Genomic DNA, 115,343 nt, shown 5'->3' with positions numbered 1-115,343 from the left:
ATCGTGAGACTGCTTCATGCTTTTTTCATCAAGCATAGCATAGTTAGCCTCCGCCTCACTTGAGAGCTCCAAAAAACGCTTATCCGCGCCGCGCGCTAATGGATCTAATTGTAAGCTCATGGTATTCATGCCAAGCAGTTTTAGACCCTCTAGTGACTTCAAGCGTGATAAAGCCACATAGCCTTGACCTAGCTCAAAAGTACGCGACAGATCGATCTCAGCGGCGTCCAAAGTCATACCTTGCGACTTATGAATAGTAATCGCCCAAGCTAGGCATAAAGGCACTTGCTCATAGCTGGCGAGCACATCACCAGTCTCATCTTCGATAATCCACTCTTCAGGTTCAGCGATGACCTCTCGTCCTGAATTGAGCCTGACAATTGGCATTTTTTGCGCGGACTGAGCATTAGTCTTATCTTTCGTTTTGGCTTTTTTATTCTTTTCTGACTTTTTGCTATCGTCTTCATCGTCTATGACAATCGCCTGATCGTCTGCCATATCTGCTTTGGCGTCACTCTTAGCATTCTCTGTAGCTTTACTATCGTCTACCTTTACCGCAGCAAAACCAATCAGCTCGCCCATCGTACCGTTAGAGACGCCAAGCTCATTATTATTTTTGATAAACATAACCTTGGCGCCAACCTTCAAGATCAAATCATCTTGCGTGCGCACGGTTTTTTTGAGGGTATCAACAAGCTTACTATCGCCTTCAAAGGTTGCTTGAAAACGTCTCATCTCACCTTTTAACTCAGCAAGCTCTTTATCATTGATTTTATTGACGTTGAGATTGTGAGTATACAGGCGCGTGCGCTTGATATCGACATCTTGATCAAAGGTATTCTCTAAAGCAGCAATGGCCTCAAAAGTCACTTCTTGCCGGCGAATTTGGTTGAGAATATCATCCAAATCTAAACCACCATCAGCCTCTGCACTGACCTGCCGATGCTGCTCAGATAGATAACAAATACGAAACCTAGCTTCAAGCCAAGCCTCACTCATAAAGGCAAACTTATCACGATTGCTCTCACCTTTACTGCCAATAGGCGGCAGCTGAAAAAAGTCACCCGCCACCACTACTTGAATACCGCCAAAAGGCGCGTCTTTTTTACGTACGTGCTTGAGCACTTCATTGACTAGATTGAGCTGCTTAGCATGCAGCATAGAGATCTCATCGATGATAAGTACCGCCGTCTCCTTGAGCCTATCTGCCAAAAACTGCTTACGCGCCAGATTACTCAAATCACGCTCAGACAGCTCATCCTTGATACCAATGCCCGCCCAGCTATGAATGGTGGTACCACTCATATGAGTTGCTGCAATACCAGTACTGGCAGTCACGGCAACTGGTACGCGGCGCGCGCGTAAATAGTCGATATATTGATTGAGCGTATAGGTCTTTCCTGAACCTGCCGAGCCGGTCAAAAATACGTTTTGACCTGTTTTTAAGATATCTAAAGCAGAAGATTGACGCATAAACTTGAACCAATTAGTAATCTAAAGAAAAAATTCGGAGCTTGTCATAAACTGAGCTCGCAATGAGGGCTGATCGCCTAAATAATTGGCAATTATTATAACAGCTACATACGCGTTGCGAGCCTTTTTAACCACCCATTCATTGATAACTTAAAGTTATCGCCTATTAACTATAAAAAATTATAAGTAGCTATCACTCCCTACAAAAGCTTAGTACGATAGAGTGGTCGCCCCAGTAAAAAAGGTCGATAAGATCGATAATTATTCTAACAACAACTTAGGGTTTTAGGGTTCTTACCCTATTATCTAAGTAGAAAAAGTAGGCAAGAATAAGCCTATATCTTTAGCTTGTATCCTCATGAAATCAACAAGGAATCGTTTATGTTATACGCTAATCCCAATACCGAGAATAGTCCTGTCCAATTCCGTGAAAAGTATGATAATTTTATTAATGGTGAATGGACTGCGCCCATTGATGGTGAGTACTTTGACAACCCAAGTCCGATTAATGGTCAAATAATCTGCCAAGTTGCGCGCTCAAAAGAAGCCGACATCGAAAAAGCCCTAGATGCCGCGCATGCAGCAAAAGATGCTTGGGGCAAAACTAGCGTGACCGAACGCGCCAATCTATTATTAAAAATAGCCGACAAAATGGAAGAAAACCTCGAAGCTATCGCCATCGCTGAATGCTATGAGAACGGCAAAGCAGTACGCGAAACTTTAGCCGCTGATATCCCATTAGCGATAGACCATTTCCGCTATTTTGCTAGCGCCATTCGCGCCCAAGAAGGCGGTATTAGTCAAATTGATGAAGATACGGTCGCTTACCATTTCCATGAGCCACTCGGCGTTGTCGGACAAATTATCCCCTGGAATTTTCCTATTTTAATGGCAGTCTGGAAACTCGCTCCTGCTCTTGCTGCTGGCAACTGTATCGTGCTAAAACCTGCTGAACAAACCCCAGCCTCTATCCTGTTTATGCTTGAAACCATTGGCATCGCTGATATCTTGCCAAAAGGCGTGCTTAATGTGGTCAATGGCTTCGGTGTTGAAGCGGGTAAACCACTAGCTTCTAATCCGCGTATTAACAAAGTCGCCTTCACTGGCGAGACCACCACCGGTCGCCTTATCATGCAATATGCCAGTGAAAACATCATTCCCGTCACCCTAGAGCTAGGCGGTAAAAGCCCTAATATCTTCTTTGCCGACATTATGGATGAAGATGATGATTTCTTAGATAAAGCGGTTGAAGGCTTGGTGATGTTTGCGCTGAACCAAGGTGAGGTTTGTACTTGTCCATCGCGAGCGCTGGTGCATGAGAGCATTTATGATGAATTTATCAAACGTTGTATCGAGCGTGTCAAAGCGATAAAAATGGGCAACCCATTAGATACTGATACTATGATTGGCGCGCAAGCCAGCTCAGATCAGCTAGAAAAAATCCTATCGTACTTAGACATTGGTAAAAAAGAAGGCGCTAAAGTGTTAGTTGGTGGCGAGCGAGCCAAGCACGAGGGTGATATAGGCGATGGCTATTATGTACAGCCGACTATCTTTGAGGGTACTAACGATATGCGCGTATTCCAAGAAGAGATCTTCGGTCCGGTACTGGCCGTTACCACCTTCAAAGACGATGAAGAGGCGATGAGTATTGCCAATGATACCTTATACGGTTTGGGTGCAGGAGTATGGACACGCAGCGTACACAAGGCTTATCGTTTCGGACGCGGTATCCAAGCCGGACGGGTATGGACCAATTGCTACCATGTTTATCCTGCGCATTCAGCCTTTGGTGGTTATAAACAGTCCGGTATTGGCCGCGAGAACCATCTAATGATGCTCGATCATTATCAGCAAACCAAAAATATGCTGGTCTCTTACAGTCCTAAAGCGATGGGGTTTTTCTAATTCTGTCGGTATAAGCACTGTGTGATAAAGGTCATGCAGTGCGGCTTCATAAAAATCATAACTAAAACTTTAACCTAATAGTAGCTAAATATAGCTACGTGGAGTGGGCAAGATGAGTAATAAAATGAAAGCTGCCGTATTACATGAATTTGGACAACCTCTCAAAATAGAGGAAGTGGATATTCCAACGCCAGGTGCTGGCGAGATTGTAGTAAAAATGCAAGCATCAGGCGTTTGTCATACTGACTTACATGCAGTAGAGGGCGACTGGCCGGTTAAGCCAAGCCCGCCATTTATTCCAGGTCATGAAGGAGTGGGTATCATTACCGCTGTTGGCGAAAACGTTCATCATGTCAAAGAAGGTGACCGTGTCGGCGTACCTTGGTTGTATTCCGCCTGTGGGCATTGTACGCATTGTTTGGGCGGCTGGGAGACCTTATGTGAACGTCAAGAGAACTCTGGCTACTCAGTCAACGGTAGTTTTGCAGAATATGTTTTGGCCAACGCTGACTATGTCGGTATTATCCCTGAGAGCGTTGACTCTATTGAGATCGCACCTGTTTTATGTGCAGGGGTAACGGTCTATAAAGGTCTGAAAATGACGGACACCAAAGCAGGTGATTGGGTAGTCATCTCAGGTATCGGTGGACTCGGTCACATGGCAGTGCAGTACGCTATTGCTATGGGACTAAACGTAGCCGCTGTCGACATTGATGACGAGAAGCTAGCATTTGCCAAAAAACTCGGTGCCAAAGTCACAGTGAATGCCAAAAATACTGACCCTGGTGAATACTTACAACAAGAGATTGGCGGCGCTCATGGTGTGCTAGTGACGGCCGTCTCCTCTAAGGCATTTGATCAAGCTTTAAGCATGCTGCGGCGCGGTGGTACTTTAGTCTGTAATGGTCTGCCTACTGGCGACTTCCCCGTCTCTATCTTTGATACAGTACTGAACGGTATTACTATTCGTGGCTCTATTGTCGGTACGCGTCTTGATTTGCAAGAGTCATTAAATATGGCAGCTGCAGGTAAAGTCAAAGCCACGGTCAAAGCTGAACCGCTTGAGAATATTAACGATATTTTCGATCGTATGCGTGACGGTAAGATTGAGGGCCGGATTGTCATTGATTATAGTATGTAGGTTTCCAACAAAACTATAAGCTTGATGATTAATACTCTTAATTGATAACAATGGTCGTATCGTTTTGCCTACAGTAGTTTAACTATTGTGGAAAAAGTGATACGACCTTTTTTACTATTAACGATAACGATAGATTTAACTCACAAGGAGTATCCTATGAAGCTTACCGCGACCCAATCCTTTGTTGAATTAATCGACCTATTAAAGTCCAAACATGGCGAGCTGATGTTTCATCAATCCGGCGGCTGCTGTGATGGTAGCTCGCCGATGTGCTATCCGTTAGGCGAATTTAAGACGGGCGCTCAAGACGTACTTATCGGCGAGCTAGCAGGCTGTCCATTTTACATGGGTAAAGCTCAATATAAGCTTTGGCAGCACACCGATCTAACTATCGATGTAGTCGAGGGTCGCGGCGCTAGCTTCTCGCTTGAGATACCAGAGGGCAAACGCTTTATTGTGCGCTCTGAGGTTTGCGAGATTTAACTCAAAGGCTTGAGATTAATTCTCTATTTATCAGCTTCTGCTTTGCGCTATGACTGAGGCTTTAGAATTTTTTGGGTCAGTTTTTGTACTGGCTGACCAATAATCAATACGGCCAAAAACGCCGCTGGTAAAGCTACTTTCCAAGCATTAAAAAAGTTTATAAAAAAGCTCTCTGACCAGCCTAGATTTATAAAGGTGACAAACATCGTCATCATAAAAGATAATAGCACTGACATTATAGCGGTATTAACGATTCTAAATTTAAGGTTCATGACTTTCCTATCCATAAAACATAATAGTGAGGGGCCTAAAACTACAGGTACAATATACATAAAAATATAACGTAATTAAAGAGTATAAAACTTAACGCATGAATTAATTTTCTAAAACAGCATTGTATTCACTCGATTTTTTAGTCAGGATTGCTTCTTGAATGCTTAACTGATTATTAATTTTGATTAATTAAAAACTTATAAGTACTAAATTTATTTTATATAGCTATTTCGTTACAGCAGTGTAACAGAGTATATTCAAGCGACTTGTTTGAAGGTTTCTTACAATGAGCTTGATACTATATCAATATGCCATTTTATTTTTTCTCCCCTAAAAATATCTACAAAACCCAAAGGAATCTAATTCATCGTTAACTTTATAGAGGCTCCAGATATCTAACAGATAAGAGCTCAAAGTTTCGATGATTTATCATTTATATAGGATATAACCATGCAAAAATCACTTTTCAAACTTACCCTCATGGCCAGCGTTATTCTAGGTGTTAGTGCTTGTAGTGGCGATAATAAAACGGCAGAATCTGGTGCCTCTGCAGACGCCAAAGCAGCTAAAACCTTAATTTATTGTTCAGAGGGTAGTCCTGCCGGTTTCGATCCAGCACAATATACTGCCGGTACTGATTTTGATGCGAGTGCCTATCCTATCTATAATGCCTTAGTTGAGTTCGAACGAGACTCTACTGAAATCAAACCAGCATTGGCTGAGAGCTGGGAAATCAGTGAAGATGGTAAGACTTATACCTTTAATTTACGTAAGGGCGTTAAGTTCGGTAAAACTGATTACTTTACCCCAACACGTGACTTCAATGCAGATGACGTGGTCTTTACTCTAAAACGTATCACTGATCCCGACTTTGAATTTAATAAAGCTTATCCCGCTGAATTTCCGTATTCAGTAGGTATGGAGCTACCTGACAATATTGCTAATATCGAAAAAGTTGATGATTACACCGTCAAAGTTACTCTAAATAATGTCAATGCGCCGTTTTTACAAAACTTAGCAATGGCTTTTGCTTACATCAATTCTGCTGAATATGCGGATAATCTAGTAGCCGCTGGCAATGCTGCTGACCTTAATACTAAGCCTGTCGGTACGGGTCCTTTCGTCTTTACCTCTTATCAAAAAGACTCACAAATTCGCTATACCAAAAACCCAGATTATTGGAATAAAGACGATATTCATATCGATAACTTAGTGTTTGTGATCACCAAAGACTCAGCGGTACGCGCACAAAAAGTTCAAGCTGGCGAATGTCATGTCTCAGCCTACCCTAAACCTGCTGAAATCGAGTCTGTTAAAAGCTCAGGCAAGGCGACCGTTCTCGATCAGCCAGGCTTCAACTTAGGCTATGTCGGCTATAACGTAGAAAAGCCAAAACTTAGCGATGTAAGAGTTCGCCAAGCTTTAGATATGGCGATTAATAAAGACGCTATCGTTCAAGCGGTGTATCAAACTGAGGGGCTAAAAGCCACCAACCCTATGCCGCCAACACAGTGGGGTTATGATGAGTCGCTAAAAGACGCTAGCTATGATGTCGAAAAAGCCAAAGCTTTAATGGCCGAGGCCGGCGCTGATAACCTTGCTATTAACTTATGGTATATGCCAGTACAACGCCCTTATAACCCTAACGCTAAGCTAATGGCAGAGATGCTACAAGCAGACTGGGCTAAAATTGGGGTTGATACCAAGCTTGTGACTTATGAGTGGGGCGAATACCTCAACCGTGCGGCCAAAGGCGAGCCTGATGTTATTCTAGCGGGCTGGACTGGTGACAATGGCGATCCAGACAACTGGTTGGGTACTTTATTATCATGCTCAGCGGTCGGTGGCAATAATTACTCGCGCTGGTGTAATAAAGATTTTGACACTTTAGTCACTAATGCTCGTAAAAACACCAATCAAGCAGAGCGTGTAGAGGACTACAAAAAAGCGCAGCAAATATTCAAGCAAGAACTGCCTTGGACCACTATGGCGCATTCGGTAGTCACAGTGTTTACCGCGCCTAATGTTAAAGATTACAAGATCAGTCCTCTTGGCTCTATTCGCTTTGATGGGGTTAGCGTTGAATAATCGATATTAACAAGCTCCGGTACGACATCCACTGTTATGAGATTTATGTTCGGCTGGATCAGATATTCTGTTCCAGCCGAATTTGTTTAATTGACGCTATTTTTATCCTGTTATTGACATAAAAAATACTGAGTAGCCTATGCTATTGTACATTCTACGACGGATTGCTATTTTAATTCCGGTCTATATTGGCTTAACGCTATCGACTTTTACTTTGATTCGTCTAGTGCCTGGAGACGCTGTTGAGATTATGATGGGCGAACGTATGGTCGACCCTGAGCTTCATGCTCGTGCCCTTGAAAGGCTAGGTCTTGATCAACCGCTTATTGTGCAATACTGGAATTACTTGTCAGGTATCTTACAAGGCGACTTCGGCGAATCTTTTCGTACGCGAACCCCTGTGCTTCCTGACTTCTTTCTTCATTTTGTACCGACTTTAGAGTTGGCTATTTGCGCTATCTTTATTGCTAGTGTCGTGGGTATCAGCTTAGGTATTTTTGCCGCTTTGCGTCGGGGGACTTGGATTGACTATACTTTAATGTCAGGGGCATTGGCAGGTTATTCCATGCCAATATATTTATTAGGGCCTATTCTAACGGGTATCTTTGCTCACTATTTAGGCCTGCTACCCGTAGCTGGTGTCATCTCTGTAGCGCAGTTTTTGGATGTCAAACCTTTGTATGGCTCGTGGCTACTTGGCTCATTAACCTCAGGAGAGCCAGGCGCTTTTTGGGATGTGGTCAAGCACTTTATATTGCCCTCTATTGCATTATCCACCATTCCTTTAGCGATGATCGCGCGCATGACACGTTCAGCTATGCTAGAGGTATTGGACGAAGACTATGTACGTACCGCGCGCGCCAAGGGCTTGTCACCAAGCCGAGTTATCTTAGTACATGTGATGCGTAATGCATTGATTACTGTAGTGACGGTAGTGGGCTTACAAATGGCAACCCTGCTAGCTGGCGCGATTATTACTGAGACTATTTTCAGTTGGCCGGGTGTTGGTAATTGGCTACTCGATGGCTTTTTTACCCGTGACTATCCTATTGTGCAAAATGGGATCTTGTTGGTAGCCACCGCACTGATTTTGGTAAGTTTGTTTATTGATATTCTCTATGGACTTATCAATCCGCGAATTCGTCATACTTCTTAACCTAAATTATTTATTACCCCTAGTGATCTTAGCGTTTACATTATTTCTGATATGAATATTGCAGCATAAGCCACTATAGGAATTGTCCATGAAGACTACTGTTATTCCCTCTGATATCGAATTGGCTGCAGCCACACCGCCCTCCTCTTGGCAGCTATTTGTAGCGACTTTTTATCGTAATAAAGGCGCTGTACTAGGTCTTTTAGTCTTAGTATTAATGGTTATTATCGCCATTCTTGCCCCTGCTATAGCTCCGCATGACCCTTATGAGCTGTTTACTGGACAAGAGCAATTGCCACCGGCATTTTTGGAGGGCGGCAATAGTCTATTTTGGTTAGGGACTGATGATGCTGGCCGCGATACCTTATCGAGAGTTATGTATGGAGCGCGATATTCGCTATTTATTGGTCTTAGCGCCACTACACTTGCCATGTTAGTGGGTGTGTCTTTGGGGCTTAGTGCAGCGTTTTGGCCAAAGGTTTGGGGCAAAGCAGTAATGCTAGTGAATGATATTTTGATGTCTTATCCAAGTCTACTGCTAGCCATTATAATCGCTGCTATTTTAGGGCCATCGATGACCAACACCATTATTACCATTGCTTTAGTCTGTACACCACCTTTTATCCGTTTAACTCGCGCCACTGCTATGGTCGAGCTACAGCGTGAGTATTTTGTGGCCTCGCAAGTGATGGGTGCAGGGGTGCTGCGCTTATTGTTTGTGACGATTTTACCCAACTGTATGGCGCCGCTTATAGTACAGGCGACTATGATTTTCTCATCCGCTATTTTGGAGGCAGGCGCTATTGGTTTCCTAGGTTTTGGGGTACAGCCGCCCGATGCTGAATGGGGCGCGATGCTCGGTACCGCGCGTCAGTATATCCAAAGTAACGTATGGCTAGCTATTTGGCCTGGTGTCGCTATTTTCTTAGCAGCCTTATCTATCAACTTAACGGGTGATGGTCTACGTGATGCCTTAGATCCAAAACTGAAACAGGTAACTTAAGATGAGTGATACTAATACCAACTCAACGTCTGCTAACTCAACAATCTTAAACGCTTCATCGACAAAAGAATTAGCGCAAGACTCCTCGTTATTGCTTGATATCGAAAACCTCTCAGTTACCTTTGGTAAAGGCGCTCGGGCTTTTCGGGCGGTCGATGATGTGTCGTTGACTATCAAGCAAGGTGAGGTCATTGCAGTCGTCGGTGAATCCGGTTCTGGCAAGTCTGTCACTATGATGGCAATAATGGGACTGCTTCCCCCTTCGGCCAGCGTACGTGCCAAAAAAGTTATGTTCAATAATATAGACATGCTTAGTACCTCAGCAAAACAAAAGCGCGCCATCATTGGTAAAGACATCTCGATGATTTTTCAAAATGCTATGTCCTGCTTAAATCCTAGCTTCACTGTCGAGATGCAATTAGGCGAAGTCTTGCGTAAACATCTAGGGCTACGTGGCTCTGCAGTGCGCACTCGTTGCTTAGAGCTACTTGATTTGGTTGAGATGCCTGATGCTCACAATAGGCTCAAAGTCTATCCGCATCAGCTATCGGGCGGTATGAGTCAGCGCGTGATGATTGCTATGGCTTTGGCTTGTGAGCCTAAACTACTTATTGCTGATGAGCCAACGACTGCTCTAGATGTGACGGTACAAGCACAAATTATGGATCTGCTTAGCCGCCTGCAACGCGAAAAACAAATGGCGATGGTATTAATTACTCATGATTTAGGACTAGTTGCGCAAAACTCACGTGATGTCGCTGTCATGTATGCAGGACAAGTGGTCGAGACTAGTACCGTTCCAGAGATTTTTCAGCATCCGGCGCATCCTTATACTGAAGCGCTACTGCAAGCTATTCCTGAGTTAGCTATTGGTCAAGATAGATTAAACAGTCTACCAGGCGTAGTGCCAAGTCAATATGATCGCCCAAGTGGCTGTTTATTATCGCCGCGTTGTCCTTATAAACAGCCCGCTTGTGAAGTACCACCGCCTATCTTAGATACACCCAATGGCAAAGTGCGCTGCATCCATAATCATCTGCCTAATAATTCTGATACCTCTTCACAAACTGCTGCTTTGGAGTCTGAAGCATGAATAACAAAGTAGTATTAAAAGCGGTCAACCTACATAAACACTATCCCGTATCTCAAGGTTTAGGCAAAGCTAAAGCTTATGTCAAAGCCTTAAATGGTGTGTCTTTTGAGTTAAGAGCAGGTAAAACATTAGCAGTCGTTGGCGAATCAGGCTGTGGTAAATCTACCCTTGCTCGCCAGCTCACTTTGATTGAAAAGCCGACTAGTGGCGAATTGTTTATCAACGATGAGGGCACTACTCGCTATAGTAGAGGCGAGCTAAAAGAGGTACGTACTGAGATCCAGATGGTCTTTCAAAACCCTTATGGCAGCCTAAATCCGCGGCATACTATTGGCTATCAATTGACAGAACCGCTAGATATTCATACTAAGCTGTCAAAGCAAGAGAAACGCGATAAAATTAATGAGATGATGAGAAACGTCGGTCTACGTCCTGAACATGCCGGGCGCTATCCTCATATGTTTTCAGGCGGACAGCGTCAACGTATCGCTCTTGCGCGCGCCATGATGCTCAATCCTAAAATTGTGGTCGCGGATGAGCCGACCTCAGCGCTAGATGTGTCCATTCAGGCGCAGGTACTCAATTTATTTATGGACTTGCAGGACGAGTACCATACTGCTTATGTTTTTATCTCGCATAATTTATCAGTCGTGCGCCATGTCGCTGATGATGTGATGGTCATGTACTTAGGACAGGCAGTTGAGCATGGTCCTAAAGAGGCTATTTATAACGCTCCTAAACATCCCTATACTATAGCGCTATTAGCCGCTGCGCCAACGGTTGCCGGAAAAAAGAACGATCTGACGCTACAAGGAGAGCTGCCTAGCCCGCTTAATCCTCCTAGCGGCTGCGCGCTACATAAACGCTGTCCTTATGCCAAACCTAAGTGTAGTGAGATTGAACCAAAACTACGCGAATGGGAAGGTCGCTTAGTCGCCTGTTTACGCTTAGAAGAAATTTATGGCTAGCTGTCAATTATATTTAGTGAGCCATGACAGTTAAGAAACTGGTTTTATAGGTTTGAAGAAAGTAAAGGTAGCAACAATTAGTCAGTAATAGAAGCGGCGCTTTAGTTATAAGCCTCACCTTAATAGTACAAGGTAATCAACTAAATACGCTATGCTATTTAAGCGTTTTTCACTACAAAATTAGGCTGACTTTTGTTAGGCTATACAGCGCACTCTACCTTAATTTATCCTTATTATAAAACCGCTCCTCGGATCTTATCTATGTCTAGTCTTACTACCCATTTACTAAAACCGACGCTAATTGCCGGTCTACTACTCCCTCTACCGATGATGGCACTAGCCTCTACTCCGCAAAAATGGAAGCTAGATGTACCAAAAACCAATGTAGATTTTAAGGTCGCCTATCTAGGCAAAGGAGTGGTTGAAGGTCAGTTCAATCAGCTGAATGGTACTATCAATTACGATGTCAAAAATCCAACCAGCACCACTATTAACTTTACTGTAAAGACTAATAGTATCGATGCTGGCGGCAATCTGCGTAATGCTTTTTTGCGCCGTAAAGAGCTACTTAATAGCGCACAGTATCCAACGATGACTTTTGTCTCAAAAAAGGTCAGTATGATTAATGCTAAAGAGGCGAATGTCACTGGTAACTTTACGGTGTTAGGACAAACCAAGCCATTAACGGTAAAAGTTAAACTAAACAACGTTGAAAAAGATCCTGTCACCCAAAAACCTATTTTAAGATTTAAAGCTACGGGAATCATCGATAGATATAGTTATGGGGTCACAGCTTTTCCAAATATCGTCGGCAATATGATACCGCTTGAGATATCTGGCAATCTGATTGCCGCTAATTAATCAAATAACAAGAAAAACCCAACTTAATAGCTGCTAAGTTGGGTAGATAACACAATAGGTTTTAAGACTTTCTCTACAAGAACTATCGATTACTTAGAAACACTGACTTAGAAACATTATATTCTCTAAAGTTTTTAGTATTGCCATGGTTGGTCTTGTTCGATACCGGCTTTGTCTATTTTATTTCTTCTTTTTTGAATCTTAGTATCTATTTTTTGCTGCTTTTTTAATGCCTTTTGATTGATATCGTCTATCATTGCCTGAATCTTCTTATCCACTTTGTCCTGCTCTTTTTGACGCTGCTTATCTACTTTAGCCAACTCTTTTTGACGTACTTTATCTATTTTATCTTGTTGTTTTTGACGCTGTAGATTCAGCTTACTGAGCTTTTTTTTCGCCTTTTTACTTAAGGTGATTTCATCTTTAGCTTGTTCGTTAGCAGATTTGTTCGACATGATAACTCTCCTTATTCTGATTATGAGGATATATAGAGACTTAATGGTAAGCCAGTATGCCTGTCTAATCAACGCGTCAATACAAAACAGGTACACGTCTTTAAGCTGTCCTTAGATCGCTCAACCAAATATAACAGTATTAACGACTAACCAAAGGAATCAAAGTAAACCTGGTTAAAATTGAACACTTAATCAATATCAGTTATCTTGCAAAGCTTCTAAGAGAAGAATAGCGGCAACTATAAAAATTTTAATGAAATATAGTGAGAGACCTAGTACTTGATAAGCTTAATTCATTTCAATTATGATTATTTTATCATCATAAGCTTACCTGTCTTATCAAACAGATACGTTTTGTCTTCTAGCGTTGCTTGGATATAAGCTTGTGGTAACTCAAAGTCATAAGGGTCAGTACTTTGAAGAGTATCTTCAATAAATCTATAGTTTATTGGTACGATTAATTTACCTGTATTATCAATTACTCCCACTTTATCCCGTTTACCGACAATGAATAAATTTGTATAATAAATAGCGCTAATGGTATCGTACTCAAAATCGGTAATTGTCTGATTGTTTTGGTCAATCAAAGCATAATCATCTTTTAGTTTTGCTCTAAAAAGTAAAGACTGATTTGTATCCTCTCTATCTAAATTATTTAGTAGATCAATATATTCATATTCAAAAGGAATTATCGTTTGGTTTTGACGGTCAATTATTCCGAATTTATCCTCCTTACTCACACTGACTAAACCTTCTTCAAAACTTTGAGCATAATCATACATTAAAGGAATGACTACTCTACCCTTGGTGTCAATAAAGCCATACTTTTTATTTTTAACCACGGTGAATAAGGTATTGTCTGCATTACTATAAGGCATTTTTATATTGTCGTATATGCCAAGGGGTACGATGAGTTCGCCCTGAGAATTGACTAAACCGTACTTATCTTGCATGCCCAAATTTCCAAACATAGCGTTGTTCTGTAAATCGCGCTTCACTACTAAAATCAGTCCGTCAGGTAAGTCATCTAAATAGCTGTCATAATTCCATTGTGATGGAAAGTCGATGCTGTGATAGTCAACAGGTAGTATAATTTTACCGCTTGCATCAACCAATCCCAGTGGATATGGAAAATCACCTAATGCCGTTTGCACAATATTACCAACACGAGCAATGCCTTTTTTATTAATGCATTCAACGTAGTCAAATTTTTGCTGTGTAGTGGGTTTGACGCAGTCATCATTAGCTTGGACAGCCTGCGCGGTGCATATAAGAGTTATTAAAAGTACCCATTTATTCATTTTTGTTCTCTTTATATTCTTTATATTTATACTTTAAAACTTTAGCACGTAGGGTTGAGTGGAGCTTGCGACACCTAACGTTTCAATTCAATATTCTGCTGGGTCTCTTACCTCGACACCAACCTACCTATCTTTTTAAATATTTAGTGCTCACTGAGTGTCTTAAACATCATCAAGATATGCGCGTAGGGTGCGCCCTGCGCACCATTCAAAAGTAATATTTCTGAATTGAAAGTATATTTATAAGTAGCTTAGCGTGAGGTCTTTTGCACAAATAGGTGCATTCGATTTATTGTTTGATGTTTATGCGTTGGTGCGCGGGGCGCACCCTACGAAAACTAAATTACGATAATTGCCGTAGGGTGGCGTTAGACTTGTCAAATTCTCGTAGAGAATGCTAGCAAGGCGTAACCCACCGATTTAAATTGTGACTTTTGAGATTGGTGGGTTACGCTATCGCTAACCCACCCTAGGCTTGCTAAATTTTACTATTTCCTAACTATACGTTGGTGCGCGGGGCGCACCCTACGAAAGCTGTTTCTAATTTACCATGCAATAGTCGTCTTGTGGTTCGTTTTAGCCCTGATTACAGCGGTTATCCTGATGCAGACGATGGCGTTGCAGACTGTGGCTAGAGGCGGTATCGAGGCAACAGGAACGCCACTAGACACCATAGTCTGCACGCCAGCGACAAATCAGATAATAGCGAAAAGCAGGATTAGCTCCAAAAACCAATTAAAAAAAAGAGCCACCAGAATAATCCAGTAGCTCTTTAATAGTATTAACTCAACTATAACTCATAGCTAAATGTTGGGCTAAAGCCGCAGCCTACAAATCTAAACTAAACTCTGCACAGCCTCGACCACCGCGTCGCTTGTAATACCAAACTCTTTATACAAGTCCTCAGCAGGCGCAGACTCGCCATAAGTGGTCATGCCGATGACTTTGCCATCAAGACCGACAAACTTATACCAGTAGTCCACATGCGCGGCTTCCACAGCGACGCGGGCGCGAATATTAACAGGCAATACCGACTCGCGATAATCGCTATCTTGCTCCATAAAAATCTCAGCGCAAGGCATAGAAACCACACGAACGCCTACGCCATTTTCGCTAAGCGTTTGATGTGCTTGCATCGCCAGACCCACTTCTGAACCCGTCGCGATGATAATTGCTTGTAGCTCGCCTTGCTCTTTAGCCAATACATAACCGCCTTTGGTGATATTAGCGACTTGCTCGCTGACACGGGCCTGATGTGGCAGGCTTTGACGGCTAAAGATCAGTGCCGATGGATTATTAGCAGACTTAATTGCTTCTACCCAAGCCGTAGCGGATTCGGTTGCATCACACGGACGCCAGGTACGCAGATTCGGTGTGGTACGCAGGCTCGTTAATTGCTCGATAGGCTGATGGGTTGGGCCATCTTCGCCAAGGCCAATAGAGTCATGGGTATAGACATGGATGATACGCTGACGCATCAATGCGCCCATGCGTACGGCGTTACGCGCATATTCCATAAACATCAGGAAAGTGGCGACATAAGGGATGAAGCCGCCATGTAGCGCGATACCATTGGCGATAGCAGTCATACCGAACTCGCGTACGCCATAATAGATGTAGTTACCGTCAGCGTCAGTCTCAATGCCTTTAGCATCTTTAAAAAGCGTGAGATTGGAGCCGGCTAAATCCGCTGAACCGCCCATAAGCTCTGGCAATAATGGCTGCAAGGTATTAATGGCATTTTGACTGGCTTTACGGCTCGCGACATCATCGCCTTGCTCTTGGGTTTGCTGGATGTAGTCTTTTGCTTGAGTCTCAAAGTCGGCTGGTAGCTCGCCTTCTAAACGGCGCTTTAGCTCACTTGCTAGCTCTGGATAAGCCTTTTCGTAAGCTTCAAAGTTGGCTTCCCAGTTCTTTTGCATGACATCGCCTTTGGCTTTACCGTCCCATGCTTCATAGATCTCATCATCTAATTCAAATGGCGCGTGCTTCCATGCCAGCTCATCACGAGTTAAGGCGATCTCATCATCTCCAAGAGGTGCACCATGGCTTGAGGCTTTGCCTTGCTTATTTGGACTACCGACGCCGATGATGGTTTTACAAATAATTAAGCTTGGCTTGCTAGTTTCATTGATTGCTTGCTCAGTCGCTTTGGTAATAGCGTCCGTATCATGGCCATCGACTTTGATGACTTGCCAGCCGTAAGACTCAAAGCGCAATTGTGTATCATCGGTGAACCAACCTTCAACCTCACCATCAATGGAGATGCCATTGTCATCATAAAAGAACACTAGCTTGCCTAATTCCAAAGTACCAGCCAATGAGCACACTTCATGGCTGATGCCTTCCATCAAGCAGCCATCGCCCAAGAACGCATAGGTATGATGGTCGATGACTTTATAGCCGTCACGGTTGAATTGTGCGGCAAGAGTTTTTTCAGCGATAGCAAAACCGACCGCATTAGCGATACCTTGACCTAGCGGGCCAGTCGTAGTCTCAACCCCTGGCGTGTAGCCAAGCTCTGGATGGCCGGGAGTTTTAGAATGCAGCTGGCGAAAGCCTTTTAGATCGTCAACACTGACGTCATAACCTGATAAATGCAGCAGTGAATAAATCAGCATTGAGCCATGACCATTCGATAGTACAAAGCGATCACGGTTATGCCAGTTAGGATCAGCTGGATTATGTTTTAGAAATTTGCGCCATAATACCTCAGCGATATCAGCCATACCCATTGGGGCACCCGGATGTCCAGAATTAGCTTTTTGTACCGCATCAAAAGATAAAACGCGGATGGCATTAGCAAGTTTGCGTTCATTAATTGGGGTTGACATAGAGTGTCCTAATATTCGAATGAGAGATATGGAGGATAAGAAGAAAACCGGTTGAAAAAATAGTGTATAAAATTTAGTTGTCATATTAACATAACTGACATAAGCCTCGCCAAGAAATGGCAGGGCTTACGCGTTTGTATTTAATAATGACTTGTATTGGTTTATTTAACTAACCTGAATTTATTGCATTAGCTAAACCAAACTTTGATTAAACTGTAATCGTTGTGGCATTGCCCATAAATGGACGTAATACCTCAGGAATAGTGATACTACCGTCTGCGTTTTGATGGTTTTCCATCACCGCAAGTAAAGTACGACCAACGGCTAAACCTGAACCATTTAAGGTATGCGCGAGGCTAGTTTGTTTACCGTCTTTGACCCGCGTACCCATACGGCGCGCTTGGAAATCACCACAGTTTGAGCAGCTAGAGATCTCACGATAAGTGTCTTGGCTTGGTAGCCATACTTCGATGTCATAAGTCTTTTGCGCGGCAAAGCCCATATCGCCAGTACATAACTTGACAGTACGATAAGGCAGATTGAGCTGCTGCAAGATGTATTCTGCCTGCGCCGTCATTGCCTCAAGTAATTCATCCGATTGCTCGCTAGTGGCAATATTGACCATCTCGACTTTTTCAAACTGATGCTGGCGAATCAGACCGCGCGTATCACGACCATGCGAGCCCGCTTCACTACGAAAACACGGCGTATGCGCGGTGAACTTAAGTGGCAGCTCTTTGATATCTAAACGCTCACCACGTACCAGATTAGTCATCGGTACTTCGGCAGTCGGAATCAAATAAAAATCAGTGCCGTCGTTATTGGTATGATTAGTCAATTTGAATAAATCATCTTCAAACTTTGGTAGCTGTCCGGTACCTTTTAGACTCTCACTATTGACGATATAGGGCACATAAGTCTCAGTATAGCCATACTTTATGGTATGAGTATTGAGCATAAACTGAATGAGTGCGCGATGTAGCTGTGCCAATTGACCCTTTAACACATTAAAGCGGCTACCGGTTAATTTTGCAGCGGCTTCAAAATCAAGCATGCCTAAGGTTTCGCCAATATGAGTATGGTCTTTTATCTCAAAATCAAAGGCGCGCGGCGTACCCCAACGGCGCACTTCGACATTATCCTCTTCTGAGGCTCCTACTGGCACATCGCTTGCCGGAAGATTTGGAATCTGTAGCGCTGCCGTATTGATACGCTCTTGCAAAGTGCGCAGCTCATCTTCCGCCGTTTTTATCTCACTGCTGATACTTTGCATCTCGTTCAATAACCCAGTAGCATCTTCGCCTGATTTTTTAAGCGCGCCGACTTGTTTGGCGCCCGCATTACGACGCGATTGCAAATCCTCAGTTTTGACTTGTAATGATTTACGCTCAGCCTCAATGGTTTGCCAAAATGCTATATCCAGCTCATAGCCACGAGTGGCCAATTGCTGCTGTAGATCGGTTAAGTCGCCGCGTAAAAGTTTTGGGTCAATCATAGTAGTGGCCTGTAGCGCTAAAGAGTGAAAAATCTATTAAAAATAGCAAAATTAAGTCAAAATAGCTTAACTATAAATAGCGGCTATGATAGCAAGACTAAGCCAACTTGACCATGCTTTCGCAGCGTTTTACACCGTTGAGCCATAGCTTTTATCTGAGCAAAAGCTAGAGCGACTATTTTGATACAGTTTTAAACTTATTGTCGTTATCTGCTATAAAACTAGCGCTCATACTATTACTAAGCACTGCTATGACTTACTACATTGCTGAGGTAATATTGTTTCTTTTAGAGCCGCTTTTCGGTAAGATAAGCGCATAGTTGACACTTACCTCTTTTAGCCAACTTTTTAGTCCAGCAAAACTTATTGCTGACTGCTATCGTTGGCGATTTATTCTACGGCTGCTAGCCGCTGCTATTCACTTAAGTATCTGAGATCCCTTTATGGCCCTGTACCCTTACACTCTTCAACCTGTTGCTCTAAACTTGACCGAAGCTGAATTTCAGCAAGCCCAGTATGAGTTATTTACCAACGCTAGCCCCTCCTTTGGATTAAAAAGCATCAGCACCAAAGAATGGATTATTATCGCTATCGTGGTAGCACTAGCTATCGCAGGCTTAGTCTTTTTGACCGGGTATTCAACGATCATTTTTTGGTTAATGCTAGCGTCAGTGGTTATTTACTTACTAGTGCGGACGCTTGGTTTTAAATGGTATGTCAAAAAAGAGTTTGAAAAGCAAGTAGCGGCGCAAGAGATGCCTGATGAGATGCGTCAGATGAAACTTGGAGTACAAAAACACGGTCTGGTAATGGCCATGCCAGTCAATCAACCTGATTTGATGCAAAACCCGCAAATGCGCGGTATGCAAATGCGCGCCGGCTCCACTCAGCAAGCCGTCATTCCTTGGACAGCAGTAAAAAGCTGGGATGAAACCGATGACTATATTTTTATGATGTTTGAGATGAAAGGTCAACAAGGCAGCCAGATTATCCCTAAACGTCTAAAAGCGCAAAAGTTCCCCATCGATACGGTACGCAAGCACCTACAGGAAGTTATTCCAAATCGCGGCTTAGATACTCAAAGTTTGCAGCCACCCGCTCAGTGATAGATCGTTTTATTTAGCAGTAAAGTCTTTAATAAACATATATTATCTATTAGTTTATAAAACTTATCGTCCAGGTAAGTTTTATAAACTTAACTTATCGATAGGGTCTTGCTATAATAGTGTTTATCAGATGGAGAGGTTAAAGGACTGATTTAAACAATATACCGTTGCAGCAGTCGATAATTACAATAAAGCTTAAATACAATAATAATTAACTGGATTAAAATGCTAAGATTTTAAACGTGATGCTAGTGGCTCTGAGTTTAGTAACTTAGTAATTTAGCGTTTAGGATGCAAAAACTATCATCACTCTTAACTAAAAGTGCTTTAAAATCTGATTTAAAAATTGAAATTATTTTTAATTAAACACTCACACTACAAGGATAATATTATGAGTAATACTGACAATACTATGAATCAAATTGGTTTAGAGAGAGCAGACATGAGCGCGGTGGCCGAAAAGCTCAATGACTTATTATCAAGCTATCATATGTTTTATATCAACGTCCGTGGCTATCACTGGAACGTCAAAGGTGAGCATTTCTTCTCACTGCATGAGCAATTTGAAGATCTGTACACTAGCTTGCAAGTAGAGATTGACGAGATTGCTGAACGTATTTTGACACTAGGCAAGACGCCTCTTCACGCTTATAGCGACTTTGCCCAGCATACTAGCATTAAAGAGGACAAGAACGTCCATGACGGCAACGCTTGTGTGAAAGGCGTAGTCTCAGGCCTACAAACCCTTATCGAAGAGCAGCGCAAAGTCTCTGCTGTAGCAGAAGAAGCAGAAGACCAAGGTACGGCTGATTTAGTTGATGAGTATGTACAGCAGCAAGAAAAGCTAGTATGGATGTATAACGCTTTTTTGGGTAAATAATCCTAACTCAGTAACCCTTTAGTTTGATTGAACAACACGTTAAAAAGCACCTAATGATTTAGGTGCTTTTTTTATGGCTAAATGGTTATAAGTATACTTCATCAGCGTAATGATTGGTGCAGCTGATAAATCAAAAGTTAAAGATTATTGCTGAATCCATTGACGAATTTTTTCGCGCTCGTTTGGTGTCGCTTGCAGCCATAACTGCATAAAGTTATCGAGGGTACTGGTAGCTTTAGATTGAGTGGTCGTAGCCGGTGCTATGGTATAAGTAGTAGTGGCTGTGGTTGCAGCAGTCGCTGTTGGCACTGATTGTTGGCCAATAGCTGCAATAGCACGCTGGTTTTGTATCTCAGCATCGCCGCCGCCACTGAACACTCCGCCTAGTGCCTTCCCTAATCCTGCAAAGATACCGCCATCGTTACCCGCTACGCTTTGTTGGCTTGCGATAACAGTGTTATTTTGCTGTATGGCTAACGTTGGTTGCTCAGCATACGCTTTAGCAGCTTTGTAGTCCTCGGGCTGATTGGGCATGGTTAGACGGTAAGTCTGATTGTCAGCTAGGTTAGCTACTACACTGACATTGCCTGAACGCAAGTAATCATGCTCATCGCGAGGTAATTTATAAAGTCGATCGTATTTAGCCGTTATCGCATGCTGGCCTGGCTGTAAAGTGAAGCTCTTGGTCAAGGGCTGAAAAGGACTTTGCTTGATCTCTTGTCCATTGATAGCGGTGACTTTGATGTTGTCATCGATCAATAGCGTGACCTCTGCTTGTGCAAGCATAGTGACGGAGCTGGCGCTAACTAATAAACTGCCAATAGTTAGTTTTTTTAGTGAAGAGACTGAGACTGTCATAAGATATCCTATCAATGATAAAAATTTGAGGGTAACCGTTTTTAATTAGGTAAAGTAAGGTTATAGATTTAAAACTCGAGCGGTATAGTCTGATTATCATCGATGGCAGCTTGGGTATCGACTTTGGTTTCTTGGCTTATATCAGCAAGCTCAGCCGCTAGCGTTTGCTCATCAATGGTACGCAGTGCATCAGTAATGACGGCTTTTGAGATATTACTACGACCTAAATTTGAGAACATCGGCTGTATATAATTTAGCACCTCCATCATCGCGCCAATACGATGTGGCCCTTCTGTCAGCAAATGATGAAGGATACGCTCATCAAACTGCCAACCGCGCCGGCGTAGGATAGACTCAAGTAACGCTTGGCGATCTGCTAACTCATGACCGTCCGGTACTTTAAAGGTAGGCGCTTGCGATAGTCTACTTAGCAGATCAGTCAGCTGAAAAGGTAACTCGCTAGCAGGCTTATTAGCAGCAAAGAGCAACTGGCGCTGACCCTCGCGGCTACGATTGATTAGATGAAATAAAGCCTCTTGCCACTGACTACTACGCTCCAAAACATCTAAATCATCGATAGCAATGACATCGAAATTCTCTAATGAAGACAAAACATTGACGTCAGTATGCACCAGCTCATTAAGCGATAGGCAAATGGCTGACTTATCCATATCGATGAACGATTCACAAATAGCAGATAACAGATGCGATTTACCAGTAGCAGGACTACCAAATAGGTACAACTGTCCTATCAGGCCGACATGGAGCTGCCGTACTGCATCAATAATCGACATCCAACCAGGACCTGAAAAGTCACTGAGACTCGCATCATGCTTAATGTCCAGATTGAGACTTAGCTGTGCTTGGGCCATGAAACATCAACTCGCTTGGCATAACGCAATAGGCATTAAATAAAAGGAAAAATAACTCATTAAATCCTAAAAAGATAGGAGCACTTATAAAGATTACTGCGCCTATATATAACATATTTACAAAATGACTGACAAGTTTTTTATCTTTTAAAACTTGTCGTCAACTTTTAAGCCCTACTTTAGACCCTAACAATTGTTATTATTTATCAAATAAGCTTAACTGTTTGCGGCCTTGATAAAAGTCTGTACTTTGATAATAAGCGTACAAATGCCGAAATAGTACATTTAGCACCGCTGATACAGGTAAAGCAATCAACATGCCTACAAACCCCATCAAACTAGCGCCGGCTAATACGGCAAAGATAACCCATAATGGCGATAAACCAATTTTATCTCCCAATAATAACGGCTGTAATATATAACCCTCAGCCGCCTGACCTACCAAGAACGCACCAACAATCAAAGACAACTGTACCCAATCCATCCCGAATTGAAACAGGCCAGCGATAATAGAGGCGATAAAACCCAGCCCAAAGCCCAAATACGGTACGAAGCTGGCAATACCGGCGCCCATTCCGATGATAAGTCCTAGCTCAAGTCCGATCAATTGTAATTGTACGGCATAAATCGCCCCTAATAGTACCATCACTAACAGCTGACCTTTGACAAATTCCATCAAAGCACGGTCACATTCGCGAGCAATACTTATCACTTGTTTGCTATAAGCATGAGGAATAGCCATTTGCCAACTCAGTAAGCGCTTATCCCAATTAAATAAGAAGTAAAAGGTCAAAATAGGGACTAACACAATTAAGCCTGCGCTATTGACAAAGCTCATGCTCGAAGCCAATATCTGACTCATCCAAGTGCTAGCATCCGAAAACCTATAATGAGTTTGCATATAATCCACTAGCGTCTCAGAAAAACCTTTGATCTCAAGCTCTGGCAGACGAATACGAATATTACTAGCGACCCATGCTCTTGCAACTTCATTATACCAAGTCAAGATCTTTGGTAGATAATCCCAAGCGGCTTGCAACTGATGCCATAGCGTAGGCACTAGCCACCATAATAGTAACGCCATACTCAAGGTAATAGCGCTATAAACCACAATAATGGCGAGCCAACGCCTTATATATTTTGATAATGTTCTAACTAGCGGATTAAAGAGGTAGGCAAGTACAAAAGCACAGATAAATGGCACGATAACAGGAGTCATCGCGTAGAGTAAAATCAGCCCTATAACTATGGCTACTGTGATAAATAAACGTCGAAAAAAAGGGTCTATTGGTTGAGCCGTCATTGCGAGCAATCCTACAAGTAAGAGGGGGTAAATAATATCGTAAATACTCTAGTTCTAAGAAAATTAACTATAAACAGCTTTTGAGTACTAGCACTGGTATTATCGCAAAGTACAAAAAAAAAGCCGTGAATTTTTGTGTATAGCAACTTTATTTTTGATTTTAGGATTATTTAGAAAAAATATAAGCCATTTATAGACATTATTGGCAAGTTGCTTTGCGAGAGCGCTCTATTTTTGGGTATAATGCGCGCATTATAATTCATTTACCTCGTCGACCCCTTTTACCTTATCCTAACTGTGAGATGACCATGAGTGACAAGCCTTCTTTAAGCTACAAAGATGCTGGTGTTGATATTGATGCCGGTGATGCGTTGGTACAGCGTATCAAATCCGTGGCAAAAGCCACCTCGCGTCCTGAAGTGGTTGGCGGGCTTGGTGGTTTTGGCGCGCTCTGCCGTATCCCTACTGGCTATACCTCACCGCTACTAGTCTCAGGTACTGACGGCGTTGGCACTAAGCTCAAGCTAGCTTTGCAGCTGGGTCGTCACGATACTATCGGGATTGATCTAGTCGCTATGTGTGTCAATGATCTGCTGGTATGCGGTGCTGAGCCGTTATTCTTCTTGGATTACTATGCGACGGGCAAGCTCGATGTTGATACAGCAGCGACAGTCGTAACTGGCATTGGTGAGGGCTGTAAGCTGGCTAATTGTGCGCTGATTGGCGGCGAGACCGCTGAGATGCCAGGCATGTATCAAGATGAAGATTATGATCTAGCCGGTTTTTGTGTTGGCGTGGTTGAAGAATCTGAGGTCATCACGGGTGAGAATGTCAGCGAAGGTGATGTGCTGATTGCGCTTTCTTCTAGCGGCGCGCATTCAAACGGCTACTCTTTAGCTCGTAAAGTCATCGAAGTCAGCGGCATTGACGTCACTAATAGCGATATGCAGCTAGACGGTCAGCCGATCTCTGATGCGCTAATGGCACCGACCCGTATCTATGTCAAAGCAATCAAAGCCTTGCAGGATGCCCTTGGTAGCTCAGCGCTACATGCTATGTCACATATCACCGGCGGCGGTTTAACCGATAACTTACCACGCGTGCTACCGGACCATCTAGCCGCTAGTATCGATACAGATAGCTGGCAATTCTCTGAGTTATTCAACTGGCTACAAAAAGAAGGCAATATCGCTCAAAGCGAGATGTACCGCACCTTTAACTGCGGGGTTGGCTTTGTGATTGTGCTACCAAAACAGCATGCTGAGCAAGCGATTGAGGTTTTGACTAACGCGGGCGAAAAAGCTTGGCAAATTGGTGAGATGATCAGCCGCGACGCTGACGCAGTGGTTTATCATTAATGTCAAAAAGTGATTCATCAAGCTTCGTAGCGAAAGATATAAAAAATAAACCATTACGCGTGGCCGTATTAGTGTCTGGTAGCGGCAGTAACTTGCAAGTACTAATAGACGCTATGCAATCCGGCAAGCTACCTATCGAGATAGTCGGTGTCATCAGCAATCGCGCGGACGCTTATGCGATCACTCGCGCTCAGCAAGCCCATATTCCAGTGGCTATCTTTTCGCATACCGATAGTGGCAAACGCATGACGATCAAGACCTTTGAGCGTCATGCTAGCGTACAGCTGCAAGACTGGCAGCCGGATTTGATTGTATTAGCTGGTTTTATGCGGGTATTAAGCAGCGACTTTATCAATAATGTGCCAGCACCGATGATTAATTTGCACCCCTCTTTGCTTCCTGCCTATAAAGGGCTTGATACTCATCAAAGAGTCATCACTGCAGGCGAGCGCTATCACGGCTGTAGTATTCACGTGGTGACCGCTGAGCTGGATGCAGGAGCGGTTCTAACCCAAGCGCTGCTTAGTTTATCAGCGAAAGATAATGCAGCTAGCCTACAAAAACGCGTACAAAAGCTTGAACATCAGCTGCTCCCTTGGACTATTTTACTGATAGCTAAGCAAGTTATCTCCCTTGATACTTTATCATTTACAAACAACGACTATCTACCGTCACTACCGCTCAAGCTCTTTTTGGATAACTAAATTGAGCCTTAAAACACTCAAGCATAAAAAAGCCCAATTCAAACTTATTACTAAGTCAAATTGGGCTTTGCTATATTTAAACTAAATAAAACTAGGTATGGTTAATAATTACTACCTAAAAGTCTCAATTAAGCATCAGCATTTGGATTCAAAACGTGAACGCCTTTGATATTAACAAACTCTTTAATACCAAAGCCACCATGTTCGCGGCCATAGCCTGAGTTCTTCACACCGCCAAATGGCATGGCAGCGTTAGCCAAGCCGAAACCGTTGATATAGACCATACCGGTATCGAACTGCTCGCTTGCTAAGCGAATCGCTTTATCCTCATCTTTTGAGAAGATAGCGCCGCCTAGACCATAACGGCTGTCATTAGCGATACGTAAGGCGTCTTCTTGATCTTTAGCGCGGATCAATGAAGCTACTGGACCAAATAACTCATCATCATAAGCAGGCTGACCTTTTTCAATGTTCTCCAAAATAGTCGCTGGATAAAAGCTTGCTTTACCCTCTGGCAGTTTACCGCCAACCGCGATTGTCGCGCCTTTTTCGACACTTTCCTCGACTTGCTTGTGCAGCTTCTCTTGTAAATCTTTACGCGCCATCGCACCGATATCTGAGTCCTCACTCATTGGGTCGCCGTATTTGGTGTTTTCGAACACCTCAACAATACGCTTACGGAACTCATCATATAAGCTATCGACTACGATAAAGCGCTTAGCGGCCACGCAAGTCTCACCATTGTTATAAAGACGAGCATTGGCACAAACCTCTACAGCTACGTCCAAATCAGCATCTTCTAGTACGATAAAAGCATCGTTAGAGCCTAATTCTAAAACAGACTTTTTGATAACTTTAGCCGCTTGTTGGCCAACTATACTACCCGCCCCATCACTACCCGTTAAGGTAACACCGCGCACTTTGTCATGGCCAATCAGCTCTTCTGACTGATCATGGTCGATCAAAATAGTACGGAACAAATCGTTTGGCAAGTCAGACTCATGGAAGATTTTTTCGATCAATAAACCTGAACCAGTAACGTTTGAGGCATGTTTTAACAAAATACTATTACCTGCCATCAGGTTGGCGATAGTATAACGAAATACCTGATACGCTGGAAAATTCCAAGGCTGCATACCATAAATCACCCCGATAGGCTGATAAGTGACAATCCCTTTTTTTAGCCCTTCCACATCGCGCTCATCATCCGCTAGAGCCGTCACACCTTTCTCAGCCGTGTAGTCACAAATAGATTTACATAAGTCAATCTCTTCTAGGCTTTGACTATAAAGCTTACCGCGCTCTTCAGTCATTAATTTTGATAGCTCTTCTTTGTACTTCATCAAAGTTTCGCCAATCGAATTAATAACCTTTGCACGCTCTTCATGACTGGTTTTACGCCATTGCAAAAAAGCATTATGTGAGGCTTCAACAATCTTGTTGACCTCATCATTGCTCATATAGTTGTATTCTTTAATTTTTTCGCCCGTTGCAGGGTTCACAGTAGTAATATCTGCCATGATTTATATTCCTTATTTATATTTGTAGGTTGCATTTACTGATAAGATATTTATTTGCTAAATACTTCTTACTGAATACTTTTTATTGGTACTCAATTATCATAACAAAATATCTTCCTCGCAATTTTACAAGATATAAAGAAATGTGCAGGGCATGTTAACAATGTGACTCAAGTATAAAGATAAGCTTAATAAAGCTTGCGACAGAAATTCTAAAATTATTCCAAACAGCAATGTACAAAAACTAACTCATAAAAAAGCCAGCACGATGGCTGACTCTGTAATTATATTAATCTTATTTTATTAGCGTTATAAAACTCGCTTTAACGTATCTATCAAAATAAATGATTAATCACTGGTATATCGTGCTGCTGCTCTTCCTCTTCGGCGACTACTTGCCGAGCCACATGCATAATCAATTGACGTAACCAGCGATGCGCTGGATGATGCTGCAATAAAGGCGACCAAGCCATCGTCAGCTCAAACTCAGGGATAAAAAACGGCGGCTCTTTCATAATAATACTATCATTGGTAGCCTGCATACGAGCAACGCGCGTTGGCAAAGTAGCAATAAGATCTTTATTGGCGGCAAGCATAGCTGGCATCTGATAATGGCGGGTAAAAACACTGATTTGGCGCTTTTGACCTAAACGCTGCAGTGCTTGATCGATTGATCCTAGGCCGCCGGATTTCTCAGGATTAACCCCAAAACCCACGCCCATACCGGTCTTAGATACCCAAACGTGTTGACCTTTTAAGTAATTTTTGAGATTGAAGCGATTGGCATAAGGGCTATCGGCAGATAGTAAACAACTAAAGGTATCGCGCCACACCAGTACTTGATGGAAGCTTTGTGGTATCTCATTAAAGCGGTTAATCGCCAAATCTACCCGCCCCTGCTCCATATCGCGATAAGAGACATCAGATGGCGTCAAAAAGTCCAAAATCACATTGGGCGCTTCAGAACGCAGCGCTTTGACTAGTTTTGGTACTAAAGTCGCCTCAGCATAATCTGAGGTCATAATGCGAAACACACGCGAGGTACTATAGGGTCGAAACTCAGTACGCGGCTCCAATACTTGGGTCAAGTCCGCTAGGATTTCGCGGATACGCGGTTGCAGCTCAAGCGCCCGCTCAGTCGGTGTCATACCCTCAGATGAACGCACTAATAAGGGATCATTAAATAATTTACGCAAGCGGCGCAGAATATTACTCATAGCAGGCTGAGTGATACCTAATTGTTCAGCAGCACGTGTGACGTTTTTTTCTCGTAATAATACATCCAAATGTACTAATAAATTCAGATCAACCCGCTGCAAATTCATATGTATTTCTCTTTACTCTATAGTAAATGACTCTTAATCTTGTTACTAATTTTGCTAGTGTTGTATAAGTAACCCTGCTCTAAGCGCTATTTATCTTTTGAATACTGTGATCAATCAAGTTATCAAAAGGTCGTCCTTTAGCTTATATATCGTGCATAAGCTTATGATTTTATTATACTATACAGTTAGTGAATACCAAAGATAACAATCATAAATTAGATAAATTATATTAAAGTGACTATAGTGAATTACAAAGTTAACTAGGCCGGCCAGCTAGAAGTCTAATAAACCAAGATATTGTAGCATTTCTTACTAATAACAAGTAGTAGCGCTAGTATCGTAATACTTATCTTAGCCATTAGTCGCCCATAACTGGGGTTAGATAGATAATAAATTAAATAATTTTACTCAACCCCCTTGTATTTATCAGTAGGTTTGTTTAGGGTAATAGGCCTAATATTTAAGAACATTTGTATTTATTAGTTTTTGACTGTGTTTTTTAATCATTAGACCGCTATCCAATCTGCAGTTCCAATCTGCGGTATAAGTCGCCTTCAGTATTAAAATTATCATTAATATCGTTAGGATGACTGCTACAAGACAAATGACCTTTGGTCAAACCACGTCAAATATAATAGTGACAACAATCGCAGTAATACTCTTTTTTGCTTAAATAAAGCTCGTTTTCACCCCCCCCACCAAGGAGACAATACATGTCAACAACTTATAAGTCAGCACTCGATTTAGTACGCGAACTAAAGCAAAAGCACGGCAACTGGCAGAACATCAGCGAAAGTGATGCTGCTCGTATGATGGTACAAAATCGTTTCAAGACTGGTTTAGACATTGCAAAATACACCGCAGACATCATGCGTAAAGATATGGAAGAGTATGATAATGATACTTCTCAGTACACTCAGTCTTTAGGCGCATGGCATGGTTTCATCGCTCAGCAAACCATGTATGCTAACAAAAAATACTTCAACACCACTTCTAAAAAATACATCTATTTATCAGGCTGGATGGTAGCAGCTCTACGCTCAGAGTTTGGTCCTCTACCTGACCAATCTATGCATGAAAAGACAGCGGTTCCTAAGCTAGTTGAAGAGATCTATACTTTCTTGCGTCAAGCGGATACCAAAGTATTAAACGACTACTTCCGTGAGCTAAATGCTGCTGAAGAAGCTGGTCAAGATACTAAAGCTATCCAAGATAAGATCGATAACTTTGAGTCGCATGTCGTGCCAATCATTGCTGATATCGATGCCGGTTTCGGTAACGAAGAAGCGACTTACTTATTGGCTAAAAAGATCATCGAAGCAGGTGCTTGTGCGCTACAGATCGAAAACCAAGTTTCTGACGCTAAGCAGTGTGGTCACCAAGCTGGTAAAGTAACCGTACCGCATGAAGATTATATCGCTAAGATCAATGCATTACGTTATGCATTCTTAGAGCTAGGTGTTGAAAACGGTATCATCGTTGCTCGTACTGACTCTGAAGGGGCTTCACTCACCCAAAAAATTCCAGTATCACAAGAGCCAGGTGATTTAGCTTCTAAATACATCGACTTTATCGAGATGGAAGAGATCACTCTTGATCAAGCTAACGAGAATGATAGTCTACTTAAGCATGACGGCAAATTGGTACGTCCAGTACGTCTAGCTAACGGTCTATACCAGTTCCGCGAAGAAACGAACATCGACCGCGTTGTTCTTGACTGTGTGACCGCTCTTGAGAACGGTGCTGATCTACTTTGGATCGAAACGCCTACTCCAGACGTTGCTCACATCAAAATGATGGTTGACCGTATCAAAGAGCAGCAGCCAAAAGCGAAGCTAGTTTATAACAACAGCCCATCGTTCAACTGGACGCTAAACTTCCGTAAGCAAATCATCGCTCGCTGGGAAGAAGAAGGCAAAGACATCTCAGCCTACGATAAAGATAACTTAATGAGTGCTGATTACGACGGTACTGAGCTTGATGCTGCTGCCGATGAAGCCGCGAAAAACTTCCAAAAAGATGCTGCACGCGAAGCAGGTGTTTTCCATCACTTAATCACGCTACCGACTTACCACACAGCAGCACTAGAAGTGCATAACCTAGCCAAAGGTTACTTCGGTGAAGACGGTATGCTTGCTTATGCAGCCGGCGTACAGCGTAAAGAGATCCGTGAAGGTATCGCTTGCGTTAAGCACCAAGCTATGGCGGGTTCTGACATCGGTGATGATCACAAAGAGATCTTCTCAGGTGACAACGCGCTAAAAGCGGGTGGTGGCAAAAACACTATGAACCAGTTCGGCTAAGCTATCATTTATACATAGCCTGACTTGTTAACTAAGAGCCGCTCTACATCATGTAGGGCGGCTTTTTTATTATGGTACAAAATCTATTGAGATCACTGAACCCTAAACCGCTCGCTTGTTATAAGCGATAAAACTTTACTTGTCATTAGTCGCAAGCTTTCATACGATAGAGACAACGTAGCTACTATAAAAAGGATGGGAGACATCATGCAAGAGATTGAATTGAGATTTTTGGTTCCACAAGCCCGCCTAAAAGGTCTTATGCGCCAAGTAAAAGTAAAGTCATCAGAGGTTACTCTAATGTCTGCCCATTATTTTGATACGCCAAAGCAAGAGCTTGCCAAACATGGCATTGGTCTGCGTATTCGCCGTGAAGGACAGGAGTGGGTACAAACTATAAAAGCGCGCGGTGATGGCATTGCGGCGCGCTTAGAGCACAATATGATTTTAGATAACGAGCAAGTAGCAGCTATGCTGAGGACCGATAGCTTATTGCCGGATTTATCCATTTACAAAGAGACTGCCATTGCCCCTGCTCTTGCCGATTTTAAACTCAAAAAACTAGCGAAAAAACTAACTCGTCAATACGTCACTGACGTTGAGCGTACTACTCGCCTATTGGTTGATGAGGATAAAAAAGACGATAGCGATAAGCAAGACAAAGCTAGCACCATTGAAGTCGCCTACGATTATGGCAAAATCATCCATGGCGATGATGAATCGAGCACACAAAGTATTCAAGAGATAGAGTTTGAGTTAGTATCAGGCGAGTTGGATTTTTTATTTACCACTGCCAAAGTGTGGTGCAAACGCTATAAATTGTGTCTCTCCACCGTGACCAAAGCTGAGCGTGGTGGTCTACTTATTAATGACTGTGATTACAGTCCAGCGGTTAGAGCTAACGTCAAGCAATTAGCCTTTGAGCAAGACATTAGCATGCCAGCGTTCATCCGTGCTGCCGTGCATAATTGTCTATTACAAATACTACCTAATAGCAGCGCTATTGCCGATGGTAGCGATGATCTTGAGCACGTATTGCAGCTACGTATAGGGTTACAGCGGCTGCGTACCGCGCTAAAGGCTTTCAAAAAGTTCTCTGAACAGCTCAATCCAGAATGGTTGGCTATCCTAAAACAAACGGCTAGCTTACTTGGCGACTATCGCCAAATTGCTTATTTAAGTGGCGATATAGAACCTAGACTACAGCACTCTGGCGCGCCAAAAGTAGATTGGAGCGCTGAGAATAATCAGATAAAGATCAAGCCTATCGATGCGGTACGTGCTAATGACTTTCAGCTCACCTTACTTGAGCTTATCGACTTTACGATGAGTGATGTCACTCTTGAGGCAAAAGCTGATAAAAAGGCTAAAGATAAATTAGCAAAAGTACTCTCCAAACAACATATTAAGCTGCTTGAGGCGGCGCATGACTTTGAAGACCTTGGTTTTGTAAATAAAGACGCTAAAGAGAGTGAATTTGTAGAAAATAAAGCCAATAGTAACGAAAACAATGATAGTAATAACAGTGGCAACCTAACAAACGATGCAAATGATTTGCAGACGGCGGCGCAGACTCAGCATAAACTACGTAGACAGATTAAAAAAATGCGCTACATTAGCGAGTTTGCTGCGCCGCTGTATTCAAAAAAGAAAACTAAGCGCTGGCTTAAGCGGCTAAAAAAAGCGCAGCAAGTGCTTGGAGAGTCTATAGATAATAATCACTATCAGCACTATTATCAGCAAAAATCCAGTATAGATGCCAATGCATTGTATGGCGCTGGCTGGTTTTCCGCGCAGCTCAAAGCGGATACTAAACGCTGCAAAAAACGCTTGGATAAAATGCAGAACGCTACTAGCTTTTGGTAAACGGTTATTAGCGAATCGATGAATTATTAACAGGACGCCCTAACCATATTTTGTTAGCTGGCTATAAGCGTTACGGGCGTCCCTTCATCTACTTGCCTATAAAACTCTACAATATCTGCATTACGCATACGCACACAGCCATGTGAGAGCGGCTCATCCATCGGCTCATCATCAGGAGTACCATGGATATAGATATAGCGCTGATAAGTATCACAGCAGCCTTGCGCATTATGACCGCTGTTTACTCCATCCTCCAAACCTTGCAACCACAAGATGCGGCTCAGTATCCAATCCCGCTTAGGATGCTTCTCACCTAACGCTATATTATAGATCTCGCCTGTAGCAACGCGGCCGATAAACACTGTATTGATAGGATACTCGCCACCGATTTTTTGGGCGATAATATGATGACCCAATGGTGTACAGCCGCTGCCCTCCTGACTACCAATACCATTTTTGGCGGTCGATATCTTGTAGCGACTGAGCTCTTTTTTATCTTTATATAAAATCAGCGTTTGCGTAGTAATATCAATCACTACCTGCTTTGCTGGGATTTTTCTATTTTTCATTGTAGTTATCTCTTTAATATTTATTTTTTAATATTTATAGGGTTATCAATAACATCAAAAACCGCCCAACAAATTAGCAAAATTTTATAATGTAAAGGGATTGTATCTGTGCACATCCCACCGTAAGATAGATGAACACTTTTTGATGCTAGCAGATTATGACCACTATTTCACCGACACGCGTGTCGATGTATGATTTTTTGTATCAAGATATTCAGCCTTTAGTCTCCTTACTGGCTGATACCGCTGCCTTATCCCTACCGCAGACCCGTTTAGCTATGACGAGTAGTTTGCAAGCTATAGTTGCTGCGCTATTAGTCTATCAGCAGCGCTATCAAGGACAAGCTGTCCACAAAAAGCTGTTTTCGCGCGCGGCTGTTAAAGAGTTACGCCAATATAATGCGATGAATTTTGCAACGCTAAATGCCACTTTGTATCATCGTCATGATGTTACTGAGACTTTATTTATCAGTAGCGCCAGTATTAATGAGGCTTGTAGCCATATAGCAGAGCGGATCGATGCTACAGCCGCGCAAGTTAAGATTCTACTTAGTAATTTGACCATTATAGTACTACGTGAGCTAGCTATTTTGGCAGACTATAGCCAGCTTAATGACGAAGAGCTAGATAAATGGTTTGCCTTGCAACCACAGTTTTTATCCGCCGAGCGTTTTGCAGTAGAGCAGCAGACTTATAACTCTATCGCTGTTGATAACGAAGAGTTTACGGATAGTAAGCAAAAGGCTAGTCCTAGTATTGAAACGGATAGCAGTATTGAGACGGATAGTAATATTGAGGCGGATTCGAATCCTATGCAAAATACTTATCATATCACCTCTGAGGTAGCCGTTATTACGCCGCCTGTATTTGATCACTACTGGTATAAGCTAAGCGGTTTTGAGCCAAGCTCTAGCCCTTCAGCGCAGGACATGCAGCAGGCCACTTCTAACTATCTAAAAGTCATCGGCCGCTCTGCTGAAAATAGACAACAAGGTCGGCATAATGATTTATTAGTCTTTAATGAGATGCCCAATATCGCCCTACCGCACCAGCGCTGGCTGCTACAGCTAGCAAAAATATCCGATATTTATTTGAGTCGCAATCGTTTGCGTATTACCTCTGAGCCAGACAGTCCGCCGCAGCGCCCCTTGGTGAGTTTGAGCTTACTTGCTAGTAATAGTGACGATACGCTAGCAACGATTAGTGAAAAACCTATCGAATATGACAAGCCAAAACCGCTATGGAAAAACCCGACTATTATTATTACTTTTTTAGTTATCGCGGTGCTAAGCGCTTTGGCTTTTATCAAATATAAAGTAAAACAGGCAAATGCTCAAAGCGCTATCGCTACAATTGAGACACAAAATAATGCCGATCGTCAGCAGCAAGATGTGGCTATCGTAAAAGTAGAGGAAGAGGAAGCTATTGAAACTGACGAAACCACTAAGTAGCTCATAAAAACCATAAAAAAAAAGAGGCGCTAGTTATTTACTAGCGCCTCTTTTTTTATTGATTTACCACTTCGCTAAACTCAAAGCCTGTTTAGCTCTATTCATTTATTTAGAGAGGTCGCGACCACGACTAGCTTCGATAGCTAAACGTAGACCATTTAGACGAATAAAGCCTTCAGCGTCTTTTTGATCATAAGCACCTGCATCATCTTCAAAAGTGGCTATTTTTTCATCAAACAATGAATCATCTGACTTACGACCGACGACACTGACGCAGCCTTTGTATAGCTTGACGCGTACCGTACCATTGACATGCTCTTGTGACTTGTCGATGAGCGCTTGTAGCATTAGGCGCTCAGGGCTAAACCAATAGCCATTATAGATAATCTTAGCGTAACGCGGCATCAGCTCATCTTTTAGATGCGCCGCCTCGCGATCTAGCGTTAACGACTCAATCCCGCGATGCGCTTTGAGCATAATAGTGCCCGCTGGCGTCTCATAGCAGCCGCGCGACTTCATGCCGACATAGCGGTTCTCTACGATGTCTAAACGGCCAATACCATGCTTGCCACCAAGCTCATTTAGCTTAATCATCACCTCATAAGGCTTAAGCGCTTCACCATCAATAGCGACGATATCGCCTTTTTTGTATTCTAATTCCAAATACTGGGCTTCATCTGGAGCTTCTTCTGGGCTCACCGACCAGCGCCACATATCCTTTTCCGCCTCGGCATAGGGATCTTCTAAGATACCACCTTCATAAGAGATATGTAGCAGGTTGGCATCCATAGAATAAGGGGACTTGGTTTTATTACCAGCATAATCAATGGCAATGTCATGCTCTTCGGCATACTTCATCAAGCTCTCACGGCTTGATAAGTCCCATTCACGCCAAGGCGCGATAGTGACAACTTCAGGAGATAATGCGATTGCGCCTAGCTCAAAACGTACTTGATCATTACCCTTACCCGTAGCGCCATGACTGATAGCGTCGGCGTTATGCTCTTTGGCAATCTCAACCAAGCGCTTAGCAATTAGTGGCCTTGCAATAGACGTTCCTAGTAAGTACTCACCTTCATAGATAGCATTGGCACGGAACATAGGGAACACATAATCACGAGCAAACTCTTCACGCAAGTCCTCGATATAGATGTTTTTTATACCCATCGCCTCAGCTTTGGCGCGCGCCGGCTCAACCTCTTCACCTTGACCGATATCAGCGGTAAAAGTGATAACTTCGGCATCATAAGTCTCTTGTAGCCACTTAGCGATAATGGATGTATCTAGGCCACCAGAATAGGCTAGAACAATTTTATTAATGTTTTTTGGATCAAGTTGAGCCATAAATAACTCCTGTTAGTATAATTTAGTGATAAATATAAAGGTAACAAGCAAATAAAAAGGAGAAAAGCTGAAAACTAAGTCAAAAATAGATTCAAGCACCAGTGTACATCATATTTGCTATAGGCAAAAGTCTAACCGTGCGCTAGCGGCATTAATATCAGGAGGTGAGCGTTTCTTTTTGGCAATAATTATGTAGAGAAGTCGCTGCACATATTCAGTCAAGCCTACAAATCTGCTATGATAGCGCTAAAGTAAACCTCCTTATATTATGACCTTTAAGTCTCTTTATCTCACCAATGAACCTATTGAGCGCTATGATTCCTACTATTGATCCGATCACAGAGTTAACTATCCTGCAGCCAGATGATTGGCATATTCATTTGCGTGATGATGGGGCTCTTGCCACCACCGTACCTCATGCTGCCAATAGCTTCAACCGTGTCATCTGCATGCCAAACCTGGTACCACCTGTCAAAAACGTTGATGATGCTCAGGCCTATCGCGAGCGTATCTTACAGCAATTGCAAGCTAGCGATATTGCTGCTGAACGCAAAGCGGCATTTGATCCGTGCATGACTTTATATATGACCGATCAAACCACTGTCAAAGACATCGAGCTGGCAGCGCAGTCTGGTATTGTCAAAGCGGTAAAACTCTATCCGGCTGGTGCAACTACCAATTCAGCTGATGGCGTCACTGATATTAATGCTCGCGCCGATATTTTTGAGGCGATGGAGAGGCATAACCTGCCGCTACTCATTCATGGCGAGGTCACTCATAGTCATGTGGATATCTTTGATCGTGAGAAGCGCTTTTTAGAAGAGGTCATGGGACAGATTATCGGTAAGTTTCCAACGCTTAAGATCGTCATGGAGCATATCACCACCAGTGACGCGGCGGACTTTGTATTATCGCAAGGCAATCATGTCGCGGCCACTATTACCCCGCAGCATTTAATGCTCAATCGTAATCATCTATTGATTGGCGGTATCAAACCTCATTTTTATTGCCTACCTATTCTAAAGCGCGAAAGTCATCAGCAAGTGTTGTTAGATGTCGCTACTAGCGGCAATCCCAAATTCTTTTTGGGTACAGACTCAGCGCCGCATGCTACTGATAAAAAAGAAGCGGCTTGCGGCTGTGCGGGCTGCTATAGCTCGGCTGTAGCGCTTGCTTTATACGCCACGGCTTTTGATAGCGTTGGCAAAATCGATAAATTAGAAGGTTTTGCTAGTCGTTTTGGTGCACAATTCTATGGCTTACCTTTGAACCATGAGACTGTGACTTTGACAAAAACGCCAATGCAAGTCCCAAGTGCTTACCCTTACTTTGACGGCTCGACTCTTACCCCGCTAATGGCTGGTGAAACCCTTCCTTGGTCTATTAAAGCTTAGCTAATAGCTCATTGTGACTCTAAACTTCGCCGGTGAGCAGAGTTTAGCCGTTAGCAGAACAGCTCTTTTACCCCTGATAACAAGCGATTTAAATGGTTATGACTATTCAAAGCAAAACTGTTTCAGTTACCGATTCAGCTAATGACTCAGCTGCTAATTCAATGACTAAAAACTCCGTCAATACTAATGACAACAATCCCACTGCGTCAAGCTCTTCAAAGATAGAAGCTGAGCACACTACAATGACGCTAAAAGAGCGTTTTCGTAAGTTTTTGCCAGTGGTGGTTGATGTCGAGACCGCAGGCTTTAATGCACAAACGGACGCTTTGTTAGAGATTGCCTGTATTCCTATCTTGATGGATGATGAAGGAGTTTTTTATTTAGGGGAGGCGTTAAACGCCCATATCGAGCCCTTTGAAGGTGCTAATCTTGAGCCTAAGGCACTGGCCTTTACTGGTATCGATCCTAATAATCCTATGCGTAAAGCTGTCGCTGAGGACGAAAAAACCGCGCTACGTCGTATCTTTAAGGAGCTCAAAGAAGTACGCCGCGAGCAAGAATGTCGTCAATGCGTGCTAGTAGGTCATAACGCTCATTTTGACTTAGGCTTTTTGAACGCCGCGGTACTGCGAACCAATAGTAAAAATCATAGCTCTTTTCATCAATTCTCAGTGTTTGATACCGTAACTTTGGCCGCTTTAGCCTTTGGACAAACCGTGTTAGCGCGAGCTTGCAAAGCGGCTGGCCTTGACTTTGATGGTAATGACGCACATTCAGCACTTTATGATACCCAAAAGACCGCTGAGCTTTTTTGTCATATTCTTAATAACTATCCTATGTTGGCCAATGCTTTACACGCCGAAAAGACAGAAGAAGAAGCGGACAATGAAAAAGCTGACGATTAGTTTTTAATCGGCTTATAGCTTACTGGTTCTTACATAGCGAGTTGTATTGTTTACATGATTCAAGTTGCTCATAGTGCTAAATACCACGTACTATGAGTATTGAGCTCAACAATAAAAAGGACTTTGCTATGGAACCAGACCATATGATATGGGGCACCATAATAGGTTACATGCTACTAGCAATCACTATCAGTTGCGTCACCTCTTTATGGATTCGTCATCATTTGAAAAAAAATAACTTACATCCGCGTCGTGCTCTAAAAAAAAGATATTTAACGTTAAAAAAACGTAGAAAAAAGCTTGACAGTAATCACAGACGCTATTAGAATGTGCACCTCTTCAGCATAAATGGTGAAAGCAGCTGAAGGTGTAGTACCTAGTCCCCATCGTCTAGAGGCCTAGGACACCGCCCTTTCACGGCGGTAACGGGGGTTCGAATCCCCCTGGGGACGCCAAATATTAAAATGCTTTTTTTAATATTAAGCGTTTTGAAAACCTTCAAAGTCTTATAGATTTTGAAGGTTTTTTTATACCTGTCTTTTTGTGTACGCTCTTAGGTTCTTAAGCTTTAGCTATAAACGAAAAAAGCCAGCTTAGCGCTGACTTCTTTAGTTGTTTTATCTAGAAGCAATATTTACTCGAGACTGTATTTGCTCGAAGCTGTATTTAATCAAAGCTGTAGAAGATAGACAGTTAAAAAATACTTAATTAGAAAACATAATCAACAGCCTTAATACTAATGCTAGCTGCTCTAAAGGTATTCTAAATTTTATCCGCTAAGACAAACCAGACTAAGGCCAGCATAATCAACACTGCTAACACGGTCTGAATAAGAAAAAATGCCTGATGCTGGCCGACAACTTTGCTAAAGGTCAATCCAAGGGCGCTATACTTTATAGGTTGAATATCACTATCTCCTGCTGTTTCTTGGTGCTCATAATAATCTTGTAACACATCCAAAAACTGTTGCCATTGACTGGTGCTCCAATCATACGGTTTAAATGGCATCAGCGCTTTAACTTTAGGATCTTTTATCATCCAACGCTCAAGGATGATAGAGCGTAACGACCAACTGGTAAAACGACGCTCAGAGATAGGCGAGAAATCTAAAGTCTGCATATCTTTATGCCGATCGTCTTTTAAAATACGGTTTTTCAGATTGGTCAGAGCTTGCTCTGAGCCTTCAATATATTGAAAGAAATAGCCGTTGCCATAACAAAGGATTCCTGAGATATCATCCGTTTTATTATGTTTTATTGAAACCTCAGCGATATCATTAAGAGTGCTCGCTCCTGACAATCCTATAGAAGTAATACGACTGATGTATATAAATTGATAGAGATCACTATTGTCCGGATTCGTCATTTCTTTAAGCTTTGACAATCAGATTCTCCTTATTATGATATGAACCAATAGATAAGCTAGCTAGTTAATGCATAACTAGTGCTCATAACAAATAATATAGAGGCATGACAAGATTGCTTAAAAACTCTTGATATATTATTGATATTATAACATTTTTGGTGGTGTTCTAAAAAGTATGCTGGCGATAGAAGCCAATAAAAAATCTATGCTAAGTTCTCTGATTCTATAGGGCTTTCAAGGCTTCAAAAACTGTTCAAGTTTTAATCAGCATACTTTTTGACACACCACCACATTTTTAATTTAATTGTATAAACTTAGTTACATCATAGGCTTTTTTCGTCAACAAAGCAAATCCATATGTAAACTTACCTTAATCAACAATATTTTACTAAAGCTAAATAATACCTGATGTAAGAGTATTTTGCTATACAAATGTTTAACAAGTTTGATACATGAGCCTATTTATAAGCTATTATTTACTTGGTTGAAAATGCTATTGAGGAATTATGATATTAAAAAACGAAGGGTAGCGTTTGTAGTAATAAGGAACTATAGATTTAAGAGATAATCTACAGCTTAGAATGTGCTTGAGTCGCTAAGATAGCGGACAATAAAATGGCGTCTTCTGGAAAGGTTAATTTAATATTTTGGCGACTACCTGCTACTAGACGAATAGGTAGCTTTAGATGTTCAAAAGCACTCGCCTCATCAGTTATATCTAACTGCTGGTCCTCAACATAATTTAGTAGACGGCTTAGCTCTCCGACCCGAAACACTTGCGGAGTCTGCGCTTGCCACATCTGACTGCGATCGACAGTCTTGTCTATATAGACGGTATCGTCTATAAATGATGATAGGCTTCTGTCAATATTAGTAACAGTGTCAGGAGCAATCTCACTGCCAATGCTACTATCCATCTTTGAGAGCTTTTTAGACTGCTTTAAAGTATCTGCCACCGGAGCGGCAAGAATAGCACCATAAGGCTCAAGCATGGCTGCGCTTATGACCTCATCGATATCAGCTATTGGTACCGCAGGACGCGCAGCATCGTGTATCACTATCAAATCACTGTTATCCGCGCCATTATCAATGATAGCCTTTACGCCAGCTTGTACCGACTGCCAACGCTCTTTACCACCGATGACATAATGCATAGGTAGCTCAAAAGCTAAGTTTTTGGCTACCTGATCGTCAGCGGCAACGACTAAAAAGCAGCTACCTATGTAAGTACTGGAGGCCAGCCTATGTACGCTATGCTGCAATAAGGTTTTATCATTCAAAGTAGTGTACTGTTTGGCAACGGCAGCACCGAAACGACTGCCGCGACCTGCCGCGACAATCATAGTATGTATATTGGGAGTGATATTCATGACAGTCTTATCATTGATAATAAAATGAAGCGACTAATTATAGCGGCTGTGAGTGATAGGGGCAGTAGATACTTGCACAAAAGTCTCATGAGGTTTGATTAGCCCTAGATCTAAGCGAGCATGCTCTTCTACCGCTTCAAGACCGGTCTTTAGATCGTGGACATCCGTACGTAGCAGCTCATTAGCAGCCATTTGATTATCATTAGACTGTTGTTGCTCTTCAATCTGCTTCAAAAGCTGATTGCTAGCAAAATGGCCGTTATCGCCTAACCAATATTGGTATTGTAGACTTAACAATACCGCTACCGCTAAAGCAAATAACATAAACTGGCTAAAATATTTCATAGGAAAACTTCATAAAAATGATGCCAAACAGTCTTTTTTGAACTCTTAACAAGACCGTTTGGCTTAGATCGGCTATTAGCTACCCTTTAGCCACGTAAACCGATGAATTCATCCGAGCCGCGATAGCTGGCACGTACTTGCTGCTCGATACGTAATAACTGATTGTATTTTGCAACGCGATCTGAGCGGCACAGCGAGCCGGTTTTAATCTGCCCTGCTGCGGTACCTACTGCCAAATCAGCAATGGTGCTATCTTCAGTCTCGCCTGAGCGATGCGAGATAATCGTCGCGTAGCCATTCTTTTTGGCCATATAAATGGCGTCTAGAGTTTCAGATAAGGTGCCGATTTGATTAAATTTGATCAAGATGGCGTTGGCAATATGCTTATCGATCCCTTCTTGCAAAATAGCAGGATTGGTCACAAATAAGTCATCACCGACTAGCTGAACCTTGTCACCGATTTGCTCTGTTAAGTACTTCCAGCCATCCCAATCTGATTCATCAAGACCGTCTTCGATAGAGATGATTGGATACTGACGGGTCAGCCCTACCAAATAATCGGAGAATCCTTGGCTATCAAAAGTCTTATTACCCTCGCCTGCCAAGATATATTTGCCGTCCTTATAGAATTCACTAGCGGCGCAGTCAAGAGCTAGATGAATATCCTCACCGGCTTTATAACCGACTTGCTCAATCGCTTGCATGATGACGGTGATGGCTTCTTCGTTGCTACGTAGGTTTGGCGCAAAGCCGCCTTCATCACCAACTGCGGTATTTAGACCTTGTGACTTTAAGACTGATTTTAGGCTATGAAAAATCTCTGTACCTGCGCGCAGTGCTTCTGAGAAGCTAGTAAAGCCCACAGGCTCGATCATAAATTCTTGAATATCTACCGTGTTATCGGCATGCTCGCCGCCATTTAAGATATTCATCATCGGCACTGGCATGGTCAATGATGTCTGATTACGCAAATTGGCTATGTACTGATGCAAAGGCAGGCTTTGTGACTTAGCCGCCGCTTTGGCAGTCGCTAAAGATACCGCTAGCATAGCATTAGCGCCTAAGCTCTCTTTATTGTCAGTGCCATCGAGCGCAATCATGGCATCGTCGATTTTTTGCTGTTCGGTGACATCTTTATCGATCAAAGCGCTACGTATTTGGCTGTTGACGTTAGCCACTGCTTTTTTGACGCCTTTGCCCATATAGCGATCTTTGTCGCCGTCACGTAGCTCTAGCGCTTCACGTGAGCCCGTTGATGCGCCACTTGGTGCAGCGGCACGGCCAATAGTGCCATCCGCTAAGGTCACATCTGCCTCAATTGTCGGATTACCACGTGAGTCTAAGATTTCACGAGCGCGGATGTCTTTAATGGCGGTAACGTTAGTGGTTTCTTCAGCGTACATAATATTTGTTAATTCCTTTGGTCATGCCAAGTTTACGGGATAAAAAAGGGACGATAAAAATCAGCTATATTGTTTGGCATCATAGCATAAATTCAATAAAATTTTGCGACGCTTTACTAGAACTATTTTAGTTATCAGCAGTGCTCATTTGTAAAGGTTCAACAGAGCCTATGCAGCACTTTGTTTGGTTATAACAGGCTTAGAGACAGTATTATCCAGCTCAACCTTGGTTTTGAAACGCGTTAGACGCAGCGCGTTCATCAAGACGGAGATGGAGCTTAGCGCCATAGCGGCGGCGGCTATCATCGGGTTTAAAAACCCAAAGGCAGCCAATGGAATACCCAAGCAGTTATAGATAAAGGCAAAGAACAAATTTTGTTTGATATTACGTAAAGTAGCATTGGCAATCTTTTGCGCCGCGTCGATGTGCATTAGCGACTCACCCATCAAACGCGCTGAGGCACTATGCTGTGCTACATCTGTCCCTTCAAACATTGCAAAGCTAGCATCAGCGGTTGCCATAGCGGGCGCGTCATTGACACCATCACCTGCCATCGCCACTTTATGACCCGCCGCTTGTAATTTGGCGATTTGACTGGCTTTATCACGAGGACTCATCTTACCATAAGCCTGATCTATACCAAGTTGCCAAGCTACGTGATCGACCACCGATTGCTTATCACCGCTCATCAAAATAACCTTGAGACCCGCCTCTTGTAATGAAGCGATCGCTTGCGGCGTATCAGCTTTTAGATCATCAGCCAAGGCAAAAGCACCAAGCGGCTCGTCGTTGATACTAATCGCCACTGTACTAGCAATTTGCCAAACTTTGGGCATCAGTCTTGGAAAACTGAGATTAGCAAACTCGGCGGTACCCACTTTGACCAAACCTAAGCCCTCAATATTGGCCTGAATACCCGCCCCTTTAATTACACTAATATCGGATACAGGTAATAAATCCAACTGACGCGCGTGAGCGGCATTGACCATAGCGGTAGCTAGTGGATGACTAGCATGCGCCTCTAAGCTTGCAGTGATTTGTAAAACATCATCGATAGCTAATGACTTATCGACCATCAGCTGATCAACGATAGCAGGCTTACCGATGGTTAAGGTGCCGGTCTTATCAAGGACAACAGTATCGATACTACCTGCCGCCTCCAAGCTCTGCGCGTCTTTGAACCAAACGCCGTGACGAGCCGCCACCCCCATACCTGCCATAATAGCCGCTGGGGTTGCTAAGCCTAAAGCGCAAGGACAAGCAATCACTAGTACAGAAACCGCATGCATCAAGGCGGTATTGAGCGCTCCTGTCAGCCACCACGTAATCGCAAAAGTAACGATAGCGATAGCTACTACCACAGGTACAAAAATAGCGGTCACTCTATCGGCAAGACGCGCCAAATTAGCTTTTGAGCCTTGCGCGTCGCTAAGTGCTTGTACCATATCGCCAAGCTTGGTATGGCTACCTTTGGCGCGGACACGGTATAACAAGCTACCATTTTCGACCAAAGCTCCGGCTAATAACTCATCCCCAAGGTCTTTTTTTAGCGGTATCGATTCGCCCGTTAAATGACTCTCATCGCACCAACCGCTACCTTCGATTACGGTGCCATCCGTTGCAACGCGGCTGCCTTGCTTGGCGCGCAATATATCGCCTATTTGCACATCAGCCAGTGCGACATTGGCAAAACTACCATCAGGCTGTTGTAACTCAACTTCGTCAGGAGTCAGTGATAATAATAAATCAATACTGTTTAGGCTGTGCTTTTTGGTGCGCTCCTCAAGATATTTACCGGTACGCACAAAGGCAATAACCATCACCCCTGCTTCAAAATACACCGCCGGGCCAGCCCCGTGACCACTAGCATGACCACTAGCATGGCCACTTTGTAATAAGCTTGCCAGCGTACCATCACCATGCGTCAGCCACAGATAAGTCGAATAAGCCCAAATAGTCACCGTACCGATCACTACTAGCACGTCCATATTGGCAAGACCGCCTTTGATAGACGCCCAAGCACTGCTATAAAACGGTAAAGCTAAACCAAACTGGACAATGGTAGCAAGAATAAACTGAATCCAAACCGGTGGCATCCAAGCCATGCCAAACCCTGTCAGCATGCCCGCCATACCTACCAAAAAGGGTAACAAACAAACCCATAGAGCTATCAGGCGCCAAGGCCATTTTGTCGCAGTATCCTCATCCGTTTTGGCAAACAAGCTATCAGCGGCTTGCAGATTGGCAACAAAACCGGTCTTATTCACCCATTCAGCGATTTGCTCAGGCGTGGTCTGTGCCGGATTATAATCAACATTGGCAGTTTCGCCGGCAAAGTTGACACTAACCTCATAAACCTCATCCTTTTTATTCAATACCTTCTCAATCCTTGACGCACAAGCCTGACACGACATACCATCAATAGCTAATTGCAGATGCGCGCGCTCTGGCTGCAACAGATCATTTGCTTGAATATCGGTGTTGACTTCGTAAGAGTCTTTAGTAGCTGTGGAATTGGATTGAGTCATAAAGGACGCTCGATTAACGATAATTAAAGGATAAGTATATTGTAGTAGTTACTATAAGATTAGGCTATAACCTTTGTTTTCAAGTGTGCTTTCATCAATAGTGTTGTTAAGCTCATAGAAACGTTTATAAGCTAAAGTACTAGTCTGTGTCAGTGCCACGGTAAATGTTCAACAGACCCTAACCAAAAAACGATAAAAACTCTAGCTACAAAAAAACCAGCCATGGCAAATAGCTGGTTTTATCACTAACAAGTTATACGGCTAATTGATCATAAAAATTATGAATTAGCCACTGTCGCTTCAAATCCAGCGTCATCAATAGCACTAGCAATCTTCTCGGCACTCGTCTGCGCGTCATCAAAAGTAACCGTTGCTAAGTTATCTTGCAAATCGACAGCGATACTTATCACGCCATCCATACCGACAGTAGCACCGTGTACGCTCTCAACACACTTCTCACAAGTCATGCCATCTACTTTGATTATTCTAGTTTGGTTTGCCATGTTAGGCTCCTTATTATTTTAGTTGGTTGGGTTTGCTAAGATGACAAGCTAATTTGTTACTTACTAATCGATGGCTTACTATCTTAGCGTTAATTAACAGTCATTGACCGTACTTATCTTCTTAAGCATTAAGGTATTAAAAGATAAGCGGTAGTTATTTACGGTAAGTGATATTATCATCAACTACAAGTGTAATTGGTTAACCGTTTATTAAGCGCTTAATAAACGGTTAATTCAAAAAAGCTATACTAAACAAAATAGTCAAAGCGCCTAATCATAAACCGCTTATTTAGTGAAGCTAACCTAGTTATGATAACGCGGGTTTTGCGGCGCATCGATAGGAAAAGGCTGAGTCACATAATCCACCATAGTAATCGCTGCTGTCAAAGCATGAATACTAGTATCGGTATCATCATAACTTACCAAAGCGGTCTTATCAGCGACATCAAGCTCGATGGCAGTTACTCCATCAATGTTTTTTAAGGCAGTCATTACACTCTTGAGACCTTCTTCGTCATCGATGTTTTCAATACTTACTTTTGCTACTTGTATAGCCATAACCTTATCCTTCTAAACAGTTAAATATTGGTTTATGTCTTATTGAGTATCTAATACCGCAAAGCCTTTGACTAGCTCATCAATCTGCTTAAGCTGCTGCAAAAAAGGCTCTAATTGGCTCATGCGTAGCGCGCAAGGCCCATCACACTTTGCGCTCTCAGGACTTGGATGCGCCTCCAAAAACAGGCCAGCAAGACCCGTTGCCATGCCGGCACGAGCTAAGGTAGTAATCTGCTCACGGCGACCGCCAGCACTATCCGCGCGCGCGCCCGGCTGCTGCAAGCTATGAGTAACATCAAAAAATACTGGCACATTCATCTGCTTCATAGTATCAAAGCCTAGCATATCGACTACTAAATTATTGTAGCCAAAAGCGCTACCACGCTCGCATAATATAATCTTGTCATTACCCGCCTCTAAGCATTTATTAATAATATGACGCATCTCATGCGGCGCTAAAAACTGCGCTTTTTTGATATTAATAATAGCGCCGGTCTTGGCCATCGCTTCGACTAGATCGGTTTGGCGTGATAAAAAGGCAGGCAATTGGATAATATCAGCAACCTCGGCTACTGGCTGAGCTTGGTAAGGTTCATGCACATCAGTAATAATCGGCACACCGTATTTCTCTTTGATTTGCCCAAGCCAATCAACGCCTGTCTCTAGTCCAGGCCCTCGAAAAGAATGCAGGCTTGAGCGATTGGCTTTATCAAAACTGGCCTTAAAGACATAACCAATGCCTAAGCGCTGGCAGATATCGATATATTGCTCAGCGATCTCAAACGCTAGCTCTTTTGACTCTAAGACGTTCATACCGCCAAATAAGACAAAGGGTTGCTCATTACCGATAGTGATAGTGTCATTATTGGCAGTGTGAAGCTCAATCTGCGATTGCGCGGTTACTAAATTATCCATAAAGTCATTGCTCTCTTTATTGTTATTGCTGGTGTTTATAATAAGACCATTGTAACTGATAGCTCAATGAATAAAAGTATACAAGCGTAATTAGGGTATGTTTATGACGGCTGAAACGCTCTATATGCAGGGAGATATCCTCATAAAAAGTCAAAAAAAAGAGCAATCCGAAGATCACTCTTATTTAACGCTATAAAGCGAATATCCTACCTCTATTTACTATCGCTATATCTTTTGGCAGCATTGACAAAGCTATTAAATAGCGGATGACCACCACGCGGCGAGCTGGTAAACTCTGGATGGAACTGTACCGCGACAAACCAAGGATGATCGCTGATCTCGACCGACTCAACCAAATGCTGCTTGGCTGAATAACCGGAGATACTCATACCAGCGGCTTCTAGTGGCTCGATATAGCGATTGTTCATCTCATAGCGATGGCGATGACGCTCAGTAATAGTGTTCGCGCCATAAATCTGGCTAAGCTTACTACCAGCGACTAGCTCTGCTTGCTGTGCGCCCAAACGCATAGTACCGCCAAGATCAGAGTCGTCCGTGCGAATCTGCAGCTCGCCGCGCTCATCTAACCACTCGGTAATCAGACCAATAATCGGCTCACTACTTTTGCGATCAAATTCAGACGAGTTAGCATTGATACCTAGCACATTACGTGCGTACTCAATCACCGCAAGCTGCATCCCTAAACAGATACCAAGATAAGGCACTTTATTCTCACGAGCATAAGTGATGGCTTTTATTTTACCCGAAGTTCCCCGCTCACCAAAACCGCCCGGTACTAAGATCGCGTCGGCTTGCTGCAATCGCGCAAATAACTCCTCATCATCCTCTAAGCGCTCTGCATCAATATAGTCGATATCGACTTTGGTTTGATGGGTGATACCGGCGTGCAATAAGGCTTCGTTAATCGACTTATAGGCATCTGGCAGTTCCACGTATTTACCGACCATAGCGACAGTGACGTTCGATGCTGGATTAAGCTGCGCTTCGACTACTTTGTCCCAATCGCTAAGATCAGCTTCTGGCAAATCTAAACCAAAGCGCTCACAGATCAGATCATCAAGGTCTTGCTCATAAAGGGTACGCGGGATTTGATAAATACTTTGCGCATCTTCGCACATAATGACCGCGCGCTCTTCAACGTTAGTAAATAACGCAATCTTACGGCGGTTATCTGGCGAGATGTGATGATCCGAGCGACAAATAAGCACATCAGGTTGCAAGCCGATAGAGCGCAGCTCTTTGACAGAATGCTGAGTAGGCTTGGTCTTGGTCTCGCCGGCACTTGCGATATACGGCACAAGCGTTAGATGCATAAGCATGGCTTTATTGCGGCCAAGCTCCACTTGCATCTGGCGCACCGCTTCCATAAAGGGTAGCGATTCGATATCGCCTACCGTACCACCAATCTCGATGATAGCGACGTCATAGCCTTCACCGCTAGCGATAATCTTGCTTTTGATCTCATCAGTAATATGCGGGATAACTTGTACCGTGCCGCCTAAATACTCGCCGCGGCGCTCTTTATTAAGCACGTTTTGGTAGATACGGCCACTAGTAAAGTTATTACTCTTACTCATCTTTGAGCGGCGCAGAAAACGCTCATAATAGCCCAAGTCTAGGTCCGTCTCAGCACCATCTTCTGTGACGAATACTTCACCGTGTTGAAACGGGCTCATAGTCCCTGGATCGACGTTGATGTACGGATCCATTTTGGTCATTGTCACATTGACACCGCGCGCTTCTAAGATAGCTGCTAGCGAGGCGGCGGTAATACCTTTTCCTAGTGAGGACACTACCCCACCGGTCACAAATATAAACTTGGTCATAGTACTCAATCAGTAGTTGGTAAAGAAGGATTTTACTAAAAATACGCCATAAAATATAGGGCAAAAGCTAAACTCAGGCAAATTCTTAAATTTTGCTAGTCGCTAGTAGCTTTTATTTGCATAAATAAAACAATCCGTGCCAAGTAATAACGCGGGTTAGCGACTACTGTTTTAAAACAAATACTCTAAACCTGCGCCCACGGCAAATACTTTAATATCGGCAACTGAGTTACTAGCATCAGTTGGACTGGTATAATCCGCCCAGTTTTGACCAATATAACTATGCGCGATAATATTGTCCTTAACATTATATTCAGCGCCAACCACTAACTGATTGGAATCATTATTGCCAATGCCATTTAGGTTATCCGTTTTGTTATATTGAACATAAATAGAGGCAGGACGAGGCAGATAAGTTAAGCCTATTTTACTACTTAGTATCAGTCCCTTTTCTTTATCAGCACCTTTAAAATCATAGTCGGCTTGCTGATATACCGCCCCTAAAGTTATAGGTGTTGTTATATTTAGATATTTATCTAAGTCAATCGTTACTGTACCGCGAAAGGCATCACCGCCATAACTGACACTTTTAATATCATTATCATCACTTACCAAATCTAAAGTATCCAAACTACCGCTAGCTTCAATATCTTTACTATAAGCAAAAGCGGCAGTATAACCCGTCCCTTTATCAAGCTTTAAGGCTGCGCCATAGCCGTCATTACTACTATCAAAGCTATCGTCAGTCGCATATTGCAAGATGAGCTGTAAGTCCTGATACTCCGGCGCTATCCATAATACCGAATTATTCGATCGGGTGTAGTCAAGCATGTTTAGGGCGGCCACATTAGCATTACTATCAAGCGTTCTGGTGCCTAAATTATCCCAGTAACCTCTATTAAAGATAGGATCATATAAGTAGCTAAAAATAGAGGAGTTACGGCCTACTCGCAGCTCGCCATAGTCTTTGTTTTTTAGACCAAGATAAGTATCGCGGCTTTGTAGCGTATCACTATCATCACCATCGATATCAATGCCATATTCCAGCTGATAAATGACATCGGTATTGGCTGTCACAGGGTTAGCACCGCGAACGCCTAGACGCGAGAAGTAGGAGTTGAGCTGTAATGAGCTTTCGTCTGAGTCTGTCAAAGTGGGGTTACGATCATCATAATCGGCTTGTTGATCGATATAATCGGCTACCATAAAGGCTTTGCCATAGATCTCTGGCTCAGCTTGAGCCGTTTGTGTCATAAATACCCATAAAACTGGACTCGCTAACATCAGCGCTGCTTTTTTCATAAAACACCTTTGCTTTGTAATTAGCGACAAATGATATATACGCTAATAATTGGCTTGAGCTACCACTATTTTTATCACAAAAAAAACTCACCCCGAAGGATGAGTTTTTGGCATATTAGCTATGCAAGGGAGAGACTAGAATAAGTATTCTAGACCAGTACCAACAACAAGTACTTCTGCATCACCACGTGCAAAAACAGGAGCTAGACTGGTGTCAAGATAACTATAACCAACATTATCAGCTTTGTTCAAACCGGCATAAAGATGACCGATGATGTTATCTTTATAGAAGTATTTACCACCAACGACGATTTGATCTGAATCAGCATCATCAAGACCATCTAGATTTGATGTATTGTTGTACTGAGCATAGACAGAGGCTGGACGAGCAAAGTTAGTTAAGCCCATTTCAGCACTAATGACAAAACCTTTTTCTTTTTCAGAACTGTAATCATAATCTGCTACTTGATATAGCGCGCCTAGATTGATTGGGTAAGCCATATATTTACCTAAATCAACAGTCGCAGTACCGCGGATGATATCACCTTCAATGTTCTGATCTTTGTCATAAGCTAAGCCAGCAGTGAAACCTGTACCTTGATCGAATAACGCCGCTACACCGAAACCTGAATTGTCATTACCGTTAGCATCATCAGAGCTGTACATAGCTGATAGTTGTAATGGTAGACCATCGAATTTTGGAGCGGTCCAAATGATTGAGCTTTGAATACGGTTACTGTCTGCCATATTTAACGCTTCAACAACTTCACTTTCATTTCTAGTCTGGCCTAAGTTATCCCAGTAACCTTGGTTTACTACTACGTTGTCAATACGAGCTAGGCTTGACTGGTTTTTACCAACACGGAACTCACCAAACTGCTTGTTTACTACACCAAGATAAGTATCACGGTTAGTGAAAGTAGCGTTATCACCATCAATACTTGTACCATATTCTAAGCGATAGATAACATCAGTGTTAGCTGTCATAGCTTCAGAGCCTTTTAGGCCAATACGTGAAGCATGAGAGTTAATCTCTACGGTATCTTCATCATAATTATAAGGAGCATAAGGTGCATTTGCGTCAAATTCGGCATTGACATAGTCAGCTGCTAAGAATGCTTTACCATACAGAGTTGGCGCAGCATTTGCTGCAGATACAGATAGAGCGGCAACTGCTGTAGCTAAAAGTAACTTTTTCATGGGATATCTCCACTTTACAATTTTAGTAATGAGCATGCTTTTATTAGCGAGTGCTCATAAGGGTATCGTCACAAATCCTCAAAGATATAATGTGCAACTGGCTACCGAGATTAGTCAGAAACAAGTATGGCGAAGTTTTATTACCGTAAGATGAACAAACCCTAACTTACATAATGAAAGCATTAACGTAACCCTTAATGTAACTACCATGTAAACTTAAGTCTTATACGTTTTACCGTGTAACATCCGTTACCAAACTCATACTTCGGTTACAAGCATAACAACTTTGACATAATTTGCAACATCTTTTTAGCATTTAACTTTAATTTAATGACTTTATTTTCCACATATTTTTGTAAATAGATATACGGTTAATGGCTTAAAATAAAAGCGTCGAAATATCCTTATTTAAGTCAGTAAGTTGGCGCATAATGAGCTATCTATTGGCTGATTTATAAGGCATTAGAGCTAACTATTAACTAGCTTCTTTTATGTAACCATTTTATGCAATCAAAGTAACTATTAATCCTAGATGGATTTAAACCACAAAAAAAGCGCCCCTATTCTCTCAATAGGAGCGCTTAGTAAAATGGCGAAACTAACTAGCTGTATAACTTATAACGTCTACTAGCCTAATCTAGCTGGCAAAAAGCCATTAGTAGCCGCTTAGTGGCGTCTATCTACTAAGCGGCTAGTTAAACATGGCTGCTGACAGTTATAAGCTACCTTTTAGCGCACGGCGAGCTTGGTGCAATAATGGCTCAGTATAACCACTTGGCTGAGTACGACCTTTGAACACTAAGTCACACGCCGCCTGGAACGCAATCGAGTTGTCAAAATCAGGAGCCATATCACGATAGCTAGGGTCGCCAGCGTTTTGTTCATCGACGACTTTAGCCATACGTTTCATCACATCCATCACCTGCTCTTCGCTGACGATACCATGATGAAGCCAATTGGTAATATGCTGACTTGAGATACGTAAGGTTGCGCGATCCTCCATCAGACCAACATTATTGATATCTGGCACTTTTGAGCAGCCCACACCTTGGTTTACCCAGCGCACTACGTATCCTAAGATACCTTGCGCGTTATTCTCAAGCTCTTGGCGCTTCTCTTCATCGCTCCAATTGGCATCACTGGTCAACGGAATAGTCAAGATATCATCGACATCGGCGCGCTTGCGTGATTTTAGCTCATCTTGAACGTCTTTTACGTTGACTTGATGATAGTGCATACTATGCAAAGTCGCGCCCGTCGGTGAAGGTACCCAAGCGGTACTAGCTCCTGCTTGTGGATGAGCGGCTTTGGTATCCATCATCTCTTTCATCTCATCAGGTTTGGCCCACATACCTTTACCGATTTGCGCGCGGCCCTGCAAGCCTACTTCTAGCCCTACATCAACGTTCCACTGCTCATACGCGGGCTGCCATGCTTGCGACTTCATATCGCCTTTACGCACGAATGGCCCTGCATTCATACTGGTATGCATCTCATCGCCCGTACGATCTAAGAAGCCGGTGTTAATAAAGATGACGCGCTCTTTGGCCTTACGAATCGCTTCTTTTAGATTGACCGTCATACGGCGCTCTTCATCCATAATACCTATCTTGATGGTATTACGCTCAAGACCTAATAAGTCCTCTGAGGCATTGAATAAGTCATTAGCCATTTTGACTTCATCAGGGCCATGCATTTTTGGCTTAACGATGTACATAGAGCCCTTGCGAGAGTTTGACAGCTCATTTTTACCTTTAAGATCATTTAGGCTAAGTAGCGGCGTCACTAGCGCATCCATGATGCCCTCAAAGATCTCCTCTTGTCCTTCGCCTAAGTCCACTAAGATAGCTGGGTTTTGCATCAAGTGACCGACGTTACGTAGCAATAATAAAGAGCGACCTGGCAATACTAGCTCGCTACCATCGGGCGCGGTATAAACGCGGTCTGGGTTTTGCTTACGGGTACGAGTCTTGCCGCCTTTCTCAAAAGTCTCTTGCAAATCGCCGTTCATAAGACCGAACCAGTTGCGATAAACCTCGACCTTTTCTTCAGCATCAACTGCGGCAATAGAATCCTCGCCATCTTGAATAGCGGTGATAGCAGACTCAAGTAGCACATCTTTGATACCGGCCGCATCGTCTTTACCGATTGGGCTATCCTTATCAATTTGAATCTCAACATGCAAATTATTGTTCTTTAGAAGCACCCCTGTTGGGCTCTCAGCGTCCCCGACATAGCCTGCAAACTTACTGGCGTCTTGAAGCTCAGTGCTGCTATCACCTTGAACGACTTCAAGCTTGCCATCGACAACTCTAAAGCCCGTAACATCAGTATAAGAGCCTGAGGTTAGAGCAAAGTGCTCGTCCAAAAACTGCTTGGCATAAGCGACGACTGCCGCGCCGCGCGTCGGATTGTAACCGCCTTTGGCTTCTTGACCGTTTTCATCACTGATGACATCCGTACCATAAAGCGCGTCATATAGGCTGCCCCAACGAGCGTTCGTGGCGTTCAGCGCATAACGGGCGTTGCGTACTGGCACTACCAGCTGTGGTCCTGCGATATGCGCAATTTCGTCATCTACATTTTCAGTTGAGACTTGAAAGTCCTCACCTTCTGGCAATAAATACCCAATCTCTTGCAAGAACTGCTTATACTTGGCAAAATCTACTTCGCCGTTTTGGGTAGGGTTGTCTAGGTGCCACTGGTCGATCTTTTGTTGCATCTCATCACGAGTCGCTAATAATGCTTTATTACGCGGAGTAAACTCTTTGACTACTTTTTCAAAACCTGACCAATAACTATCCGAATCGACACCTACTTTAGGCAATACTTCGTTTTCAATAAAATCATACATCTGCTTATCAATGGCTAGAATGCCTTTTTGGATGCGATTAGCGTTTGCAGCTTGATTCATAGTGATGTCCTTATAATAGATAGATTCGTAGTGAGTTTTCTGATGAGGTAACATTCAACCCTCATCTTAAAGTTGCGGAGGTGGGCTTAGGACGGGTAATCTTTTATTACTGACCTTAAAACTAAAGATTATCCTACTATCAAAAAGAGAAATAAACAACAATATGGTATTTAGAAAATAAATGTTCGCATTATATAATTATGATAGCCTATAGCCCATCTACGCTAGATAGTATAATCAGGGTTAGCGGCTGATATGACTTATGAGTATGTCTAAACTGTAAGTAATCATTTCTAAAAACCTTAGCTGATAAAAAAGAGACACTTATGCACAGTGAGTTAATAGATAGTCCTTTAGTAGCAGAGGATAGTATCGACGTCATCCAATTGCGAGCGCCCATAAAAGTAGATCTATCCGCTATCTACGCATTCTTAGGTAATAGAACCTCAAAAGCATGGCTACAAGCGGCGTTGAATAATCTACCTATTATTATTCAAGATCACGCTAATTGTGAAAAAAAAGCCGCGGGCACAGCGATGAATCTAATGTTTCGCTATGAGTTCTCTGAGGACTTGCAGCGTAAGCTGGCGCAGCTTGTGCGTGAGGAGATGCTGCACTATGAGCAAGTACTAGGCATCATGAATGAGCGCGGTCAAGACTGGCAAAACCTAAGCGCCGGACGTTATGCCAAAGGTATGCTAAAGCATAAGCGCACCTATGAGCCTGCAGCGATGATTGATGTGTTAATTATTGGAGCGTTTATTGAAGCACGCTCTTGTGAACGCTTTGCCGCGCTAAGCGAGGTGATAGATGATGAACGCTTAGCTAAATATTATCGCTACTTGCTCAAATCTGAGAGCCGTCATTTTGAGGATTATCTAAAACTAGCTCAGTCGTTATCTAGCGATGCTATAGATGCGCGAGTAGCGTTTTTTAGAGAGGTGGAAGCTGAGCTTATCGCCAGTCCCGATACTGAGCTGCGCTTTCATAGTGGCACGCCAGCATAGACGTTAAAAAGCCATTATCTCTTTGTTAAAGAATAACACTGAGATAATGGCTGCTTATAGGCTAGTACTTTTTATGCATTAACACTTATGTAATGATACTTATATACTTATATTGGCATTTTATATTTAGGTTTATTCTTTAGTTTCAGTGACACTGGTATCATTTTGCTTATGATCTTTGACTACATTATGCGGATCGTGATCGGCTGTTGCTCGTTCAGCCGCTGCCGGGTTGACCTTTTGTAGAGCGTCATCAGGGACAATTCCTTCGTTATCATCCGCATCTCTTAATTTATATTGATTGTTACCCTTGTTCATCAGTCCATCCTTATCCGTCATTTATCATAAAATTTATTTGTCAGCTTGCTACTCGAATTTTGACGCTATCCTTTATTAAACGCTATCCATTAGTAAGAGCTGAGCTTATAAAACGATAGCTTAATCCTTTTCATCAGGGTTTAAAATACGAGTCTGAGCATTATCAATAGTGGCATAGCGATTCATATCGGTCAGCTCGTCACTTTTTGGCTCTTCGCTACCTAGTGTCTCATCGTTGATGCCTTCATCAAAAGGAGTGCTGCCTTGCTGATCTCGGCGATCTGGCTGGCGCGCAGGATTGTCATCGTCATTGACATGTTCAGTCTCGACGATATCTTCTTTGAAGGTATCTGTACCTTTATTAACCGTAGTATTTTCTTCTATTTGTTCATGGTCTATATTTTTGTGGTCTAAACCGACATGATGGGTACGAGTCTCAGCAGCAACATTGCCATCGGTTTCATCATTTACAATACGAGTTTTGGTTAAGGCAGGATCATTAGTCTGCATATTATTATCCTTATTATGACTTTATTATTAATTTTATAAGCGGTGATTTTTTAGGAGATAGTTAATCAAGATTATTGTTTTTTTGGCTCAAATCATAAGCGTTTAAGTCGCCAACGTTTTTGCCGCCTGCTGGTAAATCCTCTTCTTTACGCGGATCGGCGTAGACTTCATCAGTTTCTTCCGACTTTTGCTGTGGACCGTCTATTTCGGGCTCATGTTTGCGACCTTCATAACTATCCTTGGGGTTTTCGCGTTTAGCCACTACTGGATCGTTGACCGGTACTACCTCTTCATCATTAGGCCCTGTATTATCAAGAGCCCCTTGGCTGCGCTTATTACTCATTGTTGACTTATTAACCATGACATATCCCTCGCTTTATTATTTTTATACTATTAACTAAATGATAAATCGCTATTTTATAACTGAATAACTAGGTAATTGGCTTAATAATTACTCTTTATCAGTACGAGACTCATTCTCTATAAAAGGCGTTTTATCGTCTTCGGCTAGCTTTTCCGGCTTATCTGAGGATTTATTTTGCTCTAGATTCTCTTTAATTTGCTTAGTATCTACCTCTTGAGCCGCTTGCTGTAAGTCTGACTTTTTGTCATTACTCATAAAATACTCCTGTCTTAGCTACTAATTTTGATTACTAATTATAGAAAGGATAACAGGAGAGTCACTAGTGTACTGCCGTATCAATATGTGAATAAATGTGAGGTTACCAGACAGTTTGTAACCTCGCTCAAAGCTGTTAGCTCGTATTACCCCAAGCTATGGGCTAACATGATTGATAATATTAAGTAAATGGTCTTGGGCTATATGCGGCGTCTCGTTATGAGCAGGTCGCAGCTGCTGCCAATGACCGTCGCCCGCTAGCGTCCAAGCTTGCACATTATCTTTTAGATAGTTTTGTAAGCCATCCTCATAAATTTGCTTAAATATTTTTTTGTCTTCTATCGGAAAAGCTACCTCGACTCGGTGAAACAGGTTGCGATCCATCCAATCGGCACTGCCCAAATACATGCGCTCCACGCCATTATTATAAAAATAATAGATACGTGTATGCTCTAAAAAACGACCTACTATGGAGCGCACGGTTATATTCTCAGACAGGCCAGCTACTTGGGGACGCAAACAGCAAATAGAGCGTAAAATAAGCTCAACTTTGACCCCTGCTTGCGAGGCGTCATATAGCTTACTGATCAAGCGACGTTCGGTTAGCGCGTTGACTTTGATGATTAGATGCGCGCGCTTGCCCGCTTTGGCATGAGCAATCTCATCATCGATAAAGCTCATCAATTTATCATGTAGGGTAAAAGGTGCATGCAGTAGTTTTTTGAGATTAGCAGGTTTGCCCATACCAGTAAGCTCTTGAAATATCTTATGCACATCTTCTGAGATATCGGCATCAGCAGTAAACAGCCCATAATCGGTATAAGCTTTGGCATTAGCAGCATGGTAATTACCAGTGCCTAGATGTACATAGCGGCGAATGCGGTCATCCTCGCGGCGCACAATAAGCATCAGCTTGGCATGAGTTTTGTAACCGACAATGCCATAAACCACTACCGCGCCCGCTTCTTGCAAAAAGTTGGCAACGGCAATATTGGAGGCTTCATCAAAGCGCGCTCGCAGCTCAATCACCGCGGTGACTTCTTTGCCATTGCGAGCTGCTGCTGCCAATGCTTGTACAATCTCTGAATTAGTGCCCGAGCGGTACAAGGTCTGCTTAATCGCTAGTACTTTGGGATCACTTGCCGCTTGCCAAAGTAGATTGACAATAGGCGAGAAAGCATGAAAAGGATGATGAACTAACACATCGCCTTTACGCATAGCACCGAACATGCTGGTGCTACGATCGAGCTTGTCAAACTCACGGCGAAAGGGTTTGGGTACGATATGGGTAAAGGACTGATAACGTAGTTTGGGAATATTAAAATCAAATAATAGCCTGGTAAGATTCACCGGTCCATTGACGCGGTAGAGCTGATTGTCATGCAAATCAAACTCGTTAAGCAGATAATCGCTGATAGGCGTTGGACAATCGGTGGTAACCTCCAAACGAACTTCATCACCAAAACGGCGGTTTTCAAGCTCGCCCTCTAGCGCCTTGGCAATATCATCGACGTCATCAGCCAGATCCAAATCAGCATTGCGAGTTAAGCGAAACTGATGACAACCGGTGACATTCATTCCTGGGAACAGCTCGCCGACGTGCTCATGAATCACCGCTGAGAGCATAACATGATGCTCTTTGCCGCCCGTTAGCTCATCAGGCAGACGAATGACGCGCGGCAAACTGCGCGGCGCCGGCACAATAGCTAGATTAATATCGCGGCCAAAGGCGTCTTTACCCTCCAAAGTGGCGATAAAGTTTAGGCTCTTATTGACCAGACGCGGAAAAGGATGCGCCGGATCGATACTGATAGGCGTCAACACCGGCGAGACTTGCTCAATAAAGTAGCGTTTCATCCAAGCTGACTGTTCGCTATTTAGCTCATCACGGCGCAAATAACGAATATCCTCCTCAGCGAGCGCTGGCAAGATATCTTCGTTTAAGATACGGTACTGCTCGTCGATAGCGTCATGAGCCACCGCTGATATCTCGCTTAAGATCTCGCTTGGGCGCATACCGTGCGGGCTGCTAGCCACATCACCGATATTGAGCTTTTGCATAATACCAGCGACTCGAATCTCAAAAAACTCATCCATGTTGGAGGAGAATATAATCAAAAAAAACAACCGTTCTAATAGCGGATGGCGAGGACTCGCCGCTTGTGCCAATACCCGTAGATTAAACTGTAATAACGACAAATCGCGATTGATATAGCTGCTTGGCGAATAACTACCATCGCCCGAGCGCTGCCAGTCGATATGAGTTAGGTGCTCGGCAGCTAAATGCTTAGGGCTATTTTCAGCGATTTGCTCATTATTGCTATTATTATCAGTACTAGTATTGATAGTATTGACACTCGCCATTTTCTGCTTGCTATCCGCCATATTATTGCTCCCTATCGTGTTCAAACCCAATCATTATTAAGAAGTAGTCGTTATTCAAACTTAGCTATATTTATATTGATTAATCCACATTGTAATACTTAGATCATAGTGCTGAAATCATAGTATTAGAATCATAGTACTAGGATTATAATGCTGATAATATCCATACTAGCGTAAATGCTTTGGTTTGTCGTTAGAGGACTAGTAGCGCTTTATTAAGTGTCAGAGCTTTTAAGGTAATACTGCGTTTTTCATGCGTTTTTTGACAATGCGCTGCTTATTACGCAAGCGTCTATCGCCTTGATTGTCTTGATAATATTTAGGATTGGTGAGCATACTAATCAGTAGCGCCGACTCATCGCGATTGAGATTGGCCGCTGATTTATCAAAATAATGATTGGCTGCCGCTTCAATACCGTAGATACCGTTACCAAATTCAGCCACATTAAGGTACGCGGTCAAGATACGCTGCTTATCCCATAGAGTTTCTATCATTAAGGTAATAACCGCCTCGTCAGCCTTACGCACATAAGAGCGATGTGAGGTCAAAAATAGATTTTTGGCCAATTGCTGGGTGATCGTTGAGCCGCCTGCTGAGGTCTTGCCAGTAGCTTCGTTTTTTTTCTGGGCATCTTTTATACCTTTCATATCAAAACCATGATGCTGGCTAAAGGTCGAATCCTCACTGACTATCGCCGCTTGCTTAGCAGATTTGGCAATAGCATCATACTCCACCCACTGCTGCGTGACCTCGCCGCCTGTCAATCTATGAGTCAGCATAAACATACTATTATTGATAGGCTGAAACTTCCATATCAGTAGCAGCGCGGCTACTAATAAATGAAAAGCGACAATTATCAGGATAATCGCTCCTAATAAACGCTTGAAAAAACTGCCAAAACTCGTCATGCGCAAAATATCCAAATGGGTGAAGAGGTCACTTAATATCAGTGTTTAGTCGCCTTGCCTCAAAATAAAGCCATAAAATGAGCCGTGATAAAAACTATCGGCAAGCTATCTTACCCAATCTCACATTCGCTGTCACTGTTACAATCGCTGTTATTAGCATTGTCGCTCACATTGAGACTGTCATTATTTAGACGATTTCTCTATCATGTCTGTATCTTGCAAACAAAACTTTAATTACAGGCAATAAGGGCAAGCTGCTAATAGACCACAAGTTTAAATGGCTTAAAACTGCTATTCACTAGCCTACTATAGGCAAGGTAACTATGATGCTAATAAGAATATAACTATGACTACTAATGACTATACAGCTGTCAAGCAGCTGCGTGACGCTATTACAAACCAGCTGCCTAGGTTTGGCGATGCTGAAAAATCTCAGCAATGTTGGCTGCTAGGCACTACGGGCTGTCATTTATGTGATATCGCTGAAGGTCTAATGAGGCAATTAGCAGCGGTAGAGCCTATCCATTATCACTATGTCGATATCAGCGACTTTGATGAGGCGCTCATGATGCAATTGGCTACCGCTATCCCTGTAGTTCTCACGCCAACACAGCGTTTAGATTACCCTTTTTCGGTATTGGATTTGCAGCAATTAATAGTATAAAACCAGCACTAAAATAACTAATATTACAATCTCGAGACTGCTATGAAAGATTTGAGTAAAATTACCGAAATAGAAGATCTGCGCCAAGTAGCCGCGCGCAAAGTGCCGCGCATGTTTTATGATTATGTCGATTCAGGCTCATGGACGCAGACCACTTATCGCAATAACGAGACCGACTTTGATCGTATCAAACTGCGTCAGCGGGTACTGGTCGATATGGAAAATCGCTCGCTGGCAACGACTATGGTTGGCGAAAAAGTAGCCATGCCTGTCGCTATTGCACCGACCGGATTTACGGGCATGATGTGGGCGGATGGCGAGATTCATGCCGCGCGCGCCGCTGAAAAATTCGGTATTCCTTTTTCCTTGTCGACCATGAGTATCTGCTCGATTGAAGATGTCGCTGAGAATACTAGTGCGCCGTTTTGGTTTCAGCTCTATGTGATGCGCGATCAAGACTTTATGGCGAATCTAATACGCCGCGCCAAAGCTGCAAACTGTTCGGCGCTAATATTAACCGCGGATTTGCAAGTGCTGGGCCAACGGCACAAAGATATCAAAAACGGCCTCTCCGCGCCGCCCAAGCCAACTTTGGCTAATATCCTCAATCTGATGACCAAGCCTGAATGGTGTCTAAATATGCTGGGCACAAAAAGGCGCACCTTTGGCAATATCGTCGGTCATGCCAAAGATGTCGAGGATATCTCCTCACTCTCGGCATGGACGGCGGAGCAGTTTGATCCGGGGCTAAGCTGGGACGATGTGGCGCGTATCAAAGATCAATGGGGCGGCAAGCTGATTATAAAAGGTATTATGGAGCCTGAGGATGCGATACTGGCGGCACGTAGCGGCGCGGATGCTTTGGTGGTGTCCAATCATGGCGGTCGTCAGCTCGATGGCGCGCCCTCCTCTATCGCCGCGCTTAGCGATATCGTGCAAGCAGTGCGGGCGGAGAATAGTCAGATTGAGATTTGGCTCGATAGTGGTATTCGCTCAGGGCAAGACGTGCTCAAGGCCATAGCGTTAGGCGCTAATGGTACCATGATCGGTCGTGCCTTTCTGTACGGATTGGGCGCTTATGGCGAGGATGGGGTGCGCCGGGCGCTGGAGCTAATTTATAACGAGTGCGATATCACTATGGCGTTTTGTGGTCATACCGATATTAACAAAGTCACCGATGATATCTTAGTCAATGGCAGTTATGAGCAGCTCAAATCCGCTTTGCCGTATCTGGCGCCGATGCGTTGGTAGCGCTGAGTATTGCTAAATAGTCTTTTTTGTCCGTTTGCCATAGCAAAGCTTTAGGCTTAGTGCTTTGATACATAGCTATTCTTTTTTATAGCGCTCTTAGCCTTTATACTCTTAGCAGTTACACCAAAGCCACCTCTATCAATAATTAGCCTCATTTATGACTCTAAAACAATTATTTAGTACTGCACCTGTCACTACCTTATTACTAATCAGCTTTATTGGGCTGTTTATAATCCAGCTGCTAACCGGCGTTGATGCCAATAACCCCTCTACTGAGCAGCTATTGAATTGGGGCGCAAATGCTTTGCCTTATACTCTAGGCGATGAGCCTTGGCGCTTAGTGAGTAGCGGGTTTTTACATATTGGCCTGATGCATTTATTGTTTAATAGCTTTGCGATGTATTTTTTTGGTCAAATCGCCGAGCCGATGTTTGGCTCTGCTAAATTTTTGGCGTTATTTTTATTAGCGGTAGTCGGCGGTAATGTGCTAAATAATCAGGTGACTTGGCAAGCTATCATAGACGGTAGCGGCCAGCCCGGTCTATCCGCTGGCGCATCAGGCGGTATCATGGGCATCGGTGCAGCGTTACTAGTAGCGGCGTTTTTTAAGATGTCGGTCAATGGCATGGTGCTCAATCTAAAAAGCTTAGTTCTCATTATGGGTATCAACTTAGTGTACGGCTTTGCAGTGCCAGGTATCGATAATGCCGGTCATATCGGCGGCGCTATTACCGGGTTGATTATTGCGCTACCTATTGCTTGGATCTATCGTCAGCACGAGCAAGCACAACAAGCGGCTATAGCTGAGGCGCAAATGGCTTATCAAAACGCTGTGCAACAAAGCTATGCAAGCCACTCTCATAATGTTTTTGTCAATAGTAACCAAGTTATTGATAATAATCCGCCACTTACCAATATATTTGCTGATAATAACAGCCAAATCCCTGTAAACTTAACTAAAGGGGCTAAAACTGCTGGTAAAGAATCTACTACTATCGATACTGATGAGGGTAATCGCGATAGTTACATCAGTCATTATCCGACTTATATTGACCCCAAAAGTTTTATGCCAGAACCGGCTAAAACTAGCCTCATTGAGCAAATACTTCCTTGGATAGTGATGCTCATTATCGTCATAGCCTTCGTTTGGTGGTGGCAAGATATTCATAATCAAATTTTGCAAATACTGGCAGCTACTGAACAACCTATAGAATAAATAACCCCTTAAGCCCTAACGCTGAACTCATTTTGAACTTAACTTTCAAGCTTACGAGACCCAACTATGTTTAAACAATCCGCTACAAGCGTCATAAATCGCCCGGTACTTGCTGTCTTAGCCACTACGATGCTATTAGGGGCCGCTAGCAGCGCAAATGCTGCTCCTTTCAAAAACCTACCTGCCGACCAAGACGCTCAGCTTAGCGTGGGCGTCAACGCGTTATATGTCAATAGCGCTTATGACTTGGACGACAATGAAATACGAGTGTTGCCGGGCGTGTTTTATGATAACAATAGATTTTATGCGCGCGGTGCTAGCGCTGGTGTCTATGCCATCAACGATGGTACTAACCAACTATCCGCCTACGCTCAGTTAGCTGGCAACTCTTTTGATCCTGATGATGCCAATGGTGCGCTGCAAGGTCTTAATGAGCGTAAAATATCTGCCGCTGCTGGTATCACTTATCTGCGCCGTACCCCGGTTGGCGGTTTTCGCGCGCAAGTGGCCACTGACGTCCTAGATCATAGTGGCGGCTCTAGTGCTCGCTTAACTTACTTGGCTCGTATCACCAAAGACAAGCTCACCGTCTATCCAAGTATAGGTTTTGAGTATTATGATGATGAGTATAATGAGTACTATTATGGCGTCACGGCTGAAGAGTCGGCAAAAACAGGCGTTGCCGCTTATAAAGCCAATTCAAGCTTAAACCCTTATATCAATGTCAGTGCCAACTACGACTTTAACGAGCGCTGGGCTGGATTTTTTAACCAAAGCTTAAGCTATCTGCCAAATGAGCAATACGATAGCCCGATGGTAGACTCACGTACCGAAGCAACCACGACGCTGGGTTTACTTTATAAATTCTAGGCTTTTCGGTTTTCACAGGCTCAATAAGAGAAGGCTGAGCGATTTGCTCGGCTTTTTTTATGGTATAAAATTAATAGGCTTTAACACTTGAAATTCTATAGCTAACCTTTATATATAAAGTAGGTTAGATACACAATAAACGATCAATGATAAGGAGACTGTTATGAGTAAATTAGTCACACGTAATTCAATCTTTGACAACTTCTTTGATGAGATGGCCCCTAGTTTTTTGATGCGCCCGCTCCATGGCGAAGCACTACCTAGTGCGGGTCAGATTAAGATTGATGTCAATGAAAAAGACGATAAGTTCTATGTCAATGCTGAGATACCGGGCGTAGCCAAGGAAGATATCGACCTATCGATCACTGGAGATATTGTCTCTATTAGCGCCGAGATTGCGCAGCATGATGAACAAAAAGAGAATAATAAGGTCTTACGTAGCGAGCGCTACTTTGGCTCTGTATCTCGTAGCTTCCAATTACCTGACAAAGTTAAGGTAGATGCAGCAGAAGCCTCTTACGAAAACGGCATACTAAAGCTAGTACTACCCAAAGAGACCGGCTCAGAGCGTAAAAAGCTTGAAATTAAATAAAAGATAGTCAAGCTTCAATGAAGACTTAGTTCAATGATTAAGGGCATATAGATTATCTATATGTCCTTTTTATTTTAAATGAGCTTTTAAATATCTATTTACGATAGGGTGTCGTCTTGCGCATCGATTCAAAGATAGCTTTCAACGATGGTGCGCGGGGCGACACCCTACGCTTAGCTTATCATGTAAATATTTATCAAACTCATAGCAAAAGCTAAGATCAAAAAAAGACCTCGCTAAAGTAATAGCAAGGTCTTTATGGATAGAATGAAGATATTATTCTGCTACAAACTAACCTTTAATCTTCACAATAGAAGCCACTTCACAGCCTTTATAAACGATTTCGCTCTTAGCGTTTTGAATATTAGCCGAGGACTTATGATAGTTATTTAAACGTAGAGGTCCGGTCATAATACTAAAGTTGTCTTCATCACCAAACACGGTTGAGACATTGTCCGTACGCGCTAAATTAATCGGTAAAAACCTTGTTTTACCATTCAAAGTAGCCTCAGCAAAGGTAGGCAAATACTGCTTATTAAAGCCGTAAGTCACGCTGATTTTATTATTATTTAGGCAAGTGTAGTTTACTTGTCTATGCTTGATAGCGGTGTCATAACTCTCACTTGGCTCCATGACATTATCTGAGTAAGCCATGGCAGAACCTGAACCTAACGCTGCCATCATAATAGCGGCTGATGATAATGCTACGGTTAGATTTTTCATTATAGTACCTTAATTAATAATTATAGTATTTATAAATAAGCGCCACGCAAAATTGAATTTACTAGTTTTTATTTTTATTAAATTAGGGCGTGTTGAACATTCATAATTTGAGCCAGATATAAGCACAAGCAAGAGCGACCGTATTTTCATAACTCTGCTTGAGCTTATCAAATCTAGTGGCAACCGCCCTATACTGTTTTAGCTTAGCGAAAGCGTTTTCTACTAGATGCCTGGCTTTATATAAGTCCCAGTCCATATGGTCGTTAGAAGACTGAGTGTTTCTTTTTCGAGGGATGTTATCATGCGTCCCTGATTGTTCAATATGCGCTCGTAGTGCATCAGAATCATAGCCTTTATCGGCACATAAAACATCTGTATTACTCAAGTCAACCTTGTCTATTAAATCAGGTGCGACTTTGACATCGTGGGTTGTGCCATCTGACAAGATAAAGGTGATCGGATTGCCATGCGCATCAACTGCCAAGTGAATCTTGGTCGCGCGGCCTGCCACACTTTTACTAATGGATTGTAGATTCTCATTGCCACTACTGCTGTGCTGATGCGCTTTAATATGAGTGCCATCGATAAAGACCCACTCAAGGTCTGCGTCTTTGATCAGTAACGTAAATAATGCCATCAGCTTATTACTGCGAAACCAGCGCTGGTAAGCTTTATAGATGGTATTAGGCTTGCCAAAACACTCGGGTAAGTCGCGCCAAGGACAGCCAACACGCATGCGATAAAGCACGCCTTCAACCGTTTGTCTAAGATTTCCTTTGTCATAGATATTAAGTTCTAGTAATATAGGTTTCAGTCTTGTCCAGTGTTCATCTTTGAGCATGGTGCGAGGCATAGCGAACGATATCTTTTTTGTGTGAGAACTTAAAGATTAACCGTTCGCTATTTTTTTTGCCATTAATTTGTCGCCAATGTTCAACACGCCCTAGTTTTATCGCGCTTATTTAAGTCTCTAGTTTAACTTATGTGGCAAGAAGTGCTGTTAAAAATATGAGCGGCCTTGTTATCTGAGCGTAAGACATTGTTTCGCAAATTTAGGCGCTTTTTATATAGATAACTAGGAACTCTAAAACCTTAGTTTGCTAAGACCAAAAAAACCTTGCCATATGCAATGACAAGGTCTTGTTGATTGAAATCAAACAGGCGGGTTACGCTATCGCTAACTCACTCTAATAACGTAATTTAAATTAAGAAGGATGTACCATATCGGCAGGTGTGACCCACTCATCGAACTGCGCTTCAGTCATCAAGTCCAGCTCAACGGCGACTTGCTTCAAGGTTTTGTTTTCTTTATAAGCGGTCTTAGCGATTTTCGCCGCGTTCTCATAGCCAACATGACGGTTCAAAGCGGTCACTAGCATCAGTGAGTTATGCAAGAAGTCATCGATTTTTTCTTTGACTGGCTCAATACCAACCGCACAGTTGTCATTAAAGCTATTACAAGCATCGCCAAGTAGCTTAATAGATTGTAGTAAGTTATAAGCAATCACCGGCTTGTAGACGTTTAGCTCAAAGTTACCGGACGCGCCCGCCATGCTGATAGTGACATCATTACCCATCACTTGAGTGACAACCATCGTCATCGCTTCTGACTGGGTGGGGTTGACTTTACCTGGCATAATGGATGAGCCTGGCTCGTTCTCTGGAATAGTTAGCTCCCCTAATCCGCAGCGCGGGCCTGAGGCCAGCCAGCGTACATCGTTAGCGATTTTATTGAGGCTACCCGCTAAGGTTTTGAGGGCGCCAGATGCAAAAACTTCGGCATCACGCGCGGCTAAGGCTTCAAACTTATTCGGTGAAGTGACAAACGGCAGGCCGGTTAATTCTGCTAATTGCTCAGCCGCTTTTACCGCGTAATCAGGATGGGCGTTAAGACCGGTACCGACCGCTGTACCGCCTAGTGGCAACTCATACAAGCCTTGCAATGCTTGCTCAATACGAGTTAATGAATGATCCAATTGGCTGACATAACCGCTGAACTCTTGGCCTAAAGTCAAAGGTGTGGCGTCTTGTAGATGGGTACGACCGATTTTGACGATGCTATCGAACTCTTTGGCTTTTTTATCTAGCGTATCACGCAAAGCTTTTACCGCTGGAATAAGCAGGCTGTTGATTTGACGCGCGGCGGCCACGCGAATAGCGGTTGGGAAGCTATCGTTAGTCGACTGAGCATGGTTGACATGGTCATTGGGATGAATAGGCGTGTAGCTACCGCGATCGTTACCAGCGATTTCGTTAGCGCGATTGGCTAGTACTTCATTCATATTCATGTTGGACTGCGTGCCAGAACCGGTCTGCCAAACCACCAATGGAAACTGATCTTGCAAACCACCATTGATGACTTCATCAGCGGCTTGGACGATCAAATCACGCTTGTCGCCATCGATACGCTCTAAGCTTGCGTTAGTGATAGCAGCGGCTTTTTTGACTAGCGCCATCGCCTCAATAATCGGGCGCGGTAGGGTCTCACCGCCGATTTTGAAGTTCTCACGGCTACGCTGCGTTTGCGCGCCCCAATAAGCATCGGCTGGGACTTCGACGTTACCCATAGTGTCCTTTTCGGTGCGAGTGGCCTGATTCTGTGACATAACGATCCTCTTTTATCATTTATAAATAAATGGTTTATTATAAAAAGTACAACCTGTGTTGTACGTAAGAAAGATAAAATCCAAAGTATGATTATGATAGCATGGCTTACCACAAATTTCTTTAAGCCAATGCTAGTATTTATAGTTAAAATACGCTGTAAAAGCCAATCATAGCATCATAAACTCTCTAACTAGAGCCATAAATTAGATTATGATAACCAATCCTCCTAGACGTCTATTTACTCGCCAGCGCCGACAGCTCTCTGCTGCTCAGCGTAGACATTTGGCGCGAGCAGCAAGCTTATATTTAGTCAAGTTGCAACCTCGTCTGCCTACTCACGCACGGATTGGACTTTATTATGATGGCTTTGGTGAATTGCCCACTCAGCCGCTACTCAATTGGTGTAAGCGCCTAAACTATCAGGCCTATTTACCAGTGGTGGGCTCGCTCGGTCGTGACGATAAACGTCTGCGCTTCGTACCGATTTATCATGACAAACTCATCAATGTGCCGACTCGTATTCATAGCTTGGGTATGAAACAAAATCATCATCGCAAACTATTATGGGCGCGGCAGTTGGATGTCATTATCTGTCCGTTAACGGCTGTTGATAAAAACGGCAATCGCATGGGAATGGGCGGCGGCTTTTATGATACAACGCTTGGTAAAGCTCATCGATCCGGCGCAACAAGGCCGTTAAAAATAGGCTGGTGTTATGATTTTCAGGTGGTTGATCATCTGCAAATTCAGTCTTGGGATGTGCCTTTAGATGGGTTAATTACCCCAAGTGGCTTAAAGTGGTTTACACGTAATAAGGGTAAAAAATCTAACAATCAAGCCTCTAGCGCCGATACGGTTGATACGTATTTGCAAACTTTAAGCAATGACGACGCTAGAGAGATGCTCTATTACAGTCAAGAGCAAGACTTTAGCGCTGAGGAATTATCAAAGGTGGTAAATGAAGCACGTTTGAATGAGTTACTGGCGCAAAGTGATGCATTTCTAGATAGTTTAGGTGTTGAGATTGAGGATTTTGACGACGATTATGGAAAGGATAATGATTAACAAATCTGAATATTTTTTAGGGTGCGCTCCATCGCATCAAGGGTCGAGATTGACGTTTTGTCATTGCAAAGAGCGCGCCGTACTTAGCTCAAAATTATTACTTATGTCCGACGAACTGCACTACCGCACTAAGTCCTTGATGCATCTCACCCTCCGAGACCATACGCTGCTTTTCAACGGCAATATCCTCCGTCAGCGCTGCAAGCTCTATTCGTAAATTCTCTAATGACATAAAAATACCCTTTTGCGAAGCGGGTGGTCCACCAACGGCTGGTAAAGTAGTATGTTCAAAAGTATAAGCTTCAAGAATGAAGACGCCACCAGCTTTTAAAGCAGGAGCAATCTGCAAGTGAACCCGTTGGCGTACAGCCTCAGAGGTGTGTGCCCAAATAGAGATAATACCATCCCATTTATCCTGACCAAAGTCATAATCAGCAAGGTCTGCCACTTGAGTATCCATTGTCACCCCTTTGTCATGAGCGAGTTGCAAAGCTTTTTTTAGACCGACCTCGGATAGATCCATTGCCGTGACCTCATAACCTTGCTCGGCTAAGAACACTGCATTTCTGCCCTCGCCTTCACCTAAACATAGTACTCGCCCGCCTACAGGTATTCTCTGATAGTTTTCTTGCAAAAAGTCATTCGCTTCTTTGCCATAAATAAACTCTGCTGAGCTGTAACGTTGATCCCACATAGCATTATCCTATTGTTTATTGTGCATTTTCAATCAATGATACCTCTACAACACCATCGCCGCAATCCAGCCAAACGCCAGTAGTGGAATATTGTAATGAATAAAAGTCGGCACCACGCTGTCCTTGATATGATCATGCTGACCATCGACATTTAGACCGGAGGTTGGCCCAAGGGTAGAATCTGAGGCGGGCGAGCCGGCATCGCCCAGCGCCCCTGCGGTGCCGATAATGGCGACCGTCGCTAGCGGCGAAAACCCTAACGAGATACATAGCGGCACATAAATAGCGGCAATAATCGGAATAGTGGAGAAGGATGAGCCAATACCCATTGTCACCACTAAACCGATGCTGAGCATCACTAGCGCAGCAATGGCTTTATTACCAGCGAACAGGTTGGTTGCGCCATCAATAAGCGGTGCAATCTCTCCCGTCGCTTTCATCACCTCAGCAAAGCCTTGCGCGGTAATCATAATAAAGCCAATCATCGCCATCAGCTTGATACCGTCATTAAATACCGTATCGGCATCACGCCATTTGACTACGCCGGTCGCCATAAACACGCCAAAGCCAAACATTGAGCCAAGCAATAGCGAATCGGTATAGAGCTGCACCACAAAAGCGGTGACGATCGCTGCTAGTGCTACCAAGGTTTTAAGTTTGCTTTGCGCTTCAGCATTAGAAGCTGCTTTACTTAAATCATCGCCTTCGATTACCGCATCGCGCGCATCAGCATTGATAGCCACTTGCTGATAGTGACGCGGCTTGCGATAGCTAATAAATATCGCTGTCAGTAGCCCTACAAACATTCCAAGTGCTGGAATCGCCATCGCTTTGGTCACTGAGATATCCGTGATATCAATACCGGCTTCACCGACGTTTTTTAGCATAATCTGATTGAGATAAATATCACCAAAGCCATAAGGGATGAACATATAAGTGGTGACAAGGCCAAAGGTAATCAGACAAGCAATGAGCCTACGATCAATTTGTATGCGATTGAAGGCAAGTAGCAAAGGCGGTACTAATAGTGGAATAAAGGCAATGTGAATGGGAATTAAGTTTTGGCTAAAGCAGCTCATTAATACTAAGCCTGCAAATAGCGTGTACTTAATCATGCCACTTGCTTTTATACCCGGGCCGCCAGCGTCAATGCGTTTAATCACGGCACCTGCTAACGATTGCGGCAAGCCTGAATGAGCAATCGCTACTGCAAAAGCGCCTAATAGTGCATAAGATAGCGCTATTTGCGCGCCATTACGAATGCCTTCTTGAAAGGCCTCTAAGGTCTCGGTAATACCCAAACCTGCCAGCAGCCCGCCTGCTATAGCACCGATAAGTAGACTGAGTACCACATGCACTCGCGCCAGTGATAGTCCAAGCATAATGACTACCGCTAGTAGCACTGCGTTGATGGTCATACTTTTGCCCCTTTTTACTCTCAGTAGTTAACGGTTTGATCTGCTCTGTAATTTACATAACAGCCTATACGTAAGACGGGCGCTAGTTTACCTGATTCTAGCTATAAAGCCTATGTACAAAAGCTGATAGCTTGATAGAAAGAGGCGTTTAAGCTTTTAATTTCAGGCTTTAATCAGGGATAAAAATAACCGGTGGTGTATCAAAAAGTATGCTGGGGTAATAAAGGAAGGGTGACAGCCGAAGCAAGATGATATATTTGAGGTTATGAAGACACAAATACAGATCAATTGTCCCGACTGTCACAGTCTTAGTCTAAAGAAAAATGGCATAAAAAGCTATGGCAAGCAGAACTACCAATGTAAGGACTGCAAACGTCAGTTTATTGGCGATCATGCAGTAACCTATAACGGCTGTCACTCTAGAATAGAAGATCTCATACGACTGATGACTGTCCGAGGTTGTGGTGTTAGAGACATAGCCGTTATAGCCAAGGTTAGCATCGGAAAAGTGCTTAGCACCATAGGCTCATCCATTTACAAGATTGTACCTAAGAAGCACTATTATGAACGCTTAGAGGTTGATGAGTTCTGGACTTACGTGTATCGCAAGAAGCGTAAAGTCTGGCTCATCTACGCTTATGACCGTGCTACTAATGAGATTGTCGCTTATGTCTGGGGCAAACGTGACCTAAAAACGGCTAAGAAGTTAAGAACACGTTTAAAGCAGCTTACAGTCAGCTATGGCTCTATCAGTATGGACAACTGGGACAGTTTTATAACCGCCTTTAAAAGTGATAACAAACGAATTGGCAAACAGCATACGGTAGATATAGAAGGCAATAACTGCCGTCTTAGACACCGATTGCGTCGGGCGGTTAGAAAGACTTGTTGCTTCTCAAAAAAGCTTGATAATCACTTTAAAGTATTCGATCTGGTGTTCTTTTATGTCAATTATGGCTACGTCTGATGCCAGCATACTTTTTAGAACACCACCAAATAACCTTATAAGCTGTCTTACACTTATTTATACTGCGTTAAGTGATTGGCCTTGCAATTTAGTCTAAAAACACCATTTATCTATCATGAAACACTAACTTGACTTAGCAAGTCTGGTGAATTAAGGATTAAATATATGACTGATTATAATATTGATAAAGACAACATCGACATCGATATCTCAGCGGCAACGCCTGATACTGATGACACTGCGCTCGATAATGGCGCAAACAACTATTTGCCATTATTGGCACTACGTGACGTTGTCGTTTATCCGCACATGCAAATCGCGCTGTTTGTCGGCCGCGCGCCATCTGTCAAAGCGGTGGAGCTAGCACAAGCAGAATACGGTGATAAAGTGCTAGTCGTCGCGCAAAAAGACTCACTGACTGAGGATATCGATCAAGATAACCTTTATCAGTACGGTACTGTGTGCCGTATCGTCAGCACTATGCCGCATGATAGCGATGAGAGTTGTATCAAAGTGCTTATTGAAGGCCAGTACCGCGCGCGTGTTAATGCGATAGAAAACCATGCGCAAAGCTCCGATGATGTGTTAATGGCAAGCTTTGAGCGTGCCGACTTAGAAGTGAGCTTAGATGAGTCTCAACAAAAAAACACTATTAAAGCCTTAACCGGTCTATTTGAGAGCTATGCTGACGCACGTTTGCGTAATGCGCGTGAGTTGACACGCGTGGCTAAGCGTATCGATGATTTGTTAGAGCTGATTTATTTCATCTCTACTCGAGTCTCGATGGATTTGGATATCAAGCAGTCGTTTTTAGAAGAAGATGATATCAAGACTCATATCAATACCTTGACTGAATATCTCATCAAGCAAAGCGCCGAGCAGAATATTGAACAAGATATTCAAGACGCCGTGCGTCAGCAGATGGAAGACAATCAGCGCGAATACTTCTTAAATGAGAAGATGAAAGCGATTAAAAATGAGCTATCCGATATGCATGATGGCGCGTTTGATGGCGAAGATGATATTGGCGAGCTTGAGCAGCGCTTAGAAGACGCTGACCTACCAGAGGATGTGCGCAAAAAAGCGGAGCAAGAGCTGAAAAAACTCAAAATGATGCCGCCTGCTTCAAGTGAGTCTTCGGTAGTACGCAACTATATCGAGTGGATATTGGATACGCCGTGGAATGCCACTACTAAGGTGTCGATCAATTTAGAAAAAGCCAAAAACGTGCTCGATGAAGATCATTATGGCTTGCAAGATGTGAAAGATCGTATCCTAGAGTATCTCGCCGTGCAGTCGCGAGTGAAAAAGCTGCGTGGTCCGATACTGTGCCTAGTAGGTCCTCCAGGTGTCGGTAAAACGTCTTTAGGCGAATCTATCGCCCGGGCAACGGGTCGTAAGTTTGTGCGTATGGCTTTGGGCGGCGTACGTGATGAAGCGGAGATTCGCGGTCACCGCCGTACTTATATCGGTGCGATGCCCGGTAAAATCGTGCAGTCGCTTGCCAAAGTAGAAGTCAAAAACCCGCTGTTCTTGTTAGATGAAGTCGATAAGATGGCGCAGGACTTTCGCGGTGATCCGGCATCTGCTCTGCTTGAAGTACTCGATCCCTCGCAAAATGATAGCTTTAACGATCATTACCTCGATATGGACTTAGACTTATCACAAGTGATGTTCATCTGTACGGCGAATAGTATGGATATCCCGCCTGCGCTCTTAGATCGTATGGAAGTGATTCGTCTGCCAGGCTATACCGAAGAAGAAAAGGTCAATATCGCCCAAAAATATCTAGTACCGAAAGCGATCAAGCAAAACGGTCTAAAAGAAGGCGAGATTGAGATTGTCGAGGCAGCATTGCATAGCATCGTGCGTAGCTATACCCGTGAAGCAGGCGTACGTAACCTTGAGCGTGAAGTGAATAAAATCTGCCGTAAAGTGGTGCGCGGCTCGGTTGAGAGCCATGGGGCTCGCGCTCCCAAAAAGGACGAGCGTCAGCTAGTAGTTGTTGATGATAGCAATATCGATGACTATCTAGGCGTGCATCAGTACGACTACGGTCTAGCTGAAAAAGACGCTGAAATTGGCCGCGTCACGGGCCTTGCTTGGACGCAAGTCGGCGGTGAGTTATTAACTATCGAAGCAGTTGCGATGAAAGGTAAAGGCGAGCTGGCCTTTACAGGGTCTTTGGGTGATGTGATGAAAGAGTCGATTCGTGCGGCGATGAGCGTAGTACGAGCGCGCGGTGATAGCTTAGGTATCGATTATGAGACCTTTAAGACCACCGACGTCCACGTGCATATGCCAGAGGGTGCCACGCCAAAAGATGGTCCATCAGCGGGCGGCGCATTAACTACAGCGCTAGTCTCAGCGATCACCGGCATTGCTATTCGTCCTGACATTGCGATGACAGGTGAGATTACCCTACGCGGTAAGATCCTGCGTATCGGTGGTCTCAAAGAGAAGCTACTCGCGGCGCATCGCGGCGGTATCAAGCACGTGTTGATCCCTGAGAGTAACGAGCGCGATTTGGCAGATATTCCGGATAACGTTAAGGAAGGTCTGATCATTCAGCCAGTAGCGACGATTGATGAAGTGTTAAAAGCGGCGTTGGTCAGTATGCCAAAACCGCTTAAGCCTGCAAAGGTTACAGTAGATACTACTTCTAACCAGTCGCTGCATAGCTAAGCTGATTTTGCTTACTTAATGCTGATTAAATTTTAATTGAAGAGAGCCGTTTACTTTAGAGTAAGCGGCTTTTTTAATACTTTTAATGACAGTCTTTATTAGTTAGAGCTTTACTACCCTTATATATCGCAACCTTTCTTCGCAATATTATTAAAATGCTTATAAAAAATTCATTAAAACTATACTCCAATAACTTACATTTATTAACCAATTGTTGCGCTTTTGCCCAATAGTTGTGGGCATTGTCTCGCTATACTGTTTTTGACATCAACGAATGTTGTAATAATTCAAAAATAAAATAAATAATTTGGAGAAAAAAATGAATAAGTTAATGCTTGGTAGTGCGCTGTTGTGTGGCTCAGCTTTGGCGATGACAGGTTGTCAAACAGTTGAAGGACAATTGCAAACTGGTAATCCTATAGACCAGCCTGTTCTACAGTCTGTTATCAAGACTACCGATGCCAGTAATCGTGAGATAGGACAGATGTATTTGCGCCCAGTAGATGGCGGTGTACAAGTTTATGGTAAGCTTATGGGTCTAGCGCCAGGTAAAACGGTTGCCCTACATATTCATGAGACGGGTAGCTGTGCTGATATGGGTAAAGCAGCAGGTGGTCATTTTAATCCTGACAATAACCCACACTCAAATCCAGATGACATGAATGGCCATGCTGGTGATCTGCCAAACTTAACGGCTAATGAAGATGGCGTCGCGACTATCAACTATGTCAGTAAAAAAATAGCCGCTACTCCAACAGGCAAGTATAGCGTCAATCGCTTAGCCTTTATTGTTCATGGCGGTGTAGACGATTATGTCAGTCAGCCTGCTGGTAACGCTGGAGAGCGTGTAGCTTGTGGTATCATCGAAGCTAGATAATATTTGTGCTTTATATAATATTTTTGGTATAAAAAAGACCTCTTAGCTAGCTAAGAGGTCTTTTTTACGCAAATTAGAATAATAAGCAATAAATGTTAAATAATAAATGCCAATAATTAAGATCTTGTTAGCATTCATTACTACCTTGGCTATTCCTCTACCCACTCGCCGTTACGCCAATAGACACCCCAGCGCGTAGCCTTGCCTTTTTTCTCAGAGCCAATGTATTGCTCTTTTTTCTTACGTGACCAGCGCAAAATGGTTGGATTGCCATCAGGGTCTTCATCCGGCCCCTCAAACAAATACTGAAACTTATCTTCCATTTTGTCTTTGATCTCGCGTAACTCCGCAAGCTTTGGCGGACGAGTCTCGCGCACTTTTGGGAACTTTGAAGCCGCTAAGAAAATGCCAGCCGCCCCTTCGCGCAAGATAAAGTAATCATCGTGCTTGGTTGACTTTAGCTCCGGCAGATGAATAGGCTCCATACGCGGCGGTGCCGGCTCGCCCGTCTTTAATACTTTGCGCGTGTTATCGCAGTTCTGGCATGCAAAATACGGTCCAAAGCGTCCGGTCTTAAGCTCCATCTGCCCATCACATTTATCACAATCAATGGTTGGCGCGTCAGAGCCAGGCACTTCAAACTTACCTTCCTCCAAAATATAACCATCGCAGTCGGGATTATTGCCGCAAATGTGCAGCTTTAAGCCGCCATCAACGATATAGCCATTCATCGCAGTCGCACATTTCGGGCAGCGCTTTTTCTCCATTAGATCTTTGACTTCTGCCGCCTCATCATCAGTATCGCCATCATCAAGATTAGCAAATGCTTCGACTGGCATTAGGTTCTTAGTACCTTTGCAGCGCTCTTTTGGCGGTAAATTATAGCCCGTACAGCCTAAGAATACGCCGGTCGAGCCGGTGCGCAGTTGCATCGGACGATCGCATAAATCGCAGTGTACATCAGGGACATCAGTAGGATCATTAGGACGCATGCCATCTTTATCTTTGGCATGCTCAACTTTTTTCTTAAAGTCGCCATAAAAATTATCTAACACATCCTTCCAGTCGGTATCACCCTCAGCGACGTGATCAAGCTTGTCCTCAAGCGCGGCGGTAAAGGTGTAATCCATCAAATCAGGGAAGCTATCGGTCAGTCTATCGGTAACAATATCGCCCATCTTTTCGGCAAACAAGCGCTTGTTCTCAAGCTTGACATAACCGCGATCTTGAATGGTGGAGATGATAGAAGCATAAGTCGAGGGACGACCGATCCCTTTTTTCTCAAGCTCTTTGACTAGGCTTGCCTCCGTATAACGCGGTGGCGGCTTGGTGAAGTGCTGGCTTGGATCAAGCTTATCGAGCGCCAGCTTATCGCCCTTTTTGACATCTGGCAGTAGCGTATCATCGCCCTTAGCAGGCGGCATGACACGGGTATAGCCATCAAAGGTCATAGTACGGCCACGAGCTTTTAGCTCAACATTGCCCGCTTCAACAAATAAATTCACCGATAGATACTTAGCAGGCATCATCTGACAGGCGACAAACTGACGCCAAATCAGCTCATAAAGGCGGATAGCATCACGCTCTACGCCTTTTAATTGCGTGGATTTCATATTGACGTTAGAGGGACGAATCGCTTCGTGCGCCTCTTGCGCGTTTTGCTTATTGCCGTAGAAGTTTGGCTTTTCGGGCACGTACTTTTTGCCGTAGCTGTCTTCAATAAAGCCGCGTGCCCCTGCCAAAGCATCTCCTGACAAAAATGTCGAGTCGGTACGCATATAGGTAATATGACCGGCTTCATAGAGACGCTGCGCTAAAATCATGGTCTTTTTGACTGAAAACCCTAAGCGCGTACTCGCTGCTTGCTGTAGCGTTGAGGTGATAAAAGGCGCACTCGGGCGCGACTGCGTGGGTTTTTCTTCACGCTCTTTGACAATAAAGTCATTGGTTTTGAGAACCTCCAACACTTTATCGGTCTGCTCTTTATTGACCAGCTTAAGAGCTTTATCGTTTTGTTTAGTCGCTTCTAGTCGAATGTTATTTTCGTTATTGTCAGCATCGGCTTTGTTGGCCTTTTTGCCCTCATCGATATGGGTATCGGCATGAATCTGCCAATATTCTTCTGGAATAAAAGCGCGAATCTCATGCTCGCGCTCAACGACCAATCGCATAGCGACCGACTGTACCCGTCCTGCTGACAGCCCACGAGCCACCTTTTGCCAAAGGATTGGCGACACCATAAAGCCCACCACTCTGTCGAGAAAACGTCTGGCTTGTTGGGCATTGACGCGATCGATATCTAATTTGGAGGGCTGCTTAAAAGCGTTTTGGATGGCGTTTTTGGTAATCTCATTAAACACCACGCGCTCATATTTGCTATCTGCGCCGCCAATGACTTCTTTGAGGTGCCAAGCGATCGCTTCTCCCTCTCTATCCATATCCGTTGCTAGATAGATTTTGTCCGCGTCTTTGGCTAAGGCTTTTAGCTCTTTGATAACTTTGGTTTTATTCGGCAATACTTCATAAACCGCCGCCCAACCGTGCTCAGGATCAACGCCCATGCGCCGTACTAGTGCTTGCTGCGCTTTTTCTTCTTTGGACAGACTATCATCTTTATTGGCTGCAGCTTTTTTGGCCCCTTTGCTCGCGCCTACGGGGAGATCACGCACATGACCAATACTGGAGCGGACAACAAAATCGTTACCTAGATATTTATTGATCGTTTTAGCCTTAGCAGGGGACTCCACAATGACTAAGGACTTACCTTTTGAGCCAGCGCTACTACTAGCCGTCTCGGTACTAGCCGCTTTTTTGGTGGCGGTTTTGCTGGGCTTTTTAGCGGCTGGTTTGGAGGCTACTTTAGTCTTTGCCACTTTTTCGCTAGTTTCTGTTTGGCTAGCTGTAGACTTAGTGGATTTTTTGGTTGTGGTTTTTGCCATAGTTGACGACACCATAATAAATGGATAAAAATGAGATAAAAATTGGCAGCCAAGCTTATTATTAGTACTCATTGGCTTGTGGTAATCGCTGTCAATAAAAGAGGTATAAACTATAAAATAATTGGCAAATATCGATTAAATGTCTTCGCCTGATAAATTTAGGCTTATAAAGAAGTTACACTGCTAAGCGACAAAATGTCAACTTTTAAAATAAAGCCCTAATCAAACTTGCTATTGATAACACTATCAAAAGGATTATGCGCCCTATTCGCGCTTGTAGTCATAGTATTGGTGTTGAAGCTATGATCAGTATACACAGCAGGGTTGGCTGTTTTTTTCATCTGCTCAGCCCACTGCTCAAGCTTCATCTTCAATGCTAATAAATCCTCTTCTATCGTTTTAGCCCGATAGCTTGGATTGCTGATAGGACGCACATAAGCAATATCTTCCCAATAAATGACAATACTATTGGCTTTAGTCCATAAGCCTTTTACAAAAGGCTCTATACTCGCCGGTAGCTCTAATGGCGTCTTATCGAAGTTAAAGTTTATCTTTTTGGAGAACGTGTTAGCGTTGCCTTGTGAGTTACGAATAGCACTTGGAATAGTAAGCTTAGTCGCCTCACTATCAGTATCTACAAAATTACTATCAGCTCGCCACTGACCATCGACGACTCGGTAACGGGTATAAGGCAGCTGTATTCCTTCTAACACTAAGCAGTACTGTGCCATCATACCGCGGCCCAGCTCGTTATCGCGGCCAGGTAGCCAATCTGGACAAGCCACTAGTTTTGGATTGAGCTGCAAACGCCGCGCAGTCATACGCAGCTTATCCAAACGCTGATCGATACCGTTAGGCTTGAGCGCCATCATACTCCCTAATACAAAAAGTACAATAAGGATAGCAATCCAAATTCCCATAACCACCTAACCTTTTGCTAATTTAAATTTATAAAAGACCAATACTGCCCTGATCTAGCTACTCATAATGAGTATAAAAGATAATAAATCAAGCTCAGTAGCTTAACGATTAGCATTATAGGTCATCTGCTAAGCTGTATAAAAAGGTGTATTATACTTTTTATATCAAAAGCTTAGCTACTCAAAAACATCTTCTGGATAACACAATACAAAAAGTCATTTCCTCAAAAAATGCTATGATAAACCATTCTTTAACTATTTTGAGTAAGTAGGTGCAACATGAGTTCTTTTTTTGAAATGGCCTCTATGTCATCGATATCTTCTTTATTAGTCTCTAGCACTAAGCAAAAAACCGCTATTAGCCTATCACTTATTGGCGCGCTAGCCTTAGTATTATCAGGGTGTGCAACGACTCAAGCTCTGACGCCTGAGCAATGTCAAAGTAGTAATTGGCAAGATGTTGGCTACGCGGATGGCTTGCAAGGGCGCTCTGGTGCTTATTTTGGTCAGTATGCTAATCAATGCGCTAGTGTCGTTGGCGCCACCCCTAATAGAGTGTTGTGGGAGCAAGGTCGTCAGCAAGGGTTGAAGAGCTACTGTACTGAGCTCAATGCCTACAAGCTTGGCCGCGAAGGCTATGATTGGCAGCCCGTTTGTCCGCTTGAGGGTATCGAGAAGTTAGAAGAGGCCTACTCGCAAGGACGCTACTATTATATTCGTCAGCGTGATCTTGATTATCTACGCTCGCCCTATCCGTTTGGTTATGGTGGCCGCTTTGGTTATAGTCCTTTTTATAGCCCCTTTGGTTATGGCTGGTAAGCGTCAGTCGGCTTAATGTATAAGTCAGCTATTATGATTAATTGCCTTGGAGAATATTCTTATTATTTTAGTAGTGTTACTTGTCATACTGACGATATTTTTAGTTATTGCCTTACTCATTTATATAGCAGGTTTATTGCTATAACTTAGCTGTTATAGCTTAGGGGCTATCAATTGCAAGGGTTAAAGTAGCTATACCTGCCAGCGACTTGCCGTTTTTATCATACCTTTTTAGTCGAGCTTTTAGCAAATCGCCTTTTATGGCCTCATCAAGCTTTTCATTGCCAGAGGATATTATAGTGCTAATCTCTTTTATTCGTCCTTGAGCATCGACTGACAGACTAAAGTAGATACTAACCCTTTCTTTTTCACTCTTATTATCATTAATGCGGTTATTGCCGTTATTATTAAAGCCACTATCCAATAAATATTGAGCTAAGTCAGCAACCATAAACCTAGGAGCTATTAGCCAATCATCTGCTGTTATAGCATAGCTACTATCGATTAACTCATGCTCAAAGGGTAACGCTGGTATGATGCTGATAAGAGCACGACTGTTATCACCTTGATTTGTTCCCTGTTTATTTTTTATACCTGTAATAGACTTGTGATAGCTCGTGCTTTTATTAGAAGTATTATTGTTGGTGATAATATTACCTGCCATTGGGCTTTGCGGTGCCATTGAAAACGGAGCATAGCCACCAGCAATAGGTGATTTCCCCTCATCCTTAGATGCGCCCTTTTTAGCTAAACCTCTGCCATTTAAAGCCTCTTCATCTAAACCTTGACTTGCATTGTCCGTACCATTAGCTGACTCTTTGATAGTGGTCTTTATGGTTGCTGTAGTCCCTGATAACAACTCTAACTCAGTAGCAGATTCATCAGCAGGTTCAGTGGTTTTTGACATTACCCCTGTTGGCTCTACAGTTTTAGAGTTTATAGTTTCCGTCGTAGAAGTTTCAGGATTTACGATGACTTCCTCTACTACTTCATTATCTATCACTTCTGCTGCTGTCTCTTTTTCTACTACCTTAGAATTAGAGGCTATAACTTCTGGCGTCTTGGTTTTAGGTACTGATTCAAAGCTTGATTCTGGGGCTTCTGCACTTTTCGCAGCCTCTCCACCTTTAGCTACTGTAGCTTCTGATTGATTAGCTAGCGTTATCAGTTCGATATCGATTGGCGTAGTTTGTATTAATGGCTTTGTGATAGCGGTTGGACTCTCAACACTTCTCAAAACAATGGCCGTCAGTACGTGCAAGCCTATTACCATGATAAATACGGTAAATACTCTTTTGCGTGATGGCACAGTGATAGTTATTACACTCATAACTTCCTAATCAGTAGCTAGTGTGACTTGTCGTTAATCCCATGACCAATGATAGCGATGATCTATAGTAGTAGCAAATGAGTAGGTTGTTCAGATTTACCCGCACCATTTTTGAACACTAAAAAAAACCCTACTAGCATTTCACTAGCAGGGTGTGGAGAATAATACTAATTTCAACTATTTTTATTATTATAACTTGCAAGGCTGCAGATAACTTATTGGTTAACGAATGCAATCTTAGTTAATCCTGCCTGACTAGTAGCTGCTAATACTTGCGCTACCGTATCGTACTTGCTGTCTTTGTCCGCTCGTAGCTGTATTGATGGCTCTTTACCCGCATTTGCCTCTTGTTGCAAACGCGCTTGCAAAGCCTCCATACTGATAGACTTATCATCCCAAAACAATTCAGCATCTTTATCAATACTGATCTGGATTACCTCAGGCGGCGTCTCGTTGACAGTAGCGCTAGTCTTTGGCAAGTCTAGTGGCACTGTCGGATTGAGCACCGTCGCTGTCAATAAAAAAATAATCATCAACACTAGCATGACATCAATCAGCGGAATAAGGTTCATCTCATTCATACCTTGAGCGTCATCGTCTCCTAATTGAAAGGCCATAATTGTCTCTAGTTAATATAAGATAGGTTAAGCTAGCCATTTTAATCCAGCGCTATGGTTATTTTGCCAAAGTAAGCTTTTGCTATACCTGTGAAGCCGAAGCTGCAGAATAAGAAGCGTTTGACTTTGAGGCTGTATTAACAGAACTAGCCACTGATGTTTCTTTACCTTTGGCAACATCCGTAGTAGAAGCCTCTGTCATAGTAGCCGACTGCGCCAATAAGTCATGAGCTCGGTCATTGGCTTGATACATAACCCGGCGGTTGATACGCACGGTAAGGTTATAAAATACTACTGCCGGAATGGCAACGGCGATACCCAAACCGGTCATAATCAAAGCCTCGCCTACCGGCCCTGCGACTTGCGCAAGACCTGCTTGACCGGTGCTACCAATATTATGCAGCGCATGAAAAATACCCCACACTGTACCGAACAGTCCGATAAAAGGCGCGATGGCGGCAGTAGTACCCAAGATAGGCAGGCCGCGCTCACTAGCAAAGCGATAACGACCAATATGCTTGAGCAAAGCTTGCTCGGTCACTAAACGCCGAGTAGCAGCGTCAGAGGTTACTAAGTTAGGACGCTTGGCTTGTACTTGCTGAGTCAAATCATCAGCGACTGTCATGGCTAATTTGCGACTTTGCATGACCCGTATGATACCGGTCACCCACGAGACTACTGATAAAGCTAATAATAAGAAAAATAGAGTCTTGGTGACAATATCGCTTATTTGCCAATAGTTCATAAAGTCCATCTTAGACTCCTTTGATATTTGGATGATTCTCAATAGTTATAGCATAACTAGTTATAGCGTTTTGCCTCATACCTATGATTATAAAGTCATACGAAACGGTAAAATGGCGGTACTTTTAACCGGAGTATTATCTCTAGTTGCCGGATTAAGCTTAGCGTTTGATAAGGCTCTTATAAAGTCTCTATCAAATTTGTGATTGCCTGAGGACTTGGATATTTTGATATTTCCTATAGTACCATTGGCATCTACCGACATACTTACCGTAATTGAAACCTCAGTCCCTTTAAAACCATAGTCTTTGTTTTTGATAGAGGTAAATATAGGTTCTCTTAACCAACTAGAATTCCCTATAGCGCCATAGCTAACAGGCTCACTACTGGCAGCTTTAGCTTTTTCGGCAGCTGCTTTTGCCGCCTGCTCTTTAGCAAGTTGTGCCGCTTTTTCGGCCGCCTCTCTCGCCGCTTTAGCCGTGGCAGCTGCTTGTGCTTCGCGTTCAGCTTGCGCCGCTCTTTGCGCCTCTAGCTCTGCTTGGCGCTGCTGTGCTTGCTGCATAGCTTTGGCATGAGCCTGCGCTGCTAACACTTTTTGACGCTGCTGCTCGGCTTGTTGCTCAGCAAGTTTAGTTGAGGTAATAGTCTCAACTTTAGGTGTTGGCTGCAGTTCTACTACTTTTTTGACTTCAACAGGCTTATCCGCCTCAGCTTTATCCACTTTAGGCTTTACAGGCTTTGATACAACCTCAGAAGCTGGTTTTGGCTCTACGACTGCTTTTGGTTTAACAGTGTCCGCAAGCTTAGGCTTACTCTTTGCTTTAAGTGGTTCACTAGCCTTTTGAGGCGGTTGCACAGATTTAGGCACTGGCTTGGCTACCGCTTTTTCTACCATTGGCTTTGGAGTCTCAGCAGGCAAAGTGAGTAATTGGATCTCAATAGGCTCTATCTGCTTTTCCTCTTCACTAATAGCTGGCGGCTGTACCATCACTATCGCTACAGCAGTCAAGATGTGCAAGCTTACCACCACACTGATAATAATCAATATCACTCGGTAAGGCGGCGCGTTTAAGTTTTCTGAACCCATAACATCCTACTGCTTTATCTAAAGTTCTGTTTTGAATTTGTTGATTTTAAATTCGCTACTATTCATAGGTATAAGTCGCAGCTATGAGAATTTTGGCTGATTAAAGTTGGTATGATGATAATACAAACGATAACCATTATCAATAAAAATTAGTGCGCTATGAGATATTCCTGTCTAGATACAAACTAAAATACAAACGATAACCATTATCATTGATAATTTTACAGTGTTGCTTTATCATGGCTTTTTATGACTGATTTATCGTGATTATCAGCCAATACTATTTATAATTAATAAGATTATCATCATACGCTAACCCATAGATTTATCTTTAATATTTTGACTCTCAAACAATGAGCACTGTTTTAGCGCTTCTATTCTAGCGTTAAGCACGCTCTTTTTTATTTTTACTGTCAATAATATTGTTTGTCATGTGGGTATCCGTAGTATCGATAATCATTTGCTATTTGCCGAGTGTCTTATGTCTAACCCTACTATTACGACCCAAAGCCCTTTATTTAAACGCCCGTTACTAGCGGCTATGAGCGCCGCGTTACTTGTCAGTATCAGCTTAACAGGATGTACATCACCTGACTCTAGTGAGACTGATATAGACGATACTAAGGTTGAGAATAAAACGGCTGATGCCGCCTCAAACGTTGCTAACAACGATGCGGTTTCTGTAGCTACTATCGATGTTGATACGGTAAAAGGCGATGTCACTTTGCCAATGAATCCCTCACCGATAGTGGTCTATGACATGAGCCTATTACAAGACTTAGCTGCGCTCGATGTGGCGGTTACTGGTATACCAAGCGGTCTAAAACTAGATAATTTATCCTCAAAAAACCAGCCTGACCCTGAAGAAGTAGGCACGGTGTTCGAGCCTGATCTTGAGGCGTTAAATGCTATACAGCCGCAAGCTATCTTAGTTGGCTCTCGTATGGCTGAGAAATACCATGAGCTATCAACTATTGCGCCGACGCTCGATATGACTATTGATACAGCTAACATTTATGAGTCAAGTAAACAGCGCTTGCACGACTTAGGCGCGCTATTTGGCAAGAGTGATGAAGCTCTAAAACTACAGCAAAATATCGATAATAAGATCGCTCAAACTCAAAAAGTCACTCAAGATAAAGGAGCGGGCCTGGTCGTGATGGTCAATGGCAATAAGCTGTCGGCCTATGGTGACAAATCAAGATATGGTTTTATTCATAATGTGCTTGGGGTGCCAATGGCGGATAAGCAAATTACTGACGCCGCTCATGGTCAGCCAATCTCGTTTGAGTATATACAAAAGATGAATCCGGACTGGTTGTTTGTAGTAGATCGTAGCGCGGCTATCGGTGAGGACAGCGTTGGCGCTAAAGCGGTACTAAACAATCCATTAGTGGCGCAAACAAGCGCTTGGAGTAAAGATCAAGTGGTCTATCTAAGCCCAGACTCCTATCTTGCTTTTGGCGGCTACTATCAATGGATGAAGGATTTGGACACTATCAATACCGCCTTTACCAAAGCACAGTAACCTTTAGATCAGTCTGACTATGCCGTTATTTTCTCGCCGCTATTATGATATGCATACTGCTAGCCCAAAGATACCTCGCGTATCAAAAAAGTGGCAGCAGCATGATAAGCCCTCTAAAGCTGCTATACCGCCTTGGCTAATCAATAGCGCCAGCTTAGTAGTGATGGGGTTATTAGTATTACTAAGCTTATCGATTGGCGTCGCTGATTTTTCTTGGTCGGGTATGCTACAAGGCTTGATTAGCCATAGCGCCAACGCCGATAGCTCGCTGATGTTAGTGAGTCGTTTGCCACGTACTATTGCCATTATCCTAACTGGTATTGCGATGGCGGTCGCGGGTATGATTATTCAAGTGGTGCTAAAAAACCGCTTCGTTGAGCCCTCCATGGTTGGCGCGACTCAAAGCGCTGCCTTGGGATTATTAGTCGTCAGCCTGCTATTCCCTGCCAGCACCTTGATGGTGAAGATGAGCGTGGCGACTATCACCGCCGTGCTGGGTATGATGCTATTTATGGGGCTTATCCGCCGTATCCCGCCCACTGATTTTTTGCTCATTCCGCTGATAGGTATCGTCTTTGGCGGTATTATCGAGGCGGTGACGACCTTTATTGCTTATCAGACCGAAACGCTGCAAATGCTTAGCGTTTGGCAGTTTGGTGATTTCTCTAGCGTCTTAGCAGGACGCTATGAGCTACTTTGGCTGACCGGCGGCCTGTGTGTCATCGCTTATATGATTGCTGATAAGCTGACCATCGTCGGTTTGGGCGATAACATTGCCTTAAACTTAGGCATCAGTAAGCGTCAGGTGACTTGGCTAGGCGTCGGCATGGTAGCGATGATGAGCGCGATGGTAGTAGTGACGGTCGGTATGATTCCCTTTATTGGCCTCATTGTGCCTAATATCGTTAGCCGTATCATGGGGGATAAATTGCGCCGCAGCTTGCCGGCGGTCGCGCTTCTTGGTGCATCGGCAGTACTCTTGTGCGATATCATTGGGCGCTCTATTCGCTATCCGTTTGAAGTGCCCGTAGCGACAGTGTTTGGCGTAGTAGGCACGGTGGTATTTTTATGGCTGCTGCTGCGTGCGCCAAGCGAGGCGTAAGCTTTAGAGCAAAGTAATTGTTAAGTCTATCATCACTTTATTATCGTCACTATTTATCATTTTTTATAAGATTAGCGTATGCCTTTGCCATTTGCCTCTCATGTTACCAGTATAAATACCGATAGCGATGTTTGCTCTTATGGCAAGCTTACACGTCTGTGGCAAGCGTTGGCTGCACACCCGCTACTAGTAGCAAGTACTATTTTACTGCTCTCAGCCCTGCTATTTTTGACCCTCAATGTCAATGGGCACTGGGATTTTGCTTTGCCCTTACGCGGCAAAAAGCTGCTCGCTTTGATGGTAGTCGGCTATGCTATCGGCGTATCAACGCTACTGTTTCAAACGCTAACGCATAATCCGATTCTCACGCCATCATTATTGGGATTTGACTCCTTATATGTACTGCTGCAAAGTTTGCTAGTGTTTTTCTTAGGCGCTATTAGCTTTACTAGCATTAATCCTATTGCCAAATTCATCCTTGAAGTTGCGTTGATGTTTGGCGCCTCATTATTACTATTCAAAGTTTTATTCTCAAAAAGCAGTCAGGATTTGACGCGGCTAATATTGGTAGGGGTTATCTTTGGCGTATTGTTTCGTAGCCTATCCGCGCTGATCGCTAGGCTCATTAATCCTGATGATTTTGTAGTGGTGCAAGCCGCCAGTTACGCACAGTTCAATACCATCAATCCGCAGCTACTCGGTATCAGCATTGCTATCTGCATAGTTACTGCTTGGGCTATTTGGCGCTGGCGTTATCAATGTGATGTGCTGATGCTCGGTAAGGCGCAAGCGATCAACTTAGGCATCAATTATCAGCGGTTGGCTTTTGGATTGTTGACATTGATCGCGGTGTTAGTCGCTACCGCCACCGCTTTAGTCGGTCCGGTGACTTTCTTTGGCCTACTCGTCTGTGCTTTGACCAATCGACTCGCTAGTGATATGACGCACTCTCAGCGCCTAATATTAGTCAGTCTAATCGCCATGATTTGCTTGGTACTAGGGCAAGCACTCTTTGAGCAAGTATTAGGTATGGCGGGTGTGTTGTCGGTAGTCATTGAGCTGGCGGGCGGGCTAGTCTTTTTAATACTAATATTTATGACTCATCGCCGCCGAGTATAGCCTCATCTCAAAACGGCTGTTAAAACTGCTTTTGACACCTTGCTCCTAAAAAGAGGTATGAATAAAAATAACTATGATTAAAATAAGTAATCTCTCACATCATATTGGCAAGCAGCAAATCTTGCATAGCATTTATTTATCCCTGCCTCCCGCGCAAGTGATCGCCTTGATCGGCCCTAATGGCGCAGGCAAATCAACCTTGTTCTCAGTCATGGCACGGCTGCAACCATTACAAAACGGGCAAGTGAGCTTTTTGGTAGATAATAAAGAGCATGACATTGTCAATAGTGATGCTCGCAGCTTAGCAAAAACAGTAGCGATGCTCAGCCAAGATAATAATGTGCAAGGACGCCTGCGCGTGCATGAGCTATTGATGTTTGGGCGCTACCCTTATCATCAGGGACGTCCTACTGTCAGCGACCAACAAAAAGTCGATGAGATCATTGAGCGCTTTGAATTACAAGAGCTGGCCAATCGTTTTTTATCGACGCTATCAGGCGGTCAGTGTCAGCGCGTCTTGATTGCGATGATTGTCTGCCAAGATACGCCTTATCTGCTGCTCGATGAGCCGCTCAACAATTTGGACATGTACCACGCCGGACGTCTGATGCGTGAGCTGCGCAGCTTGAGCCATAACCAGCAAAAAACGGTGGTCATCGTCTTGCACGATATCAATCAAGCGGCGCAGTTTGCCGATACGGTGGTGACCATGAAAGACGGTCAAGTGCTGGCGGTTGGCAGTCCTAATGAGGTACTAACGCCAGAGACTATGAAACAATTATACGAGGTTGAGGTGACCGTACTGAGCCACCAAGGCCGTCCGGTCATTGTAGATACCGTTTAAATATAGCGCTGATAAACAGTAAAAAGGAAGGCTTGATGCATAAGATGCTATTGAACCACCGCTGGATAAATTATAAAAATCTGTGCCGATTACTTTTAATCCTTAGCTTTGGTTTATGCCTGTCTTATGCTGTAAATAAAGCCATAGCAGATACTTTGACTTGGCTGGGTATTACTTTGTACCTGCTAAGACTAGTGATTATTCCTATGGATTTGACGCAAGATATAGCTTCGGTAGACTATACAAAAAACTTTGACAAGAGTAATAGTTGGCATAGAAGTGTAATGCTCGGTGAGCTACTTGCTTTCTTACTCCTTAGCGTTGGAATAGCCTACGACATCTTTTTGCAATTAAAGCTTTGACCCGCAGCAATAGGTAATAAGATGCTTTTTAATAGCTAGTTTTTCCTATTTGCTTTGAGAAATCGTTTTTTAGCGCTAATTTTTGTCTTTGTTTTGCGCGGCTTTGACGACCTTTAAGCCATAGATAGACGCCAGTGCCTGACAGTGTGCTGACTGCTAGACCAATCAGCGCTAAAAACACTTGATAGAGTCGATGAGCTGTTTTTTCGTCTTCTGCTAAGCCAATATGTCCCATATGCAATGTTGCTAACCACTGATCGGTTTTGCTAGCGAATGAGCTTTGATAACCAAACTTTACTTTTTCTAGCTGACCGCTAGCTGCATCGACCGTAATAGATGACGCGCCGCCTTTTTTGCCAATATCTTGATTGGTGCTAAAGCGCATCTGCCACTGATTTTCCTCCGCTAGCCAGCGAATTCCCAAGAGCCGCTCTACCTCTACACCATTATGATGCGCCGCTATATTGGCCTGCTCGCTTAGATAAGCGATACTATTGGCTTTCGTGATTTTATTATTAGCGTCAGCAGATTGATGCTGTATTTGGCTTTGCTCTTTAGGCCTAGCTGGTCTGTCTTCTCTAGCTTCGAGTCCTACTAGCGTTTGCATCACTGGTTGATAAACGGGTTGTAAATTAAAGCCCACACTCGACCAAGCTATCACCAATAGCATCAGCCATAGCCATAAGCCAAAGGCTTGATGCAAATCATAATTGAGTTTAAAGGTATTGGTGTTGGTGCGGATTTTCCACGCGGGTAGCCAGCGCTTAATAAAGGACGCTCGTTTTTTTGCAGGCAGTCTTTGGCTTTGATTGGCGCTATTATTTTTATTTTTTACTTTACGAGGCCAAGTCAAATAAAAGCCAATAAAGCAGTTTATTGTCCAAAGCAAAGAGATAATACCTAAGAGCCATTTACCAATATCACCAAGCAGTAAATCTCTATGTAGCCAAAATACTTTATGCATAGTATTTTGCCATGCCCACTGCTCTTTATCGCGCGTCCCTAAGATAGCGCCGTCATAGGGATTGAGATACACCTCTTGAAATGGCGCTTTGGCTGCCGTACTTGCTTGCTTGCCGCGCGCTCTATCTACCAAAAACACTGCTGAGCGCTCAGCTTCTATGGAGGTTGGCATAGAGGAGAAGTTATACTCAGGATAAGTAGCTATGACTTTATCATGCAAATCAGCGATAGCTAGTGGCGGCTTCTTGGACGCTTGAATATAAGCCAAATCCTGATTGAACCACTCATCCAATTCTTCATGAAACGCTAATAGCGCTCCGGTTAGTCCTGCTAATAACAAAAAGCCTGCCATGACTATGCCAGTGTAACGATGTAGCCAAAGGCAGCTTTGACGTAGGGTTAATGAGCTCATTTTTTATTTTCTTGATGATGGTTTGTCGATAGAAGTAGTTCATTACTGTAAGCAAAAGCGCTGTAAATAGAGCTTTAGAGCGAGTAGCCGCGATTTATAGGCATAAAAAAGCCAGCTTCCCAAATAGAAAGCTGACTCTAACAGCTCTAGTAACTCATAGCTTAGGGCTAGCTTAGAACTGATAAGTTAGCGAAGCTTTGATATTACGGCCCGGCTCAAAGTCAGTCGCAGTAGCATCAGTAGTGTTTAAGCGCGATGCGTGGCTGGCATAAGTTTCATCAAATAAATTATAAACCCCAACCGTTGCTTTTACGCCCTCAAGCTGACGCGGCAGATAAGTCATATAGATATCATGCACATCATAATTTGGTTTGGTTTGTTGTTGATTATCAGTGATTGAGGCGACGTAAGTACTGCGCCAGCCTAGATCCACCGTATCATTCGGCTGATAGTTTAAGTTAACCATATAACGATCACCAGAGTCGGCACTACCACCACTTACAGAAGGAATGCTATCGCCTGTTTTGTCGCCCTCACTACGAGCGCGTGAGTAGCTTAGACCCATACCAAAGTTACGAGTAGTATAGTCCGCTGCCAGCTCAACCCCTTTGATCTCATAGTCCTCATCACTGTTGATCATACCCTGACAAGGTTGTAAGTTACCAGGTGAACCGCGCTCACCGGTAGTACAGTTTAGACCATAGCGACCAGCGCGATCTCCAGTTCTAACAAACTGCTGAAAGTTTTCGATGTTGGAATTAAAGTATTTGGCACTTAACTGTAGCGCATCATCCGCTATCGTCAATCCGCGTAGTGTTGTGGCAATACCCACCTCAGAGTTATAGCCCTCTTCTGCCTTTAGATCATTATTGACATAAATACCAGCGCCATTACTATTAAAGATAGCTTGTCCTAAGTCAGGGCCATTGAACAATTGCGTATAGCTGGCAAAAACCTGAGTGCTTGGAGCAATCTCATAACTGGCAGCCAAAGCTCCAACCACGTTGTCGTAGGTCTTACCGCCAGCTACAAATTCAGGCGATTCATAGCGATCATAACGCACCCCTGGGGTTAAGCTAAATTTGCCCATCTGCCACTGATCTTCTAGATATAGTGAGGTGTTTTTTGCGCTATCGCTATTAGCACTTTTATAGTCTCGGGCCATCTCAGACTCTTTTTTATAATGCTCAGCCCCAGCGATTAGCTTATGACGACCGGTGTCCGTGTCGATAATACTAGTATTTTCAATTTTGGCACCCGTAGTTTTTACCTTGGCTCTCCAATCATAATTGGATGAGATATCAGCATTGTTATTACGCAAAATCTCCGTTTCGGTTTGATAAATAGTAGTATCTACATCAATCAAAGCGTTTACGGGATCAAAGTTATAATCAATAGTATAAGTATCTCGGTTTACCTTTTGTGGAATCGGGTCAGCGCTTGTGCTACTTGGAAAGTCGGGACGAAAAGGAAACACCCCTTTTTTCTCAGTACGGCTAAAGCTTGCGCCTACGCGGTTGTCTTCATTAATAGCAGCCCCAGCTTTTAATAGAATATTCTCGCCCTTGCTATCCTCAAAAAGCTCACGACCCTCCCCATCTTCGCCAGACTCTCTATCTCGCTTACTATAATAAGCTAACAAATCAATATTATCGCTTGGAGCGCCGTAGACAGTTGCTGAGGTTAATAATTCATCGTTATTGCTAGCATAACCTACATTTAATTTGGCACCGATTTGCTGACCTGGTCTAAGTAGATCAGCGGCATCAACGGTCTCAAAAGCTACTGCGCCGCCTAAAGCATCGTTACCCAAAGTGACTGAGTTATTACCAACTGAGACCTCAGCGGCTTTTAATAAGTCAGGATCAATAGTGACATCACCCATATGATAAAACAGCGCTCCTTCTTGACGAGCGCCATCGATGGTCACCTTTAGATTGGTATCATCAAGGCCGCGTATGCGTACCCGCTGATTGACAGAGGAGGTACCCCCTACCGTCACTCCCGGAACTACATTCAAAAAATCACTGAGATGACTGGCCTGCGCCGCTGGCGTGTAGTCTTCTATATAAATGGAGTCTTCTTGCACTTTGTCGCGTACTGAGGTGTTTGCCGTTACCGTGATAGTCTGCAAAGTGATCGTGGGCAGCTCATTAGTCTCAGCTGCATTTGCAACTTGAACTCCCAATACTGCGGCTATACCCATAGATAAAACGGTTAAACGACTAGAAAACGTTGCTACGCCCATAACATACTCACTGTATTCACTATTAAATTTATGCCCAAAAAATAATCATTACTTGCATTACTTGCACTACTTGCAATGTCACTGCACGGATCGCTTGCGGCAGATAACGATTTATAACTGCTGTTTTAAACCCTAAAGCTTTAAATCAGTCTATAAACACTATTACGAATGTTAACGATAATTATTATCATTAATAATATGGCAGGCATAATAGCGAAGTATTAACAATTTGGCAATAGAGAAAAATCAGTTTGAAAACTTTATTTACTTAAGTCTTCTACTAAAAAATAATTATTTCTAAATAAATAAAGTGTTTAACTAAAAAAACGTTGCAATAGTTAGTCTTTTCAATATATCCTACAGATAACTGACTAAATGGTCAGGTTATTTATCAAATAGCGGTTGACGAAGAGATTAGATTGTTAATCCTTAGCTATCAGCACATGGACAAGTGCAACTTTTGGTTCGATAAAACCAAAAGATTCATCTAAAAGGAAGTTATCATGAGCGAAACGAATGAGCAGATGCAAGGAAATCTTGACTTATTGTATGGATTGCATGACCGTCCTGCCCCAGCAAAAGCCTTCTTAGGTGCTGTACAGCATGTACTAGCCGCTTTTGTTGGTGTTATTACTCCCTCTTTAATTATTGGTGGCGCCTTAGGATTAGGCGAACACATTCCTTATTTAATTAGTATGGCCCTTATGGTATCTGGGGTCGCCACTTTTATTCAAACGCGTAAAGTAGGCCCAGTAGGTTCAGGGCTTATGGCATTACAAGGGACCAGCTTTGGTTTCTTAGCTGCAGTGTTAGCCGCAGGTTTTGTGGTCAAAAACCGCGGCGGTAGTCCTGAGGAGATACTCTCCGTCATCTTTGGCGTGACCTTCTTAGGTGCCTTTGTTGAGATATTTTTGAGTCAGTTCATCACTAAGCTTAAGTCTTTGATGAGCCCTATCGTCACCGGCTGTGTCATCGTTACTATCGGTCTGTCATTGACTAAAGTGGGTCTGACTGATCTAGCAGGCGGGGTTGGCGCTGAAAATTTCGGTAGCCTCCCTAATCTACTATTGGGCGGCGGCGTCTTAGTCAGTGTGGTGCTAATCAGCATCGTCAATAATAAAGTGATTCGCTCAAGCGCTATCTTTATTGGCCTGATGTTAGGCCTACTAGTAGCGGCATTTATGGGCCGTATCGACTTCTCGTTAGTCTCACAAGCGCCGTTATTGACCGTGCCTATCCCGTTCAAATTTGGCTTTGGTTTTGATTGGCAAGCGTTTATTCCTATCGCTTTTATGTATATCATTACTAGTATTGAGACCTCAGGTGACTTAACTGCAACCTCAATGATCTCAGGCGAGCCCATCAAAGGCCCACTATACGAAAAACGTATCAAAGGCGGGGTATTAGCCGACGGTGTCAACTCTGCAGTTGCTGGTATCTTCAACAGCTTCCCCGTGACTACCTTTAGTCAAAACAACGGCGTCATTCAAATGACTGGTATTGCCAGCCGTTATGTTGGTTTTTATGTTGCTGGTATTTTATTCATTATGGGTCTATTCCCAATCTTGGGTGCTATCTTTACTCAATTGCCAAAGCCTGTGGTCGGCGGTGTCACGCTACTGATGTTTGCAACTGTAGCTACTGCGGGTATTCGTATCTTAGCCACAGTGAACTTTACTCACCGTAATGTGTTGATTATCGCAACCTCGCTCGGTCTTGGGTTGGGTGTGGCTTTTGTTCCTGATGTCTTTGCACAAATGCCGCAGCTGTTTCGCAATATCTTTGGCTCAGCTGTGACTATGTCAGGGGTGGTTGCCATTCTACTTGATACTATCTTACCCAAGAACTTTGGGGTTGAGTACGATACCGCTGAGCAGCATAAGGATGATGGTTTAAAGCCTGCGCGTAAGCTCAAGCCTGCTGCTGAAGTGCTATAACTTATAGGCTCGTTTATTTAGAGCAAAAATTTCGCCTTAGTGACGCTAACTCTAGAGTTAGTAGCACTAAGGCGATTTTATTTATAAACAGTCAAGCCTTTATGGCTAATAAAATGGACTAATGTATACCACATCCTCGCAAGATAAACGGCACTAAAAAATCCGCCGCTCGCTGTTCATCATCTTTATCGTAAGCGTCCTTTTGTAGTAAACCTACGATCTCCGTCTCAAACTCAGCATAGCGCTGAGTAGTAGCCCAGATCAATATCAATAACTGTAGCGGATCAGCAATGCCAATTTTGCCTTGGCTGTGCCAGCTCTTCATCACTTGCGCTTTATCGAGCGCCCAGTCCTGCATAGTGGTCGACATAAAACTATGAATATGCGGCGCGCCGCCTATGACCTCTAAGGCAAAGAGCTTATGACGATTAGGATTAGTAAACGCCTGATGCAACTTGGTTCTAACGAATTTTTCGATCACTACTTTAGGATCACTATCGACCGTCATGGTCACTAAGCCCTCGTTCCATTCTTCAATAATGGTCCGTAGCACTTTTTCATAAAGATTTTTTTTATTTTTAAAATAATAATGAATATTGGCTTTTGGCAGTTTGGCACGATCGGCAATCCCTTGCATAGTAGCGCCGCGATAACCTTGTAATACAAACTCCTCTTCTGCAGCACTCAAGATAATGGCTTGATTGTGCGCGCGAATGTGATGTTGACTACGATGATGAGTATCATCTGTATAGTTCAAATTATCTTCTGTAGTAGCAGTCATAACTTAATCCATTAAACGTGGCTGATATAAAAAAAGCTAAATAAACAAAGTAGATGGTGGCAATTTGAGCTATTAAATGGCTAACTTAGTGCCAAAACACGGTTTTTTTAATATTAATCGCGACAAAACCAATTATATCGTATAAAATAGTTGACCAAATGGTCAGGTTTTAGCACAATAGACAATATAAACCAATCTGCTTTTCATTAGTACTTTTTTGTTAGAAGTATAACAAGCATTTTGACACAGAATGGACTTTAAGTTACTAAACTTTTATAGCATAAAAAAAAGGATTTTATCGTGAGCTTAACTTTAACGCAGTTCAATGAGCTTAGCCAAGCAGAAGCGCAAGCAACTCTTCTTACTTGTTGTACAAGTAGTCAATGGGCACAGCAACTAGCAAGCGCCCGACCTTTCAAAAATGTAGAAGCTTTATTAAATAGCAGTGATGCGATATGGCAACAAGTACAAAACAATGAATCAGATCTGTTAGAGGCTTTTGATGGTCATCCACAAATCGGCAATGTCGCTACGCTCAAGCAAAAATACCGTAATACTCAAGATAGCGCCGCTCATGAGCAATCAGGAGCTAACGAGGCTGACGACGCTGTACTAGAAGCTCTTGCGAAAGGTAATCAGGATTATCTTGATAAATTTGGCTTTATCTTTATCGTTTTTGCTACTGGTAAAAGCGCTCAGCAAATGCTTGATTTATTGCAGGCTCGCCTACCCAATGATCGCAATACTGAGCTGGCTAACGCGGCTACTGAGCAAAATAAAATTACTCGTTTGCGTATCCAAAAGCTACTGGGTCAAAAATAAACTCAGTCAAACGGCTCAATTTAATCAACCCCTCATTTACTAGAAAATAAAAGGACTTATTATGTCAGCTACTCTCTCTTCTCATATTTTAGATACTCATCTTGGCAAACCTGCCGCTAGTATCGCCGTGACTCTACATCGCCTTAGCGATAGCGGTGCAGCCACTTTGCTAGCCAAAGGTACTACCAATGATGATGGCCGTGTCACCCCTGATAGCTGGCAGTTTGACGCGGCTATCGATAGTAGTGAGCAAACTTTAGATAAGGGCCGCTATACTTTGACATTTGATACGCAGTCTTATTTTGACGCACAAAAGCTCACTGCTTTTTATCCGCAAGTCGTCATCGATTTTGTGTTGAGTGACGCTAGCCACTATCATGTGCCACTATTACTTAGTGCTCACGGCTACGGTACTTATCGCGGCTCTTAAGGTTATGATTTAATTATAAATATTTATCTTTACTGCTTTATAAAAGTAAGACACGGCTTTAGCCATCCCATATAATCATTATAGACAGCTAATACTGGTGACTACATTATTATTTATCTTATGACGTTTATGCATTATCAGACATAGATTATTAGACATCTAAGACGGCACGGAAGCGCTTGTAACACAAGTCAAGTGAGTTAAGTCGTTACAAGTTACCAAAACATAGCAATACAAAAGGACACTTGTCGCATGGGCGCATATCTTTTCGATTGGTTAGCATTATTCTTTCGCTGGTTCCACGTTATCGCTGGTATAGCTTGGATTGGTGCGTCATTTTACTTTGTATGGCTAGATATGAGCCTACAAAAACCACCTGAATGGAAATCCAAAAAGGGTATCTCAGGTGACTTATGGGCGGTACATGGTGGTGGTTTTTATGAAATCGCTAAGTACAAGCTTGAGCCTGAGGAAATGCCAAAAACTCTGCATTGGTTCAAATGGGAAGCCTATACCACTTGGCTGACTGGTGCGGCGATGATGGCCATCGTTTATTACGCCAATGCCACCGCTTATCTGATTGATCCTAGTAAAGTTGATTTTGGCAGCAATGTTGGCGCTATCTCAACTAGTATTTTATTCTTACTCATTAGCTACGCTATTTATGAGATTATTGTTCGTAGCCGTATTGGCAAAAACAAAATGGTCTTTAGTATTTGTATCTTTGTACTAATGGTCATTGCCACTTATATCTCTTATCAGTTATTTAGTGATCGTGCCTCTTTCATCCATGTCGGTGCTATTTTGGGTACTATCATGGCAGGTAACGTCTTCTTTGGTATCATGCCCGCTCAGCGCGCGCTAGTAGACTGCGTCCGCCGCGGAGTAAAACCAGGTAAAGAAGTGGCAGATTTAGCGTTAATGGCTAGAAACCGTTCAGTGATGAATAACTACTTCACCCTACCGCTCATCTTTACCATGATTAGTAATCACTATCCGATGATGTACTCGCATGCTCAAGGCTGGTTGGTATTGGTGTTCGTTGGGGTTATCACGGCTACCGCTCGTCATTATTTCAACCAAAAGCATTTGGGTCATCATCAGCCAAAATACTTAGTCATTCCTGCGATAGCGACCGTATTATTAATTATCTGGATGCGTCCGGCACCGATTGAGCCGTTGCCAGTTCCACCAGTACAATCTGCGGTTCCTGTAGAGGCCGCTCCTGAAACAACGCCACCTGCCGATGGTGCCACTGCTGCGGCAGTACCAGCTACCGAAGGCACGGCTGAAGCAGTAGCAGTCGCCTCGTCCGCTGACGATGCAATCATGGGTGTGGTACAAGCAAAATGCAGCGTTTGCCACATGGCGCAGCCTACTCAAGCCGGCTTTAATGCGCCGCCAGCGGGAATTATCATTGTTACCCCTGAGGACATGAAGACTCATAAAGCTAAAATAATTACCGCAGTACAAAGTAGTTATATGCCACTAGGCAACATCACCGGCCTTACTGATGAAGAGCGTGCTCAGCTTGTGGCTTATGCTTCAGGGCTTTAATAGCTAATTTGTAGGATAGGAGCGAGGATATAATGCTTATACCCTCGCTCTCATAGATTGATAAGATAATCTAAGAATTAACTTGACCAAATGGTCAGATAGACTTACAGTAAAAGCAACAATCCCATTTAAAACCTAATCTAGCAATATCTAAAGATTATCCGGCCAAATCTCCGCCGCCTCTTATTTGCAAATTCTATTTATATTAAGTGGTTATAACCGCTTATGAGCAGCACAATGTCGAGCAATTTTCAAAAATATTAATTTATCATATACTTAATTAGTTACCTATAACCAGTCATAATACTTTCATATTTGATAGGTTAGTCTTGGGTAATATTAATGTCCGGTTCTTATAAGGAAATATTTACGATGACCAAAAAAATCACCAGTGACTTCGATCAAGCCGCCTACCCTCGCGATCTAAAAGGCTATGGCGATAATCCACCAAACGCCAATTGGCCAGGGGGCGCTAGAATTGCTGTTCAATTCGTACTAAATATCGAGGAAGGCGCAGAAAACAGCGTGATTCATGGTGATGGTCAATCAGAGCGGTTTTTGTCCGACGTATTAGGCACGCCTGAATTTAATAATCGCCATCAATCTATCGAGTCCGCTTTTGAATACGGGAGCCGCGTTGGCGTTTGGCGTGTGCTCGACTTGTTTAAAGAGTACGGTCTGCCTATCACTACTTTTACTTGTGCCGCAGCGGCTGAAAAAACCCCACATATTATTGAGCGCGTATTAGAGGACGGTCACGAAGTCGCAAGCCACGGACTACGCTGGATCACTTATCAGTATATGTACCGCGAGACCGAGCGCGAGCACGTCCGTAAAGCTACTGAGATTTTTGAGCGGATGCTTGGCAAACAGCCTTTAGGCTGGTACACCGGCCGCGACAGCCCAAATACTCGTGAGTTAGTCGCTGAGCAAGGGGGTTATATTTATGACTCCGACTCTTATGCTGATGAGCTTCCATACTGGCTCGATGTCAAGGTAGAAGACGGCGATAAAATTACTCGTAAACCGCATCTAGTTATCCCCTACACCCTTGAGACTAATGATATGCGCTTTGCTTCAAGTCCTGGCTTTACCAATGCTGAGCCTTTTTATCAGTATCTAAAAGACAGCTTTGACACCCTTTATGAAGAAGGCGCTAAAGACGGTAAAAACCAACCTAAAATGCTAACGATCGGTTTGCATTGCCGGATTATTGGCCGCGCGGGGCGTATTACTGCGCTAAAGCAGTTTTTGAAATACATTACTAGTAAGCCTGATGTTTGGGTTTGCCGCCGTGATGCCATTGCTAAGCATTGGTATGACAATCATCCAGCCACGGCTGACAACACAGCCAACTGGATGTAATGCAAGCGGCTGGGTTAGCCAAGCTCTAACCCAGCTTTTAGGATTATCTCTGCTCTCATGTTTTATCGCTTTACTATTTAGTTGGCTATTCGCTCTTTGCTGAGCTCAAACAAGCCAATGCTAGTACTGTCTTGATTTATAGTATAAATTAGAGATAAACCGCGACCAGATAAGCTAAAGATAATAGCTTGAATTTCGCTCCTGATCATTGATACACCACGACTAAATACCTTGCTAAAACCATTAACTAGATAACATTACTAAATAATGTTGCTAACTAAACTACAGGTGAACTTATGACTACCACAATCATTGCTAAGCCTCTAACTAAAGCTGCATTTGCGCCTTATGGCTCAGTGATTGAGCCTTATGATGAGCAAGAAAAATGCCCTGAGAACAGCTGGGACATTAACCGCGGCTATGCTTGTCGTCATAATGCTATCTCAAAAGTTGAGCTTGACGGCGGTGAAGTTGGCTTTAGTATTTTTCGTACCAAAAGACGCGATTGCCCTATCACTCTATCGGTTATGGAATACCATCCGTTTGGTACTCAGGCCTTCTTTTCTATGAATGGCACAGACTATTTGGTCGTGGTTGCCAAAGCAGGCGACGCACCAAAATCAGCTGATGATTTAGAAGTCTTTTATGCCAAGTCGCATCAAGGCGTGCAATACGACGCCAATGTTTGGCATCACCCACTGCTAGCTTTAAATGCTGACTGTGACTTTTTGGTAGTTGATCGCATTAATGGACCTGGCAATAATTGCTATGAGTTTGAGATTGATGATTGGGAAGTTTGTATCGATGTAGCTACTGAACAGTCTAAATCTCAGGCTTAGTCGCTATAGTCAGATGATTAATAACTTTAGGAGCAGGGTTTCTTACTGCTAAAGTTCAGACATAAATTTATGGCGACATAAAACCACTAAGGAATATGAATAATGTCAACGAAAAGCACCTATTACGCACCAACTGGCGGCTTGCCTCCACAAACCCAGCTCTTATCTGATCGCGCTATCTTCACCGAAGCCTATGCGATTATCCCAAAACGTGTACTAACCGACATTGTTATCAGCTACCTACCTTTTTGGACAGGCATGCGCATGTGGGTAATTGCTCGTCCTTTAACTGGTTTTTCTGAAACTTTCTCACAGTATATCGTTGAGGTTGAGCCTAACGGCGGCTCGGACAAACCTGAGCTAGATGCAAAAGCTGAAGCGGTATTGTTTGTCGTTGAAGGTGAGATGGATATCACTATCGAAGGCGCAGCACATCATCTTGAAGCGGGTGGCTATGCCTTCTTACCGCCTGGCTGCAAATGGACCATAAAAAATAATAGTGACAAGCACGTTAAATTCCATTGGATCCGTAAAGCCTATCAATATGTTGACGGTATTGATGCGCCTGAAGCCTTTGTCACTAGCGATCATGAGGTAGAAGCTATTGAGATGCCAGGCACTAACGGCGTTTGGAAAACCACTAGATTTACCGAACAATCTGATATGAGTCACGACATGCATGTCAACATTGTGACTTTTCAGCCAGGCGGCGTGATTCCGTTTGATGAAACGCATGTTATGGAACATGGTCTATATGTATTAGAGGGTAAAGCGGTCTATCATCTAAATGCTGAGTGGGTTGAGGTGGAAGCAGGCGACTTTATGTGGCTACGCGCGTTCTGCCCGCAGTCTTGCTACGCTGGCGGACCGGGTCCGTTTAGATACCTGCTATATAAAGACGTCAATCGTCATATGCCGTTTATTCGTCCAGCAAGATAGTAATAACTAAAAGATAGTCATCAAAACATAAGCCGTAGTCGTTAAAGCTTATTATAATTAAAGCCAGCTAATTTTGTTTAGCTGGTTTTTTTAGCTTTATAGGCTTAGAAAATGAACACTTACTACAGATTAGCTTTCGATACGCTGCAAGAAAGCTTGCGTACGCGGATGAGTCGATAGCTCAAACATCTGCTCAGCACTACCCTCTTCTACCACATAACCATCCTCGATTAACACCACATGATCGGCGACATCACGAGCAAACCTAATCTCGTGAGTGACAACCACCATGGTCCAGCCCTCACTTGCCAGCTGCTTCATCGTCTCAAGCACGTCCTGTACTAGCTCTGGATCAAGCGCGGAGGTTGGCTCATCAAATAGTAATAAGGACGGCTCAATGGCTAAGGCGCGAGCGATACCCACACGCTGCTGCTGACCGCCTGAGAGCTGAAATGGATATAGATCAGCTTTGTCCGCAAGACCTACCTTTTTGAGTAGCGCTAAGGCTTGGGTTTGCGCGTCGGCCTTAGAAGTCCCCTGCACCACCGTTGGCCCTAGCATCAAATTTTGTAGCGCGGTCTTATGCGGAAACAGATTATAGGACTGAAACACCATGCCCGATTTGCGCTGCAGAGCCAGTAGCTTTTTTTTATTAGGCCTAGCGCTAAAATCTACGCTTAGACTACCATCATCAAAAGCGATCACCCCTTGATCGGGTATCTCCAGCGCATTAATACAGCGCAAAAAGGTGGTTTTGCCAGATCCTGAGGGCCCTAGTATCACGACCACTTTGCCTTTTTCAATAGTCAAATCAATACCTTTAAGCACTTGATTGGTGCCAAAAGCTTTATGGATGTTAGTGATCTGAATCATGTAAAGTCCTATTAAAAAAAGCAGTCGTGTAAAAGTTAGACCTATGACAGTTGAGATAATCTTCTAAGTTATTTTGCCACATAACGGTCAAGGCGAGTTTCAAGCTTACCTTGGATAAAGGTCAAAAACAGACAGATACCCCAATAAATAAACGCCGCTTCGGTATAGACCAGCATAAACTCATAATTACGCGCGGTGATGATCTGCGCTTGTTTAAACAGCTCTGTCACTAATACCAATGAGGCAAGCGAGGTGTCTTTTACTAGACTAATAAAGGTATTAGATAAGGGCGGCACAGATACGCGTAGCGCTTGCGGCAAGATGACATGGCGAAAGGTCTGCAAATAAGTCAATCCCACTGTTGAGCCTGCTTCCCATTGCCCTTTTGGAATAGACAAAATGGAGGCGCGCACCGTCTCTGACGCGTAAGCGCCAATATTTAAGGAGAAAGCAATAATCGCTGATGGAAAAGGATCAAGCTTGACCCCAACACTTGGCAGCCCATAAAAGATGATAAACAGCTGCACTAACATCGGTGTGCCGCGAATAGCTGAGACATAAATACGTGCTAGTCGATAAATAATCTCATGCAGCCAGCCGGCGCGCGGAACGATACGAATCAGCGCTACTATCAGCGCAATACCCATACCTATCGCAAAGGAGATGAGCGCAAGCGGTATCGAATAGTAGATACCGCCTTTGAGCATCGGCCAAAAAGAATCAATGACGATCTGCGCGCGCTCAGCACTCATAAAAGGTAGCAGCGCCAATAAATCAGTAAACATCGATAGGATGGACGCCATCATTAATTTTGCTTACTAATATCAGCACCAAAGAACTCTTGGCTCAGCTTAGTCAAAGTGCCATCAGCTTGCAAAGCGCTCATTGCCTCATCCAACTTGGCAACCACCTGTTGATCGCCTTTGAGCAAAATAAGGCCTGAACCTCGTTGCTCACTAGCGGGCGCAACAAGCTTGATCTCAAGATCGCTGTCGGGGAATTTTTTGAGATAATCGAGTACCGCTAGATTATCATTCATAGTAAAGTCGGCGCGGTCTTGTTTGACCAGTTGTATCGCTTGTGCCATGCCTTCGACTGGCACTACCTCTGCTCCATAACGCTGCGCCAGCTCGCCGTAGTTACTTGATAACGACTGAGCGGTACGTAGGCCTTTTAGGCCATCCCATGAGCTATAACGGTTGTCATCAGTAGGAGCTAATACCACCGCACCTGACCAGCTATAAGGAATCGCTATATCGTACTTAGCTTCTCGCTCAGGAGTGGTTAGACTGACCTGATTGGCCACCATATCGAAACGCCCTGAGTCCAATCCTGCTAGCATCGCATCCCACTGCGTCTCTTTGAATTCGACATCGACGCCTAGTTTGTCGGCGACCGCGCGAGTGACTTCCACATCATAACCGGTGAGCTTACCTGTCGTATCATGGTAGGTAAATGGCGGATAAGTGCCTTCAGTGCCGACGTTGATAGTGCCACCATTATTGATACGTTGCAGCAGCTCTGAGCTTTCAGCTGTGCTATCAGCAGTAGCAGTGTCGTCGGTAGTAGATTGGCTACAGGCAGCTAGTAATAAAGTACTAGCGGCCAAAGTTAATAAAGCACGGCGTTTCATAGTAAGTCCCTTAAATCAAAATTATTGTTATCATTGCTACTACAGCATGTAGATTAGTTTAACGCGACTAAGCCGCAGCTGGGCAAAAAAAACGTACTAAAACAGTGAGCAGGAGTCAAAAAGTTGGGGCAACAACATAAAATTGCAAGAGTGGCTATTAAGTATTAGCACAGGTATGGTTATTATTTATAGCTTTGAGCATTGCCTCATCTATGAGAGCATAAAAAAGCCTCAATCCGTCGTTGAGGCTTAGTATAGTGAAAATAAGCTAGAAGATAACAGGCTACTTTAAAAACCCTATTAAACAGCGCTGTTAGCTCTTGACTCTACGAGAGAACTCTCGGCCTGTACTAGCATCTATCTTTAGCTCAATAATTTGATTATCTCGCAGCATATCAACTTCATAGTAGCTAGGATGATCGGCATAGTCGCCATCATTATCAAACTCTATTTCTAACACTTGAGCTTTAGCCTGCTTTTCGATAGCGCCAATCACCGCCATAGCGCTTATTTTTGCACGGTTTTGGTTGTTATACTCATTGATATCTTCCTTATCTAAACGCTCTTTTTCCACCTTGACCACTTGGCCAGTAATAGCGTCCACTTTCACCTCATATTCTGTGGCACCATCGCTAAATTTCATCTCGTAGGCAACGTTGTTTTTTGTATCGCTATCCTCATCTAACTCTACGCTCATCAAAGTGCCTTTTGCTTGTTTTTTAGCAATATTAATAGCTTGTTTAAGACTTACCTTGGTCGCTTGAGCGGCGCGAATCTCTTCAGTAACGTCTGCATTAGCGGCGGTGCTTATGGTAATAGTGGACAAAGCCAAACAAGCGCTTAGCGCTACTAGTGGTAACTTTTGCTTGTTTTCTTTTATAGCATCAAACATAGTCTCTCCTTAGGTTATCGACAGGGTTACTGTTATATTAACTACTAGCTAAGCTATTGTTAACCTCAAAAAGTAGCGTAATGTATGACTCCTGTTTCAAGCCACTATGAATACTAAGTTTGTAATTAAGTCGGCTCTTAAAGCTTATAAACGTTATAATATTGAGCTATTTAATTGGCGCTATTTATTCTAATTTTAAGATCAGAGAACCTATGCTCCTATGCAAAGTTATTTAACAGATTTAATTTACACTGATGAATGCTATGCCTCTTGTAACACTATTAAAAAAAGTCTAGCGGGCGTCAACCGCACTAAGACAAGCCTCGATACTTTTTATGCTACTGATACTGATACTGATACTGATACTGATACTGATACTGATACTGATACTGATACTGATACTGATACTGATACTGATACTGAAGCCTATCAAAGCTTGCCGCCTGTGATTCAACAAGCGCTTATGCAGCAACAGAGAGTGGTACTAATAGCTAATAATCCTTCTATAACTATTGAAACTCTAGAGCAAACCTTGCAGCCGACAGATGTCGTAGTGTTATTTAATCATTTTATTCATGCCGAGTTTTTTGCTAGTCATCCGCTAGCCAAAAGATTACCAAAATTATTATTTTTTCGGCAAATTGGCGATAGTAAACTGCACTTTGGTATGCCGCCAAGAAGTAATCGTCTGCCAGCTATAAAGCAGATGATAAAGCACTCAGCGCTGGGTTTACTGTTTAGTAATGTGGCTTATCAGTATCCTCTAGCTGCTGATGATCCTAGCCCTGATGATGACCCTATCACTAGTGCTCGTGAACTGACTGTGTCATTCGCTCTAACACAGCTACTAGCTAACCCTGAGCACTGCCAAGTATTGTCAGAGCATCATAGTGCCGTGGCCGATTATCCCTCTTTCGCTGATATTCACTCCTCCGCGCCAACCTCTGGGTTTTTACTTTATAAAGTGTTATTAGCCGCTCGTAACTCTCTTAAGCGCGAGCAAGCTAATAACCAATCGTCAGCGTTATCCGAGTCATTATCGATACTGATGTTAGGCTTTAATGATGAGGACAAAACAGCGCATTTTTGGGAGGGTCATAACTGGGACTTTGAGCGTCAAGAGCTTATCGATCCGCCGGCTGGGGTTGAGATTATTCGTCAGTATTAGTGTTTTTGAAGGATAATGATAATAAAAAATACCGCGCTTAGCTGATAGTAGTCAAGCGCGGTATTTTAGGTTTTGCTATTGATAAAAACTTATGAAGATAAGCTTTTATCAAAGAGATTAGTTTAAGAAACCATAAGCCACTAGCGCATCCGCTACTCGCTTGAAACCTACGATGTTAGAGCCAGCCATATAATCTACATAGCCATTATCGGTTTGATTATAAGTTTCTGAGGCTTCAGCGGCGCAGTCATGGATGTTTTTCATGATATTTTTTAGGCGCTCATCAATCTGCTCAAAGGTTTTATACTGACGCACTGAGTTTTGTGACATCTCTAGAGCCGACACCGCTACGCCGCCTGCATTCGCCGCTTTGCCTGGCGCATAATGCACCCGGTTGTCACGAATATGATCGATGGCTTCAGCAGTCAATGGCATATTGGCGCCTTCAACCACGTACTTGATACCGTTATCGACCATAAGCTTAGCATCCTCTTCATTCACTTCATTTTGGGTAGCGGATGGAATAGCGATATCCCCTTTGATATGCCAAGGCTTTTGACCGGCAAACCACTCGCCGCCATACACCTCAATATATTCGCTCAAAGGCTTACTTTGATCTTTTTGTTTTTTGAGCCAATTTATTTTTTCTTGGTCTAGGCCTTTTTCATCATAGAGCGTCCCTTGCGAGTCTGAGACGGTCACCACTTTAGCGCCTAACATACAAGCTTTTTCGGCAGCATGTAGCGAGACGTTACCCGCGCCTGATACTAAGACGACTTTGCCCTCAATACTTTCGTTCTGCGCTTTTAGCATGTTTTCTAAGAAATATACTGCGCCATAACCCGTCGCCTCAGTACGCATTAGACTACCACCAAAACCTACGCCTTTACCGGTCAATACACCGCTGTACTCATGCGTTAGGTTCTTATACATAGCATACATGTAGCTGACTTCACGGCCACCTACACCGATGTCACCGGCTGGTACGTCCATATCTTTACTAATGTAGTGATGAAGCTCGCGCATAAAGGCGTAACAGAAACGGCGAATCTCAGACTCTGACTTACCTTTAGGGTCAAAATCAGAGCCGCCTTTACCACCACCAATCGGTAGTCCGGTTAAAGCGTTTTTGAAGATTTGCTCAAAGCCTAAGAATTTTAGTACGGATTGGTTAACGGTTGGATGAAAGCGTAGACCTCCTTTATAAGGACCTAAAGCATTACAGAACTGTACGCGCCAGCCACGATTGACTTGAACCTCTCCTTTATCATTTTCCCAATTGACACGAAAGGCGATAACACGATCAGGCTCTACCAAACGCTCAAATATTTTTAATTTTTCGTACTCAGGATGGGCATCATATAAGGGGGCGATAGTGAGGGCAACTTCTTTGACCGCTTGTACAAACTCTGGCTGGTGGGCGTAGCGTTCTTCGACTTTTTTGATGGCTTGATTGATACTCATATAGCTTCCTTAAGGTAAAAATGGTGAGCGTGTCATTCGTAACGGTATGGCGTTGCAGGGATATCATTTTATCGTACAACCCACAAAGCTGCTACCCATACCATTACAGAATTTGGATTGCTGGGATTGAAACACTAGGGATTAAACCTCTAAGACTACGCAGTTTTATCTAAGTTTAGAACATGAATAATAGTCCTTTGACTCATAGATAAAAAAGTGGTGGTGTTTTAAAAAGTATGCTGGCGATAAAAGTCAATAAGAAATCTATGCTAAGTTCTCTGATTCTATAGGGCTTTCAAGGCTTCAAAAATTGTTCAAATTTTAATCAGCATACTTTTTGACACACCACCAAAAAAGTTAATAGGGTAGACTTTTTAGACGTCTAGCTGATGACCAAAAATATAAATTTATTTTTGTGTCGTATCTATATATCATTTTTTGGTCGTATAAGTCTAGTAAATATCATCATCAAGAGAAGTTATAGCTGCTAATTATTGCCCCATTAATCTATCGCCACATACGATATCGCTATAAAATGCTTACTTTTAAAACCCTTAAGATCTATGACACTTTAAGATAACTTCCGTAAAAATAGTTACAACTTCATAAAAGAGATAAAAGGTAGAAAAACAACTAAAAACTAATATTTGTTAGCGCCTAAGCTATTTTAATACTTAGATTAACACACCAAGTGCAACGCTAATTAATATTATAGAACGCCTGCATAGGCGTCTTAAACCCTAATCGTTTTCTTGGTCTGTTGTTTAGTTTGTTCTCAATGTCCTGTATTTCATTATCAGAGACTTGTCTAAAGTCACAACCCTTAGGCAAGTACTCTCTGATAAGGCCATTGGTATTCTCGTTGGTTCCTCGCTGCCATGACGCATAAGCATCGGCAAAGAAGAAAGGGCTAAAGAGCTTTTGTTTCACCTTCTTATGCTGAGCAAACTCTTTACCATTGTCAGAGGTAATGGTCTTAACCTGCAAACTCACTGGCGCTAAGAGTTCTATCATTGCCTCTGATACTTGCTGTGCTGTTTTATGACCCACACGCTTCATCTTCAGCAGCCCCGTTTTACGTTCAACGAGCGTGACAATCGCTTGCTTGTGATGCTGACCGATAACGGTATCCGCTTCCCAGTCACCAATTCGCGTACGTTCTTCAACAATACAAGGGCGCTCATGAATCGAGACTCTGTCATTGATACGGCCTCGAGTCTCAGCGGTTAGACGCTGCCGTTATGGTTTGGCTTTACGTCTGAGACACTGCCACAATGTGCCGCCCTGCCTCTTATCACGCCAAATATAGCGATAAATGCTCATACGACTGATACCAGCATGAACGCCAGATATTTGCTCAGGACTCCAGTTCTCTTTAAGCTTGTCTGTCACCCATACCCAGATGTCAGCCACAATAGTTGTGGCGTTGTTAGCCCGTCTGTCACAAGCCTTGTTATTAGCATGCTTTGCTCGGTAACCTCGTAGGCTTTTATTGCGTCTAAGCTCTCTTGATATGGTACTGGGACTTCTGTTTAACTCTCGAGCTATGAAATTAATACTATGTTTTGCCCCTATTAGGGCATAAATCTGGTATCGTTCCCCTAGGCTTAGATGCGTATAGCTCATGGTTGCAATCTCACTTTGGTCGGTGGATAAAAACTTTGATGCTAGCGCATCTAGGTCTTTTTTTCACCTGCTCTTTGAAATTGCACTTCATGTGTTAATCTAAGATAATAAAAGTAAGGCTTTATAATATCGAGTTTGATTTTAAATAAATTAATCGTTCATTAAATACCTGAACTACCACCAATGATAGGAAAAAAGCGATGCGTACAGATTCATTTCAACAAATCTTAGAAGATCTCAATAGCTCATCAGCAGACGTTGAAGCATCAGCACTAATATCTAACGATGGCCTGATGATTGCCTCAGCCCTTCCTACGGGTGTTGATGAAGATCGAGTTGGTGCAATGTCAGCCGCACTGCTGTCGTTAGGCGATCGCGCTGGACGCGAATTGGCACGGGGTAGCATTGATCGTATTATGATCCAAGGTGAAAAAGGCTATGTCATCATGACCTCATCTGGTGACGAGGCGGTATTGACTATCATGGCAAAACCAAATGCTAAGCTAGGTCTGATTTTCTTAGATATCAAGCGCGCCTCAGAAGCCTTAGCTAAGCTTATCTAACTCTATTTCAGTCGATTACACAATATATGAATTCAAACCAATGTAGACTAGTGGGTATTGAAATATTGCCCATCAGTATCTATCAGCAAGTTAAGCTTAGAGCATAATCAGTGCTATGAATCTATTAATAGTAGCGTACTATGACGTCCCCTATTAGAGAGTCAAAATAGTTTTAACTATAATTATTACAATGATAAATAAAGGAGATTGCTATGGGTGCTTCCCTCCCTGATGCTAATAAACCAGATGCCTCAGCTAAAGCCATCACTGTGACTTATCACGATGGCGGCACGCGGGTTATCTACGATACAGGAATTGAGAGACCTTACCCTGATGGCAAGCTCATTGTCTCGCGTACCGACTTAGAAGGGACTATTACTCACGTTAATGACGCTTTTGTCGAGATTAGTGGCTATGAGATTGATGAGCTAATCGGTAAACCACATTATATTTTGCGCCATCCTGATATGCCAAAAGCCGCTTACAAAGATCTGTGGGACACCGCTGAAGCCGGACAAAAATGGCATGGTTATGTCAAAAACTTATGTAAAGATGGTAGCCACTATTGGGTCTATGCTACGGTCGTTCCTAACATTCGCCGCGGAGAAACGGTTGGCTATACTTCGGTACGCCGTAAACCATCACGTAGCAAAATCGAAGCGGCAAGCGCGCAATATGCACAAATGAAACAAAACGAGGAAGGTTAAATCATGACGACACATAATATGTTAATCGCCCCTGATTTTTCGCCTGAGCGTTTTGCAGGCTGGCATATGCTAAATATTCTAATTCAAAAACGTGCCAATCTAAACATGCACTTAAATATGCCAGCGGCTCATGCTGAGCAAGAAGAGCTAATCGCTAAAGGTGATATTCAAGTCATTTATGCCAATCCCTTTGATGCCGCTACTCTTATTCGTGAGCATGGCTATCGTGCGGTTGCGCGTCCTGTTGGCAAATCCGATGAGATGGTAATTGCCGCCGCCGCAAATAGTGACATTACTAGCCTCGAGCATATCAGCGCAGGTGCGCAAGTGGCGATGGCAGATAACCGCGATGTCAAACTCATTGGCCTGCGACTACTTGAGGCAGTCGATATCACAGAGACTGATCTAAACTGGGATATCACTGAGACCTATCAAGCAGCGGCGCGTAAAGTTATCAAAGGCGAGGCGCAGGTAGCTTTTTTCTTAGCGGAGATCTTTCATAGCTTTACGCGTTTGACTAAAGCCCAACTCTCAGTGCTAATCGAGAGCGATTTGGCTGATATTAGTCACGTACTGCTCGTCAAAGAGGATCTAGCTGATACTCAAATCTTGCTGGACGCTATCTTAAACCTACACCATGACGAAGATGGTAAAGAGGCGCTAACGGAGCTGGGTATGCCGCAAGGGTTTGAGGCTATGAGTGAAGAAGACGGCGAGTTTATGATAGACTTGATGGAAACTTTACTTGATTAAATTGATTCACTCAGCTTTGCTGATTACTACCTTAGGATAAGGCTATGAGCGACCTCGCCCCTAACTCCACCCAAGAGATGACTGCCCGTCATGACTTTCGCCTTTATTCGCGTAAGATAGTTTCAGCGCCTAGTAATCGCTACTATCACGAGCAGCGTATCAATGCCGCTTTATTACTCAAAGAAAAAGAGCCGCTGCAAGGGGCGGTAGCGGATTTCTTTTTTGGTTGTTGGTACGATATACCTTATGATGTTGAGGATATCTTTATTCGTATCCAAAATCGCCTGCACCCGCAAATAGAGCGCGCTTTTCGTAATTGTATTAACAAAATTGATTATATTAAGCATAGTAGCGAGTTTGCGACGCGCTGGAGTGTGCTTATCACTCCTTCACTCAACGTCGATACTCACCGCCTACGTATCAGTAGTGACGATGCCAAAGAGATTGCTAAAAACATCACCAGCGAGCTGATGAAGGCTCGTCATGAAGAAGATTGGAGTACTATTGCACAGCTAGAAAATGAATTTTTCGCTCATTGTTTGGCCTGTAACGATCGCTTGGCTTTCTCTATCGTTTGGTTTGGTTTGGGTAAGAGTGATTGGCAGTTTGACCAGCGCTGGCGTAGCTGCCAAGAGCGTTTGGAGCAAACAAAGGCTGAAACACAAGCGGAGCTGTTATCTTAATCTTTTTTATAAAGATAACGTATATATAGGTAGCATGAATAAAAATAGCGACAGCGCTTAAACTTTATAAGGTCCATTTTATGTCCACTTTTGCTAACCCTGAAAAAACCTATATCACTCTTACTCCTGCCGGCGTCTTCGAGGCTTTTTCGCAGCATCAGCCTACCGCGATGCAATTGGCTCTTCAGGCACTATTATCGCACCGCGAGACGATGCTAGTAGTCAACTGGCTCAAAGAATACCCTGAGCTATGGCTTGAGGGCTTTGTCGAGCAAGGCTTTATCGAAAAGCTATCCACTTTTTTGCCAGCGCCTAATCTGCCCTTAGATCAGTTCTTGCCTTATGTGGTTGCTAGTTTATCCGGTAAGCGCCGCGCCGCTATTGCTTCAGATGACGGCTTTTGTTTGGCACGTATTGGCTACAGTCAAGAAGAAGCGGATATGTTAAGCGTAGCGGCCGCAGACTTTTCAGGCTTTATGCTTAGGCAGCAGCAGCGCGGCTGGGCAGTCGATAGCCGTGCTATCTCTTTTTTTCAGCAAGTTGATTTGTTGATTCCTGAAACCAGCTTTGTATTTTTGTGGATCGATAATGATGGCTATGCCATTATCATTGATGGTGAGCCACTGACCAATAACCGCGCCTTTGTAGAGCTGATTTGGGGTCTTAAGACCTCTGGATTGAAGTTTGAAACCGAAGCTTAAAACCAACTCGACATCACTCACATCACTCACATCACTCGACGGTTACTTACTCTGTTTTTTCGCTAAACATACGCTCATTATAATCTTCTAGTCATATCTATTAGTTTCTCCATTTTATTTGAGTATCTTTTCGATGAGGTACTCAAACTCCCTTCCTGCTCTTTGATATTTTGTATATAAACCAACAATTTAGCGCCCAATGAGGCATACTGTCCTAATATTGCACGCCTAGTAAGCGTTTTACTCTCTCAGCTCTTTTGTGTCTTTAGGATCAGTTATGACTACTGTTATGGATGTGCGCTTGCGTTATCAAACGCTTGAGTTTGGAGAGACAGATATTCATGTCTGTACTTTGCGTGATAATCAAGAATTCAGCGATCCTCAAGGCATAGCAGCAGCTTTGGGTATTTGCTCAGCCTCCTGGCCACTATTTGGAATAATTTGGCCCTCAAGCTTGGTACTTGCTCATCATATGTCAGGCTACGATATAGCAGGCAAGCGTATCTTGGAGGTCGGCTGCGGCATGGCACTCTCAAGCTTATTACTCAATCATAGGCAAGCGGATATCACCGCCACAGACTACCATCCAGCAGTACAGTATTTTTTGGATAAAAACGCTGAGCTTAATGAAGATAAGCAGATCACCTTTGAGCGCTTGGACTGGTCACAGCATAAAGGTAGTTTGGGTCTATTTGATACTATCATCGGTAGTGACTTGCTTTATGAGGATCAACACGTGGCTATATTGGCTGATTTTATCGGTCGCCATGCCAAGCCTATTTGTGAGGTTATCATCGTCGATCCGGGTCGTGGTCGCAAAAATAAAATAGTGGCAAAAATGGAGGCGCTAGGTTTTAGCAGTGAACAGCAAAAACCTATAGATACTATCTATTTAGATCAGCCTTTTAAGGGACATTTACTAACTTTCTTACGCCAATAGTTAGTCTCAATCCTCAGCTATAAAGCAAAGACCACCAGTATAAAGTAGTTAAAATAATAGCTATGTTAATACTTTTTTAAAATAACTTTTAATTATTGCAATAAAAGCTTGCAAAGTCCTCAAAACTTGCTAAAATGCTCAACCTAAATAGGCGTATAGCTCAGTTGGTTAGAGCGCTACCTTGACATGGTAGAGGTCAGCAGTTCGAATCTGCTTATGCCTACCAAATTCGAAAAGCCCCAATTCACTTTATGTGAGTTGGGGCTTTTTTTTGGGTGGTGAATTTTAAATTCATTTTGTACTACTGCTTTTTATACACATCATTATCAGTTCAATAACCAGCGTCTGTTCAGAATTTATTGCACTTTACGACATCTGTTGTCGCAAACTTATCTTTAACCATTGTTTTATGCACAAAATTTGGGTAAGTTAAACCATACTTACATTATGGTTTAATAGGTCATGTTTTATGAGCAAACCCAGTAACCCCTATACCGATAATAGTTTCGTCTCTTCCGACCTCAAGACTATTTTGCACTCCAAACGTGCCAATATCTACTACCTCTCCCACTGCCGCGTCATGCAAAAAGACGGCCGTGTCCTCTATTTGACCGAAGACGACAAGGCCAATCTGTATTACAACATTCCTATCGCCAATACCACATCCATCTTGCTAGGTACGGGAACTTCCATCACTCAAGCGGCGATGCGCCTGCTATCCCAAGCGGGGGTGTTGGTCGGTTTTTGTGGTGGTGGCGGTATGCCGCTGTTTATGGGCAGTGAGCGTGAAGTCTTCGTCGAATGGATGACTCCGCAAAGTGAGTATCGTCCGACAGAATATATTCAAGGTTGGATGAGCTGGTGGTGGGATGATGACAAACGCCTTGCCGCTGCTAAGCAGTTGCAAATAGCCCGCATTGCTTATCTGCAAGCGGTATGGGGTAAAGATAGTGACTTTAAGCGCCACGGCTTTGATAGCAGTAATGATGCGATACAAAAATTGCTCAGTAATAATATTCAGCAAATCGATAAGCAAACCGAGGTCATGCATTTATTGCAATTGGAAGCCCGCCTGACCAAGCAACTGTATAAGCTAGCTGCCAAAAATACCGGTTATGACGGCTTTACCCGTGAGCACGATGGTATCGATAAGGCCAATGGTTTCCTCAATCATGGAAACTATCTGGCTTATGGACTCGGTGCGACAACGGCATGGACGCTGGGCATTCCACACGGTTTTGCAGTCATGCATGGCAAGACCCGGCGCGGGGCATTGGTGTTTGATATTGCTGATATTATCAAAGATGCGCTGGTGCTGCCCCTCGCCTTTATTTGTGCCAGTGAAAACATGAGCGAGCAAGAGTTTCGCCAAGAGTGCATCAATATGTTTACTAAGCATCATGCGCTGGATTATCAGTTTGAGGTGGTTAAACAATTGGCGATGACTAAAAGTTGGGAGATATAAATGATTGTCACTTTTGTCTCTCAATGCGAGAAGAAATCGCTTAAACGTACACGGCGTATCTTGGACAGCTTTGCTAACCGCATTGGTGACAATGTTTGGCAGACGGCTATTACCGAAGATGGCTTGCAAACCGTTAAGCAATTACTGCGCAAATCTGCGACCAAATCGACAGCAGTCAGCTGTCATCGTAATAAAACTCGCCAGTTGACGGAGCTGGTCTGGATCGTGGGTAATAAGCGTAGGTTTAATGAG

101 protein-coding genes, 2 tRNA genes and 2 pseudogenes (2 of these 105 only partly in view) are annotated in these 115,343 nt (G+C 43.3%); 52 read left to right on the top strand and 53 right to left on the bottom strand.

Annotation, left to right across the window (positions count from 1 at the left end; all coding sequences use genetic code 11):
* On the bottom strand, positions 1-1,473 hold the 5' portion of the coding sequence (locus tag M0N77_RS02475) for an AAA family ATPase (protein ID WP_353103225.1). 471 nt of this gene lie to the left of the window's left edge; only the first 1,473 of its 1,944 coding nucleotides appear in the window; it begins with the start codon at positions 1,471-1,473; its stop codon lies off the left edge, out of view.
* Between the two features lie 381 nt (positions 1,474-1,854).
* On the opposite strand from M0N77_RS02475, the gene M0N77_RS02470 reads away from it, so the two are divergent.
* From M0N77_RS02470 to M0N77_RS02460, 3 genes are all read left to right on the top strand, one after another.
* Positions 1,855-3,381 (top strand): aldehyde dehydrogenase family protein, encoded by a 1,527-nt coding sequence (locus tag M0N77_RS02470; protein WP_353103223.1) that lies wholly within the window; start codon positions 1,855-1,857, stop codon positions 3,379-3,381.
* Positions 3,382-3,493: 112 nt separating this feature from the next.
* On the top strand, positions 3,494-4,522 hold the full coding sequence (gene adhP, locus M0N77_RS02465) for an alcohol dehydrogenase AdhP (protein WP_353103221.1): 1,029 nt from the start codon (positions 3,494-3,496) through the stop codon (positions 4,520-4,522).
* A 156-nt stretch (positions 4,523-4,678) separates the two neighbouring features.
* Positions 4,679-5,005 carry a DUF779 domain-containing protein gene (locus M0N77_RS02460; protein WP_353103219.1) on the top strand — a complete coding sequence of 109 codons (327 nt, stop codon included), beginning with the start codon at positions 4,679-4,681 and terminating at the stop codon, positions 5,003-5,005.
* A 47-nt stretch (positions 5,006-5,052) separates the two neighbouring features.
* On the opposite strand, the gene M0N77_RS02455 is transcribed toward M0N77_RS02460, so the two are convergent.
* The gene (locus M0N77_RS02455) at positions 5,053-5,277 is read right to left on the bottom strand and encodes a DUF2798 domain-containing protein (RefSeq protein WP_353103217.1); all 225 of its coding nucleotides are present in this window, start codon (positions 5,275-5,277) and stop codon (positions 5,053-5,055) included.
* A gap of 451 nt (positions 5,278-5,728) precedes the next feature.
* Between M0N77_RS02455 and M0N77_RS02450 the strand changes: the two genes are divergently transcribed.
* The 6 genes from M0N77_RS02450 to M0N77_RS02425 all read left to right on the top strand — a co-directional run bounded on the left by M0N77_RS02450 (position 5,729) and on the right by M0N77_RS02425 (position 12,447).
* Positions 5,729-7,366, top strand: a complete 1,638-nt coding sequence (locus M0N77_RS02450; protein ID WP_353103215.1) for an ABC transporter substrate-binding protein — start codon at positions 5,729-5,731, stop codon at positions 7,364-7,366.
* 139 nt (positions 7,367-7,505) lie between these two features.
* Positions 7,506-8,522: an ABC transporter permease subunit gene (locus tag M0N77_RS02445; protein ID WP_353103213.1), complete on the top strand. Its 1,017-nt coding sequence runs from the start codon at positions 7,506-7,508 to the stop codon at positions 8,520-8,522.
* Between the two features lie 88 nt (positions 8,523-8,610).
* Positions 8,611-9,525, top strand: coding sequence for an ABC transporter permease subunit (locus M0N77_RS02440; RefSeq protein ID WP_353103211.1), 915 nt, complete (start codon positions 8,611-8,613; stop codon positions 9,523-9,525).
* 1 nt (position 9,526) lies between these two features.
* A complete protein-coding gene (locus M0N77_RS02435) occupies positions 9,527-10,618 on the top strand; it encodes an ABC transporter ATP-binding protein (RefSeq protein ID WP_353103209.1) in 1,092 nt (363 codons plus the stop codon).
* Positions 10,615-11,586, top strand: a complete 972-nt coding sequence (locus tag M0N77_RS02430) for a peptide ABC transporter ATP-binding protein (protein ID WP_353103207.1) — start codon at positions 10,615-10,617, stop codon at positions 11,584-11,586. Before M0N77_RS02435 ends, M0N77_RS02430 begins: the two co-directional genes overlap by 4 nt.
* A 261-nt stretch (positions 11,587-11,847) precedes the next feature.
* Positions 11,848-12,447 carry a YceI family protein gene (locus M0N77_RS02425; protein WP_353103205.1) on the top strand — a complete coding sequence of 200 codons (600 nt, stop codon included), beginning with the start codon at positions 11,848-11,850 and terminating at the stop codon, positions 12,445-12,447.
* Positions 12,448-12,581: 134 nt separating this feature from the next.
* Here the strand turns inward: M0N77_RS02425 and M0N77_RS02420 are convergent, their stop codons facing one another.
* The 4 genes from M0N77_RS02420 to serS form a co-directional block, all read right to left on the bottom strand.
* The gene (locus tag M0N77_RS02420) at positions 12,582-12,902 is read right to left on the bottom strand and encodes a hypothetical protein (RefSeq protein ID WP_353103203.1); all 321 of its coding nucleotides are present in this window, start codon (positions 12,900-12,902) and stop codon (positions 12,582-12,584) included.
* Between the two features lie 308 nt (positions 12,903-13,210).
* On the bottom strand, positions 13,211-14,203 hold the full coding sequence (locus M0N77_RS02415) for a WG repeat-containing protein (protein WP_353103201.1): 993 nt from the start codon (positions 14,201-14,203) through the stop codon (positions 13,211-13,213).
* An 836-nt stretch (positions 14,204-15,039) separates the two neighbouring features.
* Positions 15,040-17,037, bottom strand: a complete 1,998-nt coding sequence (gene tkt / locus M0N77_RS02410) for a transketolase (RefSeq protein ID WP_353103199.1) — start codon at positions 17,035-17,037, stop codon at positions 15,040-15,042.
* 208 nt (positions 17,038-17,245) lie between these two features.
* Complete coding sequence (gene serS / locus M0N77_RS02405; protein ID WP_353103198.1) at positions 17,246-18,532, bottom strand: serine--tRNA ligase; 1,287 nt, start codon at positions 18,530-18,532, stop codon at positions 17,246-17,248.
* Between the two features lie 443 nt (positions 18,533-18,975).
* On the opposite strand from serS, the gene M0N77_RS02400 reads away from it, so the two are divergent.
* Positions 18,976-19,638 carry a YcxB family protein gene (locus tag M0N77_RS02400; RefSeq protein WP_353103196.1) on the top strand — a complete coding sequence of 221 codons (663 nt, stop codon included), beginning with the start codon at positions 18,976-18,978 and terminating at the stop codon, positions 19,636-19,638.
* 391 nt (positions 19,639-20,029) lie between these two features.
* Positions 20,030-20,518, top strand: a complete 489-nt coding sequence (locus M0N77_RS02395) for a Dps family protein (protein WP_353103194.1) — start codon at positions 20,030-20,032, stop codon at positions 20,516-20,518.
* Between the two features lie 144 nt (positions 20,519-20,662).
* On the opposite strand, the gene M0N77_RS02390 is transcribed toward M0N77_RS02395, so the two are convergent.
* From M0N77_RS02390 to M0N77_RS02380, 3 genes are all read right to left on the bottom strand, one after another.
* A complete protein-coding gene (locus tag M0N77_RS02390; RefSeq protein WP_353103192.1) occupies positions 20,663-21,376 on the bottom strand; it encodes a DUF2057 family protein in 714 nt (237 codons plus the stop codon).
* 68 nt (positions 21,377-21,444) lie between these two features.
* On the bottom strand, positions 21,445-22,248 hold the full coding sequence (gene hda, locus M0N77_RS02385) for a DnaA regulatory inactivator Hda (RefSeq protein ID WP_353103190.1): 804 nt from the start codon (positions 22,246-22,248) through the stop codon (positions 21,445-21,447).
* Between the two features lie 199 nt (positions 22,249-22,447).
* Positions 22,448-23,551 carry an AI-2E family transporter gene (locus M0N77_RS02380; RefSeq protein WP_353103188.1) on the bottom strand — a complete coding sequence of 368 codons (1,104 nt, stop codon included), beginning with the start codon at positions 23,549-23,551 and terminating at the stop codon, positions 22,448-22,450.
* 308 nt (positions 23,552-23,859) lie between these two features.
* On the opposite strand from M0N77_RS02380, the gene purM reads away from it, so the two are divergent.
* Together purM and purN are read left to right on the top strand one after the other, a co-directional pair.
* Positions 23,860-24,909, top strand: coding sequence for a phosphoribosylformylglycinamidine cyclo-ligase (gene purM / locus M0N77_RS02375; RefSeq protein WP_353103187.1), 1,050 nt, complete (start codon positions 23,860-23,862; stop codon positions 24,907-24,909).
* Positions 24,909-25,613, top strand: a complete 705-nt coding sequence (purN, locus tag M0N77_RS02370; protein WP_353103185.1) for a phosphoribosylglycinamide formyltransferase — start codon at positions 24,909-24,911, stop codon at positions 25,611-25,613. The genes purM and purN overlap by 1 nt, the downstream gene beginning before the upstream one ends.
* Before the next feature lie 128 nt (positions 25,614-25,741).
* Here purN and M0N77_RS02365 read toward each other — a convergent pair whose 3' ends face one another.
* Positions 25,742-27,133, bottom strand: a complete 1,392-nt coding sequence (locus tag M0N77_RS02365; protein ID WP_353103184.1) for an NAD-dependent succinate-semialdehyde dehydrogenase — start codon at positions 27,131-27,133, stop codon at positions 25,742-25,744.
* A 335-nt stretch (positions 27,134-27,468) separates the two neighbouring features.
* The gene (locus tag M0N77_RS02360) at positions 27,469-28,458 is read right to left on the bottom strand and encodes a LysR substrate-binding domain-containing protein (protein ID WP_353103182.1); all 990 of its coding nucleotides are present in this window, start codon (positions 28,456-28,458) and stop codon (positions 27,469-27,471) included.
* Positions 28,459-29,171: 713 nt separating this feature from the next.
* Here M0N77_RS02360 and M0N77_RS02355 point away from each other — a divergent pair.
* Both M0N77_RS02355 and M0N77_RS02350 read left to right on the top strand, forming a co-directional pair.
* Complete coding sequence (locus M0N77_RS02355) at positions 29,172-30,761, top strand: isocitrate lyase (protein ID WP_353103180.1); 1,590 nt, start codon at positions 29,172-29,174, stop codon at positions 30,759-30,761.
* Between the two features lie 207 nt (positions 30,762-30,968).
* Positions 30,969-32,627 (top strand): CYTH and CHAD domain-containing protein, encoded by a 1,659-nt coding sequence (locus M0N77_RS02350; protein ID WP_353103178.1) that lies wholly within the window; start codon positions 30,969-30,971, stop codon positions 32,625-32,627.
* Between the two features lie 53 nt (positions 32,628-32,680).
* Here M0N77_RS02350 and M0N77_RS02345 read toward each other — a convergent pair whose 3' ends face one another.
* Entirely contained in the window at positions 32,681-33,196 is a 516-nt protein-coding gene (locus tag M0N77_RS02345) for a L,D-transpeptidase (protein WP_353103176.1), read from the bottom strand.
* A gap of 158 nt (positions 33,197-33,354) precedes the next feature.
* On the opposite strand from M0N77_RS02345, the gene M0N77_RS02340 reads away from it, so the two are divergent.
* On the top strand, positions 33,355-34,647 hold the full coding sequence (locus M0N77_RS02340; RefSeq protein WP_353103174.1) for a hypothetical protein: 1,293 nt from the start codon (positions 33,355-33,357) through the stop codon (positions 34,645-34,647).
* A 105-nt stretch (positions 34,648-34,752) separates the two neighbouring features.
* On the opposite strand, the gene M0N77_RS02335 is transcribed toward M0N77_RS02340, so the two are convergent.
* A complete protein-coding gene (locus M0N77_RS02335) occupies positions 34,753-35,991 on the bottom strand; it encodes an argininosuccinate synthase (RefSeq protein WP_353103173.1) in 1,239 nt (412 codons plus the stop codon).
* 314 nt (positions 35,992-36,305) lie between these two features.
* Here M0N77_RS02335 and pyrC point away from each other — a divergent pair, with 314 nt between their 5' ends.
* The 3 genes from pyrC to M0N77_RS02320 all read left to right on the top strand — a co-directional run bounded on the left by pyrC (position 36,306) and on the right by M0N77_RS02320 (position 38,745).
* A complete protein-coding gene (pyrC, locus tag M0N77_RS02330; protein ID WP_353103171.1) occupies positions 36,306-37,385 on the top strand; it encodes a dihydroorotase in 1,080 nt (359 codons plus the stop codon).
* 242 nt (positions 37,386-37,627) lie between these two features.
* Positions 37,628-38,290 (top strand): ribonuclease T, encoded by a 663-nt coding sequence (gene rnt / locus M0N77_RS02325; protein ID WP_353105547.1) that lies wholly within the window; start codon positions 37,628-37,630, stop codon positions 38,288-38,290.
* 379 nt (positions 38,291-38,669) lie between these two features.
* Positions 38,670-38,745: transfer RNA gene (locus tag M0N77_RS02320), tRNA-Glu, on the top strand.
* 307 nt (positions 38,746-39,052) lie between these two features.
* Here the strand turns inward: M0N77_RS02320 and M0N77_RS02315 are convergent.
* The 12 genes from M0N77_RS02315 to M0N77_RS02260 form a co-directional block, all read right to left on the bottom strand.
* Complete coding sequence (locus tag M0N77_RS02315; RefSeq protein ID WP_353103169.1) at positions 39,053-39,673, bottom strand: BLUF domain-containing protein; 621 nt, start codon at positions 39,671-39,673, stop codon at positions 39,053-39,055.
* Between the two features lie 551 nt (positions 39,674-40,224).
* Positions 40,225-41,025, bottom strand: coding sequence for a 2-C-methyl-D-erythritol 4-phosphate cytidylyltransferase (locus M0N77_RS02310; RefSeq protein ID WP_353103168.1), 801 nt, complete (start codon positions 41,023-41,025; stop codon positions 40,225-40,227).
* Positions 41,026-41,058: 33 nt separating this feature from the next.
* Positions 41,059-41,370, bottom strand: a complete 312-nt coding sequence (locus M0N77_RS02305) for a septum formation initiator family protein (protein WP_353103166.1) — start codon at positions 41,368-41,370, stop codon at positions 41,059-41,061.
* An 86-nt stretch (positions 41,371-41,456) separates the two neighbouring features.
* Positions 41,457-42,773: a phosphopyruvate hydratase gene (gene eno, locus M0N77_RS02300; RefSeq protein ID WP_353103164.1), complete on the bottom strand. Its 1,317-nt coding sequence runs from the start codon at positions 42,771-42,773 to the stop codon at positions 41,457-41,459.
* Between the two features lie 168 nt (positions 42,774-42,941).
* Positions 42,942-45,302: a cation-translocating P-type ATPase gene (locus M0N77_RS02295; RefSeq protein WP_353103162.1), complete on the bottom strand. Its 2,361-nt coding sequence runs from the start codon at positions 45,300-45,302 to the stop codon at positions 42,942-42,944.
* 278 nt (positions 45,303-45,580) lie between these two features.
* Positions 45,581-45,805 (bottom strand): heavy metal-associated domain-containing protein, encoded by a 225-nt coding sequence (locus tag M0N77_RS02290; protein WP_353103161.1) that lies wholly within the window; start codon positions 45,803-45,805, stop codon positions 45,581-45,583.
* Between the two features lie 303 nt (positions 45,806-46,108).
* Complete coding sequence (locus M0N77_RS02285; RefSeq protein ID WP_353103159.1) at positions 46,109-46,363, bottom strand: cation transporter; 255 nt, start codon at positions 46,361-46,363, stop codon at positions 46,109-46,111.
* Between the two features lie 39 nt (positions 46,364-46,402).
* Positions 46,403-47,278: a 3-deoxy-8-phosphooctulonate synthase gene (gene kdsA / locus M0N77_RS02280; RefSeq protein WP_353103157.1), complete on the bottom strand. Its 876-nt coding sequence runs from the start codon at positions 47,276-47,278 to the stop codon at positions 46,403-46,405.
* A 212-nt stretch (positions 47,279-47,490) separates the two neighbouring features.
* Positions 47,491-49,125, bottom strand: coding sequence for a CTP synthase (locus M0N77_RS02275; protein ID WP_353103155.1), 1,635 nt, complete (start codon positions 49,123-49,125; stop codon positions 47,491-47,493).
* A 171-nt stretch (positions 49,126-49,296) separates the two neighbouring features.
* Positions 49,297-50,427: a porin gene (locus M0N77_RS02270; RefSeq protein ID WP_353103153.1), complete on the bottom strand. Its 1,131-nt coding sequence runs from the start codon at positions 50,425-50,427 to the stop codon at positions 49,297-49,299.
* Between the two features lie 135 nt (positions 50,428-50,562).
* Complete coding sequence (locus M0N77_RS02265; RefSeq protein WP_353103151.1) at positions 50,563-51,627, bottom strand: porin; 1,065 nt, start codon at positions 51,625-51,627, stop codon at positions 50,563-50,565.
* Between the two features lie 715 nt (positions 51,628-52,342).
* A complete protein-coding gene (locus M0N77_RS02260; RefSeq protein ID WP_353103150.1) occupies positions 52,343-54,541 on the bottom strand; it encodes a malate synthase G in 2,199 nt (732 codons plus the stop codon).
* A 326-nt stretch (positions 54,542-54,867) separates the two neighbouring features.
* On the opposite strand from M0N77_RS02260, the gene M0N77_RS02255 reads away from it, so the two are divergent.
* Positions 54,868-55,548 carry a tRNA-(ms[2]io[6]A)-hydroxylase gene (locus M0N77_RS02255; protein ID WP_353103148.1) on the top strand — a complete coding sequence of 227 codons (681 nt, stop codon included), beginning with the start codon at positions 54,868-54,870 and terminating at the stop codon, positions 55,546-55,548.
* A 132-nt stretch (positions 55,549-55,680) separates the two neighbouring features.
* On the opposite strand, the gene M0N77_RS02250 is transcribed toward M0N77_RS02255, so the two are convergent.
* The 6 genes from M0N77_RS02250 to mtgA form a co-directional block, all read right to left on the bottom strand.
* Complete coding sequence (locus M0N77_RS02250) at positions 55,681-55,866, bottom strand: hypothetical protein (RefSeq protein WP_353103147.1); 186 nt, start codon at positions 55,864-55,866, stop codon at positions 55,681-55,683.
* 120 nt (positions 55,867-55,986) lie between these two features.
* Positions 55,987-56,376 (bottom strand): hypothetical protein, encoded by a 390-nt coding sequence (locus tag M0N77_RS02245; RefSeq protein WP_353103146.1) that lies wholly within the window; start codon positions 56,374-56,376, stop codon positions 55,987-55,989.
* 61 nt (positions 56,377-56,437) lie between these two features.
* Entirely contained in the window at positions 56,438-56,737 is a 300-nt protein-coding gene (locus M0N77_RS02240; RefSeq protein WP_353103144.1) for a hypothetical protein, read from the bottom strand.
* A 90-nt stretch (positions 56,738-56,827) separates the two neighbouring features.
* Entirely contained in the window at positions 56,828-56,995 is a 168-nt protein-coding gene (locus tag M0N77_RS02235) for a hypothetical protein (RefSeq protein ID WP_353103142.1), read from the bottom strand.
* A 156-nt stretch (positions 56,996-57,151) separates the two neighbouring features.
* Positions 57,152-59,380, bottom strand: a complete 2,229-nt coding sequence (gene ppk1, locus M0N77_RS02230; RefSeq protein WP_353103140.1) for a polyphosphate kinase 1 — start codon at positions 59,378-59,380, stop codon at positions 57,152-57,154.
* A 231-nt stretch (positions 59,381-59,611) separates the two neighbouring features.
* Complete coding sequence (gene mtgA / locus M0N77_RS02225; protein ID WP_353103138.1) at positions 59,612-60,289, bottom strand: monofunctional biosynthetic peptidoglycan transglycosylase; 678 nt, start codon at positions 60,287-60,289, stop codon at positions 59,612-59,614.
* Positions 60,290-60,635: 346 nt separating this feature from the next.
* Here mtgA and M0N77_RS02220 point away from each other — a divergent pair, with 346 nt between their 5' ends.
* From M0N77_RS02220 to M0N77_RS02200, 5 genes are all read left to right on the top strand, one after another.
* A complete protein-coding gene (locus tag M0N77_RS02220) occupies positions 60,636-60,953 on the top strand; it encodes a glutaredoxin family protein (protein ID WP_353103136.1) in 318 nt (105 codons plus the stop codon).
* A gap of 42 nt (positions 60,954-60,995) precedes the next feature.
* Entirely contained in the window at positions 60,996-62,204 is a 1,209-nt protein-coding gene (locus M0N77_RS02215; protein WP_353103134.1) for an alpha-hydroxy acid oxidase, read from the top strand.
* Between the two features lie 157 nt (positions 62,205-62,361).
* Complete coding sequence (locus tag M0N77_RS02210; protein WP_353103132.1) at positions 62,362-63,420, top strand: rhomboid family intramembrane serine protease; 1,059 nt, start codon at positions 62,362-62,364, stop codon at positions 63,418-63,420.
* 66 nt (positions 63,421-63,486) lie between these two features.
* Complete coding sequence (locus M0N77_RS02205; RefSeq protein ID WP_353103130.1) at positions 63,487-64,290, top strand: MipA/OmpV family protein; 804 nt, start codon at positions 63,487-63,489, stop codon at positions 64,288-64,290.
* A 163-nt stretch (positions 64,291-64,453) separates the two neighbouring features.
* A complete protein-coding gene (locus tag M0N77_RS02200; RefSeq protein ID WP_353103128.1) occupies positions 64,454-64,882 on the top strand; it encodes an Hsp20/alpha crystallin family protein in 429 nt (142 codons plus the stop codon).
* A gap of 291 nt (positions 64,883-65,173) precedes the next feature.
* Here M0N77_RS02200 and M0N77_RS02195 read toward each other — a convergent pair whose 3' ends face one another.
* From M0N77_RS02195 to fumC, 3 genes are all read right to left on the bottom strand, one after another.
* Positions 65,174-65,605 carry an adhesin gene (locus M0N77_RS02195; RefSeq protein ID WP_353103127.1) on the bottom strand — a complete coding sequence of 144 codons (432 nt, stop codon included), beginning with the start codon at positions 65,603-65,605 and terminating at the stop codon, positions 65,174-65,176.
* Between the two features lie 100 nt (positions 65,606-65,705).
* The gene (locus tag M0N77_RS02190) at positions 65,706-66,458 is read right to left on the bottom strand and encodes an IS5 family transposase (protein ID WP_353103125.1); all 753 of its coding nucleotides are present in this window, start codon (positions 66,456-66,458) and stop codon (positions 65,706-65,708) included.
* Positions 66,459-66,810: 352 nt separating this feature from the next.
* Positions 66,811-68,211 (bottom strand): class II fumarate hydratase, encoded by a 1,401-nt coding sequence (fumC, locus tag M0N77_RS02185; RefSeq protein ID WP_353103123.1) that lies wholly within the window; start codon positions 68,209-68,211, stop codon positions 66,811-66,813.
* Positions 68,212-68,422: 211 nt separating this feature from the next.
* Here fumC and M0N77_RS02180 point away from each other — a divergent pair, with 211 nt between their 5' ends.
* Positions 68,423-69,277, top strand: a complete 855-nt coding sequence (locus M0N77_RS02180) for a 5-formyltetrahydrofolate cyclo-ligase (RefSeq protein ID WP_353103122.1) — start codon at positions 68,423-68,425, stop codon at positions 69,275-69,277.
* Between the two features lie 97 nt (positions 69,278-69,374).
* Here the strand turns inward: M0N77_RS02180 and M0N77_RS02175 are convergent, their stop codons facing one another.
* Together M0N77_RS02175 and M0N77_RS02170 are read right to left on the bottom strand one after the other, a co-directional pair.
* Entirely contained in the window at positions 69,375-69,971 is a 597-nt protein-coding gene (locus tag M0N77_RS02175) for a class I SAM-dependent methyltransferase (protein ID WP_353103120.1), read from the bottom strand.
* A 45-nt stretch (positions 69,972-70,016) separates the two neighbouring features.
* Positions 70,017-71,390, bottom strand: a complete 1,374-nt coding sequence (locus tag M0N77_RS02170; RefSeq protein WP_353103118.1) for a Na+/H+ antiporter family protein — start codon at positions 71,388-71,390, stop codon at positions 70,017-70,019.
* Between the two features lie 265 nt (positions 71,391-71,655).
* Between M0N77_RS02170 and M0N77_RS02165 the strand changes: the two genes are divergently transcribed.
* The 3 genes from M0N77_RS02165 (at position 71,656) to M0N77_RS02155 (ending at position 75,919) form a co-directional block, all read left to right on the top strand.
* The gene (locus M0N77_RS02165; protein WP_353103116.1) at positions 71,656-72,357 is read left to right on the top strand and encodes an IS1 family transposase; all 702 of its coding nucleotides are present in this window, start codon (positions 71,656-71,658) and stop codon (positions 72,355-72,357) included.
* Positions 72,358-72,522: 165 nt separating this feature from the next.
* On the top strand, positions 72,523-75,042 hold the full coding sequence (lon, locus tag M0N77_RS02160) for an endopeptidase La (protein ID WP_353103114.1): 2,520 nt from the start codon (positions 72,523-72,525) through the stop codon (positions 75,040-75,042).
* 319 nt (positions 75,043-75,361) lie between these two features.
* On the top strand, positions 75,362-75,919 hold the full coding sequence (locus tag M0N77_RS02155; RefSeq protein ID WP_353103113.1) for a superoxide dismutase family protein: 558 nt from the start codon (positions 75,362-75,364) through the stop codon (positions 75,917-75,919).
* Positions 75,920-76,068: 149 nt separating this feature from the next.
* Here the strand turns inward: M0N77_RS02155 and topA are convergent, their stop codons facing one another.
* Positions 76,069-78,858 carry a type I DNA topoisomerase gene (gene topA / locus M0N77_RS02150; protein WP_353103111.1) on the bottom strand — a complete coding sequence of 930 codons (2,790 nt, stop codon included), beginning with the start codon at positions 78,856-78,858 and terminating at the stop codon, positions 76,069-76,071.
* Positions 78,859-79,076: 218 nt separating this feature from the next.
* A complete protein-coding gene (locus M0N77_RS02145) occupies positions 79,077-79,778 on the bottom strand; it encodes a hypothetical protein (RefSeq protein ID WP_353103109.1) in 702 nt (233 codons plus the stop codon).
* A 279-nt stretch (positions 79,779-80,057) separates the two neighbouring features.
* Between M0N77_RS02145 and M0N77_RS02140 the strand changes: the two genes are divergently transcribed.
* Positions 80,058-80,597, top strand: a complete 540-nt coding sequence (locus M0N77_RS02140; RefSeq protein ID WP_353103107.1) for a DUF2799 domain-containing protein — start codon at positions 80,058-80,060, stop codon at positions 80,595-80,597.
* 160 nt (positions 80,598-80,757) lie between these two features.
* On the opposite strand, the gene M0N77_RS02135 is transcribed toward M0N77_RS02140, so the two are convergent.
* The 4 genes from M0N77_RS02135 to M0N77_RS02120 all read right to left on the bottom strand — a co-directional run bounded on the left by M0N77_RS02135 (position 80,758) and on the right by M0N77_RS02120 (position 84,375).
* Positions 80,758-81,927: a hypothetical protein gene (locus M0N77_RS02135; protein ID WP_353103105.1), complete on the bottom strand. Its 1,170-nt coding sequence runs from the start codon at positions 81,925-81,927 to the stop codon at positions 80,758-80,760.
* Between the two features lie 215 nt (positions 81,928-82,142).
* Complete coding sequence (locus M0N77_RS02130; protein ID WP_353103103.1) at positions 82,143-82,544, bottom strand: biopolymer transporter ExbD; 402 nt, start codon at positions 82,542-82,544, stop codon at positions 82,143-82,145.
* An 82-nt stretch (positions 82,545-82,626) separates the two neighbouring features.
* Positions 82,627-83,298, bottom strand: a complete 672-nt coding sequence (locus M0N77_RS02125) for a MotA/TolQ/ExbB proton channel family protein (RefSeq protein ID WP_353103101.1) — start codon at positions 83,296-83,298, stop codon at positions 82,627-82,629.
* 78 nt (positions 83,299-83,376) lie between these two features.
* Positions 83,377-84,375: a TonB family protein gene (locus tag M0N77_RS02120; protein WP_353103099.1), complete on the bottom strand. Its 999-nt coding sequence runs from the start codon at positions 84,373-84,375 to the stop codon at positions 83,377-83,379.
* Between the two features lie 481 nt (positions 84,376-84,856).
* On the opposite strand from M0N77_RS02120, the gene M0N77_RS02115 reads away from it, so the two are divergent.
* The 5 genes from M0N77_RS02115 (at position 84,857) to M0N77_RS02095 (ending at position 89,330) form a co-directional block, all read left to right on the top strand.
* Positions 84,857-85,903, top strand: coding sequence for a siderophore ABC transporter substrate-binding protein (locus tag M0N77_RS02115; protein WP_353103097.1), 1,047 nt, complete (start codon positions 84,857-84,859; stop codon positions 85,901-85,903).
* Positions 85,904-85,922: 19 nt separating this feature from the next.
* Entirely contained in the window at positions 85,923-87,005 is a 1,083-nt protein-coding gene (locus tag M0N77_RS02110) for an iron chelate uptake ABC transporter family permease subunit (protein ID WP_353103095.1), read from the top strand.
* A 78-nt stretch (positions 87,006-87,083) separates the two neighbouring features.
* The gene (locus M0N77_RS02105) at positions 87,084-88,124 is read left to right on the top strand and encodes an iron chelate uptake ABC transporter family permease subunit (protein ID WP_353103093.1); all 1,041 of its coding nucleotides are present in this window, start codon (positions 87,084-87,086) and stop codon (positions 88,122-88,124) included.
* A 73-nt stretch (positions 88,125-88,197) separates the two neighbouring features.
* Positions 88,198-88,968, top strand: coding sequence for an ATP-binding cassette domain-containing protein (locus tag M0N77_RS02100; protein ID WP_353103091.1), 771 nt, complete (start codon positions 88,198-88,200; stop codon positions 88,966-88,968).
* A gap of 35 nt (positions 88,969-89,003) precedes the next feature.
* Complete coding sequence (locus tag M0N77_RS02095) at positions 89,004-89,330, top strand: hypothetical protein (protein ID WP_353103089.1); 327 nt, start codon at positions 89,004-89,006, stop codon at positions 89,328-89,330.
* 28 nt (positions 89,331-89,358) lie between these two features.
* Here the strand turns inward: M0N77_RS02095 and M0N77_RS02090 are convergent, their stop codons facing one another.
* Both M0N77_RS02090 and M0N77_RS02085 read right to left on the bottom strand, forming a co-directional pair.
* Positions 89,359-90,705, bottom strand: a complete 1,347-nt coding sequence (locus tag M0N77_RS02090) for a PepSY-associated TM helix domain-containing protein (protein WP_353103087.1) — start codon at positions 90,703-90,705, stop codon at positions 89,359-89,361.
* 172 nt (positions 90,706-90,877) lie between these two features.
* Positions 90,878-92,953: a TonB-dependent receptor domain-containing protein gene (locus M0N77_RS02085; protein WP_353103086.1), complete on the bottom strand. Its 2,076-nt coding sequence runs from the start codon at positions 92,951-92,953 to the stop codon at positions 90,878-90,880.
* Between the two features lie 503 nt (positions 92,954-93,456).
* Here M0N77_RS02085 and M0N77_RS02080 point away from each other — a divergent pair.
* A complete protein-coding gene (locus M0N77_RS02080; RefSeq protein ID WP_353103084.1) occupies positions 93,457-94,890 on the top strand; it encodes a nucleobase:cation symporter-2 family protein in 1,434 nt (477 codons plus the stop codon).
* 118 nt (positions 94,891-95,008) lie between these two features.
* On the opposite strand, the gene M0N77_RS02075 is transcribed toward M0N77_RS02080, so the two are convergent.
* Positions 95,009-95,671: a TetR/AcrR family transcriptional regulator gene (locus M0N77_RS02075; protein WP_353103083.1), complete on the bottom strand. Its 663-nt coding sequence runs from the start codon at positions 95,669-95,671 to the stop codon at positions 95,009-95,011.
* A 300-nt stretch (positions 95,672-95,971) separates the two neighbouring features.
* On the opposite strand from M0N77_RS02075, the gene uraD reads away from it, so the two are divergent.
* The 6 genes from uraD (at position 95,972) to M0N77_RS02045 (ending at position 101,623) form a co-directional block, all read left to right on the top strand.
* Positions 95,972-96,493, top strand: a complete 522-nt coding sequence (gene uraD / locus M0N77_RS02070) for a 2-oxo-4-hydroxy-4-carboxy-5-ureidoimidazoline decarboxylase (RefSeq protein WP_353103081.1) — start codon at positions 95,972-95,974, stop codon at positions 96,491-96,493.
* Between the two features lie 61 nt (positions 96,494-96,554).
* Entirely contained in the window at positions 96,555-96,923 is a 369-nt protein-coding gene (uraH, locus tag M0N77_RS02065) for a hydroxyisourate hydrolase (protein WP_353103079.1), read from the top strand.
* Positions 96,924-97,175: 252 nt separating this feature from the next.
* Positions 97,176-98,480, top strand: coding sequence for a urate hydroxylase PuuD (locus M0N77_RS02060; RefSeq protein WP_353103077.1), 1,305 nt, complete (start codon positions 97,176-97,178; stop codon positions 98,478-98,480).
* Positions 98,481-98,852: 372 nt separating this feature from the next.
* On the top strand, positions 98,853-99,845 hold the full coding sequence (puuE, locus tag M0N77_RS02055; protein WP_353103075.1) for an allantoinase PuuE: 993 nt from the start codon (positions 98,853-98,855) through the stop codon (positions 99,843-99,845).
* A gap of 296 nt (positions 99,846-100,141) precedes the next feature.
* Positions 100,142-100,684, top strand: a complete 543-nt coding sequence (locus tag M0N77_RS02050; RefSeq protein ID WP_353103073.1) for an ureidoglycolate lyase — start codon at positions 100,142-100,144, stop codon at positions 100,682-100,684.
* A gap of 102 nt (positions 100,685-100,786) precedes the next feature.
* Positions 100,787-101,623 (top strand): bifunctional allantoicase/(S)-ureidoglycine aminohydrolase, encoded by an 837-nt coding sequence (locus M0N77_RS02045; protein WP_353103071.1) that lies wholly within the window; start codon positions 100,787-100,789, stop codon positions 101,621-101,623.
* 129 nt (positions 101,624-101,752) lie between these two features.
* Here the strand turns inward: M0N77_RS02045 and M0N77_RS02040 are convergent, their stop codons facing one another.
* From M0N77_RS02040 to M0N77_RS02025, 4 genes are all read right to left on the bottom strand, one after another.
* On the bottom strand, positions 101,753-102,496 hold the full coding sequence (locus tag M0N77_RS02040) for an amino acid ABC transporter ATP-binding protein (RefSeq protein WP_353103069.1): 744 nt from the start codon (positions 102,494-102,496) through the stop codon (positions 101,753-101,755).
* Between the two features lie 68 nt (positions 102,497-102,564).
* Positions 102,565-103,248 carry an amino acid ABC transporter permease gene (locus tag M0N77_RS02035; RefSeq protein WP_371834213.1) on the bottom strand — a complete coding sequence of 228 codons (684 nt, stop codon included), beginning with the start codon at positions 103,246-103,248 and terminating at the stop codon, positions 102,565-102,567.
* 53 nt (positions 103,249-103,301) lie between these two features.
* Complete coding sequence (locus M0N77_RS02030) at positions 103,302-104,129, bottom strand: amino acid ABC transporter substrate-binding protein (protein ID WP_353103065.1); 828 nt, start codon at positions 104,127-104,129, stop codon at positions 103,302-103,304.
* Positions 104,130-104,442: 313 nt separating this feature from the next.
* Positions 104,443-105,021 carry a PepSY domain-containing protein gene (locus tag M0N77_RS02025; RefSeq protein ID WP_353103063.1) on the bottom strand — a complete coding sequence of 193 codons (579 nt, stop codon included), beginning with the start codon at positions 105,019-105,021 and terminating at the stop codon, positions 104,443-104,445.
* A gap of 220 nt (positions 105,022-105,241) precedes the next feature.
* Here M0N77_RS02025 and M0N77_RS02020 point away from each other — a divergent pair, with 220 nt between their 5' ends.
* Positions 105,242-106,189, top strand: coding sequence for a hypothetical protein (locus tag M0N77_RS02020; RefSeq protein ID WP_353103061.1), 948 nt, complete (start codon positions 105,242-105,244; stop codon positions 106,187-106,189).
* Positions 106,190-106,306: 117 nt separating this feature from the next.
* Here the strand turns inward: M0N77_RS02020 and gdhA are convergent, their stop codons facing one another.
* From gdhA to M0N77_RS02000, 4 genes and pseudogenes are all read right to left on the bottom strand, one after another.
* Positions 106,307-107,653 (bottom strand): NADP-specific glutamate dehydrogenase, encoded by a 1,347-nt coding sequence (gene gdhA, locus M0N77_RS02015; RefSeq protein WP_353103059.1) that lies wholly within the window; start codon positions 107,651-107,653, stop codon positions 106,307-106,309.
* Between the two features lie 699 nt (positions 107,654-108,352).
* Positions 108,353-108,871, bottom strand: a pseudogene (locus M0N77_RS02010) (IS30 family transposase); the annotation flags it as partial.
* A gap of 21 nt (positions 108,872-108,892) precedes the next feature.
* On the bottom strand, positions 108,893-109,066 hold the full coding sequence (locus M0N77_RS02005; RefSeq protein WP_353105646.1) for a hypothetical protein: 174 nt from the start codon (positions 109,064-109,066) through the stop codon (positions 108,893-108,895).
* A gap of 90 nt (positions 109,067-109,156) precedes the next feature.
* A pseudogene (locus M0N77_RS02000) lies at positions 109,157-109,279 on the bottom strand (helix-turn-helix domain-containing protein); the annotation flags it as partial.
* 200 nt (positions 109,280-109,479) lie between these two features.
* On the opposite strand from M0N77_RS02000, the gene M0N77_RS01995 reads away from it, so the two are divergent.
* From M0N77_RS01995 to cas3f, 9 genes are all read left to right on the top strand, one after another.
* On the top strand, positions 109,480-109,842 hold the full coding sequence (locus tag M0N77_RS01995; RefSeq protein WP_010201036.1) for a roadblock/LC7 domain-containing protein: 363 nt from the start codon (positions 109,480-109,482) through the stop codon (positions 109,840-109,842).
* Between the two features lie 212 nt (positions 109,843-110,054).
* Complete coding sequence (locus tag M0N77_RS01990; protein WP_353103057.1) at positions 110,055-110,549, top strand: PAS domain-containing protein; 495 nt, start codon at positions 110,055-110,057, stop codon at positions 110,547-110,549.
* 3 nt (positions 110,550-110,552) lie between these two features.
* Complete coding sequence (locus tag M0N77_RS01985; protein WP_353103055.1) at positions 110,553-111,302, top strand: PhnD/SsuA/transferrin family substrate-binding protein; 750 nt, start codon at positions 110,553-110,555, stop codon at positions 111,300-111,302.
* A 44-nt stretch (positions 111,303-111,346) separates the two neighbouring features.
* Positions 111,347-111,985, top strand: a complete 639-nt coding sequence (locus M0N77_RS01980; RefSeq protein WP_353103053.1) for a hypothetical protein — start codon at positions 111,347-111,349, stop codon at positions 111,983-111,985.
* An 80-nt stretch (positions 111,986-112,065) separates the two neighbouring features.
* The gene (locus M0N77_RS01975) at positions 112,066-112,686 is read left to right on the top strand and encodes a hypothetical protein (protein ID WP_353103051.1); all 621 of its coding nucleotides are present in this window, start codon (positions 112,066-112,068) and stop codon (positions 112,684-112,686) included.
* 277 nt (positions 112,687-112,963) lie between these two features.
* Positions 112,964-113,626 carry a methyltransferase domain-containing protein gene (locus M0N77_RS01970; protein ID WP_353103049.1) on the top strand — a complete coding sequence of 221 codons (663 nt, stop codon included), beginning with the start codon at positions 112,964-112,966 and terminating at the stop codon, positions 113,624-113,626.
* Positions 113,627-113,775: 149 nt separating this feature from the next.
* A tRNA-Val gene (locus M0N77_RS01965) sits at positions 113,776-113,852 on the top strand.
* 243 nt (positions 113,853-114,095) lie between these two features.
* Positions 114,096-115,091 (top strand): type I-F CRISPR-associated endonuclease Cas1f, encoded by a 996-nt coding sequence (cas1f, locus tag M0N77_RS01960; RefSeq protein WP_353103047.1) that lies wholly within the window; start codon positions 114,096-114,098, stop codon positions 115,089-115,091.
* Positions 115,092-115,343: the beginning of a type I-F CRISPR-associated helicase Cas3f gene (gene cas3f / locus M0N77_RS01955; protein WP_353103045.1), read on the top strand. The gene runs 3,237 nt beyond the window's last position; only the first 252 of its 3,489 coding nucleotides appear in the window; the start codon lies at positions 115,092-115,094; its stop codon lies beyond the right edge, outside the window. It abuts the gene before it with no gap.

The organism is Psychrobacter sp. AH5 (assembly GCF_040371085.1).
Lineage (GTDB): Bacteria > Pseudomonadota > Gammaproteobacteria > Pseudomonadales > Moraxellaceae > Psychrobacter.
The sequence above is the reverse complement of the archived record's forward strand: the minus strand, read 5'-3'. Positions and strand labels throughout refer to the sequence as shown.

What these genes read in the sequence shown, in the direction of transcription:
- M0N77_RS02470 (WP_353103223.1), top strand. Translation starts at nt 1,855, where the DNA reads ATGTTATACGCTAATCCCAATACCGAGAATAGTCCTGTCCAATTCCGT.
- adhP (WP_353103221.1), top strand. Translation starts at nt 3,494, where the DNA reads ATGAGTAATAAAATGAAAGCTGCCGTATTACATGAATTTGGACAACCT.
- M0N77_RS02460 (WP_353103219.1), top strand. Translation starts at nt 4,679, where the DNA reads ATGAAGCTTACCGCGACCCAATCCTTTGTTGAATTAATCGACCTATTA.
- M0N77_RS02455 (WP_353103217.1), bottom strand. Translation starts at nt 5,277, where the DNA reads ATGAACCTTAAATTTAGAATCGTTAATACCGCTATAATGTCAGTGCTA.
- M0N77_RS02450 (WP_353103215.1), top strand. Translation starts at nt 5,729, where the DNA reads ATGCAAAAATCACTTTTCAAACTTACCCTCATGGCCAGCGTTATTCTA.
- M0N77_RS02445 (WP_353103213.1), top strand. Translation starts at nt 7,506, where the DNA reads ATGCTATTGTACATTCTACGACGGATTGCTATTTTAATTCCGGTCTAT.
- M0N77_RS02440 (WP_353103211.1), top strand. Translation starts at nt 8,611, where the DNA reads ATGAAGACTACTGTTATTCCCTCTGATATCGAATTGGCTGCAGCCACA.
- M0N77_RS02435 (WP_353103209.1), top strand. Translation starts at nt 9,527, where the DNA reads ATGAGTGATACTAATACCAACTCAACGTCTGCTAACTCAACAATCTTA.
- M0N77_RS02430 (WP_353103207.1), top strand. Translation starts at nt 10,615, where the DNA reads ATGAATAACAAAGTAGTATTAAAAGCGGTCAACCTACATAAACACTAT.
- M0N77_RS02425 (WP_353103205.1), top strand. Translation starts at nt 11,848, where the DNA reads ATGTCTAGTCTTACTACCCATTTACTAAAACCGACGCTAATTGCCGGT.
- M0N77_RS02420 (WP_353103203.1), bottom strand. Translation starts at nt 12,902, where the DNA reads ATGTCGAACAAATCTGCTAACGAACAAGCTAAAGATGAAATCACCTTA.
- M0N77_RS02415 (WP_353103201.1), bottom strand. Translation starts at nt 14,203, where the DNA reads ATGAATAAATGGGTACTTTTAATAACTCTTATATGCACCGCGCAGGCT.
- tkt (WP_353103199.1), bottom strand. Translation starts at nt 17,037, where the DNA reads ATGTCAACCCCAATTAATGAACGCAAACTTGCTAATGCCATCCGCGTT.
- serS (WP_353103198.1), bottom strand. Translation starts at nt 18,532, where the DNA reads ATGATTGACCCAAAACTTTTACGCGGCGACTTAACCGATCTACAGCAG.
- M0N77_RS02400 (WP_353103196.1), top strand. Translation starts at nt 18,976, where the DNA reads ATGGCCCTGTACCCTTACACTCTTCAACCTGTTGCTCTAAACTTGACC.
- M0N77_RS02395 (WP_353103194.1), top strand. Translation starts at nt 20,030, where the DNA reads ATGAGTAATACTGACAATACTATGAATCAAATTGGTTTAGAGAGAGCA.
- M0N77_RS02390 (WP_353103192.1), bottom strand. Translation starts at nt 21,376, where the DNA reads ATGACAGTCTCAGTCTCTTCACTAAAAAAACTAACTATTGGCAGTTTA.
- hda (WP_353103190.1), bottom strand. Translation starts at nt 22,248, where the DNA reads ATGGCCCAAGCACAGCTAAGTCTCAATCTGGACATTAAGCATGATGCG.
- M0N77_RS02380 (WP_353103188.1), bottom strand. Translation starts at nt 23,551, where the DNA reads ATGACGGCTCAACCAATAGACCCTTTTTTTCGACGTTTATTTATCACA.
- purM (WP_353103187.1), top strand. Translation starts at nt 23,860, where the DNA reads ATGAGTGACAAGCCTTCTTTAAGCTACAAAGATGCTGGTGTTGATATT.
- purN (WP_353103185.1), top strand. Translation starts at nt 24,909, where the DNA reads ATGTCAAAAAGTGATTCATCAAGCTTCGTAGCGAAAGATATAAAAAAT.
- M0N77_RS02365 (WP_353103184.1), bottom strand. Translation starts at nt 27,133, where the DNA reads ATGGCAGATATTACTACTGTGAACCCTGCAACGGGCGAAAAAATTAAA.
- M0N77_RS02360 (WP_353103182.1), bottom strand. Translation starts at nt 28,458, where the DNA reads ATGAATTTGCAGCGGGTTGATCTGAATTTATTAGTACATTTGGATGTA.
- M0N77_RS02355 (WP_353103180.1), top strand. Translation starts at nt 29,172, where the DNA reads ATGTCAACAACTTATAAGTCAGCACTCGATTTAGTACGCGAACTAAAG.
- M0N77_RS02350 (WP_353103178.1), top strand. Translation starts at nt 30,969, where the DNA reads ATGCAAGAGATTGAATTGAGATTTTTGGTTCCACAAGCCCGCCTAAAA.
- M0N77_RS02345 (WP_353103176.1), bottom strand. Translation starts at nt 33,196, where the DNA reads ATGAAAAATAGAAAAATCCCAGCAAAGCAGGTAGTGATTGATATTACT.
- M0N77_RS02340 (WP_353103174.1), top strand. Translation starts at nt 33,355, where the DNA reads ATGACCACTATTTCACCGACACGCGTGTCGATGTATGATTTTTTGTAT.
- M0N77_RS02335 (WP_353103173.1), bottom strand. Translation starts at nt 35,991, where the DNA reads ATGGCTCAACTTGATCCAAAAAACATTAATAAAATTGTTCTAGCCTAT.
- pyrC (WP_353103171.1), top strand. Translation starts at nt 36,306, where the DNA reads ATGATTCCTACTATTGATCCGATCACAGAGTTAACTATCCTGCAGCCA.
- rnt (WP_353105547.1), top strand. Translation starts at nt 37,628, where the DNA reads ATGACGCTAAAAGAGCGTTTTCGTAAGTTTTTGCCAGTGGTGGTTGAT.
- M0N77_RS02310 (WP_353103168.1), bottom strand. Translation starts at nt 41,025, where the DNA reads ATGAATATCACTCCCAATATACATACTATGATTGTCGCGGCAGGTCGC.
- M0N77_RS02305 (WP_353103166.1), bottom strand. Translation starts at nt 41,370, where the DNA reads ATGAAATATTTTAGCCAGTTTATGTTATTTGCTTTAGCGGTAGCGGTA.
- eno (WP_353103164.1), bottom strand. Translation starts at nt 42,773, where the DNA reads ATGTACGCTGAAGAAACCACTAACGTTACCGCCATTAAAGACATCCGC.
- M0N77_RS02295 (WP_353103162.1), bottom strand. Translation starts at nt 45,302, where the DNA reads ATGACTCAATCCAATTCCACAGCTACTAAAGACTCTTACGAAGTCAAC.
- M0N77_RS02290 (WP_353103161.1), bottom strand. Translation starts at nt 45,805, where the DNA reads ATGGCAAACCAAACTAGAATAATCAAAGTAGATGGCATGACTTGTGAG.
- M0N77_RS02285 (WP_353103159.1), bottom strand. Translation starts at nt 46,363, where the DNA reads ATGGCTATACAAGTAGCAAAAGTAAGTATTGAAAACATCGATGACGAA.
- kdsA (WP_353103157.1), bottom strand. Translation starts at nt 47,278, where the DNA reads ATGGATAATTTAGTAACCGCGCAATCGCAGATTGAGCTTCACACTGCC.
- M0N77_RS02275 (WP_353103155.1), bottom strand. Translation starts at nt 49,125, where the DNA reads ATGACCAAGTTTATATTTGTGACCGGTGGGGTAGTGTCCTCACTAGGA.
- M0N77_RS02270 (WP_353103153.1), bottom strand. Translation starts at nt 50,427, where the DNA reads ATGAAAAAAGCAGCGCTGATGTTAGCGAGTCCAGTTTTATGGGTATTT.
- M0N77_RS02265 (WP_353103151.1), bottom strand. Translation starts at nt 51,627, where the DNA reads ATGAAAAAGTTACTTTTAGCTACAGCAGTTGCCGCTCTATCTGTATCT.
- M0N77_RS02260 (WP_353103150.1), bottom strand. Translation starts at nt 54,541, where the DNA reads ATGAATCAAGCTGCAAACGCTAATCGCATCCAAAAAGGCATTCTAGCC.
- M0N77_RS02255 (WP_353103148.1), top strand. Translation starts at nt 54,868, where the DNA reads ATGCACAGTGAGTTAATAGATAGTCCTTTAGTAGCAGAGGATAGTATC.
- M0N77_RS02250 (WP_353103147.1), bottom strand. Translation starts at nt 55,866, where the DNA reads ATGAACAAGGGTAACAATCAATATAAATTAAGAGATGCGGATGATAAC.
- M0N77_RS02245 (WP_353103146.1), bottom strand. Translation starts at nt 56,376, where the DNA reads ATGCAGACTAATGATCCTGCCTTAACCAAAACTCGTATTGTAAATGAT.
- M0N77_RS02240 (WP_353103144.1), bottom strand. Translation starts at nt 56,737, where the DNA reads ATGGTTAATAAGTCAACAATGAGTAATAAGCGCAGCCAAGGGGCTCTT.
- M0N77_RS02235 (WP_353103142.1), bottom strand. Translation starts at nt 56,995, where the DNA reads ATGAGTAATGACAAAAAGTCAGACTTACAGCAAGCGGCTCAAGAGGTA.
- ppk1 (WP_353103140.1), bottom strand. Translation starts at nt 59,380, where the DNA reads ATGGCGGATAGCAAGCAGAAAATGGCGAGTGTCAATACTATCAATACT.
- mtgA (WP_353103138.1), bottom strand. Translation starts at nt 60,289, where the DNA reads ATGACGAGTTTTGGCAGTTTTTTCAAGCGTTTATTAGGAGCGATTATC.
- M0N77_RS02220 (WP_353103136.1), top strand. Translation starts at nt 60,636, where the DNA reads ATGACTACTAATGACTATACAGCTGTCAAGCAGCTGCGTGACGCTATT.
- M0N77_RS02215 (WP_353103134.1), top strand. Translation starts at nt 60,996, where the DNA reads ATGAAAGATTTGAGTAAAATTACCGAAATAGAAGATCTGCGCCAAGTA.
- M0N77_RS02210 (WP_353103132.1), top strand. Translation starts at nt 62,362, where the DNA reads ATGACTCTAAAACAATTATTTAGTACTGCACCTGTCACTACCTTATTA.
- M0N77_RS02205 (WP_353103130.1), top strand. Translation starts at nt 63,487, where the DNA reads ATGTTTAAACAATCCGCTACAAGCGTCATAAATCGCCCGGTACTTGCT.
- M0N77_RS02200 (WP_353103128.1), top strand. Translation starts at nt 64,454, where the DNA reads ATGAGTAAATTAGTCACACGTAATTCAATCTTTGACAACTTCTTTGAT.
- M0N77_RS02195 (WP_353103127.1), bottom strand. Translation starts at nt 65,605, where the DNA reads ATGAAAAATCTAACCGTAGCATTATCATCAGCCGCTATTATGATGGCA.
- M0N77_RS02190 (WP_353103125.1), bottom strand. Translation starts at nt 66,458, where the DNA reads ATGCCTCGCACCATGCTCAAAGATGAACACTGGACAAGACTGAAACCT.
- fumC (WP_353103123.1), bottom strand. Translation starts at nt 68,211, where the DNA reads ATGTCACAGAATCAGGCCACTCGCACCGAAAAGGACACTATGGGTAAC.
- M0N77_RS02180 (WP_353103122.1), top strand. Translation starts at nt 68,423, where the DNA reads ATGATAACCAATCCTCCTAGACGTCTATTTACTCGCCAGCGCCGACAG.
- M0N77_RS02175 (WP_353103120.1), bottom strand. Translation starts at nt 69,971, where the DNA reads ATGTGGGATCAACGTTACAGCTCAGCAGAGTTTATTTATGGCAAAGAA.
- M0N77_RS02170 (WP_353103118.1), bottom strand. Translation starts at nt 71,390, where the DNA reads ATGACCATCAACGCAGTGCTACTAGCGGTAGTCATTATGCTTGGACTA.
- M0N77_RS02165 (WP_353103116.1), top strand. Translation starts at nt 71,656, where the DNA reads ATGAAGACACAAATACAGATCAATTGTCCCGACTGTCACAGTCTTAGT.
- lon (WP_353103114.1), top strand. Translation starts at nt 72,523, where the DNA reads ATGACTGATTATAATATTGATAAAGACAACATCGACATCGATATCTCA.
- M0N77_RS02155 (WP_353103113.1), top strand. Translation starts at nt 75,362, where the DNA reads ATGAATAAGTTAATGCTTGGTAGTGCGCTGTTGTGTGGCTCAGCTTTG.
- topA (WP_353103111.1), bottom strand. Translation starts at nt 78,858, where the DNA reads ATGGCAAAAACCACAACCAAAAAATCCACTAAGTCTACAGCTAGCCAA.
- M0N77_RS02145 (WP_353103109.1), bottom strand. Translation starts at nt 79,778, where the DNA reads ATGGGAATTTGGATTGCTATCCTTATTGTACTTTTTGTATTAGGGAGT.
- M0N77_RS02140 (WP_353103107.1), top strand. Translation starts at nt 80,058, where the DNA reads ATGAGTTCTTTTTTTGAAATGGCCTCTATGTCATCGATATCTTCTTTA.
- M0N77_RS02135 (WP_353103105.1), bottom strand. Translation starts at nt 81,927, where the DNA reads ATGAGTGTAATAACTATCACTGTGCCATCACGCAAAAGAGTATTTACC.
- M0N77_RS02130 (WP_353103103.1), bottom strand. Translation starts at nt 82,544, where the DNA reads ATGGCCTTTCAATTAGGAGACGATGACGCTCAAGGTATGAATGAGATG.
- M0N77_RS02125 (WP_353103101.1), bottom strand. Translation starts at nt 83,298, where the DNA reads ATGGACTTTATGAACTATTGGCAAATAAGCGATATTGTCACCAAGACT.
- M0N77_RS02120 (WP_353103099.1), bottom strand. Translation starts at nt 84,375, where the DNA reads ATGGGTTCAGAAAACTTAAACGCGCCGCCTTACCGAGTGATATTGATT.
- M0N77_RS02115 (WP_353103097.1), top strand. Translation starts at nt 84,857, where the DNA reads ATGTCTAACCCTACTATTACGACCCAAAGCCCTTTATTTAAACGCCCG.
- M0N77_RS02110 (WP_353103095.1), top strand. Translation starts at nt 85,923, where the DNA reads ATGCCGTTATTTTCTCGCCGCTATTATGATATGCATACTGCTAGCCCA.
- M0N77_RS02105 (WP_353103093.1), top strand. Translation starts at nt 87,084, where the DNA reads ATGCCTTTGCCATTTGCCTCTCATGTTACCAGTATAAATACCGATAGC.
- M0N77_RS02100 (WP_353103091.1), top strand. Translation starts at nt 88,198, where the DNA reads ATGATTAAAATAAGTAATCTCTCACATCATATTGGCAAGCAGCAAATC.
- M0N77_RS02095 (WP_353103089.1), top strand. Translation starts at nt 89,004, where the DNA reads ATGCATAAGATGCTATTGAACCACCGCTGGATAAATTATAAAAATCTG.
- M0N77_RS02090 (WP_353103087.1), bottom strand. Translation starts at nt 90,705, where the DNA reads ATGAGCTCATTAACCCTACGTCAAAGCTGCCTTTGGCTACATCGTTAC.
- M0N77_RS02085 (WP_353103086.1), bottom strand. Translation starts at nt 92,953, where the DNA reads ATGGGCGTAGCAACGTTTTCTAGTCGTTTAACCGTTTTATCTATGGGT.
- M0N77_RS02080 (WP_353103084.1), top strand. Translation starts at nt 93,457, where the DNA reads ATGAGCGAAACGAATGAGCAGATGCAAGGAAATCTTGACTTATTGTAT.
- M0N77_RS02075 (WP_353103083.1), bottom strand. Translation starts at nt 95,671, where the DNA reads ATGACTGCTACTACAGAAGATAATTTGAACTATACAGATGATACTCAT.
- uraH (WP_353103079.1), top strand. Translation starts at nt 96,555, where the DNA reads ATGTCAGCTACTCTCTCTTCTCATATTTTAGATACTCATCTTGGCAAA.
- M0N77_RS02060 (WP_353103077.1), top strand. Translation starts at nt 97,176, where the DNA reads ATGGGCGCATATCTTTTCGATTGGTTAGCATTATTCTTTCGCTGGTTC.
- puuE (WP_353103075.1), top strand. Translation starts at nt 98,853, where the DNA reads ATGACCAAAAAAATCACCAGTGACTTCGATCAAGCCGCCTACCCTCGC.
- M0N77_RS02050 (WP_353103073.1), top strand. Translation starts at nt 100,142, where the DNA reads ATGACTACCACAATCATTGCTAAGCCTCTAACTAAAGCTGCATTTGCG.
- M0N77_RS02045 (WP_353103071.1), top strand. Translation starts at nt 100,787, where the DNA reads ATGTCAACGAAAAGCACCTATTACGCACCAACTGGCGGCTTGCCTCCA.
- M0N77_RS02040 (WP_353103069.1), bottom strand. Translation starts at nt 102,496, where the DNA reads ATGATTCAGATCACTAACATCCATAAAGCTTTTGGCACCAATCAAGTG.
- M0N77_RS02035 (WP_371834213.1), bottom strand. Translation starts at nt 103,248, where the DNA reads ATGAGTGCTGAGCGCGCGCAGATCGTCATTGATTCTTTTTGGCCGATG.
- M0N77_RS02030 (WP_353103065.1), bottom strand. Translation starts at nt 104,129, where the DNA reads ATGAAACGCCGTGCTTTATTAACTTTGGCCGCTAGTACTTTATTACTA.
- M0N77_RS02025 (WP_353103063.1), bottom strand. Translation starts at nt 105,021, where the DNA reads ATGTTTGATGCTATAAAAGAAAACAAGCAAAAGTTACCACTAGTAGCG.
- M0N77_RS02020 (WP_353103061.1), top strand. Translation starts at nt 105,242, where the DNA reads ATGCAAAGTTATTTAACAGATTTAATTTACACTGATGAATGCTATGCC.
- gdhA (WP_353103059.1), bottom strand. Translation starts at nt 107,653, where the DNA reads ATGAGTATCAATCAAGCCATCAAAAAAGTCGAAGAACGCTACGCCCAC.
- M0N77_RS01995 (WP_010201036.1), top strand. Translation starts at nt 109,480, where the DNA reads ATGCGTACAGATTCATTTCAACAAATCTTAGAAGATCTCAATAGCTCA.
- M0N77_RS01990 (WP_353103057.1), top strand. Translation starts at nt 110,055, where the DNA reads ATGGGTGCTTCCCTCCCTGATGCTAATAAACCAGATGCCTCAGCTAAA.
- M0N77_RS01985 (WP_353103055.1), top strand. Translation starts at nt 110,553, where the DNA reads ATGACGACACATAATATGTTAATCGCCCCTGATTTTTCGCCTGAGCGT.
- M0N77_RS01980 (WP_353103053.1), top strand. Translation starts at nt 111,347, where the DNA reads ATGAGCGACCTCGCCCCTAACTCCACCCAAGAGATGACTGCCCGTCAT.
- M0N77_RS01975 (WP_353103051.1), top strand. Translation starts at nt 112,066, where the DNA reads ATGTCCACTTTTGCTAACCCTGAAAAAACCTATATCACTCTTACTCCT.
- M0N77_RS01970 (WP_353103049.1), top strand. Translation starts at nt 112,964, where the DNA reads ATGACTACTGTTATGGATGTGCGCTTGCGTTATCAAACGCTTGAGTTT.
- cas1f (WP_353103047.1), top strand. Translation starts at nt 114,096, where the DNA reads ATGAGCAAACCCAGTAACCCCTATACCGATAATAGTTTCGTCTCTTCC.